The organism is Streptomyces sp. NPDC007157 (assembly GCF_040634235.1).
Taxonomy (GTDB): Bacteria; Actinomycetota; Actinomycetes; order Streptomycetales; family Streptomycetaceae; genus Streptomyces.
The window spans coordinates 458,008-572,416 of sequence record NZ_JBEYFE010000001.1 but is presented as its reverse complement, the minus strand read 5'-3'; the positions used below and the strand labels follow the sequence as shown (position 1 = coordinate 572,416).

The following is a 114,409-nucleotide window of genomic DNA, read 5'->3' as shown; positions in this document are numbered from 1 at the left end:
GAGTGTGGTGCGTCTCCGTGAAGTACGGTCCGAACGCGGGCAGGTAATTGCCCGACGGGCCGAGGTGGTTGTGGACCACGTCCAGGACGACACCGAGCCCGAGTCCGTGCGCCCGGTCGACAAAGCGCTTCAGCGCCTCGGGTCCGCCGTACGGCTCGTGCACCGCCCACAGCGAGACCCCCTCGTACCCCCAGCCGTGCCGGCCCGGGAACGGACAGAGCGGCATCAACTCCACGTGGGTGACGCCCAGTTCCCTGAGATGCTCCAGGCGCCCGGCGGCCGCGTCCAGGGTGCCCTCGGGGGTGTACGTGCCCACGTGCAGCTCGTAGAACACCGCGCCCGGCAGCGCGCGACCCGGCCACGCGGCACGCCACCCGTACCGTCCGTGGTCGACGACCGCGCTGAGCCCGTCCGGTCCGTCCGGCTGGCGGCGCGAGCGCGGGTCGGGCAGCACCGGACCGTCGTCCGGCGCGAACCCGTAGCGCGTGCCGTCCTCGGCGTCCGCCTCCCCGGCCCACCAGCCCGGTCGCCGCGGATCACGCTCCAACGCGCGTGCTGCGCCGTCGCAATGGAGCGTCACACGGTCTGCCTGCGGTGCCCACACCTCGAACTGCACGGACGGTTCCCCTTCGTCTGGCTCATCGTGAGGTAGTCCGTCCATCGTGCCGTGAAAAGCGATCAATCCGCTTTGAATCCCGGCTTTGCCGACGGGTGTCGCCGTACGTACGCGCGCGTGACGGCCGTTTCCCCGTTTTCTGGACACCCGGGGTTCACTGACCCAGAATCGGCAGCGTGACGTCGTCCTTCGAGTTCAACACCTATCCCGCGCGGCTGTCCGACGCGGAGCGCGAGAAGGCGCTGAGTGTGCTGCGTGACGGCGTCGCCATGGGACGGCTGTCGCACGACACGTTCGTGCGCCGTATGGAGCTGGCGCTCGCCGCCCGCCGCGTGGACGAACTTGCCGTGCTCACCGCCGACCTGCCCCAGGAGAGCCGCTTCGCGCGCGTGCTCTTCGGCACCGTCGAGGCCGTCTCCGGGTTCACGGTACGGCTGCGCCGGGCCTGGCAGGCCGAGCGGCTGCCCAAGCTGCTGCTGCCGCACCCCGGCGCCGGGCATCCGCTGCGCATCGGCCGCGATCCGGCCAACGGGCTGCGGCTCAACCACGAGACGGTCTCCCGGGTGCACGCCGAACTCCACCGGCAGGGCGGCCTGTGGGTCCTCAGGGACCTCGGTTCCACCAACGGCACGACCGTGAACGGCCGCCGGGTGATCGGCGCCGCCGTCGTCCGCGAAGGCGACCTGATCGGCTTCGGCCGGGTGTGCTTCCGGCTCTCGACGCACTGAGTCCGCACCTTATTTCAAGTGGCTGAAAACGTTTGGCCGCCGCGGTGTTGACGTACCCCTCGAGTCGTGACTGACTGTGCGTGCACCATGCACATCAGGTGAACCGACGGCGCGTCGTGGAGGTGTGCCCTGCCGTCACTCCTCCGCTATCCGTCCGTGGACGAGCTGGAAACGCGGGCGGCCGGGCTGGTCTCCGAGCACCCCCGGGAGGCCCGGCTGCGCCGGATCGGCACCTCCCGCGCGGGCACCCCGCTGTGGCTGCTCTCGATCGGTCACGGCAGCCGGCACACCCTCGTCGTGGCCGGCCCGCACGCCAACGAACCCGTCGGCGGCGCCACCGCGCTCCGCCTCGCCGACCGGGTCCTCGCCGACCCCCGGCTCACCGAGGACGCCGACGTCACCTGGAACCTGCTGCTGTGCCTGGACCCGGACGGCTCGCGCCGCAACGAGGGCTGGCTGGCCGGGCCGTACACGCTGGGCCACTACTTCCGGAACTTCTTCCGGCCCGGCTTCCTGGAGCAGCCCGAATGGCTGCCGGACGGGGCCGACGCCGTCGCGCTGCCCGAGACTCGGGCACTGCTGGACCTCCAGGACGAGCTGCGGCCCTTCCTCCAGTTCTCGCTGCACGGCGTCGACGTCGGCGGCGGCTTCGTCGAGCTGACCGACGACCTGCCGGGCCTCGCCCCGCGCCTCGCGCACACCGCGAGCCGGCTCGGCATCCCCCGCGAACTCGGCGCCTACGACACCCTGTACTGGCCCACCCTGGGCCCGGCCGTCTACCGGGTGCCGCCGCCCCGCCGGGGCGATCTGGTCGCCGCCATCACCGAGGCGGCCGTCGAGTCCACCTGGTTCCATCCGCACCGGCACGGCACCGTCACCGCCATCGTCGAGGCGCCCATGTGGGGTGTGGCCGCCGTCCAGGACGGCGCACCGCCCGCCGACCGGGACGCCGTGCTGAGCGCCGTCAGCCGGACCCTGCGGCACGACACCGGCCTCCTGGAGGGCGTCCTGGCCCGGATCCGGCCCCAGCTGTCCGCCGCGCCGGACGCGGCCCGGCTGCTCGCGCCGGTGGACGACTACCTGCTCGTCGGCCCGGGCCTCGCCGACGCCTGGGACCCCGGTACCGACGCCGGCAGCACCCGTCCGCTCCCCCCGCTGAGCACCGCCCATCTGGCCGCCCTGGGGATCGCCGGGCGCCGGCTGGTCCTGCGCACCGCCGGACTGCTGCACCGGCTGCTGCGCGGCACCGGCCACGACCGCGCCGGTGCCCTGCCCGACCTGGACCGGCTGATCGACGACTGGTGCGCGGACTACCACCAGGCCTTCGGCGCGCGCTGGATCCCGGTCGCACGCCAGGCCGAGTACCAGACGCGGGTGGTCCTGAGCGCCTTCGAACTGGCACTGCGCCACGCGCCCGTGCGTGCTCGTTCGGGTGAGTCGGGCTGGGGCGCCGAGGCCGTTGTGCCGATGCACCGGGAATGACCCATCTGATCAGAGCCACAGCGGCCGGCGGCGCCCTGCTGGCGGCCGCCGCCCTCCTCGCCGCCGGCCCGGCCCAGGCCGCGCCCCGCGCCGCCGTCGGCGACGACTACCTGTACCTGACCGTCACCAAGGGCGACAGCCGGTCCAGCGACACGCTGCTGCTGTGCGACCCGCCACAGGGGCATGCGCGCGCTGCCGAGGCGTGCGCCGAACTCGACACGGTGGGCGGCGACATCGCGCGCCTCACCCCGGTCAGGGACGCCATGTGCCCGATGGTCTACGCCCCGGTGACCGCACAGGCGCGCGGGCAGTGGAACGGGCGGCCGATCGAGTACCGCGAGACGTTCTCGAACTCCTGCGGGATGGCGGCCCGCACCGGACCGGTCTTCGCCCTCGACAGCTGAACCCGGCGGCGGCGTGCGGGCTCCCGGGGCGTGATCCACCGGCCCGGTCCCTGAACCTCACGCCGCCCGCTCACGGGCGTGCTGCGCGGCCGCCAGCACCGTCCTGGACTGATGCTCCACCTGGCGCTCCAACGGCACCCAGCGGGCTTGGAAGCGCTCCCCGTAGGCGTCGCACCAGGAGGCCACCAGCTCTTCCAGCCGCGGCACCGCACGGTCGTCCGCCTCCCGCAGCACCCGCAGCAGCATCGACGCCGCCCGCAGCGGCAGCCGCCGCCCGAAGGCGTCCACGCTGCCGACGTACGCCATCGTGGTGTCGATCGGCGGCCGGCGGATCCAGTCCTCGGCCAGCCCGGGGATCAGCCCCAGCGCCCAGCGGGCCGCCCGCAGCAGCGGCCCGTCCAGGAGGCCGTCCAGCCGGGGCAGTGCCTCGGTCAGTACCCGCTCCACCTCCCGCGAGTCCCGCAGCAGCCGCCCCGCCAGCCGCCGCATCGCCGCGGCCGGCGCCGGGTGCGGCGCCGGGTCGTCGACCAGGTCGCTCGCCCACATCGGCACCTCGACCACCGCCGTCAGGCCGCCGTAGCGGTGCGCGTGGTACCAGGTGCTGTGCCGTGCGTCGTCCGGCAGGCTCGGATAGGCCACCCCTGACCCCGGACCCGGCATCACCCGGACCCCGGGACCGGAGGCCGGCCAGCCCGCGGCGTCCGAGGCGCCCGTCTCCACCGGGATGTGCAGCTCCGCCGCGGACTTGGCGAACGGCTCGGCGAGCCCGGGCACGTCCTTCGTCAACTGCACCCAGCTGCCGCCCAGATCCGTGCCGTGCAGGGTCACCTGGAGGTAGGGGCGCAGCTCGTCGATCACCCCGAGCAGGGCCAGGGTCTCGGGCGGCAGCCGGTCCGGGGGCAGCACCGACGGCGACCACTCGGGCTGTTCGGGACCTGCCGGGCGGTAGAAGCCGTGGTGGTAGTCGAGCAGGCTGCGCGGTGCCGGGGTGACGTGCAGGCTCGCCCCGTCCGGGTCCGCGCACAGCAGGAAGTGCCAGGAGGTCTCCGCCCGTAGGTCCCGATCCATGAGCACCCGTTCGGCGAGCGCCTGGAGGGTGCCGCCCCCGGTCGGCTCGTTGGCGTGGGCGCCCGCGACCACCAGCACCGCCCGCCGGTCGTGCCCCACGGACAGCAGGTGCAGCGGTCTGCCCGCGCGGGAGACGCCGATCTGCCGCAACGTGCACAGGCCGGGCCGGTGAGCGGCCAACGCCCGGGCGGTCGCGACCAGTTCGGGAACACTGGGGTAACGCAGCTCCGGCAGGAGACTCACCCCCGACTTGTCCGCCCGGCTTCGCATTCCCCAGTCCCGCACGGCATAGGTGAACTGTCAAGAACCTCCCGGGGGAGGCTCCAGGGGGCGCCCAGGTGCGTGCGCCGTCGGCCGGCAGGGCCGTTGGCACCGGCGGGGGTGCGAAGCCATTACGGGGCGCGGAACGGCTCCGCGCGCCTTAACGGACGCGGCGGACGCCCGACGAGTTTCGGCAACCCCCCACCCCGGCCTCATATTCACCCGTACGAGTGAATATGACCTTCAGTGCCTTGAGTGCCCTCAGCGTCCTCAGTAGTGCCTTACGCCCCCTCAGCCCCCTCAGTGCCCGTCGTCTTCGTCGCCCCCGCCGTCGACCCGCTCCAGCAGCGCCACCGGCAGCCGCTCGAAAAGCTCGGCCACGCGCGCGTGCCCCGTGAACTCCCGCTCCGGCGCCAGCACGTCCGCCCACCGCCCGGGCGGCAGCGGCAGGACCGTGTCCCGCCAGCCGCCCGCCGCGGCCAGCCGCAGCGACAGCCGGGTCACCGCGGTGACCGCCGCCCCGGAGCGTGCGAACGCCAGACAGTGCGCGGCGGCCGGGCCCTCGGCCGTCAGCGGCGCGTACGTCGCCGTATCGCCGAAGACGCCCGGGCGCCGCGCCCGCAGCCGCAGCGCCGCCGTCGTCACCGCGTCCTTCTCGCCCGGGTGCTCGGGCGGGAAGGAGACCGGCCGCCGGTTGTCCGGGTCCACCAGCGCCCGGAACTCGCCCTCCGTGCCCTGGTAGACGTCCGGCACACCCGGCATCGTCAGATGGACCAGAGCCGTGCCGAGGACGTTCGCCCGGACCTGCGGCCCCAGCGAGGCCCGGAAGGCCGCCACGCGCTCTCCTGGCGCCCCGCAGGGCCCCGCCGCGACGAACGAGGCCACCGCCTCCTCGTACGGCGGCTCCTGCTCCGTCCAGCTCGTGTACAGGCCGGCCTCCCGCACATGCTTGAGCAGCGCCTCCTGCACCCGCTCGGGGGCCGCCGGGCCGAGCCCGAACACCGTCTGCCAGGCCGCCCACGCCAGCTGCGCGTCGGGTACGCCCGCCCCGTCCCGGGTCACCTCGGTCAGCACGTCCGCCCACCGCTGCGGGCACTCCGTCAGCACGGCCAGCGCCGCCCGGACGTCGGCGCTGCGCTTGGTGTCGTGCGTCGTCACCACCGTCCCGGAGAGCGGCCAGTCGCGCTGCACGCGCGCGCAGTACGCGTGGAAGTCGTCGGGCGAGACACCCGGGCTGCCGGGATCACCGCCCACCTCGGTCGCGGACAGCAGTGGCACGTAGCGGTAGAACGCCGTGTCCTCCACGGACTTGGCGCGCAGCGCCGAGGAGGTCTGCGCGAAGCGCGTCCGGAACTCCGCGGGCCCGGGCCCGTCGTCCTCCGCCAGCAGCAGCCCGCGCACCACGTCCACCGCCCCGCCCTCCTCGGGCACCACGAAGGCCGACCTCGCCTCCAGCGCGGCCCGCTCGGTGACCACGGCGCCCGCGTCACCGGAAGCGTACGGCCGGTACACCCGCATCCGCACCAGCAGCTCCTCCAGCGCGATGCGCAGCGCCCAGGGCGCCCGGTCGCGCAGCGCGGGGTCCGCGGAGGTCGCGCACACGCGCGTGGCCGCCCGGGTCAGCCGGTCCGTCTCGGCCGCCAGCTCGTGCGTGAGCACCTTGTACGCCGCCCGCCGTACGGTCGCCGCCCAGTCGCCGCCCCGGTCCGTCTGCGGGGCCGCGAACCGCCGGTACTGGCCGAGCAGTTCATCGGCGCCCGCGGGATCCGTGAACAGGCCGTCCACCTGCCGCAGCGCGTCGTACCCGGTGGTTCCCGCGACCGGCCAGCCGGCTGGCAGCCGCTCGCCGTCGGCCAGGATCTTCTCCACGACCGTCCAGCGCCCGCCGGTCGCCTCGTGCAGCCGCGCGAGATAGCCGTCGGGGTCGGCGACTCCGTCGGGGTGGTCGACACGCAGCCCGTCCACCACCCCCTCGCGCAGCAGCTGGAGGATCTTGGCGTGGGTGGCCTCGAACACCTCCGGGTCCTCCACCCGCACCCCGATCAGCTCCGAGATGCTGAAGAACCGCCGGTAGTTCAGCTCGGTCCGGGCCAGCCGCCACCACACCGGGCGGTACCACTGGGCGTCCAGCAGCTGTGGCAGCGGCAGGTCCGCGGTGCCCTCCCGGAGCGGGAAGGCGTGCTCGTGGTAGCGCAGCACGTCGCCGTCGACCACGAGCTGCCCGAGGACCTCGCCGAGCGGGCCGCCGAGCACCGGCACCAGCAGCTGCCCGCCCCGCGCCTCCCAGTCGATGTCGAACCAGCGCGCGTACGGCGACTCGGGGCCCTCCCGCAGGACCTCCCACAGGGCGTGGTTGTGCCGGGGGGACATGGCCATGTGGTTGGGCACGATGTCCACGACCAGCCCGAGACCGTGCTCCCGCGCGGTACGCGCGAGCGCGCGCAGCCCTTCCTCGCCGCCGAGTTCCTCCCGCACGCGCGCGTGGTCGACGACGTCGTAGCCGTGCGTGGAGCCCGGGACGGCCTCCAGGACGGGGGAGAGGTGCAGGTGGGAGACGCCGAGCGAGGAGAGGTACGGCACGGCGGCCTCGGCGGCCGAGAAGGGGAAGCCGGGCTGGAGCTGGAGGCGGTAGGTTGCTGTCGGCACGGTGGCAGGGATTCGCTCAGCTGTCATGGAGACGTACGTACCCGCGCCGTCGGTTTCTCTGTCAACCGGTGCGGAACCGCGCCCCGAGGGGCGCGGGGCTGTATCCATGCGCGGCTCCGCCGCGTGGGCGCGACCGGCCCCCACCCGTACGACAGCCCGTCGGGGCGCCCATTCCTACGCCGGCCTCTTCAGGACGGTCAGGCTCCGCCCCACCAACGTCAGTCGTGCACCCCCGTCCACCTTCGGACCGGGCGGCACCTCCTCGGCCCGGGCCGTGTCCACCACCACCTCCCACTGCCGGCCGTGGTTCACCGGCACCAGAAACTCCAGGGGTTCCGGTGAGGCGTTGAACATCAGCAGGAAGGAGTCGTCGGCGATCCGCTCCCCGCGGGTGCCCGGTTCCGAGATCGCGTTGCCGTTGAGGAACACCGTCAGCGCCGACGCCTGTGCCGACCCCCAGTCCTGCTGGGCCATCTCATGGCCCTCCGGAGTGAACCAGGCGATGTCCGAGAGCTCGTCGTGGGTGCCCTCCACCGGACGGCCGTGGAAGAAGCGGCGGCGCCGGAAGACCGGGTGCTCCTTGCGCAGCCGCGCCATCGCGCGCGTGAAGGCCAGCAGGCCGCTGTCGTCCTCGGGGGCCGGCCAGTCCACCCAGGACACCTCGTTGTCCTGGCAGTACACGTTGTTGTTGCCCTGCTGCGTGCGCGCGAACTCGTCGCCGTGGCCGATCATCGGGACGCCCTGGGAGAGCATCAGGGTGGCGACGAAGTTGCGCATCTGCCGCTCGCGCAGTTCGAGGATCCCGGGGTCGTCGGTGTGTCCCTCGACCCCGCAGTTCCAGGAGCGGTTGTGGCTCTCGCCGTCCCGGTTGTCCTCGCCGTTGGCCGCGTTGTGCTTGTCGTTGTAGGACACGAGGTCGTGCAGGGTGAACCCGTCGTGGCAGGTCACGAAGTTGATGGAGGCCAGCGGGCGGCGGCCGTCGTCCTGGTAGAGGTCGGAGGAGCCGGTCAGCCGGGACGCGAACTCCGCGAGCGCGCGCGGCTCGCCGCGCCACAGGTCGCGCACGGTGTCGCGGTACTTGCCGTTCCACTCGGTCCACAGCGGCGGGAAGTTGCCCACCTGGTAGCCGCCCTCGCCCACGTCCCAGGGCTCGGCGATCAGCTTCACCTGGGAGACCACCGGGTCCTGCTGCACCAGGTCGAAGAACGAAGACAGCCGGTCCACCTCGTGGAACTGCCGGGCCAGCGTCGCCGCGAGGTCGAAGCGGAAGCCGTCGACGTGCATCTCGGTGACCCAGTACCGCAGTGAGTCCATGATCATCTGGAGGACGTGCGGGGACCGCATCAGCAGGGAGTTCCCGGTGCCGGTGGTGTCCATGTAGTAGCGGGGGTCGTCGGTCAGCCGGTAGTACGACGGGTTGTCCAGGCCGCGGAAGGACAGCGTCGGGCCCAGGTGGTTGCCCTCGGCGGTGTGGTTGTAGACCACGTCCAGGATCACCTCGATCCCGGCCTCGTGCAGCGCCCGGACCGCCGACTTGAACTCCAGGACCTGCTGGCCGCGGTCGCCCCAGGAGGCGTACGCGTTGTGCGGGGCGAAGAAACCGATCGTGTTGTAGCCCCAGTAGTTGTTCAGGCCCATGTCGACCAGCCGGTGGTCGTTCACGAACTGGTGGACCGGCATCAGCTCCAGCGCCGTGACGCCCAGTTCCGTCAGGTGTTCGATGACGGCCGGGTGCGCGAGACCCGCGTAGGTGCCGCGCAGCTCCTCGGGCAGACCCGGATGGCGCATGGTCAGGCCCTTCACGTGGGCCTCGTAGATCACCGTGTGGTGGTACTCGGTGCGCGGCCGCCGGTCGTCGCCCCAGTCGAAGTACGGGTTGATCACCACCGAGGTCATGGTGTGCGGGGCCGAGTCGAGGTCGTTGCGCCGGTCGGGGTCGCCGAAGTGGTAGCCGTACACCTCCTCGCCCCAGCGCACCGACCCGCTGACCGCCTTCGCGTAGGGGTCGAGCAGCAGCTTCGCCGAGTTGCAGCGCAGCCCGCGTCCGGGGTCGTACGGGCCGTGCACCCGGAAGCCGTAGCGCTGCCCGGGCATCACCCCCGGCAGGTACGCGTGCCGGACGAAGGCGTCGCTCTCGCGCAGCTCCACCGCCGTCTCGGAGCCGTCGTCGTGCAGCAGACACAGCTCCACTCGGTCCGCGGTCTCCGTGAACACCGCGAAGTTGGTCCCGGCGCCGTCGTACGTGGCACCGAGCGGATATGCCTCTCCAGGCCAGACCTGCATGAAGTCGACTCTTCCAGGTGTGCATTGCGCGCGGGGGCGCCTTGGTCATGAGTCTGCCCGAAAGTAATGGAACCCCTGGTGACTTACGCCCCTCTTACCCGGCGACCAGTGCACACAGCGGCCCATGTGGCGAAGTGTGCCGAACCAGTGAGGCAAACACGTACTCCCTGTGACCAAGGGGGAGTAGGGGGAAGATGTGCGCAAGATAGTGCATCGCCATCTGGGCAAAGTGGTGGCCGGTGCGGGCTTGGCGGTTGCGGGGACCGCCGTGATGGTCGGGATCACCCTGCCGGGCACGGCGGGGGCGGACGACTCGGGAGGGAGCGACGGGACCGGCGCGGTCGCCGCGCGGCAGGCGGGGCAGGGCACGGACGCCGTCAAGCCGGGCGTGGTGGAACAGGCGCCCGCCGAGGGGAAGAAGGGCACGGGCAGCGACCCGCTGACCGACGACGAGACCAAGCGCGTCGAACAACTCGCTCTGACCAAGCAGATGTTCAACGCCGGGGAGAACGTCGAGGGCCGGCGCGGCCCGCAGCGGATCAGCGTCGACCTGGCCGAGCCGAACGCGAACGAACTGGACGCCGCGAACGCGCCACGGCGCGCGGACGTGACGTTCTACGACTACCGGGACGACAGCCTCGTGACCCGGACGGTCAATCTCGACACCGGCAAGGTCGAGCAGACCACCACCCGGCAGGGCGTCCAGCCGCCGCTCAGCCACGACGAGAACGTCGAGGCGCTCCAGCTGCTCGTCGCCGACCCGCTCGGCGCAGGCCTGAAGGCGGACTTCAAGGACGCCACGGGTGAGGAACTCACCTCCCCGGAGCAGCAGCTGCTGCTCAACAGCGCGGTCTACCGCGCCACTGAGGGCGCCCAGCCGGCCGCGCTCGACAAGTGCGGCGAACACCGTTGCGTGCGGCTCTTCCCGAAGGTCAAGAACGGGCCCTGGATCGACGCTCGTTCCCTGATCGTCGACCTGAGCGCGCGCAAGGTCGTCAAGCTCGGCCGCTGAGCCGCCGGCCCCGTTCGCCTTTCCCGAACTCCTTCCCCTTTTCGACTGCATCTCCCGTACGAGGAGTCACTTCGTCATGCACCCGAACAGAATCCGCCGCGCCCGCCGGACGGCCGCCGTGGGCCTGTCCGTGGCCGCGCTGGCCGCCGGCGCGACCACCGCGGCCGGACCCGCCGCCGCCCAGCCCAAGCAGGCCGCCGCGCCCGCCGCCGACTGCTCCGCCGCCTACCGGATCGAGCAGAAGCTCTCCACCGGCACCACCTGGCGGATGTGCTGGCGCTACGACAGCAAGGCCGGACTGGTCCTGGAGCACATCTCCTACCAGCCCAAGGGCGAGTCGGCCCCCATCAAGGTCCTCTCCAGCGCCCGCCTCGGCCAGATCGACGTCCCCTACGACGACGGCAGCGTCGAGTACGACGACCTGACCGGCTTCGGCTTCGCCCAGGGCCTGGTGCCGCTCGACTCGGCCGAGTGCCCCGGCGGCACCATCAAGACCGTCAAGGTCCCCGACGCCTGGGACCCGGCCCACCCGAACGTCAACGGCCTGTGCACCACTACCCGTTCGCGCGGCCACGCGTACCGGATGCAGGCCGACACCGGCAACAAGGTGTACCAGGCGCAGGGCAAGGACCTGCTGGTCTACACCGTCAACAAGGTCGGCTGGTACGAGTACATGACCGAGTGGCGGTTCCAGGACGACGGCACGATCAACATGAACATCGGTGCCACCGGCAGCCTCTCGCCGGGCGACTACGACGCCGGGGACGGCCGCGGCTGGCCGATCGGCAAGGGCGCCCACGCCTACGCCACCAGCCACAGCCACAACGTCTTCTGGAAGCTGGACTTCGACCTCGACGGCTCCTCCAAGAGCCGCATCGAGCAGTACGACTCGGTGGTCAGCGCGCCCGCGCACGGCCAGGAGGCACCCAGCAACAAGACCACCCGCACCGACGTCACCAAGGAACTCGCCGGTGACTACAAGAACATGCGGTGGTGGCGGGTGGTCAGCACGGCCGGCAAGAACAAGGACGGGCACGCCCGTTCGTACGAGATCGTGCCGGGCGCCAGCAACAAGTACCTGGGTCACGGTTTCACCAAGCACGACGTCTACTTCACCCAGTACGACAAGTGCGAGCTGTTCGCCAGCAACAACCCGGGCTGCGCCAACGGCCACCCCAAGACCGTCGACCAGTGGGTGAACGGGCAGACCCTCACCAACCCCGTGGTCTGGGTGAACGTCGGTTTCCACCACATCGCGCGCGACGAGGACCAGCAGCCCATGCCGGTCCACTGGCAGGGCTTCTCCATCGCCCCGCGGGACGTCACCGCTATGAATCCGCTCACTCCGGCCGCCCTCGCTGATCAGAACGGACAGCCCGGAAACGGTAGTTGAGAAACGACCTGTCCATCCTGCTGCACCGCCGACCGCTCCCGGAGTACCCTTCCTTGATCGTTGGCACGGGGAAGGTTCGGGGGAGCGGAAGGCGGTGCACGGGTGGGCTCGGGAGGCCTGGAGCTGCCCCCTGGTGACGAGGGTCACGAGGGGAACTCCACAGACGTCCCGCCCGGCGCGGTGTCCCTGGCCCGGCCGATGGACGCCTCGGGCTCCATCGGACCGGAGCTGGACTGGGACGCCGACGCCTGGCTGGAGGTGCGTACGCGCGCCCAGCGGGCCGGCCGTGCCTACATCTGGCTGAACCTGGTCGAGCAGCGGCTGCGTACGGTCGTGGCCGCCGTGCTGCGGCCCATCTACGAACCCGTCCACGGCGACGAGTGGGTGGTCGCCGCGGCCGGGCCCGCCGGTCAGGAGTGGGTCCAGCGGGCGGTCGCGGTCCGCGAAGTCAGCCGCCGCAAGGGCTACTTGCTGGACCCTGCCGACGACAACGTGATCAGCTTCCTGACGCTGCCGCAGCTGCGCGAGCTGATGGTGCAGCACTGGCCGTGCTTCGAGCCGTACTTCGACGAACGCCGGGACGTCGAACTCGCCCTCGACGAGCTGGAGGTGACCCGCAACGTCGTCTCCCGCAACCGGGCGCTCTCCGAGGCCGTCCTCAACCAGGCCGAACGGGCCTCCGCCCGGCTCCTGGAGATGCTTGGCGCGGGCGGTGACGTGCCCTCCGCGCGCCGGCTGCCGGTGGACGCGGTGGAGGACCTGGTCGGCGACCGCTACGCGGACGTCGTCGCCGTCCACCCCGACCGGGTCCGGCTGATGCGCCAGTTCCCGGCCGAGGACCTCTTCGGCGGCGCCCGCCGGCTGGACGCCATCGGCATCGGCCTCAACCTGCTCGTGCAGAACTTCTCCGGCCGCCGCCTGGTCCGGCTCGCCGAGACCGGCTGCCGGGTCCGGCTGCTCTTCCTCAACCCCGCCTCCAGCGCGATCAAGCGCCGCGAGCGCGAACTGGGGATGAAACGGGGCGAACTCTCCCGCTCGGTCGAGATGAACATCCTCCATATGCGCCGGGTCCGCTCCCGGCTGCGCGACCCGGGCGCCTTCGAGATCCAGGTCTACGACGACACCCCCCGCTTCTCCGCCTACCTGGTCGACGGCGACGGCGCCGACGGTGTCGCCATCGTCCAGTCCTACCTGCGCGGGGCGCGGGGCATGGAGTCGCCGGTGCTGGTCCTGCGCAACGGCGACAAGGTGGTCAAGTCGGACGACGTCCTGGAAGCGGGACTCTTCCCGACATACCGTGAGGAGTTCGAAATGGCGTGGGCGGATTCGCGCCCTGTGTCCTGAGGTGGGTGCGGCGGTAAGCGGAACGCGGTCCTCTGATTGTCAGTGGCGCATGCGAGGGTGGAGACCACTGGGGGAAAGCACCACCAAGAAGGGGGACCGCCCATGGGCTGGCACCAAGAGCTCCTGATCGGCTTCGATCTGGAGACGACGGGTACGGATCCGCGCGAGGCGCGCATCGTCACGGGCGCCGTGATCGAGGTCAGGGCCGGGCAGGAGCTGGGCCGCCGCGAATGGCTGGCGGATCCGGGCGTGGAGATCCCGGCCGACGCGGTGGCCGTGCACGGCATCAGCAACGAGCGGGCGGCGGCCGAGGGCCGCCCGGCCGACCAGGTCGCCGACGCCCTCGCGGACGTGCTCACCGGGTACTGGAAGACAGGCGTCCCGGTCGTCGCGTACAACGCCACCTTCGATCTCACCCTGCTCTCCGCGGAGCTGCGCCGGCACGGCCTGCCGTCCCTCTCCGACCGCCTCGGCGGCCTCGACCCCGCGCCGGTCATCGACCCGTACACCATCGACCGCTGGGTCGACCGCTACCGCCGTGGCAAGCGCAACCTCGAAGCGGTCTGCGCCGAGTACGGCATCACCCTCGCCGCCGCCCACAACGCGTCGGCCGACGCCCTGGCCGCGGCGCGCCTGGCCGGGGCCATAGCCGAGCGCCACCCGAAGATCGCGGCGCTGGGGCCGGCGGAGCTGCACCGGCGCCAGGTGGAGTGGTACGCGGAGTGGGCTGCGGACTTCCAGAACTTTCTGCGCCGCAAGGGAGAGGCCGACGCGGTGGTGGACGGGGCGTGGCCGCTGCGGGAGCTGGCCGACGCCGTCTGAGTGCCGGGCCGGCTACGTAGTTCGTTTGCCGAGGGCCGGTGGGGGCTGGGCGCGCAGTTCCCCGCGCCCCTGCGGGCCGCTGGTGCTCAGAAGGGATACCAGCGCACCGACTCGTCGCCCTCCCGTAGCGACGTCACCCGCCGCTCGAACTCTGCCAGCGCCTTCGGGTTGCTCGGCGCGTGTTGGGCGACCCACGCGCAGCTCGCCGTTTCCCGGGCCCCGCGCAGCACTCCGCACCCCTGCCACTCCCGCACATCCCACCCGTAGGCCCCGACGAACGAGTCGTAGGCCTCGGCCGGCAACCCGTACCGGTCCCGGGAGAGCGCCATCACCACCAGGTCGTGCTCGCGCAGGTCGGACGAGAAGGTCTCCAGGTCGACCAGTACCGGACCGTCCGGACCGACGTGCACATTGCGGGGCAGCGCGTCCCCATGGATCGGCCCCGGAGCCAGCCGCGGTGTCAGCGCGGCCGCGGCCGCCGCGAAGCCGTCCCGGCGCTCCCGCAGATAGGCCGCGTCCACGGGGTCGATCGCGTCGCCGGCGAGCCGCAGCCAGCGCTCCACACCGCCCAGCAGCTCGCGGGGCGGCAGCGCGAAGGGAGGAGCGGGCAGTGCGTGCACGATCCGCAGGAGTTCGGCCAGATCGCGCGGCTCGGCAGGCCGCACCGGATCCGCCAGCCGGTGCCACACCGTCACCGGGTGGCCGTCCACGAGCCGCGCCTTCGGCTCGGCGGCCCGCACGGCCGGGACGCCCGCCTCCGCCAGCCACCCGGCGATCTCCAGCTCACGCCGGGCCCGGTCGAGGAGTTCGGCGTCGCGGCCGACCTTCACCACCAGGTCGCCGGCGGCGAACACCGCGTTCTCGCCCAGGGCGAGGAGCGAGGCGTCAGCCACCGCACCGGGCAGCACACCCGTCGCGGCCAGTACGTCCCGCGCCCTTGCCTCGTCCATCGTCCGCCTCCGTGTCCGCTCCCGGTGCCCGCACCCGCGGCTGTGCGGGTGCACACGGCGCCGTCTTCCAGCCATCCGCCGGCCAGTCTCGCATCCGCGGAGGTCGCGGCATGTGCGCGGTGCCTTGACGGGACAACCTGCCTTCACGACCATGACCGGGTCCGACCGGGCCGCGCAAAGGGGGATGACGTGGCATTGGCGACGAACGTGGCCACCGTGCGGCGACCGGCCGCCGCACGCCTGACCGGCCACGGCGCCTGGTTCCTTGTTCTGCCGGCCCTGATCCCGATCCTCGTCCTGAGCGTCGGCCCGCTGCTCTACGGGATCCTGCTGGCCTTCACCGACGCCCAGTCCGGCCGGACCGCCGCCACCCGGTGGATCGGCGGCCTCAACTTCCAGGACCTCCTGCACGACACGCTCTTCTGGGAGTCGTTCCGGATCGGCCTGGTCTGGGCCGTCGGGGTGACCGTGCCCCAGTTCCTGCTCGCCCTCGGCCTGGCCCTCCTCCTCGACCAGGAGTTGCGGCTGCGCTGGCTGGCCCGCGCCCTGGCGATCGTGCCGTGGGCGATGCCCGAGGTCGTCGTCGGCATCATGTGGCGGCTGGTCTACAACCCGGACGCGGGGATCCTCAACGAGACCCTGCGCGACCTCGGCCTCGGCGACGGCCGGGACTGGCTGAGCGGCCTCGGCAGCGCCCTGCCCGCCGTGATCGTGGTCGGTGTCTGGGCGGGGCTGCCGCAGACCACGGTCGCCCTGCTCGCCGGCCTGCAGAACACCCCGCGCGAACTGCACGAGGCCGCGGCCGTGGACGGCGCCGGCGCCTGGCGCCGCTTCCGCACGGTCACCTGGCCCGCCCTCAGACCCGTCGCCCTGGCCGTCACCGCGCTCAACCTCATCTGGAACTTCAACTCCTTCGCCCTGGTCTACGTCCTGACCAACGGCGGCCCCGGCGGCAAGACCCGGCTGCCGATGCTGTTCGCCTACGAAGAGGCCTTCCGCTACGGCCAGTTCGGGTATGCGGCGGCGATGGGCTGTGTGATGGTCGCGGTGATCGCCGTGCTGCTGGCCGTCTTCCTGGCGGGCCGGCTGCGGGGAGGCGAGGACGCGTGAGGACCCGCACCGGCGCCCGCGTCGCCCAGTACGCGGCCCTGCTCGGCTACCTCGTCTTCCTGGCCTTCCCGCTGCTCTGGCTGCTCTCCACGGCCTTCAAGTCACCGACGGAACTGGGCAGTCTGCACCCCACCTGGATCCCCCGGCACCCGACCCTGGCCAACTTCCGGCAGGCCTTCGACGAACAGCCGCTGCTGCGCGCCGGCCTCAACTCCCTGCTGGTCGCGCTCGGCGCCGCGCTGATCGCCGTACTGCTCGCGACCCCGATGGCGTACGTCATGGCCCGGCGGCGCGGGGCGCTGTCCCGGGCGGCCACCGGATGGGTGGTGGTCAGCCAGGCCTTCCCCTTCGTGCTGGTGATCATCCCGCTGTTCCTGGTGCTGAAGCACCTGCGGCTGATCGACTCCCTGTCCGGGCTGGTGATGGTGTACGTGGTGTGGGCACTGCCGTTCGCGCTGTGGATGCTCGTCGGCTACGTGCGGGCGGTCCCCGTCGAACTGGAGGAGGCCGCGGCCGTGGACGGGGCCGGGCGGCTGCGGACACTGGTGTCGGTGACGGCACCGCTGCTGGCCCCCGGGGTCGTGGCGACCGGGCTGTTCGCCTTCGTCACCGCGTGGAACGAGTTCTTCTTCGCGTTGGTGCTGCTGAAGACACCGGAGAAGCAGACCCTGCCGGTCGTCCTCACCCACTTCATCGGCGCGGAGGGCGTGGCCGACCTGGGCCCCCTCGCCGCGGCGGCGTTCCTGGCCACGCTGCCCTCGCTGCTCGTCTTCGCGCTCGTCCAGCGGCGGATCACCGGCGGAATGCTCACCGGGGCGGTGAAGAGCTGATGCGGACCAGGGCCACCACGGCACTCGTCGTCCTGCTTCTCCTGCTCACCGGCTGCTCGGCCGGCGGGAAGGCGGACGGCGCTCCGATCACCCTCCGTTTCCAGTCCCTGGCCTGGCAGGAGGAGTCGGTCGCGGCCAACAAGGAGCTGGTGAAGGAGTGGAACGCCACTCACCCTGGCGTCAGGGTCGAGTACGTACAGGGCAGTTGGGACAGCGTCCACGACCAGCTGCTCACCTCCTTCGAGGGCGGTGAGGCCCCGGACATCATCCACGACGCCTCCGACGACCTCGCCGACTTCGCCTACGGCGGCTACCTCGCCGACCTGACCGACTTGCTGCCCGCCCGGCTCAAGTCCGGCATACCGCAGCGCAGTTGGCAGACGGCGACCTTCGGTGACGGTGTTTACGGCGTGCCGTTCCTGCAGGAGCCGCGGGTGCTGATCGCCAACAGCACCTGGCTCGCGAAGGCGGGGGTGCGGATACCGACGCCCGAACGACCTTGGAGCTGGCAGGAGTTCAGGCAGGTCACCAAGGAGCTCAGCGGTGACGGCAGGTACGGCGTCGCCTGGCCGCTCAAGGAGCCCGTCTCCGCCACCCTCAACCTCTCCCTGTCGGCGGGCGGACAGCTCTTCCACCGGGGCGCCGACGGCAAGGTGACCGTGCGCTTCGACGGAGCCGACCAGGTCGTGCCGCGCACCATTCACGACCAGGTCGGCATCGACCACAGCGCACCCGGCTCCACACTGGGCAGCGGCGGCTCGGACACCCTGCCGGGCTTCTTCGGCGGCAGGTACGCGATGGTCCCGCTCGGCTTCTCCTACCGTCAGCAGATCGTCCAGCAGGCGCCGAAGGGCTTCCACTGGGAGGTGCTGCCCGCCCCGGCCGGCGCCGACGGACTCGCCCAGGGCGTCAGCCCGCAGACGCTGTCCATAGCCGAGGACAGTCACCACAAGAGGGCGGCCGCCGAGTTCATCGACTTCCTGCTCCGGCCGAAGAACATGGTCCGGCTCGCCCTCGGCGACTGGATGCTGCCCACCGGCACCCAGGCCCTGCGGGACCCGGCCCTGCACACCGCCAGGTACGGCTGGGCCACCGGCACCGCCCTGGCCGGGCACCTCAGCCCGGCCCCCGCCCAGACGGTCCGCGGCTACCCGGAGTGGAAGGACAAGGTGGCCACCCCCGCCCTCCAGTCGTACTACAGCGGCGCCATCGGCCTCGACGAACTCCGCCACCGCCTGGAGCGGGACGGCAACCTGGTCCTGGCCCGCTACCAGCGCTGAGCACCCGTACGCACCGAACAGGGCCCGTCGGCTCCCCCGGAGACCAACGGACCCTGTGCCAGAGGGTGTTACCCGGAACTCAGACCGGCAGCCGGTCCTGCTCGCCCCGGGTCGCCGACGGCGCCACCGGCTCCGGCGACTCGTCGTGGGTCAGGTCCGGCAGCCAGTGCAGCCAGCGCGGCAGGTACCAGTTGCGCTCGCCGAGCAGGGCCATCACCGCCGGGAGCAGCACGCCCCGGATGACCGTCGCGTCGATGAGGACCGCGGCCGCCAGGCCCACGCCCATCTGCTTCATGGACTGCATGGACAGCGTGCCGAAGATCGCGAACACGGCGACCATGATGACGGCGGCGCTGGTGACGACCCCGGCCGTGGTGACCACCCCGTGCTGGATGGCGTCCCTGGTGGACCGGCCGCGCAGCCGGGCCTCGCGGATCCGGGAGACCACGAACACGTGGTAGTCCATCGACAGGCCGAACAGGATCACGAAGAGGAACAGCGGCAGCCAGCTGACGATCGCGCCGACGCCCTCGGCCCCCACCAGGGAGGCACCCCAGCCGTGCTGGAAGACGGCGACCAGGATGCCGTAGGCGGCGCCGACCGAGAGCAGGTTGAGCAGGATCGAGGTGATGGCGACCGTCAGCGAGCGGAACGACAGCAGCATCAGGAGGAAGGCGAAGACGACCACGAAGGCGAAGACCGGGACGACCGAGCCCATCAGCTGGTCGTTGAAGTCCTCGTTGCCCGCGACGTTCCCGGTCACCGGCGCCTGCACCCCGGCGACCTTGCCGAGCGTGGCGGGCCGTACCTGGTCGCGCAGCTTCTCCAGGCTCTTGCCGGCCCTGTCCATGTCGGAGCCGCCGACCAGCGGTACGGAGATCAGGGCGACGTTCTGGGCGTCGTGCAGCCTGATGTCGACCGGGCCGCGCGAGGCGCCCGAACTGATCGCCTGCTCCCGGAAGTCGGTCAGCGCCTGCTTGACCTCGGGGGCGTTGATGTCCTTCGCCCTGACGACCACCTCGGCCGGCTCGGAGCCGCCGGGGAAGGCCTGGTTGACCCGGTCGTAGGTCTGCACGATCGGCAGCGAGCCGCCGAACTCCTGGTCCAGGGTGAGCTGCGAGGTCTTCATCCCGAGGGCGGGTGCGGCGACCGCGAGCAGCGCGCCGACCGCGACGAGCACGGAGACCAGCGGCCTGGCGAGCACGCCCCGCAGCACGGCGCTCCAGAACCGGCTTTCGGAGGGGCCGTGGGCGCGCCCCCGGCGGCGCAGGAACGGGATCCGGCCCTTCTCGACCCGCTCGCCCAGCAGGGAGAGCAGCGCGGGCAGGACGGTGACCGAGCCGACCATGGCGACCGCGACGACCATCAGGGAGGCCAGGCCCATCGCCTCGAACTCGGCGAGGCCGGTGAACAGCATGCCCGCCATCGCCACGCAGACCGTGACGCCGGAGACGATGATGGCCCGGCCGCTGGTGGCGGCGGCGATCCGCAGCGCCGCGCCCGCGTCCCGGCCGGCCTCCCGCTCCTCGCGTTCCCGGCGCAGGTAGAACAGGCAGTAGTCGACGCCGACGGCCATGCCGACCAGCAGCATCACGGAGTTGGCGGTGTCACTCATCGGCTGCAGATGGCTGACCAGACCCATCAGGCCCATCGTCGCCATGATCGCGGTGATCGCCAGGCCGACCGGCAGCAGTGCGGCCACCAGCGCGCCGAAGGCGATCAGCAGGATGCCGAAGGCCACCGGCACGGCGGAGTACTCGGCCCGCTTGAAGTCCTTGCCGAAGGCGTCGCCGTACTGCTTGTCCATGCTGGCGCCGCCGATCTCCGCGATCCGCAGTGTGCCGTGCGCCTTCTGCACCCCGGCCACCGCGTCCAGCACCGGCTCGACCCGGTCCGCGGCGGTCTCCGCGTCGCCGCGCATGTCGAACTGGACCAGCGCGCTGCGGCCGTCCTTCGAGATGGTTCCGGTGGTGTACGGAGAGGTGATGTCCGTGGCCTTGCCGGTGCCGTCGACCGCCTTGACGACGGCCGCGACGGCGGACCTGAACCCGGCGTCCGTGGCCTTGACCGACGGGTCCTCGGACTGGATCAGGACCGTCTCGCCGGCCGGTTCCTTGATCCCCGCGTCGTCGATGATCTTCGCTGCGGTGTGGGTCTCGCCCTTGAGCTGGTCGCTCTCGTCGACATCGACCCGGCCGGCCGCCGAGCCGAGTCCCATCGCCAGGACGACGAACAGTACCCATATGCCGACGGCGGCCCAGCGGTGCCGGGCGCTCCAGCCGCCGGCCCGGGCGGCCAGGCCCCGCACCCGCGTGTCTCCGTTCCCCATGACGGGATTGCCCCCTCGTGTGCGGTGACGGCCCCGGCCGTCACGATTTCTTCACGACTTCCTTCGTTCGATTCGAAGGTATGGGCCGGACAAGACCGACTCCTCGTGCTGTCCGGTGAAGTGCGGCGGCCGGCTCTCATCGCCTGGGAGGATGTCGGGCCCTTACATCTATCGACCCATCTCGGGGGTGATGATCAGGGCTGTCCCTTCCGACGACGGGGATCCGCTTTGTGATTACAGAACCTTGTTGAACAAGTCACAGGTGCGTGTAGGAGTTGATCCGGAGCGGTCCGATCGGCCAGAGTTTCGGACAGTCCGGCATGCCCGGCACGGCCGTCGTGCCCACCCCCACGGGGCACGACGGCCGTTCTAAGGTGTTCGAATGACGATGTATGCGGCACTGCTGCGCGGGATCAACGTGGGCGGCCGGAAGAAGCTCCCGATGGCCGAACTGCGGGCGCTCATGACCGGCTTGGGGTACGAGTCCGTGCAGACCTACCTGCAGAGCGGGCAGGCCGCCTTCGCCGCCGCCCACGGGGACGCCGAATCGCTGGCCGCGGAGCTGGCCGGGGCGATCGAGGAGCGGTTCGGCTTCCGCGTCGACGTGCTCGTCCGCGACCACACCTACCTGAAGGCGATCGCCGAGGCCTGCCCGTTCCCGGCCGCCGAACTGGAGGGCAGACAGCTCCACGTCACCTACTTCTCCGCGCCGGTCGCGCCGGAGCGGTTCGCGGACCTGGACCCCGCCGCCCACCTCCCCGAGGAGTTCCGGCTGGGCGACCGCGCGCTGTACCTGTACGCCCCGGACGGCCTCGGCCGCTCAAAGCTGGCGGAGGCGCTGTCCCGGCCGCGGGTCAACAAGGGGCTGATCGCCACCACCCGCAACTGGAACACGGTCGTCAAGCTGGTGGAGCTCACCGCCCCGGAAGCGTGACCGCCCGCAGGCCGAGGAAGGGCGCCGGCGACACGATTTCGCGCGGTACGGCGACCCGCGGCGCCGCGGTCGGGCGGTGCAGCCCGTCGGGACCATCCCGCTGACGCTGAGTTCGTATACACCAGCGGCGAGACCCTCCGGGACGTCGAGCGCAACGGCCTGGGACGGTGGACGGGGCCGCGCCACCGGATCGTCGCCGCCGAGGGCACCACGATCGGCCGGTCAACTACCCAATGGGCGCAAGTTGTTGACGACTGAACCGATAAAGCCCTGGTGTGACACGTTCGCGGGCCGCGACGCTGAACTAAGAGCCGGCCATGACGGTGACGCTCGCGAGAGCACCGCCGTGGGCCGGCCGTTCGCGGTCCGACGTCACAGGGGAGCGCCGGACCGCGAACCCCGAGGGCACCCCTCGGACGGGACCCCGGACCGCTCAGGCCCCTACGGCCGCCAGGGCGGGGGTGCGGGCCGCGTCGTACCGCTCCAGCAGCACCCGCGCCACCTCGGGCGCCGGGCCGAGCACCTCGGCCAGCACGTCCGCCTCCGCGGCGCCCCGCGCGATCCGGTCGGGCAGGAAGCCGGGAGCGAGGACGTAGGGGGCGACCGCCACCCGGGCACAGCCGAGCTCCCGCAGCTCCCGTACCGCGTCCTCGGTGCGGGGGAGGGAAGCGGAGGCGAACGCGGGCCGCACGGCGCACCAACCGGTGTGCCGCCACTCCCGCGCGATTTCCGCGATCACCGCGATCGCCTCCGGGTCGCTGGACCCCGCCGAGGCCAGGACGACCCCGGTCGAGGGTTTGTCGGCGGGGGACAGCCCCGCCTCGCGCAGCCGCCGTTCGAGAGCCGCCAGGAGCAGCGGGGACGGCCCGAGCACCTCCGCCTGCCGGATCCGCAGCCGAGCCGGCGCGTCCCGCAGGACGGCCGGGATGTCCGCCTTCGCATGGAACGCGCGGGTGAGCAGCAGGGGGAGGGCCACGACATCGCGGACACCTTCCGCCGCCAGGGACTCCAGCACCCCGTGCACCGACGGGATGTTGAAGTCCAGGAAGCCGGTCTCCACGCGCAGCCCGGGCCGCAGCGACCGTACCCGCCGTACCAGGGCGTGCACGGTCGCCGCGTGCCGCGGATCGCGGCTGCCGTGGGCGATGACGACAAGGACCGGCTTGCTCATGGGCTACCTCAGCTCTTCACCAGCAGACCGCGGCTGCGCAGCACCCACCGCTCCAGCGGGCTGAAGATCAGCAGGTCGATCGCGATGCCGACGAACAGGATCAGGATGATGGCCTCGAACACCATGGCCATGTCGCTGGCGGTGCGCGCGTTCTCCAGCAGCTGGCCGAGGCCCACGCCGAGGTCCGGGAAGCTCGCGATGATCTCCGCCGCCATCAGCGAGCGCCAGGAGAACGCCCAGCCCTGCTTCAGGCCCGCCACATAGCCGGGCAGCGCCGCCGGCAGCACCACGTGCCAGATGCCCTTCACGCCGGTCGCGCCCATGGTGCGTCCGGCGCGCAGGAACAGCGGGGGCACCTGGTCGACACCGGAGACCAGACCGTTGGCGATGGAGGGGACCGCGCCGAGCAGGATCACCGCGTACATCATCGAGTTGTTCAGGCCCAGCCAGATCACGGCCGGCGGCACCCACGCCACCGACGGCAGCGACTGGAGGCCGGACAGGATCGGGCCGATGGCCGCGCGCACGAACTTCACCCGGGCCACCAGCAGACCCAGCGGGGTGCCGATGACCAGCGCGAAGAGGAAGCCGAGCAGGCCGCGGCTGACACTGGTCCAGATATAGCCGAGCAGGTCGCCCTTGAGCCAGGCGTCCTTGAACGTGTCGCCCACCGCGGCCGGCGAGGGCAGCTTGGACGGGTCGTCGACGACCGGGACGAGGAGCGTCCAGACCACGAGGACCACGGCGAGCGCGATGATCGGCGGCAGGATCTTGGCGGTGAAGGTCTGCCGGAAGGTCGGGCGGCCGGTCGTCGACGTCTCCAGTGCGTCGAGGCCCGCCTCGACACTTCCGCCGTCCTTGACCGGCGTCGTCTCAGTGCTGGCCATGACGGCGGATCTCCCCACGCAGTACATCGGTGATCTCAAGGGACAGTTCGGCCACGGGCGCGTCCTCGATGCGGCGCGGCTGCGGGATGCCGACCGTCCACTCGCGCGCTATCCGGCCCGGGCGGGACGACAGCAGGATCACCCGCTGGGCGAGCCGCACCGCCTCGCGCACGTTGTGCGTGACGAACAGGACGGAGACCCCGGTCTCCTCCCAGATACGCGTCAGCTCGTCGTGCAGCACGTCCCGGGTGATGGCGTCCAGGGCCGAGAACGGCTCGTCCATCAGCAGCAGGTTGCTCTCCTGGGCGAGGGCCCGGGCCAGCGCCGCACGCTGGCGCATACCGCCCGACAGTTCGTGGACGCGCTTGCCGTACGCGCCCTTCAGCCGGACCAGTTCGAGCAGCTGCTCGGCCTTGGCACGGCGGTCGTTCTTGGGAACCCCCCTGAGCTTCAGGGCGAGTTCGATGTTCTTGCCCGCGGTCAGCCACGGGAAGAGGGCGTGCTCCTGGAACATCAGGGCGGGCCGCCCGTCCGTCGCGATGGAGCCCGCGGTGGGCCGGTCAAGCCCCGCCACCAGGTTCAGCAGCGTGGACTTGCCGCACCCCGAGGCCCCCAGGAGGGTGACGAACTCACCCGGCGCGACATCGAGCGTGATGTCGTCCAGGACGAGCTGCTGTCCGCCGGGAGTCGCGAAGGACTTCGAGACGTGCTCAAGGCGTGCCGCGTACTCCACCGACTCGTCGGCCTTGGCGAGTGTCGTGGTCGTGGCCATGGTCGTCACCTCCTGGGAACGCGTCGGGACCGGTGTCAGCTGCTGCCGAGACCGGCGGCGTCGACCGTGCTCGCGCCCTCGGCCTTGAGGACCTTGTTGAGGATCGTCAGGTCGTAGATGTTCTTCAGCAGCGGGTCGGTGAGCAGACCGGCCTTGACGGCGTGCTCGGCCTCGGTGTTGAGCGTGGAGGCCAGCGGGTCGTCGGTGAACTGGATCGAGGACCAGGCGGAGTTCAGTACGTCGTCCGGCAGCGCCTTGCCGGAGTCGATCGCCAGCTGCTTGTTGGCCGAGGCCTTGGCCGCGTCCGGGTTGGCGTTGATCCACTTGTTGGTGTCGACCGAGCCCTTCAGCACGGCCTCGACGACCTTCGGGTGTGCCTTGAGGAACTTCTGCGACACGATGATGTTCGTGATCACGAACTTCTTGTCGGGCCACAGCGTGGACTCGTCGAGCAGCACCTTGCCGCCCTCGGCGACCAGCTTGGACGCGGTCGGCTCCGGCACCCAGGCGCCGTCGATGGAACCGGCCTTGAAGGCGTCCGGGGTGATCTTGTTGTCGGTGCGGACGACCGTGACGTCGCCCTTGCCGCTCTGCGCGTCGACCTTCCAGCCCTGGTCGGCGACCCAGTTGAGGAATGCCACGTCCTGCGTGTTGCCCAGCTGAGGCGTCGCGATCTTCTTGCCCTTGACGTCCTTCAGGGACTTGATCTTCTTCGGGTCGACGACCAGCTTCACGCCGCCCGACGCCGAACCGCCGATGATCTTCAGGTCGGTGCCGTTGGACTTGGTGTAGCCGTTGATCGCCGGCGAGGGGCCGATCCAGCCGATGTCGATGGAGCCCGAGTTGAGCGCCTCGATCTCCGAGGGGCCCGCGTTGAAGATCGCGTACTTGGCCTTGGTGGCGCCGAGCTCCTTCTGGAAGAAGCCCTTCTGGTTGCCCACCAGCGCGGTCCCGTGGGTCAGGTTGCCGAAGTAGCCGATCTTGACGGTGTCGAGGCCGTCGATCTTCTTGGCGCCGGCGGCGACCTTGGTGGTGTCGCTCTTGTCGGAGTCCGACCCGTACCCGCAGGCGGCGAGCGTGAGCAGGGGGAGTGCGGCGACCGCGGCTATGCCGCGGCGGAGGAGCGTTGAGCGGTTGGCAGGCACGGGAGGCTTTCCTCTCGTTGGCCCGGCGGTCACGGTCTCTCAGGTCGTGGCCGGGAGGTCGGCAGGTCTTCGTCGCATCCGGGACGTCGGGTGGGGGGCCGGGGCGCGCAGGCAGTGCGCGTACGTCAGCACGCACATCGCGCCACCCCGCCCTGCCCGCTCCCGAGGTCGCCGCTGCCGACGCGGCCGCCCTCCTTCGCGAACGTCGAGTAGACGTCGGTCATCGTCATGTCAGAAGTCCCACCCGTCGTTCTCCGCCTCGTCCTTGACAGGCTCGGGGGAGGCGAACGACTCGCCGACCATGCCCGCGGTGAGCGTGGTGCCGTCGGCGGGGTCGATCAGGATGAACGAGCCGGTGCGGCGCGAGTCCGCGTAGGAGTCGACCGGCAGCGGCTCGGCGGTACGGATCTTCACCCGGCCGATGTCGTTGGCGACGAGCTGTCCCGGGTGCGGGTGCAGGGACAGGTCGTCGAGGGTGAGGCGGGACGGGATGTCCTTGACGATCGCCTTGACCGTGCGGGTGCCGTGCTTGAGCAGCACCCGGTGTCCGACGGTCAGCGGCTGGTCCGCCACGTGGCAGACGGTCGCCTCGACCTCCTGGGTGGTGGCCGGGGCGTCCTTCGTCGGCACGATGAGGTCGCCGCGCGAGACGTCGATGTCGTCGGTGAGCAGCAGGGTCACCGACTGGGTCGTCCAGGCCGAGTCGACCGGCCTGCCCAGGAGGTCGATGCCCGAGATCGTGGTCGTACGGCCGGACGGCAGGACCGTGACCGGCTCGCCGACGTGGAAGGTACCGGCGGCGATCTGGCCGGCGTAGCCCCGGTAGTCCGGGTGCTCGGCGGTCTGCGGGCGGATCACGTACTGCACGGGCAGCCGGGCGTGGCAGTGCGCCAGGTCGTGGCTGACCGGGACGGTCTCCAGGTGCTCCAGGACGGTCGGGCCGCCGTACCAGTCCATGTTCGCGGACGGCTCCACGACGTTGTCGCCCACCAGCGCCGAGATCGGGATCGCGGTGACCTCCGGGACGCCCAGCTCGGTCGCGTACGCCGTGAACTCCTCGGCGATCCCGGCGAAGATCGCCTCCTGGTAGGAGACCAGGTCCATCTTGTTGACGGCGAGGACCACGTGCGGGACGCGCAGCAGGGCGGCGATCGCGGCGTGCCGGCGGGTCTGCTCCACGACCCCGTTGCGGGCGTCGACCAGGACCACGGTCAGCTCGGCGGTGGAGGCACCCGTCACCATGTTGCGGGTGTACTGCACATGGCCGGGCGTGTCGGCGAGGATGAACCGCCGCCGCGGCGTGGCGAAGTAACGGTACGCCACGTCGATGGTGATGCCCTGTTCGCGCTCGGCCCGCAGTCCGTCGGTGAGCAGGGCGAGGTCGGGTGCGTCCTGCCCGCGTGAGGCCGAGGCGCGCTCCACGGCCTCCAACTGGTCGGTGAGGACCGACTTGGAGTCGTGCAGCAGCCGTCCGACGAGGGTGGACTTGCCGTCGTCGACCGAACCGGCGGTCGCGAAGCGCAGCAGGGTGGTCTCGGTCAGGCCGAGTTCCGTGGTGGTCGTGCTCATCTCTAGAAGTACCCCTCGCGCTTGCGGTCTTCCATCGCGGCCTCGGAGAGCTTGTCGTCGGCCCGGGTGGCACCGCGCTCGGTGAGCCGGGAGGCGGCGATCTCCGCGATCACGGCGTCCAGCGTGCCGGCGTCGGAGTCGACGGCGCCCGTGCAGGACATGTCACCGACGGTCCGGTACCGCACCTGCCGCTTCTCGACGGTCTCGCCGCCCTTCGGGCCGCCCCACTCGCCGGCGGTCAGCCACATCCCGCCGCGCTGGAAGACCTCACGCTCGTGCGCGAAGTAGATGTCCGGCAGCTCGATCTGCTCGCGGGCGATGTACTGCCAGACGTCCAGCTCGGTCCAGTTGCTCAGGGGAAAGACGCGGACGTGCTCGCCAGGTGCGTGCCGGCCGTTGTAGAGGTTCCACAGCTCGGGGCGCTGGCGGCGCGGGTCCCACTGGGAGAACTCGTCGCGCAGGGAGAACACCCGCTCCTTGGCGCGGGCCTTCTCCTCGTCGCGGCGGCCGCCGCCGAAGACCGCGTCGAAGTTCTCGTTCTGGATCTTCTCGGTGAGCGGGAGCGTCTGGAGCGGGTTGCGGGTGCCGTCCGGGCGTTCCTTGAGCACACCCCGGTCGATGTAGTCCTGTACGGAGGCCACATGGAGGCGCAGCCCATGTGCGGCCACCACACGGTCCCGGTACTCAAGGACCTCGGGGAAGTTGTGTCCGGTGTCCACGTGCAGCAGGGAGAAGGGGACGGCCGCCGGGGCGAACGCCTTCAGGGCCAGGTGCAGCATGACGATGGAGTCCTTGCCGCCGGAGAACAGGATCACCGGCCGCTCGAACTCGCCCGCCACCTCACGGAAGATGTGGACCGCCTCGGACTCCAGCGCGTCCAGGTGGGACAGGGCGTACGGGGTGCCCGTGCCCTCCCCGTGAGCCGCCACGGTCGTCGTCATGCCAGTCCCTTTCCGCTGAGCAGGGCGTGCACGGACGCCGCGGACTCCCGCACGGTCTGGTGCTGCGACTCGATCCGCAGATCGGGCGCCTCGGGCTCCTCGTAGGGGTCGTCGACCCCGGTCAGCCCGGTCAGCTCACCGGCGGCCTGCTTGGCGTACAGACCCTTCACATCGCGTACGGAGCACACCTCGACCGGGGTCGCCACATGCACCTCGACATACGCGGTGCCGTTCTCCTCGTGGCGCTTGCGCACCGCGTCCCGGCTGTCCGCGTAGGGGGCGATCACCGGGACAAGGGCCGTCACGCCGTTGCGGGCCAGCAACTCGGCCAGGAAGCCGATGCGCTGCACGTTGGTGTGCCGGTCCTCGCGGCTGAAGCCGAGGCCCGCCGAGATGAACTCGCGGATCTCGTCGCCGTCGAGCACCTCCACGAGGCGGCCCTCTGCCCGCAGCAGGCCGGCCAGCTCGTACGCGATGGTGGTCTTGCCGGCGCTCGGCAGACCCGTGAGCCAGACGGTGGCTCCGGTCGTCACGTTGTTCTCCTGGTTCGTCGAAGGCGTGGTGGCCGTCATCCGTGCAGCCCGCACTCGGTCTTGGCCCGCCCCGCCCAGCGTCCGGCGCGCGCGTCCTCGCCCTCCAGCACCCGGCGGGTGCAGGGGGCGCAGCCGACGGAGGCGTAGCCGTCCATCAGCAACGGGTTGGTCAGTACGCCGTGTTCGGCGACGTACGCGTCCACGTCGTCCTGGGTCCAGCGGGCGATCGGCGAGATCTTGACCTTCTGCCGCTTCTCGTCCCAGCCGACGACCGGGGTGTTCGCCCGGGTCGGGGACTCGTCGCGGCGCAGCCCGGTCGCCCAGGCGGCGTACTTCGTCAGGCCCTGCTCCAGCGGCTGCACCTTGCGGAGTTTGCAGCACAGGTCGGGGTCGCGGTCGTGCAGCCTGGGGCCGTACTCGGCGTCCTGCTCGGCGACGGTCTGGCGCGGGGTGAGGGTGATGACGTTGACGTCCATCACGGCCTCGACCGCGTCCCGGGTGCCGATGGTCTCCGGGAAGTGGTAGCCGGTGTCGAGGAAGACGACGTCCACGCCCTTCTGGGCGCGTGACGCCAGATGGGCCACCACCGCGTCCTCCATCGAGGAGGTCACGCAGAAACCCTTGCCGAAGGTGTCCACCGCCCACTGGAGGATCTCCAGGGCGGTGGCGTCTTCGAGATCGCGGCCGGCCTGCTCGGCCAGCGCCTTCAATTCGTCGGTGGTGCGGTCTTCCTGAGCTGTGGTCATATCTGTTCCCCTCCGGCGTCGGAGTGCTTCAGCCCCCGGGCGAGCAGCCCGAGGAACTTCAGCTGGAATGCGCGGTTGCAGGCCGCGCATTCCCAGGCGCCGTGGCCCTGCTCGCTGGGACGCAGGTCCTCGTCGCCGCAGTAGGGGCAGTAGAAGGGGGCGGCCCGCTCGCTCATGAGAGGGCCTCCTCACTGGCGCGGGACGCCCAGGCGGCGAACCGCTCGCCGTCCTCGCGCTCCGCCTGGAAACGCCTGAGCACCCGCTCGACGTAGTCCGGCAGCTCCTCCGAGGTCACCTTGAGACCGCGGACCTTGCGGCCGAAACCGGCCTCCAGACCCAGCGCGCCGCCCAGGTGTACCTGGAAGCCCTCGACCTGCTCGCCCTGGTCGTCGAGGACCAGCTGGCCCTTGAGACCGATGTCCGCGACCTGGATGCGGGCGCAGGCGTTCGGGCAGCCGTTGAGGTTGATGGTCAGCGGCTCGTCGAAGTCGGGCAGCCGGCGCTCCAGTTCGTCGATGAGCGCGGAGCCGCGCGCCTTCGTCTCGACGATGGCGAGCTTGCAGTACTCGATGCCGGTGCAGGCCATGGTGCCGCGCCGGAACGAGGACGGCCTGGCGGTCAGGTCCAGCGCCTCCAGGGCCTCGACCAGCGAGTCGACCTGGTCCTCCGTGACATCGAGGACGATCATCTTCTGCTCGACGGTGGTCCGCACCCGGCTCGAGCCGTGTGCCTCGGCGAGGTCGGCGATCTTCGCCAGGGTGGTGCCGTCCACGCGGCCGACGCGCGGGGCGAACCCGACGTAGAAGTTGCCGTCCTGCTGCCGGTGCACGCCGACGTGGTCGCGCCAGCGCTGCAGGGGCTCGGCCGGCGCCGGTCCGTCGACGAGCTTCCGCTCGAGGTACTCGTCCTCGAGGATCTGGCGGAACTTCTCCGCGCCCCAGTCGGCGACCAGGAACTTCAGCCGGGCGCGGGTGCGCAGCCGCCGGTAGCCGTAGTCCCGGAAGATGCCGATGACACCGGCCCAGACGTCCGGGACCTCGTCCAGCGGCACCCAGGCGCCGAGCCGGACGCCGATCTTCGGGTTGGTGGACAGCCCGCCGCCGACCCACAGGTCGAAGCCGGGGCCGTGCTCGGGGTGCTCGACACCCACGAAGGCGATGTCGTTGATCTCGTGCACCACGTCCAGCAGCGGCGAGCCGGAGATCGCGGACTTGAACTTGCGCGGCAGGTTGGAGAACTCCTTGCTGCCGATGAACCGCCGGTTGATCTCGTCGATCGCCCAGCTGCCGTCGATGATCTCGTCCTCGGCGATACCGGCGACCGGCGAGCCGATGACCACCCGCGGGGTGTCGCCGCACGCCTCGGTGGTCGACAGGCCGACGGCCTCGAGACGGTTCCAGATCTCGGGAACGTCTTCGATGCGGATCCAGTGCAGCTGGATGTTCTGCCGGTCGGTGACGTCCGCGCTGCCCCGCGCGAACTCCTGCGAGATCTCGCCGATCACCCGCAGCTGCTGGGTGGTGAGGCGGCCGCCGTCGATCCGCACCCGCAGCATGAAGTACTTGTCGTCCAGCTCCTCCGGCTCCAGGATGGCCGTCTTGCCACCGTCGATGCCGGGCTTGCGCTGCGTGTACAGGCCCCACCAGCGCATACGTCCGCGCAGGTCGTTGGGGTCGATCGAGTCGAAGCCACGCTTGGAGTAGATCGTCTCAATGCGTGTCCGCACATTGAGACCGTCGTCGTCCTTCTTGAACTGTTCGTTGCCGTTGAGCGGGGTGAAGTGACCCATAGCCCACTGACCCTCACCGCGGTGACGACTCACCTTGCGGCGGGGCGCGGAGGCGGCAGGGTTCTGCGGGGTGGCGGCCATGGTGAATACGTCCTTCGGGACAGGCGGGAAAGCGGCTCTTACCTGCGCGTACGGGCGCACGGGGGCATTTCTGCGCGACACTGCGCAAGGGAAGGTCTGGACAGGAAGGGGCGGCGGTGCTGTGCTCTCAGCCCGCCGGACAGATGGCGCTGGACATGCGGCCGAGGTCGACGTGCCGCCGACTCACCAAGGCGGTTCCAGTTCCAGACATGACGGAAGCGTGTCACGCGGATCTCGGGCCAGTCCACCATCGTCCGTGATTCGGACGGATCTATTCTGAATACTGAGACAGGGTGGTGTGGGTCACGCCCCGGGACGTGACTCCGGGCCGGCCCCCGGCCAGGGCCCGGGCGCCGAGACGTCCGGTTCCTCCTCGATCTTCGTGTCGAAGAGCCTGAAGCCCCGTCGCTGGTAGTTGGCCATCGCGTGCTCGCCGTCCAGGCTGCAGGTGTGCACCCACACCCGCTTCGTCGGCGGCCGCCCGGGCCACCGTTCCGCCAGGTCCCAGGCGCGTGCGGCGCCGTACGACAGCAGGTGACCGCCGATCCGGCGGCCCCGGAACGCCGGTATCAGGCCGAAGTAGACGATCTCCACGACCCCGTCGTCCTGCGGTTCCAGCTCGACGTAGCCCGCCGGGGTGCCCCGGTCGTAGCCGACCCAGGTCTCCACGCCCGGCCGCTCCAGGTGCTCCCGCCACCGGGCGTACGTCCAGCCCAGCCGGTCGGTCCAGCGGATGTCGCCGCCGACCGAGGCGTACAGGAAGCGGCTGAACTCGGGGGAGGGGATCCGCGAGCGGACGACCTCGACCGTGTCGCCCTCCGGCGCGGCGGCCGGGAGGAGGTCGGCCGGGGAGGTCTGCTCCAGGGACCAGGTGGTCACGACGATGCTGCTCATGGGAGCCAGGCAATCATCCCGGCCCCGGCCGTGTCGATGTCCGTTGCCGGAGCGACGTGTCGAGTCCGTGTCCGAGCGGCGCGCCGAGTCCGTTGTCCGAGCGACGTGTCGATTATCCGAGCGACGCGTCGATCGAGCGCAGCGGCACCGAGAACAGCATGCGGTCCGTGACCGACCACACCTGGCCCGTGTCGGGGGCGTAGGAGAGCGAGCCGGTGCTCTCGGCCCAGCAGCGGTGCGAGGTGTCCGAGCCGCAGCGGGCCGCCCGCGCGCCCTCGGTGTCCTGCCGCCACAGGCTGCCGTGCCCGTCCATGGCGCCGGGGAGGTGACCGACGTACCACTCGGAGGCGGTCGCACCCGGCGGGCGGTACGACAGGACGCCCCGGATCTCGGAGGCCCCGGTCCGGTACGCCTCGACCGCGTCCGCCCGGCCGGCGGCGTCGGTGGCGAGCGATCCGTCGTGCCGCGGGTTCTCGTCGAACGCATACCGCCACAGCCGGGCCCGCTGATCGCTGCCGGCGGGTGTCCACTCGCCGAGGACCAGACTGTCCGGGGCCGTCCCGCGGTCCACGGAGAGCGCGCTCGGACAGGGCGCACCGGCCGCGGAGCAGGCGCCCGCGGTGAACCGGTACGAGCCCACGGCGGGCATCACGTACCGGAAGCCGTCGGCCGACCAGCCGCCGGGCACCCGGCCGACCGCGTCGGTCAGCACCGAGGTGCGCTGGATGCGGTTGAGGTCGTAGACGTAGAGCGCGTCGGCGCTGCCCGGGGTGGTGGTGACCAGCAGCTTGTCCTCGTACCAGGCCATGCCCGAGATCTCCGAGGTCAGGCCCCGGTAGGTACGGCCGTCGGCGCTGGGCACGGTCAGCAGGACCCAGGAGTACGAGGGGTGTGCCGGGTCGTTCTCGTTCACGACCGCGACCCTGGCCAGGCCCCGGGAGGCGGCGGGGCCGCTGGAGGTGCTGTGCGTCCAGCCGGCCAGGACGACCCGGTTGGCGCCCCACAGGCCGTCGTCGTCCGCGTCGGACGAGGTGGTCACCGAGGCCGGCCGCCAGTCGTCGGTGAGGGTGTCGGTGGGGTCCCAGCAGTACGCCTCGGTGGCCGCCGGGGTGACCGGCAGCGAGTCCCGGTCGTCGGAGTCGCAGTCGGCCGCCCCGCGCAGGGTGTGGTCGGCGTCCGCCAGGACGTCGGCGACCCCGACCGTGCCGCCCATCGCCGAGGCGAGCCGGTCCAGCGAGCGGCGCGGCACCAGGTGTTCCTGAAGCTGGAGGCGCGCGGTGTCGGCGGCGGAGGTCAGCGGCTTCAGCGCGCCCGGGTCCTCGGCGACGGTGGCCTGCGAGGCGCTGACGATCGTGGCGGTCGCGGTGAGCGCCAGCGCGGCCCCGGCCAGGGCGGCGCGCAGTGCCGCGCCCCGCCTGCGCCGCCGGTGTCTCCCGCGATGCTTCATGTTTCCTCCCGAGGCGGGCCAACTGCGCCCCATGGTCCGTACGTTGACCGAGGAGCAGCTGGGGAAGCCCGCATCGGGATGCTACGGCAGTAGCGGCGGCCGTACCGCGAAGACCCCGCAAATATGCGGAAGATACGTCACCGGATGCCCCTGATGCGTTAAATGAGCCCCGGGGAGCGGGCCTTCACACCGGCCCTCACCCGGCCCTCACACCCCGCCTTCGAACCGGCCTTCACGCGGACCGGGGGCCCGGCCCTCTGCCCGCCGCCACCGCCGGGGCGTTCGAGCAGGGCAGCAGGTCGCGCGGGTCGGCGGGGAGCACCACCTCGATCTCCGCGTCCTCCCGGAAGCGATAGGGCCGGTGTTCGAGCAGCGCCCCCAGATAGCGCCGGATCCTGGACATCTCGGCGCGCACGGTCACCGTCCGTGAGGCGTCCCCGAAGACGTCCTCGGCCAGCCCGGCCGCGCTCCGCCCGGTGCGCCGTACCGCCAGCAGATACAGCAACTCGGCGTGCCGGGGACTCAGTTCCCTTGACCAGGAGCAGGCGCCGCCGCCCACCGTCACCGAGGGCCGGCGCGGCTGGGCCAGGTCCAGCACCAGCCGGCCGCCGCCCGCCGGTGCCGGCTCGTCCACCGCCCGCAGCAGCCAGCCCCCCGCCAGCGGCTCCACCGAGCACAGCCCCAGCGCCGGCAGCCAGCGTCGGCCCGGCGACAGGGACTTGGGCAGCGCGAGCCGCTGTGGATACGGCATGCCGGTGACCGCCGCCGTCCAGCCGTCGGCGTCCACCGCCAGTGCCCGCCCGCCCAGCCGGGCCAGTACCGGCGCCGCGACCGCACGCAGCCGCTCCAGCGCGGCCAGGTGCAACTCCCGCAACCGGGCCTCGGCGAGTTTGGCCACCGAGTTCACCCAGGCCAGGGTGGCCGGATGCATGGTCTCCAGCGGACCGCTGACGTCCACCACACCGAGCAGCCTGCCGTCCCGGGGGTCGGTGATGGGGGCGCCGGAACACGTCCAGGAACTGAGCGAGCGGACGAAGTGCTCGGCGGCGAAGACCTGGACGGGGCGCCGCACCACCGCCGGGGTGCCGACGCCGTTGGTGCCGACGACGTCTTCGCGCCAGTCGGCGCCTGGTGTGAAGCCGACGCCGTCCGCCTTGCGCAGCACCGGCGAGGAACCCTCGCGCCACAGCACCCGGCCGTCGGCATCGGCGACCACCATGATGTGCTGGGCGACGTCCGCGACCGAAAGCAACCCCTCGCGCAGCACCGGCAGTACGTCCCGGAGCGGTGACTCCTGACGTCTGCGCCGGACTTCGTCGGCAGACAGCAGCCCCGAACGGAAGTCGTGTTCGGGGTCGACGCCGCCGCGCAGCATCCGCCCCCAGGACTTCTCGATCACCGGCCGGGGCGCGATCCGCCCACGCTGTCCGGCGAGTCTCGCCTCGCGCAGTTCGCTCAGTAACCGTGCCGCCTGCGCCGCGTCCACCGCGGCGAGTCGCGCCACGTCCATCGGCGGGTTCCCCACTGAGGTCCTCCCGGACAGTCCTCGGAAAAGGTGTGGAAGTGTCTTGTCAAGCCGTCCGGGCGGCGGTTTCCGGTCCGGCTGTGCGTCTCATACTGCCGTTTTCCAGTGCCGGAGGCACACAGTCCGCACACAGACACCGATATGTTGCAACCCCTTGCAACCCTGGTGAACGGACCGGGTGTGGCCGAAAATTGAGCCGACGCTCCGGCGTCGTGGCCTGACATGGGCCGAAGCGGGGGTGGTGCCGTGTCGGCGCAGCACCACCCCCGCGTCAGCCTGCGGCGCGTCGACCGTGCGCGGACGGGCGCGTCGACCGTGCGCGGACGGGCGCGTCGACCGTGCGCGGACGGGGGTGCGGCTGACGGTGTGCAGGCGGTTGACGGTGGTGTGCGGCTCGTCGCGCCCACGCGGCGGAGCCGCATATCGATACTGCCCCGCGCCCCTTCAGGCAGGGATGCGCACCCGTGCTCGATCCACCACGGAGGCCAGGTCCAGGCCCTTCGGCAGGGTGCCGAAGGATGAACCCCAGTCGTTGCCCAGTCTTGACGCGCAGAAGGCGTCGGCCACCTCCGGGGGTGCGAAGCGGACCAGCAGGGAGCCCTGGAGTACCGTCGCCAGGCGTTCCACCAGGCGTCTGGCCCGGGCCTCCATGCCCTCCAGGTCGGCCAGTTCGGAGAAGAGATCCTTGACCGCGCGGTCCAGGCGGTGGTCGGCGCCGTGGGCGCGGCCGATCTCCTGGAGGTAGGCGTCCAGCGCCCCTGGCTCGCGTCGCAACGCCCGCAGGACGTCCAGCGCCTGGATGTTCCCCGCGCCCTCCCAGACCGAGTTCAGCGGTGACTCGCGCACCAGCCGGGGCAGCCCCGACTCCTCCGCGTAGCCGTTGCCGCCCAGGCACTCGGCGGCCTCCACGGCGACCGGCGCGCAGCGCTTGGTCACCCAGTACTTGGCGGCCGGCAACGCCAGCCGCAACAGGGCCCGTTCGGCCTCGCTGCCGTCGTCGTAGGCGGCGGCCAGCCGGAGCGCGAGCGTCGTCGCGGCCTCCGATTCGATCGCGAGGTCGGCCAGGACGTTGCGCATCAGCGGCTTGTCGGCGAGTTTCCCGCCGAACGCCTCGCGGTGCGTGCAGTGGTGCACGGCCTGGGCCACCGCCTGCCGCATCAGCCCCGCCGAGCCCAGTACGCAGTCGAGCCGGGTCGCGGCGACCATCTCGATGATGGTCCGCACCCCGCGCCCCTCCTCGCCCACGCGCCGCGCCCAGGTGCCGTCGAACTCCACCTCGCTCGACGCGTTCGACCGGTTGCCGAGCTTGTCCTTGAGGCGCTGGAGGAGGAAGACGTTGCGGGTGCCGTCCGCCAGGACACGCGGCACCAGGAAACAGGTCAGTCCGCCCGGTGCCTGGGCCAGCACCAGGAAGCCGTCGGACATCGGTGCCGAGCAGAACCACTTGTGTCCGGTGAGCGTGTACGTCCCGGACTCGGCGAGCGGGGCGGCGGTGGTCGTGTTCGCGCGTACGTCGCTGCCGCCCTGCTTCTCCGTCATGCCCATGCCGAAGAGGGCGCCGGCCTTCTGTGCCGCGGGCCGCAGCTCACGGTCGTAGATCACGGACGTCAGCAGCGGCTCCCACACGGCGGCCAGCTCCGGGTCGGTGCGCAGCGCGGGCACCGCCGCGTTCGTCATCGACAGCGGGCAGCAGTTCCCGGCCTCGGCCTGGGTCCAGACCAGGAAGGCGGCCGCCCGCCGGACGTGCCCGGACGGCCGTACCCAGCCGCTGGTCAGGCCGGCGCCCACGCCCTTGCCGAGCAGCCGGTGCCAGGCGGGATGGAACTCGACCTCGTCGACTCGGTTGCCGTAGCGGTCGTGGGTGCGCAGCCGCGGCGGGTGCTCGTTGGCCTGCGTCCCCCACTCCTGCACCTGCGCCGAACCGGCCGAGACGCCGATCGAGGACAGCTCGGCGCGCACCTCGTCCAGCGGCTCCGGGGCGGTGTGCCGGGTCACCGCCTCGACGAGGACGCGGTCGGCGGCGAAGAGGTCGTATCCGACCAGCGGGGGCGGCTGGTTGGTCACGGTATGGGTGGTGGTGCCTGCCATGTCTGCGAACCTACCCGGGGCGACGGCGGTGGTCTCCAGCGTGACACAGGGGTACCCCAGGGCGCCCCGCAAGATCCTGCGGGGCCCGGAAGATCGCTTCGGGACCCCGGAAGATGAGTACTGCCCCGGACGGCGGATACCGTTAGGGCGTGCAGCCAGCAAGCGATACCCCCGAGCGGCCCTCCGGCCGGCTCCACCGGGCCAGGGCCCTCTACCGGAACGTCTCCAAGCGCAGGACGGCCTGGCTGCTGATCAAGGACACCGTCAATTCCTGCATGGAGTACCGCATCCTCGGCCTCGCCGCCGAGGCCGCCTTCTTCACCCTGCTGTCCGTCCCGCCGCTGCTGCTCAGCCTCATCGGACTGCTCGGCTACGTCGACGACTGGACCGGCGCCCACACCATCGCCAGCCTGGAGACCAACCTCCTGGACGCCTCCCGCACGGTCCTGTCCGACAAGGGCGTGAAGGAGATCGCGGAGCCGATCCTGCACGACGTGGTGCGGGGCGGCCGCCCCGACGTGATCTCCATCGGCTTCCTGTTCGCCCTGTGGTCCGGCTCCCGCGCGGTGAACGTCTTCATCGACACGATCACCGTGATGTACGGCCTCGACGGCGTCCGGGGCATCGTGAAGACCCGGATCGTGTCCTTCCTGCTCTTCATCGCCGCGCTGCTGATCGGCTCCGTGGCGCTGCCGCTGATGGTGGCCGGGCCGGACGCGGTGGTCGGGATCGTGCCCTGGTCGGAGACGCTCGTACAGGTCCTGTACTGGCCGGTCGTGATCGTCCTGTCCGTCGTCTTCCTGACCACGCTGTACCACGTCTCCGTGCCGGTGCGCTCCCCGTGGATCGAGGACGTGCCGGGCGCCCTGGTCGCCCTGGCCATGTGGGTCCTCGGCAGCTTCCTGCTGCGCATCTACCTGACCAGCACCATCGAGGGCGCGACGATCTACGGCTCCCTGGCCGCGTCCGTCGCCGTGCTGCTGTGGATCGGTGTGGCGGCCTTCGCCGTGCTGGTCGGCGCCGCCATGAACGCCGCCATCGACCGGGTCTGGCCGGCCGCCGCCACGGCCGCGGCCCGCGCCGCCAACGAACGGCTGCGGGAGGCCCAGGTCGCCGAGTACGTCGCCCGCGCGGCCGCGGCGCGGGAGGTCGACCCCGACGATCCGGACATGCCGTCCGAGTTCCCGGAACGCTGGTCCCGCTTCCTGCCGCCCGAGGACGTCACGGCGCGGTTGCGTACGCATGTGAAGAGCAGCCATCCGCCGCGGAAGCCGGAGGCCTGAGGGCCGGGGCCGGGTTCGTTTCGGGGGTTCGCGTCTCGGGCGGGGTGCGGGTTCGCTGTGGCTGATCGCGCCCAGGCGGCGGCAGCCGCATATCGAACACAGCCCCGCGCCCCTGAAGGGGCGCGTCTATGCTGGCGCAGGTGTACAGGGAGCGGGCGTCTCTTCTCTCCGGTGCGGTCGTCTGGGTGAACACCCCCGGCGAGGGCGGATCGGGGCGGGTGCTGCCCGACGGGTGTATGGATCTGCTCTGGCACGAGGGGCGGCTGCTGGTCGCCGGGCCCGACACGCGCGCGTATGTCACCGAGGGCGCCCGGGGTGTGTGGGTGGGCCTGCGTTTCTACCCCGGTACCGCGCCCGGCGTCCTCGGCGTCCCGGCGCACGAACTGCTCGACCGGCGGGTGGACCTGAGTGACCTCTGGTCGCCCCCCGTGGTGCGCCGGCTGCGTACCCGGGTCGGCGCCGCCACTGATCCCGTCGCCGCGCTGGAGCAGATCGCCCTGGAGCGGGCCGTCCCGCCCGACCCGTTTCTGAAGCGGCTCGTCGAAGCCCTGGACGCGGGGCGCGCCGTGGCCGCCGTGGCCGATGAGCTCGGCCTGGGGGCCCGCCAGTTGCACCGGCGCAGTCGCGACGCGTTCGGCTACGGGCCCAAGACGCTCGCGCGGGTGCTCCGGATGCAGCGGGCGCTCGCGCTCGCCCGGGACGGGGTGCCGCTCGCGGAGACGGCGGTCCGGGCGGGGTACGCCGACCAGCCTCATCTCGCCCGGGACGTACGGGAGCTGGCGGGTCTGCCGCTGACCGGACTACTCGGCGGGTAGCGGGGCGAACAGGTCGACGCCGTTGCCGTCGGGATCGTGCACGGTGGCGTACCGCTGGCCCCAGAAGGCGTCCCACGGCTTGAGCTCGCCGTGGTACCCGGCGCCGACCAGGTCCTCGTAGACCGCGTCCACCTCGGCGGGCGAACCGCAGCGGAAGGCGAGCCCCACCCGGCCGCCGCCGGCCGGCGGGCGCCAGGCCGGGTGGAAGGAGCGGACCGTCTCCTCGGTGTCCAGGGCGAGGGTGAGTCCGCCGGGCAACTCGGCCTCGACATGCGGTTGTTCCTCGGCGCCGGGCGGGAAGTCCAGGCCCAGGCGACGGTAGAAGGCGAGGGACGCGGTCAGGTCGGAGGCGACCAGGCCGATCACGGCGAATCGTGGAGTCATGACGTCACCGTAGGCGGCGGGCCGAGCGCCGGTCTTGAAGGAATCGGACACTCAGGAGAAGGTCACGGCTCCCCGCGGGGTGTCGACGGTGAAGGAGAACGCCACCGGCCCCTCGGCCAGGGTCAGGTCCGTGCCCAGGGCCCTCAGCAGGGGGCGGACCGCCGCGGGGTCGGGGACGGTCGCGGACACCGCGAGCAGCGGGGTGACCGGCAGCGCGGAGGCCGTCGGGTGGCGTGAGGAACCCCAGTCGATCAGGAACGGCACCAGGCCGGAGGGGTGCGCGGTGGTGCTGTCGGTCAGCCGCCACTCCAGCAGCGTTCCGTCGGGGCGCCGGCGGCTCATCGGACGTGGGTCACCGGGGTCGTAGCCCCGGGCCCGCGCGGCCGTGACCGTCGCGTCCAGGTCCCGCGGGCGGATCGCCCAGGTCACCGTGCGGGCGGCGGTGAGCCCGTCGACGCCGAAGGGGCGGGCGCCGGGCGGTACGGACTGCTCCGGGTCCGGGCCGATGATCTCCAGGTAGCCGGTGCCGCCCAGGGACACCAGATGGTTGCGGGTGCCGAGATCCGGGTGGGCACCGCCGGCGGCCGGCGTCACACCGGTCCGCCGGGCGAAGTCGGCCACCGTCGCGGCGAGGTCGGGGGTGGCCAGCACCAGGTGGTCGAGGAGGGGCGGGGTGGCGTTCATCGACGCCGAGGCTAGGCGCCGTCGGCGACGACGGACAAGCGGCGGGGCGAACGGAAATCCCGATGCCCGTGGAACGTCCGTGCGGCACGATGGGCGCATGATCCGTGCCGTGCGCGCCCTGCCGCCGCTGCTTCTCGCCGCCGCCCTGCTCACCGGATGCGGTAGCGAGAAGGTGGCCCCCGGAGCCTCCGTCTCGTCCGCCGACCCGGCCGAACTCGCCGCCAAGGCAAAGGCGTTGGGAATCGATCCGGAGCTGGTCTATGCCACCGCCGCCCCGGGGTTCACCCTCGCCCAGCAGTCCGTCGGAGTGCAGGGCGACGACGGATTCTCCGCCGCCTACACGGACAGCACCGGCGCCGTCATCCACCTCTACACCGACCACCCGCGCTACGCCGGGACCCACAAGTACGAGGTGACGAAGAAGGACTGCGTGGTGTGGCTCGAAGGTGAGGGCGGGGTCTCCGCCGCCGTACTGGGCAAGGCGCTCGGCGCGATCCACCGCCCCACCGCGGGCGAGCTGGACACCCTGCTGCCCACCCCCGACCCCGCCTTCACCGACGACCAGCCGGTACAGCGCGGCGACCTGCCGTCCAACGGCGACGGCGCACCCGACAACAGCGTGCCGACGCCCGGCCTTTGAACTGTCGGCGGCCATGGGCGACCATGCGGCCATGGCCCCTCGACTGCTCGTGCACACCCGCACCACCGGCTACCGCCACGACTCGATCCCCGACGCCGTCGCCGCCGTACGGGAGTTCACCGATTTCGACGTCGACGCCACCGAGGACCCGGCCGCCCTGGAACAGCCGCTGGACGGGTACGCGGCCGTCGTCTTCCTCTCCACCAGCGGCGAGATCCTGACCCCGCGGGGCCGCGCCCGGCTGGCCGCCCACGTCGAGGCGGGCGGCGGCTTCGCCGGTGTGCACGCGGCGGCCTGCACCGAGTACGACTGGCCGTACTACGGCGAACTCCTCGGCGCCCGCTTCGACCGCCACCCGCAGTACCAGCCCGGCCGGGCGCTCGTCGAGGACCACGACCATCCGGCGACCCGGGAGCTGCCGGCCGTCTGGGACTTCACCGACGAGTGGTACGACTTCCGGGACAACCCGCGCGGCCGGGTCCGGGTGCTGCTGCGCGCCGACGAGTCGTCGTACGAGGGCGGCACCATGGGCGACGACCATCCGCTGGCCTGGTGCCGCGAGCAGGGGGCCGGACGGGTGTTCTTCACGGCACTCGGGCACGCCCGGGAGGCGTACCGGGATCCGGCCTTCCTGGCCCATCTGCACGGGGGTCTCGCCTGGGCCGCGCGGCTCGGCCAGTGACGTTTCTCCGGTGAACCCGATCCGCCATTGGGGTGAGTAAAGCTCGCGCACGCAGATAGTCACGTGAGTATCTAGAGATGCTCTTGTCTTGGCAAAGGGCTGTCGAGACGCGGAGGCCACCGAGCCGCCGCGCCACCCACCCACAGGAGGAGCCGGACCTTGACTTACGGGAAGAAGCTGCGCGAGCAGATCGCCGGGCCGGGGACCACCCCGTTGATCGGCGTGTACGACATGTACTCGGCGTCGATCGCGGCCAAGCACTACGACGGGATGTTCGTCTCCGGTTTCGGCTTCGCCGCGTCGTACTACGGCCTGCCGGACATCGGATTCATCGCCTGGCCCGACATGGTGGCCTTCGTCCAGCGATTGCGGGGCGCGTTCCCGCACCACCACCTCCTCGTCGACATCGACGACGGGTACGTCGACCCCGAGGTCGCCTGCCATGTCGTCGAGGGGCTGGAGCGGATCGGCGCCTCCGGGGTGATCCTGGAGGACCAGAAGCGGCCCCGCCGCTGCGGGCACGCCGACGGCAAGCAGGTACTGCCCCTGGAGGAGTACCTGGACAAGTTGGAGAAGGTCCTGGAGACCCGTCAGGATCTGCTCGTCGTGGCCCGTACGGACGCCACCGACGAGCACGACATCCTGCACCGCGCGGAGCGGCTGGCCGCCACCGACGCCGACGTGATCCTCGTCGACGGGGTCCGCAGCGAGGAGTGGATCCGCCGGATCCGCAAGGTCGTCGGCGACAAACCGCTGCTCTTCAACCAGATCGGCGGCGGCAAGTCACCCCGGCTCTCGCTCACCGAACTGGACGAGCTCGGCGTCGACGTCGCCATCTACTCCACCCCGTGTCTGTTCGCCGCGCACGAGGCCATGGAGAGCGCGCTCGGCGAGCTCAAGGCGGCGGACGGCCGGCTGCCCGAGGTGGACGCGGCCGGCGGTGTCGGGGTCAAGGCGTCCACCACCCTGCTGGAGCGCAACATCGCACGGGAACGGCTCGACGAGCCCGAGCCCGAGGGTGTGGGCGTGTGACGCGGTTGCCGACGGCTGTGGCGGTCGCGGCCGTGCTTCTCGGCGCGGCCGCGGTCCCCACGCACGCGGCCGGGAGCCTGATCACCGTGATCGACAACTCCAACGCGGACTCCATCCTGGAGGTGGACCGCACGGCGAACGTCCAGGCCGGGCGGGGCACGGCCGGCAGCGACCACGACGGCAGCGCCGTGGACGCGATCCAGGCGATGCTCGGTGAGCCTCTTCGAGCCGACGACTGAAAGACCGGCCGATGGGGAACTGCGGGTCCGTTGCGGCTGGACGCGCAGTTCCCCGCGCCCTTGACGGGGGCGCTCCGCCTCAGTCCTCGTTCGGGTCCGGGCGGCCGTTCTCGTCCAGCTCCACGTCCTCCTTCGGGTCGTGCTCGTCGGCCGGGGTCGCCACCGTGGCGCGGTGCTCGGCCGGGGCGACGGTACGGGTCGTGGCCCGGGCGGTGCCCAGGACCGTGGTCACGGCGGCCACGGCCAGGGCGCAGGCCGCCGCGGTGCGCAGGGTGAGATTCATGCACTGGAAACGATCTTGAAGGGACCGCGGTCACCCTCGTGCGGCCGAACGGGCAGACGGGGCGGCCGTACTCGCCCGCTCCACCAGCCGTGTCGACAGCTCGGTCCGGGTGCCCTCCGGACGGTCCCCGTGCATCAGCCGCACCAGCAACCGCAGCGCGGTCGCCGCCATCTCCGCGAGCGGCTGGCGGACCGTGGTCAGCGCCGGGTTGCCCCAGCGTGCCTCGGGCAGATCGCCGAAGCCGACCACACTGATGTCGTCGGGCACCCGCAGCCCGCGCTCGGCCAGTGCCGTGTACGCCCCGAGCGCCATCCGGTCCGAGCAGACGAACACGGCGGTCGGCGGTTCCGGCAGGTCGAGCAGTTCGTGCATACGATGCCGGGCCGTGCCCTCGTCGAAGCTCGCGTGCCGCACGTACCCGCCGCGCTGGTGCAGCCCGGCCGCGGCGAGCGCCGAACGGTAACCGGCCACCCGGGCGCCGCTGCACATGCTGCGCCGGCCGCCGGCGATCACCGCGATGCGCTCATGGCCGAGGCCGAGCAGATGCTCGGTCGCGGACACCCCGCCCTGCCAGTTCGCGGCCCCGACCGACACGGCTCCCGCCGGGGGTTCGTGGACCGGGTCGAGCAGCACGTACGGGATGCGGTGGTGGTCCAGCCAGGCGTACTGCGGCGGCGTCAGCTCGGCCAGGTCGAACAGCACTCCGCAGGAGCCGCGTGCGGTGAGCTTGTCCAGCCAGCCGCGTTCCGGGTGGCCGGCCCGGGTCCGGGTCGGCCCCGCCGACACCACGACCTCAAGACCCGCCTCGTAGGCCGCCTCCTCCACGCCGTGCAGCACCGCGCCCGCCCACGAGCTGTCTAGCGCGTGCACCACCAGGTCGATCAGGGTGGGGGACTTCGCCGTGTCGAACCGCGGTCTGCGGACATAGCCGAGCCGTTCGAGGGCCGCGGTGACCCGGCGGCGGGTCTCGGGGGCCACGTCGTCACGGCCGTTGACCACCTTCGACGCGGTCGGCACCGAGACGCCGGCTTCGCGGGCCACCACCGCCAGCGTCGGCCCGGCGGCCGCCACGCTCGAACCCCCGGCACGGACCATGGGGAACCGCCTCTCCGGCCCGCCCTTGGGCCAACGAAAGTAACGAAAGTTGCGACCAACGCTGCTTCCGCGGTCTGTGTGCAAGCCGTGCAGTAAGCGCTTCCTACGATAGGTGCACGTCAACTCGGCGTGAAGACCTGGGAATTCGCGGGATCATCCGCGGCGGGACTTTCGGAACTTCGAACAGGGATGGTCGGATCAGGCGAGCGCGGGCGACGGCCGCGGTCGTCCGTGGCGGCGAAGGGCAGAACTACGGCCCGCTCTACGACGACATCGCCGCCGCCGACCGGAACGCCCCGCACCGGAAGGCCGGCGGCGCCGAGACCGACTCCGTCTGCGCCGCGAACACCCTCAATGCCTGGTCGACGACGCTGACATCGGTCACCGGAGATGCCGGCGACGGATGGGCGCGGTCCGTGAGACGGTCCGGAACCGGGGCGACGGTCTCTACTCCTACGACGACCGGCGGTTCATGAGGGCCGAACACATCTCCGCCAGGTACTACAGCCTGGCCGCCCCCGAGGGCGGCGGCGGGGATCGCGGGTCCGACAGCGGCGGGTACGACCAACTCGGCCTCGGCGCCCCTATGTACGCCAAGTGGCCGCGCGCGGCCGCCCGAACGCCGTGGGTGCCGGAATACCGGGAACGGGTGTGGTGCTCTTGTCGTACCGGCGTTGAGGCACGCGCGGCGGGAGGAGCTGGTGGCGGATGACGGCAGAACGGACGGACGTCAAGGACCCCGTGGTCGGTACCGCGTACGGGGCGGTGCGCGGCAGGTGGGAGAGGTCGGTCGCGGTGTTCCGCGGCATCCCCTACGCCGCCCCGCCGTTCGGGGCGCACCGGTTCCGTCCGCCCGTGCCGCCCGAGCCCTGGGACGGCGTGCGGGACGCGGGTGCCTTCGGGCCGACGGCGCCCAAACCGCCGTACTCGGAGGCGTTCGCGGAGTACCTGTCCGACCCGGTGGTCCCCGGCGACGACTTCCTCAACCTCAATGTGTGGACCCCGGCGCCGGGCCCCGGCTCCCGGCTCCCGGTCCTGCTCTGGCTGCACGGCGGCGCCCTGACCAGGGGCTCGTCTGCCGTGCCCGTGTACGACGGTCATGCGTTCGCGCGTGACGGGGTGGTCTTCGTCTCGGTCAACTACCGGCTGGGGGTCGAGGGCTACGGGCTGTTCCCCGACACCCCGCACAACCCCGGCCTGCGCGACCAACTCGCCGCCCTGCGCTGGGTCCACGACACGATCGCCGGGTTCGGCGGCGACCCGGACCGCATCACCCTCTGCGGCCAGTCCGCGGGAGCCATCAGCGCCGGCGCCCTGCTCGCCGCGCCCCAGGCCCAGGGACTGGTCCGCCGGGCCGTGCTGCAGAGCGGGCCGCCCGAAGCCGCGGAGCGTGACAAGGTCCGGCGGATGGTCCGCCGGATGGCCAACCGCCTGAAGATCCCCGCCACCGCCCAGGCCTTCGCCGAGGTCGACCGCGAACTGCTGCTGCGCACCCAGGCCGAGGTCGGCAGGCTGAGCAGCCCGGTCCTGGGCGGCCCCGCCTTCGGGATCGTCGTCGACGGCGACCTCGTCCCGCGCGACCCCCTGCAGGCACTCCTCGACGGCGGGGCGGCCGACGGCGTCGACCTCCTCATGGGCTGGACCCGCGACGAGTACCGGCTCTGGCTGGTCCCCGGCGGCCTGCTCGACCACGTCGACCGGCTCGGCCCGGTCGCCTTCGCCGGCGCCATGGCCCGCTGCCACGCCGGCCACGAGGTGCCGCGCGGTTACCGCGCCCTGCACCCCGAGGCCGGCCCCGCCGAGACCGTCGGCCAGATGGTCACCGACCACCTGCTGCGTCGCCCGCTGCACCGGCTGGCCGAGGCCCGCCCGGGCTCGTCCTACCTGTACGAGTTCGCCTGGCCCTCCAACCGCCCCCGACTCGGCGCCTGCCATGCCCTGGAGCTGGGCTTCGTCTTCGATACCGGGGACGGGCCCGACGCGGCCCGGCTGGCCGGCGAGGGTGCGCCGCAGCAACTGGCCGACGAGATGCACGGCGCCTGGGTCCGCTTCGCCGCCACCGGCGACCCCGGCTGGCAGTCCTGGGACGACACCCACCCGGTCCGCGTCCTCGGCGACGGCGAGCCCCGTACGGTGTCCGGCCCCCGGGACCGCGAGTTCGCCCTTTGGACACCCACCGACGTACCGCACCCCGAGCGCACCGCCGAACTGGCCCTGGCCGTACGCCGGCTGCGCCGCTCAATGGCCGCCGTACGCCGCCACTGAGTCAGATCGCCCGGGCGATCCCACCGATCGCCTCCGGCCCCACCCGACAGCACCCACCGATCAGCCGAGCCCCCGCGTCCCGCCATCCCTCCACCTGCCCGGGGTCGAACAGCGACCGCCCCGTCCACGCCCGAGCCTCCGCGTCCCACACCTCCCCACTGTTGGGATAGACGACCACCGGCTTCCCGGTCACCCGCGCCGCCACCTCGACCGCCCCGGGCACCTCCTCGGGCGCACAGCAGTTCACCCCCACGGCGATCACCTCGTCCACATCGGAGGCCAGGGCGAACGCCTCCTCCAGCGGCTGCCCCGCCCGAGTCCGCCCACCCGCCACGCTGTACGACAGCCAGGCCGGCACCCCCAGCCCCCGTACCGCCCGCAGCATCGCCGCCGCCTCCTCCGTGTCCGGCACGGTCTCCAGCGCGAGCACGTCCGGCCCCGCCCCGGCCAGTACCTCGAGGCGCGGCCGATGGAACCGCTCCAGTTCCCCGACGCTCAGCCCGTACCGCCCCCGGTACTCCGAGCCGTCCGCCAGCATCGCCCCGTACGGCCCGACCGACGCGGCCACCCACAACGGCCGTACGATCCCCTCCGTCCGGGCCCGCCGTACCGCGTCGCGCCCCAGCCGCACGCTCAGCGCGAGCAGCCCAGCGGCCTCCTCGTGAGGGATTCCGCGCCCGGCGAAGCCCTCGAACGTGGCCTGGTAGCTGGCGGTGATCGCGACGTCCGCGCCCGCCCTGAAGTACGCGAGGTGCGCGTCGCTGACCGCGTCGGGCCGGTCGGCCAGCAGCCGTGCCGACCACAGCGCGTCGCTGAGGTCGTGTCCGGCGGAGGCCAGCTGGTTGGACATACCGCCGTCGAGCACGACCGTCCCGGCGGCGAGGGCGTCGGCGAGGCTGGGGGAGTTGTCGCTGGTCATGCCCCCGACGCTAGTCGACCAGGTCTCGACCGACCGGCCGTGTCCATGGCATGAACAGAACGCGGTCGGGGCGGTGGCGGGCCCGACGGTACGGCGGGGACCGGACGAGGCCCGGGTGGGTTCCTCCGCCTCGGCGGCGCACGAGGGCTGAAGCGCAGGTGGGGGCCGTCACGGTGGTTCCGGGGGCGTTCGGGAAGCGGGAAAGCCTGCGATCGAATGTCCGGGTCCGCATGACGGGCCACGCCGCGGTCTAACAGGGCGTGCTGTTCGTGTTCGTGGGCATCCCAGCTCTACCAGTGCGTGCTGTTCGTGGTCGCGGGCATCCCGGTGTACGTGTGGCCGCGTGGCCGGCCGCCGCGGGAAGTCACCGGGGACGTCTGACACACCGCTTCCTCCGGTCGGTGTCCGGCCCCCGTGCTGCCCCGCGCCGTGGCCGGCCTCATGAAGGTGCCGATGATCGCTTCGACCCACTGCCGTCCCCGGGCGATCCTGCCGAAGCGGAGTCTGTCGAGCTGGTCCGGGCCGACGGCCGTCGGCGCGTCGCTGGTCGGGTACGGTCGGGGTGTCGAGGACTCCTGCGCCCGAGGCGGGGCAAGGTCCTGTTCGGACCAGACGACCTTGCCGCCCGGCACCGGGCGGGAGTCCCATCTGCGCGACAGCTGGGCGACCAGGAAGAGGCCGCGGCCGTTCTCGTCGGTGGTGTGTGCGCGATGCAGACGCGGCAGGCAGTCGGTGGTGTCGAACACCTCGCAGGTCAGGACTTGGTGCCGGATCAGTCGCAGACCGATCGGGCCGGTGCTGTGGCGGACGGCGTTGGTGACCAGTTCACTGACGATCAGTTCCGTCGAGTCCTCGAGACCGTCCAGATCCCATTCGGCCAGCTGGCCGGCTGCCAGCTGGCGGGCGCTGCGGACAGCGGTCTCGTCACCCGGCAGCGTCCAGGCGGCGACCTGGGCCGGGCTGAGCGAGAGGGTGCGGACGAGGAGCAGGGTGACGTCGTCGGACGGTGCCTGGCCCGGGACGGTCTCCATCGCGCGGGTGCAGAGGTCTTCCAGGGAGCACCTCGGCTCCGCCAGGGCCGCGCCCAGGCGGTGCATTCCCGCGTCGATGTCGTGGTCCCGGGTCTCGATCAGGCCGTCGGTGTACAGGGCGAGGAGACTTCCCTCGGGCAGTTCCAGCTCCACGGCCTCGAAAGGGCTCCCCAGCCCGACGCCGAGCGGGGTTCCGGTGGGCAGGTCGGGGAAGGTGACCCGGCCCTGCGGGTCGACGATCGCGGGCGGGGGGTGCCCGGCCCGTGCCATGGCGCACTTCCGGGTGGCCGGGTCGTAGACCGCGTACAGACAGGTGGCGCCCATCACGGCGGCCAACTGGTCCCGGGTGTCGGGGGCTCCCTCACTCAGTCGCTCCAGCGTGTCGTCGAGGCGGGCCAGCAGTTCGTCGGGCGGCAGCTCCAGCTCGGCGAGCATGTGTACGGCGGTGCGGAGCCGGCCCATGGCCGCGGTGGCGTTGATGCCGTGGCCGACCACGTCGCCGACGACGAGGGCGACCCGGGCGCCGGACAGCGGGATCACGTCGAACCAGTCGCCCCCGACACCGATGTCCATGTCGGCGGGCAGATAACGGGAGGCCGCCTCGACCGCCGTGCCGCCCCGCAGACGCTGCGGGAGCAGGTTGCACTGGAGCGCGAGGGCCGCGGCGTGTTCGCGGGCGTACAGGCGGGCGTTGTCCAGCGACAGCGCGACGCGGCTGACGAGTTCCTCGGCGAGGAGCAGGTCGTCCTCCTGGAACGGCACCGGGTCCTCGGTGCGGATGAACAAGGCCACCCCCAGCAGGACGTGCCTCACGCGAATGGGGACGACCATCAGGGAGTGCATGCCGTGCTCGCGGATCATCCGCGCCCGTACCGGGTCCTCGTCGACCCAGGTGCCCGGCGCGGCGTCCAGGACCGGCTCCAGATGGGACCTCCCGGTGCGCAGGACGTCGGTGAAGGGCGCGCCGGGCGGCGCGGGGACCGGCTCACCGCGGACCCACGGGGATTCCGGGATCCCCGGGCGGATCGAGGCCAGACCGGCCCGCCGGAAGACGGGGAGGCGCTCGCCCACCGGGCCGAGGTGGACCGCGGGACCTTCGCCGGTCGGGACCGAATGCTCCAGGTCGACGACGGCGTAGTCGGCGAACAGGGGCACGGCGAGGTCGGCCAGTTCCTGGCTGGTCCGCATTACGTCCAGGGTGCTGCCAAGACGCGTACCGGCCTCACTGAGGATCGCGAGGCGCTCCTGCGCCCGCCGGCTCTCGGTGACGTCGACGCTGATCGCGCACACCCCCAGCGCCTGGCCTTCGGCGTCCTGGAGGCAGAAGAACGACGTCGCGAGGATGTGCTCCCGGCGCGGATCCGCCGGCAGCCGCCTGCGGAACTCGTGGACGCTGCTGGTGCCGGTGCGGAGGGTCTGCCGCATCACCGCCTCGCATGCTTCGGCCTCGCCGCGGGGCAGAGTGTCGATGGGCCGGCGTCCGAGCCGTTGCTCACGGGAGACGCCGTCGTGGCTCTCCATCGTGTCGTTCACCCAGGTGCACCGCAGTCGCGGGTCACGAATGACGATGCCGATCGGCGCGCGGGTGAGCAGCGATTCCCGCACCGATCCGCTCGTCGCCTCCTGGGAGAGCTCGCGGAGGTCGGTCACGGACACGAGCCACCGGACTGCTCCGTCCTGCCCCCACAGCATCGAGATCCGCAGGCTGACGGTGAGCAACCGGCCGTCCCGGTGGCGTACTGCCGTGGTGCCCGACCAGCCCTTCTGAACGCGGCATCGCTCGACGAACGCCGATATCGTCGGGGCTTCCTCGAAGGAGGGCAGCACGAGTGCGGCGGACTGTCCCACCACGTCCCCGGCGGGGTGTCCGACCAGCCGCTCGGCGGCCTTCGTCCAGCCGAGCACCGTCCCCTGCTCGTCGAGCATCCCGATCGCCGAGTCGGATATCGGCTGCGTGTTCATCTGCTTGCTGAGGGTCGCCTCGTCAGTGGTGGGCATCGAGCTCATGTCCTTAGGTAAGCGGGGGGAGGTGGTGGGGCCCGTTTCCTTCCCGAATCCAGACGCGGATATAGACGCCGATATGGCGTTATGTTCGCTTTGGGTGATTGACCGGACAGTGCCCTGATATGTGACATAGCCGCAGCCGTGCTGACTCCTCGGGCCCACCTCTCCGGAGCCCCGAAGCCGAGGCGCGCGAGGTGCTCGGTACGGTCGCGCCCGGGACGTGGCGGTGGCCGATGCCGTCGCCCGGGGCGCGACACCGGCACCGGACCGGCCGCGGGACGGCGTGCGCGTCCTGTTCGATCCCGCCGGCCATCCCTTCCGTCTGTGCCGCGACGACGGGTGGCCGGCGAGCCGATCCTCAGGCCGCGTGCCGGCCGCCCCTTTGGCGGTCCTTCTGCCGGGTGCGGGGGCCCGCCTTCCGGGAGCGCAGGCCCGCCGGGACCATCAGGCCGCCCAGGAGGCCGAGGGCCAGGGCGTACGGCCACCAGCCGAAGGCCCGAGAGGAGTCGGAGGCGGTGCGGGTGGTCACCGTCGGGGGAGCGGTGCCCGGGGAGCCGGCGCGGTCGGTCCTCGGCGGGGCCTTCGCCGGCCTCGGGACCAGGACCACGTCGTTGCCGTCGCCGCCCCGGTAGCTGATCCGGTAGACGGTGTCGGCCAGTTCGACCTCGGCGCCCTCGCGCAGACCGGCGAAGGAGCCGGTGGTGGGGGCGGTACCGGTGTGGTCGATCACCGTGATGCGGCCGGCCGGGGAGGTGCCCGCGGCCGACATGTCCAAGGCGCCGGCCAGGGCGAGTCGGCCCGTCACCTTCAACGGCGCTTCCCGCAGGACCAGTTCGCCATGCCGGTGCTGGGTGTAGTCGCCCCGCACCGTCAACCCGCTCGCCACCAGGCTGTCGTTGGTCACCGCGCCCCGCACCGTGCCCCTGCCGGAGAGGGCGGTGGTGACCCGCAGACCGGCCCCGTCCACGTCCAGCCGGGCGGTCGCCGACGTGAGCCGGATCGCCTTGCTGCGCCCGAGATCCGCTCCGGAGCGCAGCGCCAGCGTGCCCCTGGTCACGGTCGTCGCTCCCGTGTACGTCACCGCGCTCCCGCTCAACGTGGTCGTCGCCGTGCCCGACTGGACCAGTGACCCCGTGCCGCTCACGTGCCCCAGAGTCACGGGAGTCGCGGTGTTGCGGACGTACAGCGTGCCGTCGTTCACGATCCGGCGCCGCTCCGTGCCGGTCAGCAGGGAGCCGTCGCCGCCCTGGGCGCCCGAACCCAGGCGCAGCACCGCGCCCTTCTCGACCGTGGTGGAACCGTCGTAGTCCTGGGCGGCCGCGAAGGTCACGTCGTTGCCGCGCGTCCCCGCGATCACGATGTCCCCGGCGCCGGGCGCGGCCAGCGTGTCGTGGTAGCGGCCGCCGCCGATCGGGGCGCCCAGCGTCACCGGGCCGTCGTAGTCGAAGGTGAGCCGCGACCGACGCCCGCCGGCCGCATGCAGATTGATGTATACGGTGTCCTTCGTTCCCGGCATGAAGACGCGGTGGGTCGTGCCGTCGCCCCAGTGCACGTCGGCGCCCTCGATGTTGGTGCCCCGTTTGTTCAACTGGTGTGCGACGGGCTTCCAGTTGAGGGACGGGTCGCTCAGCGCCGGGTTGGTGTCGCCGCCCCGGTCGCTGTAGCCGTACTGGCCGGTGAGCACCACCTTGCTGCCCGGCCGCGAGTGGACGTTGACGTCGCTGCCGTACTCCCGCTGGTAGAAGTCCTGCCGCAGGGTGATGGTCTGGTTCAGCGGGGTGTCGATGATCCAGGAGCCCTGGTTGAGGATCGCGCGGGCGTGCGGGAGCGCCACCGGGTATTCGGGGCGGCCGACGGCCATGCCGGTGCCGTTGTCGATGACCCCGGTGAAGGGGTGGGTGCCGGCCAGGTCGAGGGTGCCCCACATGTTGCGGGGCTGGGTGACCAGGCCCGAGCCGCTGATCGTGCCGATGTTGAAGGTGCGGGTGAGGGACAGGCGCAGGGTGCCGTCGACCCGGACGTTGAGCTGGTTCAGCCGGTAGCCGGGGGTGTTGTAGGGGAAGTGGCCGATCAGGCCGGTGCCGCCGCCCGTGCCGTACTGCAGGGTGGTACCCCGCTCGACCGTGATCGCGGGCGGGTCGGGGTGGGTGACGGTCGTGTACGGGTGGTTGCCGCCCTGGGTGCGCACGATCTGCCGTTGCCGGGACTTCGGCAGCGTGAAGTCGCTGTCCCTGGTGAGGACCAGCGTGCCGCCGCCGCGCACGGTGAGCGTGCCCTCGCCGTGCAGGACGCCGTCGTACGTCGTCGTCCCGGCCGGCACGGTGACGACCGTGTCGCCGGTGAGGGTCACGTCCCGGTCGGCGAGTACGTCGGCGGTGACGTCCCGGGGGCCGGCGGCGGACGCCGGGGGAGCGGAGGCCAGGAGCGCGGCGAGGGCGCCGGCGGCCGCTGCGGTGGTGTGGAGGTGGCTGCGCACGTCATCGGAGACGTGGTGGAAGGCGCCGGATAACAGAAAAACGCGGCCGGGCGCCGATCGGTTGGAAATCGCTTTCTCCCTTGTCTCGTCAGACCCGTTGACCTGCCCGTAACACACCCTTACCTTTTCGGCGATCACAACGTTCGTGATGGCAACCGCCGTTCGTGATCTCGAACCTGAAGGAGCGTGTGTGAGATGAGACGTGCGTACGCGATCCTGCTGTCCCTCTGTCTGGCGGTGATCGGCGCCCTGGCCACCGCGGGCCCGGCCGCGGCCGCCGCCCAGACCGTCACCAACGGCACACAGTTCACCGACACCTCGGGGAACATCGTCCACGCCCACGGCGGCGGGGTCATCAAGGTCGGCTCGTACTACTACTGGTTCGGCGAGGACCGCAACTCCGACAACACCTTCAAGTACGTGGACGCCTACCGTTCCACCGACCTGAAGACCTGGGAGTTCCGCAACCACGTGCTCACCCAGTCCTCCGCCTCCGAACTCGGCACAGCCTACATCGAGCGCCCGAAGGTCATCTACAACGCCGCCACCGGCAAGTTCGTCATGTGGATGCACAAGGAGAACGGCGTCGACTACAGCGAGGCCCGCGCCGCCGTCGCCGTCTCCGACACCGTCGACGGGACCTACACCTACCAGGGCAGCTTCCAGCCGCTCGGCCAGTACATGTCCCGGGACATCACGACGTTCGTCGACACCGACGGCACCGCCTACATGGTCTCGGCCGCCAACGAGAACTACGACCTGCAGATCTACCGGCTCACCGCCGACTACACCGCCATCGCGAGCCTGGTCGCCAACCCCTGGGCGGGCGGCCACCGCGAGGCGCCCGCCCTCTTCAAGCGCAACGGCGTGTACTTCATGCTGACGTCGGGCGCCACCGGCTGGAACGCCAACCAGCAGCAGTACGCCACCGCCACCTCGCTCTCCGGGCCCTGGACGGCGTTCACCAACGTCGGCGACTCCACCGCCTACAACTCCCAGACCGCGTACGTCCTCCCGGTCACCGGCACGTCCGGCACCTCGTACCTCTACCTGGGCGACCGCTGGGGCAACTCCTTCGGCGGCACCGTCGACGACTCCCGTTACGTCTGGCTGCCGCTGACCTTCCCGACCACCACCACGATGTCGATGTCCTGGTACCCGGAGGTGTCCGTCGACACGACCGCCGGGACGGTCTCCGGCACCAGCGCCACCTACAACACGCTCGTCGCCCGGCACAGCGGCAAGTGCGCCGACGTCCCGAGCCAGTCGCTCTGGGAGTCCGTCGCGATCAGCCAGTACACCTGCAACGGCGGTGCCAACCAGAAGTGGTGGTTCAAGGACCTGGGCACCGGCTACTACGAGCTGATGGGCCGGGGCAGCTCGCTCTGCCTCCAGGAGAACTCCACCGACGTCACCCAGGAGGACTGCACCGGCGCCACCACCCAGCAGTGGTCGGTCGTCACCTCGGGCTCCTACGTCAGCGTCAAGGCCCGGACGAGCGGTGAGTGCCTGGACGTGAACGGCGCGTCCACCGCCAACTCGGCCGCCGTCATCACGTACACCTGCAACGGCGGCACGAACCAGCAGTGGACACGCGGTACCTGAGGTGCCATCAGGTCAGGTCAGCAGGTCGATCGCGTCGATCGAGGTTCCGGCGCTGAGGAAGGACGTCGTTCCCGAGCCGCTCGCCACATAGATCTTCAGCGTGTTGTACGCGCTGGTGTCCGTCAGCCAGGCGGACGCCGGGACGCTGTAGGTGAACGTGTGGTTGTTGCCCCGGTAGGAGCCCACGGTCAGTGACCGGGTGCTCGGCTGGGTGGGCGGCGAGGGGACGGCGGAGGTCCAGGTGTCGTTGACGACGACCTGTGGCCGGCCGTTCGCGTAGGCCGTCGTCACGCCGATCCGCAGGGTGTGCGCGGCGGCGGCCTGGGCGGCCGTCAGCTTGAAGTACACGATGATCCCGCTGTTGACGTCCTTCCACAGATAGCAGGGGAAGGACGAGGTCTCCGTGCCGCTGCCGATGACCACGTTCCCGGTCCAGGAGGCGGCCCGCACGTCCGACGGATGCGCGTACGTCATCAGGTCGGCGTTCTTGAACCCGCCCGGCGTGCCGTCCCAGTCGTTGATCCGCCAGATCGCGCTCGCGTTGCCCGGATCGTTCGAGGACGGGATCGCGAGGGTGTTGAGGGTGGTCGTGCCACCCGCGGTCACCGTCACCGACGTGGTATACACCGCCAGTTCGCCCTTGAAGACGGTCAGCGTGTACGTCCCCGGAAGCACGCTCCCGATGGCGAAGTAGCCGTCCGACGCGCGTGCCGAACCCCAGTACTGGGCGGCGGAGTTGGCGAGCCCCACCGTGTACGCGTACGCCGTGTTCCGGCCGCTGATCCCGACGCCCGCGACCTTGCCCCGGCCGCTCGCCGCGACGTATCCGGAGATGCCGAGCGAGTCCGCCCAGGAGGTGGTGAGGGTGCCCGGGTAGAGGGCGGAGGAGGGCGCGCCGCCGTCGGTGAGGGCGATGACGTACGGGCCCTGGAGGCCGTAGCGCTCCGACTCGGTCTGGTTCTCGCCGTAGTACAGGATCTCGTACAGTCCACCGCCGTCCGCGCTCTGGTGGCGCAGCAGCGAGCGGTAGAACGGGCCGCCGGAGGCCTTCTCGTGGTTGCTGCGCACGATCCACAGACCGACGCCGCCGGTGGTCCAGCCGATGTGGCTGTAGTCCATCACCCGCAGCTTCGAGTAGTGCTTCGCGCGGGTCTGGCCGTCGGACTTCTCGAAGACGTCCGCCGACTCGATGACGGTGGGTGCGTAGGTGTACGAGTCCGGCTCGTCGTTGAGGAACAGGCCGGCCTTGACACGCACGATGTAGCGGGTCGCGGTGACGGACGAGTCCGCCTTGTTGGTCCACAGGTAGACGTTGTTCTCGCCGCTGCGGGCCGCGTAGTAGTGCTTCAGTGTGCCGTACGTGACCGAGATCAGGATCGTGGTGCCGGACTGGGCGATGGTCACCGTGGAGGTGCCGAGGCCCGACTCGACGTGCGAGTTCTTGCCGCCGTAGCCCTGGTACTCGGTGCCCTTGTAGACCAGCGAGGTCAGGTCGCCGTTGGTCTTGCTGACCTTGAAGACCAGGCCGGCGCCGGTGTCGACGACGTAGTCGGAGCCGTCGTCGGACCAGCCGAAGCTCGCGGCCGAGGCGGTGGTGGCGAGCGGGCCGGTGAGGGCGGCGGTGCCGGCGGCGGCCGCGCCGCCGAGGACGAAGGTACGGCGTCCGAGGGGTCTCCCGTTGACTCCGGACATGGGGGTGCCTCCTTCGGAGGGGCGGGGTTGCGGGTGACTGTGAGAGTGGCAGTTGAATCGATTTCGCGAAAGGGCTTTCACTGTCCCGGGGTTGGCAGTCTTGCGAAATTGGTCCAAGGTCTAGAAAGCGCTTGTGGATGGCGCTACGGTCCCCGCCAGGCCTTGTCGCCGTGACGGAGGAGTCCCGAGTGAGACGATTCAACGGTGTCCGTACCGCCGTGGCCGCGGCGGTCGTCCTGAGCGCAGCCACCTGCCTGGCGGGCACTCCCGCCCAGGCCCACGACCGGCACCCGCCGGTCTCCCTCGCGCACTGCACCGCCGACGCCTGCCACTTCGACGTCCCACCGGGCGACTACGACGTGACGGTCCGGCTCGGCGGCGCGGCCACGTCCAGCACGAGCATCAGCGGGGAGACCCGGCGCTCGCTGCTCCCCGAGACGGCCGCCGCGGCGGGGCAGCACGTCACCCGCGGCTTCACCGTGAACGTCCGGACGCCCGAGGGCGAGCCGACCGGACCCGACGGAACCCCCGGCCTCGACCTGGCGATCGGCGGCTCGGCGCCCGCGCTCGCCGGCATCCGGGTGACCCCGGCCCGGCACACCCGCCGGCTCTTCCTGGTCGGCGACTCCACCGTCTGCGACCAGCCCGCCGCCCCGTACTCGGGCTGGGGCCAGCAGCTCCCGCAGTTCCTGCGCCGCGGCGTCTCCGTCGCCGACTACGCGGACTCCGGCGAAAGCACGGTGACCTATCTCCAGAACCCCCGACTCTGGGGTACCGTCCAGCCGTTGATCGGCCGGGGCGACCTGGTCCTGATCCAGCTGGCGCACAACGACAAGACGACGGACGAGGCGACCTACCGCGCGAATCTGGAGACGCTGGTGGCGGGCGTCCGGGAGAAGGGCGGCCGCCCGGTGCTGGTGACGCCGATCGTGCGCCGCTGGTTCAATTCCGACGGCACGCTGAACAACGACATCGCGCTTCTGGTCAACGGGCTCGGCGTCAATCATCCTGAGGTGATCCGCTCGGTCGCCGCCGCCGAGGACGTTCCGCTGATCGACCTCACGGCGAAGACCAAGGCGCTGGTGGAGTCCCTCGGCGTGGAGGGCTCCAAGGCGCTGTACCTGTACAACGAGGAGAAGGACAACACGCACACCTCCGCGTACGGAGCCACCGTCTACGCGGGCCTGGTGCGTGACGAACTGCTCGCCCGGCACCTGGTGCCCCGGGGCACCGTGCGGGTGGGATGAGCCCCTGGGGCGTCCCGACCGGAACCGGGGCGCCCCAGGTCCGAACGGCACGAGGTCCGGTACGAGGGCCGGCACGCCGTCGGGTACGAGGTTCGGTACGAAGTCCGGCACGAGGTCCGCCACGAGGTTCCGCACGAGCGAGAAAGAGCACCGATGCAGCTGCCCGCCGAGGACCGCGGCCCCAGCCCGCGCACCGGCTACACCCGCGCCCACTGGGAGGCCGCGGCCGACGCCCTGCTCGCCGCCGTGGAGCCGTACGCCACCCCGGACCGAGCCCTCTACCACCTCCCCGGCGACCACCAGAGCTGGTCGGGGCACCTCTCCGACGGCCTGGAGGGCTACGCCCGCACCCTGCTCCTCGCGGCCTTCCGCCGGGACGAGACCGTCCTCCAGCGGTACGCGGACGGGCTCGCGGCCGGTGTGTCGGGCGTCTGGCCGCGCGTCCAGGACCGCAGCCAGCCGCTGGTCGAGGCGGCCTCCGTCGCCCTCGCCCTGCGCCTGACCCGCCCCCTGCTGTGGGACCGCCTGGACGACGGGGTGCGGCAGCGCGCCGCGGCCTGGCTCGCCGACGCGCTCACCGCCGAACCCTGGCCGTGCAACTGGGAGTTGTTCCCGGTGACGGTCGGCGGCTTCCTCGCCGAGGTCGGCCATGAGCCGGAGGCCGCGCACCGGGCCGTCGACCACGGCCTGGCCCGCATCGAGGAGTGGTACCTCGGCGACGGCTGGTACACCGACGGCGACGGGCGCAAGTTCGACTACTACAACGGCTGGGCGATGCACCTCTATCCGGTGCTGCACGCCTGGCTGGCCGGCGACGAGAAGCTGCTCGACCTGTACGGCGGCCGTCTGGAACGCCATCTCGCCGACTACGCACGGCTGTTCGGCGGCGACGGCGCCCCGATGCACCAGGGCCGGTCCTTGACGTACCGCTTTGCGACCACGGCCCCGCTCTGGCTGGGCGCGCTCACCGGACGCACGCCCCTGTCCCCCGGGGAGACCCGGCGGCTGGCCTCCGGAGCGCTGAAGTACTTCCTGGACCGGGGCGCCCTGGACGAGCGAGGACTCCTGACCCTCGGCTGGCACGGCCCCGACCCGGCTGTCCTGCAAGGCTATTCGGGCCCCGCCTCCCCGTACTGGGCGAGCAAGGGCTTCCTCGGCCTGCTGCTCCCCGCGGAGCACGACGTGTGGACGGCGACGGAGGAACCGGGCCCGGCCGAGCGCGCCGACGCGGTCACGCCGATCGCGCCCGCCAACTGGCTCCTCCAGTCGACGCGTTCGGACGGGGTCGTCCGCCTCCACAACCACGGCAGCGAGGACGTCCGCTACGACCCGTACTACACCCGGCTCGGCTACTCGACCGTCACACGGCCTTCGGCGTCGTACGACAACAGTGTGATCGTCGGCGGCGATCCGAGCCGGACGGACATCGAACCGCTGGGCGTCGGGCAGGGCTGGGCGGCCTCCCGGCACACGGCCGCTTCGGGGGCTCGCGTGACGAGTGCCGTGCTGGTGCGCGGGGCCGTGGAGGTGCGGGCCTTCCTGGTGGCCGGGGCGGCGCCGGGGACGCCGGTGCGGGTCACCGGCTGGGCGGCACCGGAGGGGCTCCGGGCCGAACTGCTGCCCGCCGTGGGCCTCGACGCCGAGCTGACCGGGGTCGCGGGAGAGGGCGAGACCCTGTTCGTCGCGCTCTGCCGGCTCACCGGCGCGACGGAGGCCGACCCGCTGGTGGAGACGGTGACCGTGCGCGCCGAGGGGACCCGGGAGGTGGCCGTCCTGTGGAGCGACGGTCCCGGTCTTCGGGTCCGCTGGCAGGGCGACGGAGTGGATGTGGAGCACATCGCGCGGGGCTGAGCCGCGTCGGGCAAGATGCGGATCATGGGGTGGAGAGACGAACTGACCGAACTGCTGGGGCGGGCCGGGCTGGAGCTGGTGGCGGACCCGTGTGTCGAGGAGGTGGTGCCGCCGCCGCTGGCGTGGCGCCATGTCATCAAGGGGGACGCGGAGCCGACCGCGGAGGTCGCCCTGGACCATCCCGATCTCGTCGCCGAACTCAACCGGCGGTGGCACCGGTTGGCGTCCGAGGCGGGTCTGTTCGGCGGGGACGGGGTGTTCCTCGTCGACTTCCACGGCAACACGGACAGGCGCTGGAAACGGGTCCGGCTCACCGACGGCTGGGACCTCGCCGGAGTGTTCGGTGAACGGCCCGGTCAGCCGGAGTTCGTGACGCTCTCGCTGGACGGGGACGTTCTGGTGGGGGCCACGACGGAGGAGTACACGGTCTGGCTCGTCGCCGTCGACCGGATCAGGGAGCGGCAGGAGGAGAGCGCGCGGGCGGCTGCCGCGGAGACCGAGGAGGAGCGGGCGGCCGCCTGGGAGGGGTTGTTCCGGGGGCCGGGGCCCACGCAGAAGCTGCTGGATGCCTGGGCGCGAGGTCTCTCGCTCAACCCGGCCCTCCCGAAGGACCTGCGGCCCCTGCTGATGGAGCGGTCCCGCTACGCCATGTACAGCGCGATGCCGACGGATGTCGTGGAGGCGCTGCTGGCTCACCCGGACTGGAAGGTCCGGGCACAGGCGGCCGAGGTCCAGCCCGACATCACGCCCGAGCAGTGGGCGCGGGTGATCGCGGCCGAGCGGGAGGAACGGCACCGGTGGATCCTCGCCCTGTTGGCCGCCGACCGCCGGGCCGAACTGCCCGAGGACACCTGCCGCGAGCTGGCCGCCGACCCCTCCGCACGGGTGCGCGGCGAGGCCGCGCGTCTCCAGGACCTGCCGGTCTCGGTGGCGGTCGCACTGGCCACCACCGACCCCGACGGCGGGGTGCGGGCGGTGGCCTGCCCGGTGGCCTGGACGCACCTCGACGCCACGGCACGGGCGGTGCTCCTGGCGGACCCGCACGGCACGGTGCGCGAACGGGCCCTGCTGCTGCACCACCGGGACCACCCGATGCCCCGGTCGGTGTTCGAGTCCGGGGACCTCAAGCGCGAAGCGCTGGAGAGCTGCCTGCTGGAGCGCGGAGTCGCCGACCACCTGGCACGCCACGGCGACCCGGACGAGCGTCGCTCCCTCGCTCGCAACCCACGGCTGGCCCCCGACCTGGTCGCCCTGCTCGCCGGGGATCCCGACGCCTCCGTCCGTTGGTCCGTGTCCGTCCGGGCCGACCTCACCGAGGAGCAACGCGCGGACATCCCCGTCGACTTCGATCCGAGCGGGCACTACTCCCCGCTCGAGTGGGTCATGGAGCTCCACGACGACCCCGAGGCCATGCGCCGCCTGGCCGCCTCCGCCCACCCCCTCGTCCGCAGAAGCGTCGCCCGGGCCCGGCACCTGCCGCCGGACGCGGTCGCCCGCCTCGCCGACGACGAGGACCGGGTCGTACAGCTCTTCCTCGCCGAGTCCTGCGACGACGCGCCCGCCGAGATGCTGCTGCGGGTGTGGCAGTGGTGGACCGGCAGCCTGAGCAGCCCCGACCGGCCGCGCGGTCACCCGAACTTCCCGCGCCACGGCCTGCTGCGGTACGCGGACGACCCGAGTCCACGGATGCGCCGACTGGCCCTGGACGACCCCGAGTCCACGCCCGACCTGGTGGAACGGCTCAGCCGCGACCCCAGCGACGAGGTGCGCGGCCGAGCCGCGACCGACCCCCGGCTCTCCGCCGTCGCCGCCGCGCGCCTGCTGGCCGACCCCCACGAGCACGTACGGCAGGCGGCCACCCGCCATCCCCGCCTGCCGGCCGGGCTCCTGACACAACTGCTGCGAGGCGGCGGCGGCGAGACGGCCGCCCGCAATCCTGCGCTGCCCGTCGAGGTCATGCGCCGGATGGCCGCGACGATCGACAGGGCGGCATACGTCACGGGGTGAGACGGGCGATCCGCAGCGTCGTCGTGGTCGGGGACGCCCCGGTGAGCGGAGTGCCGTAGTCCGGGGTGACCGGCGCGTAGGCCCACGTCGGGGAGGCGGTGACGTGTGGTGCGGAAGTCATGCCTCCTGGTCGCCGCCGGAGCGGGGAAGGTAGCCGTGGTCCAGTGCGGGCGTGGCCGGGAGCGGGACCGCCCTTCTGATCGGGGTGCCGAGGGCGGCGAGGCCGGTCAGGGTGCAGCAGACACCGGCCACGGCGGCCACGGGGGCGGTGCCGTACCGCTCGGCCGCCCAGGTGAGGACGGCCGCGCCGGCCGGGGCCAGCGCGTACTGGAGGGTCCAGTGGGCGGAGGTGACCCGGCCCAGCAGGGGTTCGGGGGTGATCTCCTGGCGCAGGGACATGGAACAGGTGCCGGCCACCCCCACGCAGGCCAGGTAGACCGCGCACAGGACGGCCACCATGGGCACCGAGCCCACCCGGCCGAGTGCGGCGAAGGCCAGCCCGCCCACCGCCATCGAGGCGATCCAGGTCGGCCCGAAACCCAGCCGCCGCCGGAGCCGGGCGACCAGCAGCGCCCCGGTGATCGTGCCGACCGCGCCGATCGCCAGCACGGTGCCGACCGTGCCGTCGTCGTGGCCGAGGTCGTCCTTGAGGTGGTAGATGACCAGGTCGTTGATGCCGAGGCTGAGGAAGCTGAAGACGGCGAGCAGTCCGGTGACCGAGCGCAGGACGGGGTGCCGGACCAGGTACCCGATCCCGGTGCGCAGATCGCGCCACACGCCCCGTTTCCCGGCCGGCTGCTCGTCCCCGGCGCGCTCCCGGACCCGTACCAGGAAGAGGAGGGCCGCCGAGACGGCGTAGCTCGCCGCGTCCACGGCCACCGCGTCGGCCGGCCCGGTCCAGGCGGCCATCAGACCGGCGCCCAGGGGGCCGAGGACCCCGGCCGCCGCCGCGGTGGCGTTGACCCGCCCGTTGGCCTCGGTGAGTCGGGTGACGTCGACGAGTCCGCGTACGACGGTGACGTATCCGACGGCGAAGAGCATGCCGACGGCCTCGCACAGCGGCAGCACCACGTACAGCAGCCAGAGGTGCGGCCCGGCCAGCCAGACCACCGGGACCAGACCGTAGAGGACCATGCGGACCAGGTCGCAGGCGATGAGCAGCTTCCGCCGGTCGACCCGGTCCACGACCACCCCGGCGAAGACCGCCGCCAGGACCATCGCGACCCCGCCGACGGCGGTGAGCAGTCCCATCCGGGCCACCGAGCCGGTCGCCTGGAGGACCAGCAGGGGCAGCGCGACGAGACTGAAGGAGTCACCGAGCACGGACAGTGTCTGGGCCAGCCAGAAGAATCCGAAGTCCCGCTGCCTCCACAGCGGTTGGCCGGTCGCCGCCTCCTTGGCACGCGCCTCCCGCTCCGTCCGTCGCGCCTCGCGTGTCACGGCTCCCCCTTCCGCACCCCGGCAACCCTGTGCCGACCGCGTCCCGTTGATAGTTGATATTCCTTGAGAACTGGCCCCACGAAGGAGACCGACCACCATGCCTGAACTCCACTACGACGTCACCGGCACCGGACCCGTCCTGCTCCTCCTCCCCGGCGGCGCCGGCCACCCCATGGGCCTGGACCCGCTGGTCGGCCACCTGGCACCGCACTTCACCGTCGTGACGTACGACCCGCTCGGCCTCGCCCACGGCCGCCTCCGCGAGCCGGTCGCCGACCAGCGGGTGGCGGACTGGAGCGAGGGCGCCCGGCGGGTTCTGGAAGAAGTGGCGGGCGAGGACGGGGCGGTGTACGTCCTGGGGACCAGCTCCGGTGGCATCACCGCCCTCGACCTGCTGGCCCGCCATCCCGGACGGCTGCGTGGCGTGATCGCCCACGAGCCGCCGTGCGTCACGCTGTTGCCCGACGGGGAGCGGCTGCGGGCCGAGCTGGTCGGGCAGTTGGAGCGCGGGCGCCCGGCCGCCGGCGAACCGACGCCCTTCGGGATCTTCCTCGACCATGTCCTGGGCTCCTTCACCGCCTACCGGCCGCCGGCCGGCCTGCCCCGCCTCACGGTGGCCGCCGGAACCGAATCCCGCGACCAACTCCTCTACGAGACGGCCAAGTTCACCGCCGAGTACACCGGTGGAGCCTTCGCCGAGTTCCCCGGCGGGCACCTGGGCACCGTGCACGAACCGGCCGCCTTCGCCGAGCGGGTCGGGGAGGTCCTGCTCGGCTGACGGCCCGGCCGCCCGGTCAGCCGTTCACCCCCGTGTAGTGGCCCAGCGCCCACCGCCACAGCCGGCGTGACGCCAGGTAGGCGAGCAGGCCGAGGAGGGGGGATCCGGCCGCCAGCCAGTAGGGGGCGCCCGTGGAGTGGCCGTGGCCGGTGAGGACCGCGGCCGGGAAGTAGGCGACGAAGGCGAGGGGCAGGCCGTAGGTGAGGAGGCCGCCGACCGCGCGGGGGAGGACGTTCAGGGGGTAGCTGCCGAAGGTGCCGAGGAGTTCCTCCAGCCAGCGGCCCCAGTAGTCGGCGGCCGGGTAGCGCAGCGAAGCGCAGGCCACCACCGTGAAGAGGGCGGCCTCCAGCAGCATCCCGCCCAGGACGGCGGCGACCAGATACGTGATCCGGCCCGGCGTCCAGTCCAGGTCGCTGCGGCTGAGCGCGCCCACCATCAGACCGGCCGCCACCGTCAGGTCGCCGATCGCGTTGGTGGGGAAGAACTCCAGCTGGACCTGGCGGTAGACGGGCAGCGGGCGCAGGAGATAGGCGTCGATCCTGCCCTCCTGGATGCTCCGGCCCAGACCGTGCACCCGGCCCAGGAGGAGCACGAACAGGCCGTGCGCCAGCATGCGGGTCGCCGGGATCAGCAGGACGTCGCTGCTGTCCCAGCCGCCCATCCCGGCGAACCGGGTGAGCAGCACCGTCGCGAACACGATCACCGACACCTGCCAGACCGCGCCGATCGCGATCATCATCAGGAACTCGGTGCGGTATTCCAGCTGGGCGCGGAAGTTGAGGCGCGTGATGCGCCACATGATCCGTACGGCGTTCATCGGTCTCAGCCTCCTTGCGAGATCACGCGGCGGGCGGCCCGCCGCCACACGAACCGGGTGAACAGGTAGAGGGCCACGACCCACGCGGCCTGGACGCCGAGCTGGAAGGGGGCGTCCGAGAGGGGGATCCGGCCGATGTACAGCGACAGCGGCACGCTCAGCGTCGCCTGGAAGGGCAGGAAGGAGCTGAGCGTGATGAACCAGTGCGGGAAGAACCACAGCGGCGCGTACACCCCGGACAGCAGGTTCTGCGCGAAGACCAGGATCAGCATCGCGGCCGTGTTCCGCAGCGTCCAGAAACACAGCTGGTCGATGAGGAGCATGACGTAGTAGAGGACCAACTGGCCCAGCGCGAGGCTGAGGACGAACACGCCCGCCACCGCCGCCGAACCCGGCGGCTGCACGACCCCGACCGCCAGACAGACCGCGTATCCGGCCAGCGCCCAGGTCAGGCCGTACAGTTGCTCGCCGATCGCGCGCAGGGCGTGGTAGCGCTGGGGTGACATCGGGCGCAGGTACCAGTAGACGATGGTGCCGAAGTGCACGTGCTGCATGACCGTGTCCCGGCCCGCGTACTGGTCCAGCTCCCGCAGCCGGGAGGCCAGTACGGCCATCACGGCGTACGTCACCGCCTGGCCGCGGTCCAGACCCGCGGTCGTACCGGACTGGGCGTACAGGCCGCGCCAGAGCGAGGCCACCAGCACCACCTGCACGGTCAGCCGCAGCAGGACCCCGGTGATCCGGGGCGGGGTGTACAACTCGCCGAGCGGGGTGACCCGGGCGGCCCGCCAGCCGTGGGACAGGGCCATCTCAGACCGCCTCGGCCCGCACGTAGGCCGCCCGCATGACGTCCTCCAGGTCCGCCTCGTCCACCGCCACGCCCGTCACCTCGTACCGCTCGATGACCAGCTTCAGCGCCCTGTGGACCGTGGGCGCGGCCGGGCCGTCCGGGCCGAACACCACCTGCGGGCCGTCCCGGCTCACCAGCGTGATCCCCGGCAGCGGGCCGACCGGGGTGTGCGGGTCGGCGAGGGTGGCCCGCACCTGCCAGGTCGAGCCGAAGGTACGGCGGATCTCGTCCAGGGAGCCGTCGAGCACCAGCCGCCCGTGGTTGACCAGCACCACCCGCTCGGCGAGCCGCTCGACCTCGGTCATGTCGTGCGTGGTCAGCAGCACGGTACGGCCGCGCTCCGCGACCTGGTACCGCAGGAACTCGCGGACCTGCTCCTTCACCACCACGTCCATGCCGATCGTCGGCTCGTCCAGGAACACCACCGGCGGATCGTGCAGCAGGGCGGCCGCCAGGTCGCAGCGGACCCGCTGGCCGAGCGAGAGGTGCCGGACCCGGGTGTCCCAGAAGGCGGACAGGTCGAGGAGCCGGTCGAACTCCCGCAGCCGGGCCGCGTGTTCGGCGCCGGGCACCTCGTAGATGTCCCGCAGGATGGCGAACGACTCCCGCACCGGCAGGTCCCACCACAGCTGGGTGCGCTGCCCGAACACCGCCCCGATGTTGCGGGCGTTGCGCTGCCGCTCCTGGTACGGCACCACGCCGGCGACCCGGGCGTGGCCGGAGCTCGGGGTGAGGATGCCGGTGAGCATCTTGATGGTGGTCGACTTGCCCGCGCCGTTCGGGCCGAGCAGGGCGAGGAGTTCGCCGGGGGCGACGTCGAAGGTGATGTCGGAGACCGCGTGCTTCTCGACGCGCTCGGGGTTGACCAGGGATCGCAGGGCGCCGGTGAAACCCGGGCGCCGGACGGTGGTGTGGAAGGTGCGGGACAGACCGCGGACCTCGATGCTTCCGGCCACGCTGGGGGACTCCCTCGTTCCGTACACGACGTACGGCCGGCCGGTTTGGGAGGCCGACCGGCCGTGGATACGCAACAACGGTCGCAAAGCGCCGAGGGGCCCGGCAATGGATTAAACGACCCGCGATTTGGACTAATCGATCACCGGGAGGCGGACGCGGTACGGCCCGGGCGCACCCCGTTGCGCTGCCCCACGGCCCGCAGCGCCCCCTCCAGCGCGAAGGTGGCCGCGCCGAGGCAGACCGGGTCGGTGGGGATGGGGGAGAGCATGATCTCGGTGGCGGCGAACGGCCGCCCGAGCGCATGCCGACGGACGGCCTCGCGGACCTCGTGGAGCAGCGGTTCACCGAGCCTGCGGGCGACCCAGCTGCTGAGCACCACCAGTTCGGGGTTGAGCAGGTTGACCAGGTTGGCGACCCCGGCGCCGATGTACCGGGCCGTGTCCCGCACCACCTGGACCGCCACCGGGTCACCGTTCGCCACCCCGCGGGCCAGCGCCTCGATCGTGGCCGTCTGGTCCTCGGGGTGCAGCAGCGGGCTGTCCGGGCTCGACTCGCGCAGGTTGAGCATGATGCCGGGAGCGCCGACGTAGGTCTCGACACAGCCGTGGTTGCCGCAGTGGCACGGCCGCCCGTCCAGGACGAGTGTGGTGTGCCCCCACTCTCCGGCGCTGTTGCTGACGCCCCGGTGCAGTCCGCCGCCGAGGGCGAGCCCGGCGCCGACCCCGGTGCCGAGGTTCACCACCACCGCGTCCCCGCGTCCGCGTGCCGCCCCGAACCACTGCTCGGCCACCGCGCAGGCACGCAGCGGGTTGTCCAGGTGGAGGGGGTAGGCGACGTGTTCGGACAGCAGGTCGAGCAACGGCACGTCGTGCCAGTCCCAGTTGGGCGCGTACTCGGCGACGCCCGTGTCCCGGTCCACCTGCCCGGGCGCGCTCACCCCGACGCCCAGCACCCGCGCGCCCTCCACCCCGGCCTGCGCCACCACCGAGCCGACGGCGGCGGCGACATGGCTCACCACCTGCCCGGGCCGGTGCTCGCCGGGGCGCATGTCCTCCTCGGCGCGGGCCAGTACGTTCAGCGCCAGGTCGAACAACTCGACATGGACGTACGTCTCCGCGATGTCCACGCCGATCAGCGCGCCCCCCGAGGCGTTGACCGCCACGAGCCCCCGGGGCCGGCCGCCCGCCGAGTCCTCGAAGCCGACCTCCGTGATCATCCGCAGTTCGAGCAGTTCGCCGACGAGCGTGGCGACCGTGGCCAGACTCAGCCCGGTGACGGACGCCAGTTCCTGCCGTGAGGTGGGAGACTCGGCGATGATGTGCCGCAGCACCTCGTAGCGGTTCGCGGTGCGGATGTCACGTGATGTGTGCTTCACACGGCGCAAGGCTATGGGCTGCGGCCGCCTTTCGACAAGGCATTAGGAAAAGGGCTTTATTAAGCCTGCCGCGGCATGCGCGCGGCTCGTCAACCGCCCAGTGCGTCCTGGACGAAAGGATTGGCGAACTTCCCCTCGGGGTCCAGGGTCCGGGCCAGCGCACGGAAGTCGGCCAGCCGCGGGTAGCGGCCGCGCAGCACCTCGCCGGGGACGCTGTGCACCTTGCCCCAGTGCGGACGCGGCTCGAACGGCGCCAGCACCTCCTCCAGCCGGCCCACCGCGGGCAGTACGGCCGCCAGGTCGTCGACCCAGGTGAAGTGCAGGGCCACGGAGTCCCGGCCGTGGGCGGGGCTGAGCCACTGCGGATCGGCGGCGATGGTCCGCACCTCGCAGGTCAGCAGAGCGGGCGAGACCGCCTGCCGGACGGCGTCGACCGCGTGCAGTGCCTCGACGGCCGTCTGCCTCGGCAGCAGGTACTCCGACTGGAGCTCGTCCCCGCTGCTCGGCGTGAACTCCGCCCGGAAGTGCGGCAGTCGCTCGTGCCAGGGCCCCGGCACCCCGAACTGCTCGGTGCAGTTGCGCGCCGGCATGCCCGGCACCGGGTGCATCGCCTCGGTCGCGGGCGCGGCCCAGCCGAAGTCCACGGCGGGGCGGTCGGTGCGCCGCTTCACCCACACCTGCCGGAAGCCCGGCTCCCGCCAGTCGGTGAACAGGCTCACGCTGTACCCGGCCGCCGACACGGCCGCGAAGTCCAGCTCCGCCAGCGGCAGTTCGACGTACACCGTCTGCGCGACCTCGTAGGCCGGTTCCAGGTCGAGGGTGAGCGCGGTGACGACGCCGAGCGCGCCCAGCGAGGTCACGGCACCCTCGAATCGGGCGTCGCCGCGGGCGATCGTCTCCGTCGAACCGTCGGCGAGGACCAGCTCCACCTCGCGGACGGGCGCCGCCAGCGACCCGTTGGTCACGCCCGAGCCATGCGTTCCGGTGGCCACCGAACCGGCCACCGAGATGTGCGGCAGCGAAGCCATGTTGGGCAGCGCCAGGCCGTACGCATGGACCGCGCGGGCCAGTTCGGCGTACCGCACCCCGCCCGCGACCCGGACCGTGCGGGCCGCCGTGTCCACCTCGATCACCGGCGGCAGCCCGGCGACCGAGACCAGCAGGCCCTGCGGACCCGGGTCGGCGATGCGGTTGAAGGAGTGCCCGCTGCCCAGCACCCGTACCCGCGTACCGCCCGCCACCAGCGACCGGAGCGCGTCGAGCGAGTCCGGGCGGTGGAACTCCTTGGCCGTGTACGTGATGTTGCGCGCCCAGTTGGTGACCGTCTGCGCCGGATCCGTCATCGTGTCGTCCCATCCCTGTCGTGCCGTGCCCGTGCCCGTGCCTGTCGTGCCCGTGCCTGTCGTGCCTGCCCTGCTCCGCGCTCTCGTCTGCCAAAGAGCGCGTGTGCGTTGACCCTCTCATTCGCCGAGACCTACCGTAGAGAACGGTTGCTATCCGCGCGTCACCGAGCCGGAAGGTCACTTCCTTGCCCGAGCGTCCCCAGGCAGTGTTCGCCATGACAGCCCAGAACGTGCCGCTCGTCTTCCCGCCGGAGGTGCTCGCACGACTGCGCGCGTGCGTAGAAATCGATCCCACTCTGGTGGTGGACGACTTCACCGATCCCCGGGTCAGGGAGACACTCGCCCGCGCCGAGGTGCTCGTCACCGGCTGGGGCTGCCCGACCCTGGACGCGGCCGCCCTGGACGCGGTGCCCGCACTGCGCGCGGTGCTGCACGCGGCCGGTTCGGTCAAGGGCTTCACCACGCCCGAGGTCTGGAAGCGCGGCATCCTCGTCTCCTCGGCGGCCGCCGCCAACGCGCTGCCCGTCGCCGAGTACACCCTCGCGATGATCCTCCTCGCCGGAAAGGACGTCTTCGCCTCCCGCGACCTGCTGCGCACCCGGCGCACCCACCCCTACGGCGGCATCGTCCCCGGCATCGGCAACTTCCACCGCCGCGTCGGCGTCGTCGGCGCCTCCCGCATCGGCCGCCGCCTCATCGAACTCCTGCGCCCCCACGACCTGGTGGTGAGCCTCGCCGACCCGTACGTCGACGAGGCGGAGGCCGCGGGGCTCGGCGTGCCGCTGCTGCCGCTGGACGAGCTGCTGCGCACCTCGGACACCGTCACCGTGCACGCCCCGCAGACCCCCGAGACCCGTCACCTCGTCGGCGCCCGCGAACTCGCCCTGATGCCGGACGGATCGGTACTGATCAACACCGCGCGCGGCTCGCTGGTCGACCACGACGCCCTGGCCGAGGAACTGCGCACCGGCCGCCTGACCGCGATCCTCGACGTCACCGACCCCGAGCCGCTGCCCGCCGACTCCCCGCTGTTCGACCTCCCGAACGCCTTCGTCACCCCGCACCTGGCCGGCTCGCAGGGCAACGAGCTGGCGCGGCTCGGGCTCACCGTCGTGGCGGAGGCCGAACGGCTGCTGGCCGGCGACGGCCTGCGGTACGCGGTCGACCACTCGGTCCTCGAACGGGCCGCGTGACGGGCGTCTCGTAGGGTGACCTGAACACAGGACGAAGGGGAGCCGAGCGGTGGCGAAGCGGACCCAGCCGGCGCCGAACGGGGACGCCTCGACCGTACGGGACGTGGCCGCGCGCGCCCGGGTCTCCACGTCGACCGTCTCCCGGGTGCTGGGCGGCACCTACCCGGTGGCCGCCACCACCCGCGCCAAGGTCCTGAAGGCGATGCGCGAGCTGGACTACGTGGTCAACGCGCACGCCCGCGCGCTCGGCGGCGTCACCAACAAGACGGTCGCCGTCGTCGTCGACGACGTCACCGGTCCCTTCTACGCGCACATCGCCCGCGGGGTCGAGGAACAGGCCTCGGCGGAGGGCCGGCTGTGCATGCTCTGCACCACGCACGGCGACCCGCGGCGCATCCTCGCCGTGGTGGAGACCATGCGGGAGCAGCGGGCGGACGCGGTGATCGTGGTGGGCGGCGCCCTGGCGGACAAGGCGTACCACGACCGTATGACCCACTTCGCCCACGCCCTGGACCGGGCCGGCTCCCGGCTCGTCCTGGTCGGCCGGCCGCCGCTCGGCCCCGGCGTCCCGGCCACGGTCGTGGACTACGACAACGAGGGCGGCGCCTTCGCCCTCACCAGCCACCTGCTCGCCGGCGGCCACCGGCGCATCGCCTACCTCGGTCGCGTCCCCGGCCTCTCCACCAGCGCCCAGCGCATCGCCGGCTTCACCCGCGCCCATGAACTCCTCGGCCTCACCCCGGACCCCGACCTGATCGCCGACGGCGTCTTCTCCTGCTCCTACGGCTATCAGGCGACCCGTGAACTCCTGCTCTCCGGAAGGGAGTTCACGGCGGTCTTCGCCGCCACCGACATGATCGCCGCGGGCGTGATCCAGGCCCTGCGCGAATCCGGCCGTCGTATCCCCGACGACGTCGCGGTGGCCGGGTACGACGACATCCCGGTCGCCCGGGACGTCTACCCGACGCTCACCACGGTCCATGTGCCCCAGGAGGAGCTGGGGCGCGCGGCCGTCCGCCTCGCCCTGCACCGCGACGACCTGCCGGACGGCCGGCACCTGGTCCTGGGCACGCATGTGGTGCTGCGCGAGTCGACACGACGGGCCGGCGGCAGCTGAGGAGAGGGGTTAAACCTCCCGAAGGAGGACGAATCGCACGGCGTGAGGGGACCCGGCACGGCCGACGAACGAGCGGGGGCATACCGTGAGGAGTCGAACGCCTGAGTCGGAAGGAGACACGGGATGGGCAGCCGTACCGCGCTGGTCGAGGATCTGATGGAGAGGTTCCCGCACGTACCGAGGGAAGCCGTCTTCAAGGAGGACCTGCTCCGGGGCGGTGTCGCCTTCGATCCCTCCGCCCTGAGCGACAACGAGAACGGCGAGGTCAAGCCGAAGTCGTACTTCATCTTCTCCTTCGACCACGGCACCCTGCCCGAGCTGGGCGAGGCCGCGCTGCGCCGGCCGCCGGAGGAGATCATCCTCACGGGCGGCCCGTACGACCTGCGCCGGACCGTCGTGTCCGTACGCGTGAACCCCACCTCGCCGTACCGCGTGGCCGCCGACGAGGAGGGGCTGCTCGGCCTCTACCTGGACGGCAAGCGGATCGCCGACGTCGGGGTGCCGCCGATGCCGGAGTACTACCGGCACAAGCTCGCGAACGGGAAGTCCGTGATGGAGGTCGCCCCGACCATCCAGTGGGGCTACCTGATCTACCTCACGGTCTTCCGGGTCTGCCAGTACTTCGGTGCCAAGGAGGAGTGCCAGTACTGCGACATCAACCACAACTGGCGCCAGCACAAGGCCGCCGGCCGGCCGTACACGGGAGTCAAGGACGTCGACGAGGTCCTGGAGGCCCTGGAGATCATCGACCGGTACGACACGGCGAAGACCTCCACCGCCTACACCCTCACCGGCGGTGCCATCACCTCCAAGCTCCAGGGCCGTGACGAGGCCGACTTCTACGGCATGTACGCCAAGGCCATCGAGGAGCACTTCCCGAACCGCTGGATCGGCAAGGTCGTCGCCCAGGCGCTGCCCAAGGACGACGTCCAGCGGTTCAAGGACTACGGCGTGCAGATCTACCACCCCAACTACGAGGTGTGGGACGAGTACCTGTTCAAGATGTACTGCCCGGGCAAGGAGCGGTACGTCGGCCGCGACGAGTGGCACAAGCGGATCCTGGACTCGGCCGAGATCTTCGGCGCGCGCAATGTGATCCCCAACTTCGTGGCCGGTGTGGAGATGGCCGAGCCCTTCGGCTTCACCACGGTCGACGAGGCGATCAAGTCCACCACCGAGGGCCTGCGCTTCTTCATGTCGCACGGCATCACGCCCCGCTTCACCACCTGGTGCCCGGAGCCGACGACCCCGCTCGGCAAGGCCAACCCGCAGGGCGCCCCGCTGGAGTACCACATCCGCCTGCTCCAGGCCTACCGCCAGACGATGGAGGACTTCGGCCTGTCCTCGCCCCCCGGCTACGGCCCGCCCGGCCCCGGCAACGCCGTCTTCTCCGTGAGCTCCTTCATGGACAGCCTCCCGGCGGAGGAACCGACGAAGGTGTGACTCGCCGGGTCACCGGACACAGGAGGGCGTCAGGCGGTCGGCCGACGCCCTCCTGGGCATTCCGGAGGGCGTCGGCCGGGCTCCCCCTGCCTCCCTTCGCGGCGACCGCGCTTGCCTCCCGGGCATCGGGTTGGGAGAGACCCACGAGGACGGTGAGTCGGAATGCGGTTGCGGTGCGTATAGGAGGGCGGAGTTGTGGGCCACGGCGGACACGAACGCGTTCTCCGGCTGGACCGCGATCCACGGCCATGTACCGGCATCGGCCGTCGGCGTACCTTTCGCCCGGTACGGTGACCGCGAGGATCTGACGCGGTCGGCGTACCCGGTGCGGGCGCCGGCGGGCGGCGGCGGGTGGTGGCCGAGGGGCGGTCGGGGCGGCTGAGCACAGCGGTTGACGTGACGCCGGGGACCGGTGGTACGGGTGACGGGGAGGATCCGTGGCACGACCACCGGTAACCGGTTTTGAATATGCCGCTTGTCAGTTGTGCAGGAGACGTGAAAAGCTCGGGTCCTGCCGCGAGGTTCCCCCCAACTCCATTGCCGATGTGGTGAGTTGACCTCGCTTTCGATGCAGGAGACCCATGCCCGACCTGCCGATCCCCCAGGACGCCACCGAGGCAGCGCTGTTCTCCGAATGCTGGGACGCGGTGCTCTCCTACGCCGACCTGTGCACGTCCGGCTCTCTGACGGCCAATCAACTGGCCACCGAGGCCTTCGCCCTCGGTATGCGCGAGGCCCGTGACACGGACTTCCCCCCGGTCCGCAGCATCGGACGACGTGCCGCCCGGCTGCCGATGATCCCGCTGTTGCTCACGGCCGTCCGCACCACGGCCGCCAGTTGGGAGGCCGAGGGACTGGGCCACAAACTCGACCCGGACCTCAGACTGTGGCTCAACTCCGAGAAGGCCACACGCTTTACGGGCCCGCCCTTGCAGCGGCCCGTCGCACTGCGCGGCCTGCGCGACATGCAGGAGGCGGACGCCGCACTGCTGTGGCTGGCCGAGGTGGAGGCGCTGCCGCTGTCCTCGGTGGCACGCCGGCTCGGCCTCGACCCGGCCGTCGCCGCCCAGGAACTGGAGCAGGTGCGCGGCCTGTTCCGGGACCGCTGCCATCGCGCACACCTCGACACACCGATGGCCGCCGAATGCCGCAGCTACGCCCGGCTCCTGGACGCGGTCACCCGGTCCGCCGCGGCCGACACGCCCGACGACCTCTCCCGGCACCTCGCGACCTGCGTACAGTGCGCCGAGGCCGCCGCCTGTCTGCGGCTGCACGGCGGCGGACTGCCCGCGGCGCTCGCCGGCGGGGTCATCGGCTGGGGCGGCCTCGCCTACCTGGAACGCCGCCGCCGCGCGGCCGAGGTACGGCTCGGCGCGGGCCGCCCGGGCGCCGGCGACAACGACGGCGGCGATCCCGAGGAGGGCACCGGCCGGGGGCGGGTGCTGCGCCACGGGCTGCTCGGCGCGGCGGTCATGATCTCACTGGTGGCGCTCGGCGTGTCGATGATGCCGATGGGCAGCGGCTCCGGCGACGACACCGCAACGGCCTCGCACGACGACCGCCAGCCGGTCGCCGACCCCACCTCCGTGCCCCCGTCCAGCGAGCCGTCCGCCACCCACACGGCCTCCGCCGCCCCGTCCTCGTCGGCCACCGCCGGCAGGCCGGTCGACAAGAACCCCGACCCGGAACCCCAGGGCACCTCCACCGCCACGGCGGGCACCGGCGGCAAGGCCACCGGCTCCGCCGCCCCCGCCCCCGCTCCCTCGCCCACGGAATCCGCGGCGGCCACCTGCCGGGTCTCCTACGACCTGGTCAACCAGTGGACCGACGGCTTCCAGGCCACCGTCACCGTCACCACCACCCAGGCCCTGTCCGGCTGGCGGGTCCAGTGGTCCTTCCGGGACGGCCAGAAGGTCACCCAGATGTGGGACGCGAACGTCAGCCAGAGCGGCGGCCGGGTCACCGCGGACTCGGCCGACTACAACCAGTCGGTCTCCCCGAACGGCACCCTGTCCTTCGGCTTCCTCGGCACCTGGAGCGGCAGGAACTCCTCACCGTACGGCTTCACGCTGAACGGCGGTTCCTGCACGTCGAGTTGAGCCGGACCGGCGATACGACCGGCGGCCGGGCGGCCCCAAGAGGACGGGTCCACCCGGCCGCTGACCAGCTGTCAGGAGTTCGCGCCGGACGGTCGCGTCAGCACTGCGACTTGTAGAAGTACTTGCTGACCGACGCGTCGTTCATGTTGTCCTTCGTGATCGCCACCATGTTGGTGCCGATCGTCTTGCTCACCGACTTGCCCTCGAAGGCGTCGGCGAGCTGGTCCACCGCCTGCCGGCCGATCGAGGCCGGGTCCTGGGCGACCAGCACCTGGAGGGTGCCCGCCTTCAGCGCGGCGACCTCGTCGGGCTCGGCGTCGAACGCGGCCACCTTCACCGTGCCCTGCTTGCCGGCCTGCTTCAGCCCGGTGGCGATGCCCGTACCGGTGTTGGTGTTGCCGGCGAACGCCCCGCCCAGGTCCGGGTGGGCGGCGAGCGTCGACTGGATCTGGGAGGCCGCGGTGGCCGGCAGGTCGTTGTCGTAGAGCGTCGGCAGCACCTTGATGTTCGGGTACTTGCCCATCTCCTCGGTGAACCCCTTGATCCGGGCGTCCGTCGTCGACACACCGGGCTTGACGCTGATGACGATGACCGAACCCTTCTCGTTCATCAGCTTGGCCAGCGCGTCGGCGGCGACCCGGCCGCCCTTCTCGTTGTCCGACGAGATCCGGGTGATCCCGACGGAGTCGTCGCTCACCGTCGTGTCCACCAGCGCCACCTTGGTGCCCGACGACTGGATCTGCTTGAGCGACGGCGTCAGCGCGCTGGTGTCCACCGGCGAGATCAGCAGCCCGTCGGGCCGGGCCGCCGCCACCGAGTCCAGGAGCGGGCGCTGCACCGACACGTCCCACTGCGCGGAGCCGTCGGCCGTGAAGTCCATCCCCTTGGCCTTGGCCTCCTGCTGCGCGGCACAGGTCATGGTGATGTAGAAGGGGTCGCTCTTCACCCCCGTGATCAGCCGGACCTTCTTGCCCTTGGCGCCGCCCGAACTCCCCGAGCCGCCACCGTCGTTCGACGAACCGCAGGCCGAGGCCGCGCCGAGGGCCAGTACCGTGCCCACCGCGACCAGCAACCCGCGCCTGCTGCGAATGCTCCCCATCACAGAGTTCTCCTTGTCCTGCGCGATCGAGTTGTCCTGCGATTCCGTGCCGCGCGACGCGGTCATGCGTGACGGCGTCATGCGCGCTCCCGGGTCTTCCTGCGCATCTGGTCGATGTAGACGGCCACGACCAGTACCACGCCCACCGCCACGTCCTGCCAGTACTGCTGGACGCCGATCACGATCAGCCCGGTGGTCAGCACCGCCGGAATGAACACGCCGATCACCGTGCCCAGCACCGAACCCCGCCCGCCGAACAGGCTGGTACCGCCCAGCACCACCGCGGTGATCACCTTGAGGTTGTCGGTGGAGTGCCCGGCGATCGACGTCGTGCCGTACGAGGCCAGCCACATCACCGCGCCCAGTCCGGCCAGCAGCCCCATCAGGCCGTACACCTTCACCAGATGCCGGCCCACCGGAATACCCGCCCGCCGCACGGCAGTCGGGTTCGACCCGATGGCGAGGGTGTGGTCGCCGAACCGGGTGGCGGCCAGCACCGCGCCGAAGACCGCGGTCACCACGGCGGCCAGGATCACCATCCAGGGGATCCCGAGCAGCTTGCCGAAACCGAGGCTGTTCTGCAGATGCGTGGAGGCCGCACCGGCCGGGTCCTGGCCGCCGGTGGCGAGTTCGGCGATCCCCAGCGCCGCGCCGAGCCCGCCCAGTGTCACGATCAGCGGCGGCACCTTGCCGCTGGCCACCACCACGCCCTGCAGCGCGCCCCAGGCCGTGCCCACGGCCAGCGCGATGACGACGCAGATCGCGACGGTGCCCCAGCCCGACGCCGGGCCGCCGTGATGGAGGTTGTACTCACCCGCCGCCACCGCGGCCAGCACCAGCACCGACCCGATCGACAGGTCGATGCCCGCCGTGATGATCACGAATGTCATGCCGACGCCGAGCACCAGGTAGATGGCCGCGTTCACGGCGATCTGGGTGATGTCGTACGTGGTGAAGAACTTGCCCGGCGCCGCGATGGTGAAGAACACCACGAGCGCCAGGAGGATCACGAAGGTCCACAGTTCGTTGAGCGTCGCCGCGCGCCGGAGCCAGTCCGGCACCCCGGCACGGCTGCCGACGGCCACGGGGGCCTTCTCGCTCTCGGCCGTCATCGTGCGCCCTCCGCTTCCTTGCCCCCGCCGGGCCCGTCCAGGGATCCGGTCATCGCCCCGACGAGCTCCTCGATCGTGGTGTCCGCCGCGGTGTACGACGCGACGCGCCGGCCCAGCCGCAGCACCTCCACCCGGTCCGCGACCGACAGCACCTCGGGCATGTTGTGACTGATCAGCACCACACAGATGCCACGGTCGGCGACCCTGCGGACGGTCTCCAGGACCCGGGCGCGCTGGACCACCCCGAGGGCTGCGGTCGGCTCGTCCATGAAGATGACCTTGTTGGCGAAGGCGACCGCGCGGGCCACCGCGACGGACTGCCGCTGTCCGCCGGACAACGTTGTCACAGCAGCCGTCACATCCTTCAGTTCCACGCCGAGTTCGGCGAAGGCCTTGACCGCCTCCCGGCGCATCGTGGGCCGGTCGAGGACGCCGACCCGGCCGAGCAGGCCTCCGCGCACGATCTCCCGGCCGAGATAGAGATTGGCCGCCGCGTCGAGATCCGGCGCGAGCGACAGGTCCTGGTAGACCGTCTCGACGCCGTGCCGCTGTGCGTCCATCGGTCCGGAGAACCGCACCGGTGCGCCGTCCAGGCGGACTTCGCCGGCGTCGGGGGCGAGGACGCCCGACAGGACGTTCACCAGAGTGGACTTGCCGGCACCGTTGTCGCCGATGAGGGCGACGACCTCGCCGGAGTATGCCGTGAAATCGGCGCCCTGGAGCGCCTGGACGTGGCCGAAACGCTTGACCACCCCATGTGCGGTGAGCAGTGGTTCCCTTGCAGAGGCCATGTTGTGCCTTCTGGTTGGTATCGTTAACAGCTTGGCTGATTCTTGGGGCGCTCACGGCGGGGTGTCAAGGGTGGTGCAGCCGATCCCGGACCGGGCCGTCCGGCTTTTCAACTCCTCCTATTTGCACGTCTGTTGATATGCCGTCGAGTTGGTAACGTTAACGAGTCGACGCTCAAACGTGACGCAGGTGGAGGACGTGGCGTGGCAGCCACCCGGCCGACCATGAAGGACGTTGCCGCGGAAGCGGGCGTCAGCGCGATGACGGTGTCCCGGGTCGTCAACGGCGACGCGGCGGTCGCCCCGCGCACCGCCGCGCGGGTGGAGGCCGCGGTCCGGAAACTGGGTTACCAACGCGACGACGTGGCACGCCAGTTACGGCGCACCCACGAACTGAGCCAGACCATAGGGCTGTTGGTCGACGATGTGGCCGATCCCTTCATGGCCGCCGTGGCCTCCGCGGCCGAGGACGTCGCCCGGCAGCGCGGCAGCGTCATGCTCATCGGCTCCAGCCGCGCCGACCTGCGCCGGGAACGCGAGGTGATCGCCGCGTTCACCGCCCGCCGCGTCGACGGCCTGATCCTCACCCCGGCCGCCGGCAGCCACCGCTTCCTGCGCCCGGCCCAGGCGCAGGGCACGAAGATCGTCTGCGTGGACCGGGCGGCACCCGGGCTGAACGTGGACGCCGTGGTGGTCGACAACTTCGGCGCGGTGCGGGAGGCGGTGGGGCGGCTGGCGGCACACGGCCACCGCAGGATCGGGTACATCGGCGACACCCCACGGATCTGGACGTTCGGCGAACGCCGGCGGGGCTATCTGGCGGCGCTGGCGGCGGCCGGCCTCACCGCCGACCCGGCACTGGTCAGGGACGGTCTGCGGCCGGGCCCGGAGGCGGCCGGGGCCGTCACCGAGATGCTGGCGCTGCCCGACCCGCCGACCGCCCTGCTGGCCGGCAACGAGATCCTCGCCTTCAGCGCCCTCACCGTCCTCCCCGCCGGCCTGGCCTTCATCGCCTTCGACGACTTCACGCTCGCCGACCGGCTGACCCCGCCCGTCACGGTGATCGCCCAGGACCCGGTGGCCCTCGCGACCAGCGCGGCACACCTGCTGTTCGCCCGCATCCACGGCGACGCCTCACCACCGCGCACGGTGGTCATGCCGACCCGGCTGATCGAGCGGGGGTCGGGGGAGCTGCCGGGTCCGTTCGCCGCGTAGGCAGGCCGTGCGGTGACCACGGTGCTCGTCCGGCCGCCACTCTCACACCCGGCCCGGAACCCGGGCCACCCTCGGCCGGTCGAGCCGGCGTGGGGTCGTCCACCGCGTCAGCATCACCAGCGCGGTGCCCAACGCCAGGCCCATGGTGGGCAGTACGGGGAGCCGGCCGTCGGGCGCGAAGCCCCGCACGGCGAAGCGGGCCAGCGCGGCGACGTCCATGGCCAGGCCGAGCCACAGCGGCCAGGCATGCCGCAGGCCGACGTCCGGAGTGGTCCGTTCGTACAGCACGGCCAGCCCGCGTTCCAGGGGCCGGAGCGCGGACACGACGCCGGCCAGGACGAGGCCGAGCACCAGCAGCCACGGGATCCGCAGCCCCCACCACGCGGCGGACCCGAGGGCCGGCTCGGGCGCGAGGCCGGTCAGGTAGAACGCGGCGGCGACGACCAGTACCGGCAGCATGTGCCACAGATACAGGGTCATGCTGGTCGCCCCCACGGGGCGCACCACCCGCCACACCCGCTCGCGGTCCAGCAGCCGCCGTACCGCCGGTGCCACGAGGAGGCACAGCCCGATCTGGGCCACCACCCACGCCAGCATCGCGGCCGACGGCGGATCGGTGTTGCTGGGGTGCTGCCCGGTCACCAGGATCAGACTGACCGGGAACGGTCCGAGGGCCACGAGCGCGGCGAACGCCACGCCGCCGCCCGCCGCCATCAGGACCGGCACGAGCCGGCGCCCGGTCAGCAGACCGTCCCGCCAGCAGAAGCCCAGCTGATAGGCGACACCCCACACGAGCACGTAGTTCAGCAGACCCGCATACGGCGCGTGCACCGTCACCACGAGCACGTCGGCCGCCAGGGCGACCGCACCCATCGCCGACGGGACCAGGAGTTCCCAGCGCCGGTGGGCCGCGTACATCAGCGGTGTCAGGGCGCTGATCAGCAGATACACCGGAAGGAACCAGAACTGCATCGCCATCGCCCATCCCACCAGCGACAGCGTGCCCGGGTCCACACCGGCCGCCGAACAGACACCGACGGCGAGCAGCACCAGACCGCTGTAGAGGCCCGTCGGCAGCAGCAGCCGCAGCGCCCGCCGCCCCAGCCACCCGGCGGCCGTCCCCCCGGCCGCCTGGGCGCGCGGCCAGGAACCGCCCGCGGCGTGGCCCCCGGCCAGGAAGAACAGCGGCATGATCTGGAACCCGAGCGTCAGCCACTGGGTCCAGGGAACGGTCGCCAACAGCTCCGGGGCGGTGATCTGTCCACCGGGCTCCCGGACCAGGGCGGTGATCAGCCAGTGGCCGAGCACCACCAGCACGATGGCCCACGCGCGCAGGAAGTCGACGTAGCGGTCTCTGCTCATGGGCCGTCATGCTGCCGCAGCCCCGGCGCCGTCGTGCCGGGAAGCCCATGCCGCAACCATTCCGTGCCCGGTACGACACCCTCCCCAGGCCACTACGGCCGAGGGGCGATCGACCGGCGGGAAAGCCGTCGGCGTCCTCGCGTACCGGACTCGCGGCCCGGCCGTGGAGCAGTCCGCCGTCGGCGCCGCTGAGCGGAAGCCAGGCGTGAGTGGACGCGCGATGATCAACAGGGCGAACGGTGCCTGATGCCGTACTAGGTGGCCGAGGTGCGGCGGCCGCCCCGGCGCCCCGATTCCCGGCCGCCGTTGCCGGCAGCGCCGCCCGTGGCTCCGCCGGCCGCCGCTCGTCGGCGGGAACCGCGGGCCTCCGCGCCGGAGGCAGCGCCGGTCGCCGCACCGGCCGCGGCCCGGCGGTCGGAACCGCGGCCGCCCGCGCCGACGGCACCACCCGTGGCCCCGGCGGTTCCCGCCCGGCGGACTGAACCGCGCCCGCCGGTTGCCGAAGTGCCACCGGTCGGTGCCGCCCCGGCCGCGGCCCGGCGGTCCGCGCCCCTGCCGCCCGTCCCGGTGGCCGCACCTGTCGCCGTTCCGGGCTCGCCGCCGTTTCGGCGGCGGCCGGACCGCCTGCCGCGCCCGGTGCCTGCCTTCCGGTCCGGGCGGGATGCCGTCGGTGCCGCCGGCTGGGGGATCTCGATGATGACGGGCACGCCGGAAGGCTCGCGGGCGCCGGTGATGGTGGCCAGCTCCGCGTCGCTCGACGTGATGCGGGCCGTCCGGGGGCGGATGCCCGCGTCCGACATGAGCCGGGTGACGTCCCGTTTCTGCTCGGGCAGGACCAGGGTGACGACGCTGCCGGAGTCGCCGGCGCGGGCCGTACGGCCGCCCCGGTGGAGGTAGTCCTTGTGGTCGGCGGGGGGATCGACGTTCACGACGAGGTCGAGGTCCTCGACATGTATGCCCCGGGCCGCGACGTTCGTCGCCACCAGCGCGGTGACCTGGCCGCTCTTGAACTGTTCCAGCGTCCGGTTCCGCTGCGGCTGGGAGCGGCCGCCGTGCAGTGCCGCCGCGCGGACGCCGACGGCCAGGAGCCGCTTGGTGAGCCGGTCGGCGGACCTCTTGGTGTCGAGGAAGAGGATGACCCGGCCGTCACGGGCGGCGATGCGCGTGGTGACGGCCTTCTTGTCGGTCTCGTCCTGGACGTGGAGCACGTGGTGCTCCATGGTGGTCACCGCCCCCGCGGACGGGTCCACGGAGTGCACCACGGGGTCGGTCAGGAACCGCTGTACCAGGCGGTCGATGTTGCGGTCCAGGGTGGCCGAGAAGAGCATGCGCTGTCCGTCGGGCCGCGCTTGCTGGATCAGCTTGGTGATCTGCGGCAGGAAGCCCATGTCGGTCATCTGGTCGGCTTCGTCCAGGACCGTGATGCGTACGCTGCCGAGCACGCAGTCCCCGCGTTCCACGAGGTCGTTGAGCCTGCCGGGAGTCGCCACGAGCACTTCGGCGCCGCGCCGGAGCGCACTGGCCTGCTTGGTGATGGACATTCCGCCGACCACGGTGGCCAGCCGGAGGTTCACGGCGGTCGCATAGGGGGTCAGCGCGTCCGTCACCTGCTGGGCGAGTTCACGGGTGGGCACCAGCACGAGGGCGAGGGGTGCCTTGGGCTCCGCGCGCAGTCCGGCTGTGCGGGCCAGGAGCGCGAGCCCGAACGCGAGGGTCTTGCCGGAGCCGGTACGCCCCCGTCCCAGCAGGTCACGGCCTGCGAGCGAGTTGGGCAGCGTGGCGGCCTGGATGGGGAAAGGGGTGGTGACACCTTGAGCGGTGAGGGTCTTCAGCAGTCCCGCGGGCATGTCCAGCCCGGCGAAGTCCTCGACTGCGGGAAGGGCGGGTGTCGTGTTTTCCGGCAGCCGGAATTCGCTTGGCGCCGACGCGGGCGGTGGAGGTGACGAGGCGCGCCGGTTCGGCTTCTGGGGTCTGCGGGGCATGCAGCTTTCTGCCTTCCTGGAAACAGCACAAACCGGGGTCCGCACCATGGCGGTGCCGACCCCGGTGAGGGGATACGCGTCCGGCGATCAGGCGGGGACGATGTTCTCCGCCTGCGGGCCCTTCTGGCCCTGTGTGACGTCGAAGGAGACCCGCTGGCCCTCCTGGAGCTCACGGAAGCCCTGGGCCGCGATGTTCGAGTAGTGGGCGAAGACGTCGGGGCCGCCGCCGTCCTGCTCGATGAAGCCGAAACCCTTTTCGGCGTTGAACCACTTCACGGTTCCCTGTGCCATGACCTTCTCCGCTCTTTAGGCAGAGGCCCCATCCGGAGATGCCGGAAAACAAATAATGCGCCTGCAGGAGAGACATTCCCGTCAGGCGCACATAGGCTTATGGGTACCACAACTGCAACATAGCCATCTTAACACGCCTCGGCGGCACGTCGTGGATCATCGAGGTGCGCGCCGGGGTTCCGCACAGCGGAGCCTCCCGTCCGTACCGGCCACGAAGCCGCGGGAGCCCCGGAGTTCGTCAGAGCTTCCCGCCGATCTCACAGGCCTGGCACGGCGGTCGGCCACAGGTGCACTGCATGATGGCGTCGAGGACCCCGCGGTCGTGGTAGAGGCACTCGTCCTTGCAGGTGTGGCGCGGGATGAATCCTGCCGGGATCTCGCCGGGCCATGGCTCGTGGCCGTCCCGGCAGCGGATGAACCGCTCGGGGTCGGCGGAGTGCAGTTCGTGCATGCTCGACCGCGCCTCGTCCTCCAGCTCACGCACTCGCTCCACCAGAGCCTTGAGCTCGGCGGCGATGCCGGAGTACCGGTCGGCGCCGGTCCTTACGTGCGCGGCCCGCAGTGCCATCGCTGCGTTGCCCAGAAACCTACCGGCATCCTGGAGGTCGGTCACGTGGTGCATCTGAATGCCGGTCACGCCCCGGACCCACACTGCGTCCATGCTCACTGATCCACCTTCCCGGCGTTCGCCTGGTTTTCTTACGAGAGATTACCCGCGGCGCCGGTATCCCTGCATATGGAAAACAATCTATTTATGGACGCTAAAGGTCCCGCCCGTGCCCGTCCAGTAAATCGTGGGTGAATCGGATCACAGCCGGATTGGTGGATCTTCTATTCGATCTGCAGTTGATTTCTTGTCCGTCGCACGTCCCCCGGCCCGTGGCGGTCATCCGGCGACCGTGTAGGAAGTCGCTCCCGTCCCGGCGAGCCCACCGCCCTCGACGATCAGGTACTCCGGGCGGATGGGGCGACCGTCGAGCCAGCACTCCAGGATCTCCCGCGCACCGGCCGCGTAGCGTGCCTGCGCCGAGAGGGTCGACCCGGACACGTGCGGCGTCATCGCCTCGTTGGGCATGGTGCGCCAGGGATGGTCGGGCGGTGGCGGCTGCGGGTACCAGACGTCACCGGCGTAACCGGCCAGTTGGCCGCTGTTGAGGGCCCGCACCACGGCGTCCCGGTCGACGATGAGCGCCCGTGCGGTGTTGACGATGTACGAACCGCGCTTCATGGCCCCGATCAGCTCGTCGTCGAAGAGGTTCTGTGTCTGTGGATGCAGCGGAGTGTGGATCGAGAGCACATCGACGGAGGAGGCCAGCGAACGGGCGTCGGGATGCCAGGTCAGCTCCAGCTCCTCCTCGATCTCCTTGTCCAGCCGGTGCACGTCGCAGTAGTGCAGCGTGACGTCGAACGGCTTGAGGCGGCGCAGTACCGCCTGGCCGATTCGGCCGGAGCCGAGGACGCCGACGTCCATGCCTTCGAGGTCGTAGGCGTGCGAGACGCTGTCGGCGATGTTCCAGCCCTTCTTGGTGGTCACCCACTCGTGAGCCGGCATGTAGTTGTGCACGAGGGTGAGAATCTGCATCACCGCGTGCTCCGACACGCTGATGCTGTTGCTGAACGTCACCTCGGCCACGGTCATGCCGTGGGCGATGGCGCTCGGCAGGTCGACGTGGTCCGACCCGATCCCCGCGGTGATCGCGAGTCTGAGCCGAGGAGCCGCGGCGATGCGTTCGGGGGTCAGATAGGCGGGCCAGAACGGCTGCGAGATGACCACGTCGGTGTCGGGAAGCTCGCGGTCCAGGGTGGAGTCCGCCCCTTCCTTGTCGCTCGTGACGACGAGGGTGTGACCCCGGTCCTCCAGGAACCGGCGCAGCCCCAGTTCTCCTGAGACGCAGCCGAGGAGATGCCCCGGGGTGAAATCGATGGCCTGCGGGGTCGGCGCGGTCTGACCGCCCGGATAGCCGCTGATGGTGGGAATCTCGTCGCGGGCGTAGTCGGGAGGATAACCGCCCACGGGGTCCGGATAGAGCACCGCAAGGATTTTTGCCATGGCCGTCCTCCATCGGTGGGGCCACTGCTCCGGTGAGTGGGCAGGGCACCGGTAACCGGTCGAACGCCGATGATCTTGAATTTTAGTCGAGTGTGCGCCGGCACTGCAATCCCAGCGATAATGGGGAGGTGTTCCGGTGGATAGGGATGCGGCTATTTCGATGAGGCCTGTGACAGGAGTTCGGGAGCCGTTCCGCGCACGTCTGCGCGGGGGCGTCCTGTTGGCGGTCGCGCTCGGCGGCGTGCTGGGCGGGACGGCCCGTTACGCGCTGGTGCTGGCCTTCCCCGCCCGAGGGGCGGCGTTCCCGTGGGCGACGTTCGCCGTCAACGTGTCCGGGGCGTTCGTGCTGGCACTGCTGCTCGTGTATGTGCTGGAGATCTGGCCGCCGACCCGCTACGTGCGGCCGTTCGCCGCCGTCGGCTTCCTGGGCGCCTTCACCACCTTCTCGACCTGGATGGTCGACACCGATCGCCTGCTGGGCCACGACCACTACGGGACCGCGGTGTTGAACATCTTCGGGAGTCTCTTCGCCGGCCTGGCGGCCACCGTTCTGGGCCTGGTCATCGGCAGGCTGACATCGGCCCGGCGCATTCGGCTCGACGCGCGGCGCGGGCGCGCCCGCCGGTACGGCTGGTGGATACGGTGATCACCCTGCTCGCCGTTGGTGCGGCGGCCGCCGTCGGGGCGGTTGCGCGTTACGTACTCGACCAGTACGTGCAGTACCGCAGGCCGGGCGCGTTCCCGCGCGGCACCTGGCTGATCAACGTGACCGGCTCGTTCGTGCTGGGGCTGCTGGTGGGCCTCGGCGCACGGCACGCACTGCCGGAGCAGGTCGTGGTCATTGCCGGTGTCGGTTTCTGCGGCGCCTATACGACGTTCTCCACATTCAGTTACGAGTTGGTCCACCTGCGCGAGAAGGGGCAGGCAGGAAAGTCCCTGCTGTACGGCGCTTCGAGCCTTGCGGTGGGTCTGTCGGCGGCAGCGGCAGGGCTCGCCATCGGGTCGTTCTGAGAAAGGGCGGACTCGTCCGTCCGGGCTTGACACGTCGTTTTACAAGACGTCTCCTTGAAGTAAGGAAACATGGTGTGGCGTGCGCTTGTCCGGGTGCGTCGCACACGCTCGGGTTGGCCAGCGTCCACCGGCATTCGGAGGCTGCTGATGGCAACCTATGAATATCTATGCAGCCGCTGTGGGCCCTTCGATGTGAAGTTGGAAATCGGGACGGCGCCCCAGGTTTATGACTGCCCTGTGTGCGCAGGCACTGCGAGACGCGTGTATTCGGCGCCCGGCCTTTCGCTGACACCGAACGCGGTCGCCGCCCTCCATGTACGGGAGGAACAGGCGCGTGAGGCCCCGGCAGTAGTCTCTGAAGTGCCGTCACGCAGGAGGGTGCCACGCCATCCGCACCCCGCGCTTTCGCGGCTGCCCCGTCCCTGAGGGCGGTGGTCGAAAAGGCAGAACGTCTCATGCGGGTTTCGGCATCGGACACGACGTCGTTCCCGTAGCGGTGCGCGGAACGCGGAATCACGCGACGCGGGCCGGGAACCGAGCCGCCTCCTCGGCAGCTCGTGGGTGACCCCCCCGGGCGCGACGCGATTCCGCCCCCCATGCGGACTTGGGAGGTGTGTCCCCGTGGGAAACGTGGGACTGCTCTTCGTCGGTGCGGTGCTCTACGTGAACGGGCTGTTGCTGCTGGGGAAGGTGGACGCCAAGTCCGCAGCAGTGTTCAACCTCTTCGTGGGCGGACTGCAGGTGTTGACGCCGACCTATCTCATCTTCACGGCAGGCAACGATTCCACGAAGATTCTGGCGGCATCAGGAATTTACCTGTTCGGATTCACCTACCTGTACGTGGGAATTGTGCTGCTCGCGGGGATCGACAACATCTGCGTCGGCTACTACTCCCTCTTCGTGGCGATCGTTGCCCTGGGGTATTCATTCGCCAACTTCCACCTCCTCAAGGACTACCCGTTCGGAGTTATTTGGCTCTACTGGTCCTTCCTGTGGTTCCTGTTCTTCCTGCTGCTCGGTCTCAAGAAGACGGAGTTGTCCGACTATGTGGGCTGGGTGACGGCGATCGAGGGCTGGGTCACGGGTGTCATTCCCGCGGCGCTGCTGCTCTCCGGTTACTGGAAGCACACCACGGAGATCGCCATCGCCCTCGGTGCCTTCGGTGTCGTCGTGTTCGCGGCACTGTGGCCGCTCACCAGGAAATCGCGGCAGCCGGCCCCGGCCGGATCGGCCGGAAGTACGGGCACAACGTCCTGACCGGATCAAGAGTGAGAGGCTGTCATGCCTGAAGTCGTATTCAGAGTGGACCAGAGCAAGTCGATGCGAGAGCAGGACGTTCCCGGACACAACAGGTGGCACCCGGACGTCCCCATCGCCGCCATGGTGAAGCCAGGAGCGGAGTTCCGCATGGAGTGCCGTGACTGGACCGACTGTCAGGTCGGCAACAACGACTCCTCCAACGACGTACGCGACATAGACCTGACCATCCCGCACATGCTCAGCGGCCCGATAGGCGTGGAGGGCGCCGAACCCGGCGACCTGCTCGTCGTCGACATCCTCGACCTCGGTCCCGTGCCGCAGCAGACCGGGGGCTCGGCAGGACAGGGCTGGGGCTACACCGGCATCTTCGCCAAGGCCAACGGCGGAGGCTTCCTGACCGACTACTTCCCGGACGCCTACAAAGCGGTGTGGGACTTCCACGGACAGCAGGCCGTCTCCCGCCACCTTCCCGGGATCCGCTTCACCGGGATCACCCACCCCGGGCTGTTCGGAACCGCCCCGTCCACCGAGATGCTCGCCAGCTGGAACGCCCGCGAGCAGGCGCTGATCGACACCGACCCGAACCGGGTCCCGCCCCTCGCCGTACCGCCGGACAGCACCAACGCACTCGCGGGCACGGCCACCGGAGACCTCGCCACGCGCATCGCCGCGGAAGGCGCACGCACGGTGCCGGCGCGCGAGAACGGAGGCAACCACGACATCAAGAACTTCACCCGGGGATCAAGAGTCTTCTACCCCGTACACGTCAAGGACGCGAAGCTGTCCGGAGGCGACCTGCACTTCAGTCAGGGCGACGGAGAGATCACCTTCTGCGGCGCCATCGAGATGGGCGGGTTCATCGACTTCCACGTCGACCTGATCAAGGGCGGTATGGAGACGTACGGCATCTCCACCAACCCCGTGTTCATTCCGGGCAACGTCGAGCCGAGGTACACGGAGTTCCTCACCTTCATCGGGATCTCCGTCGACCACGACACGGACACGAACTACTACCTCGACGCGACACTGGCCTACCGCCGGGCCTGCCTCAACGCCGTCGAGTACTTCAAGAAGTTCGGCTACAGCGGAGAGCAGGCCTACCTGCTGCTCGGCTCCTCCCCCATAGAGGGACGTATCAGCGGCATCGTCGACATCCCCAACGCCTGCTGCTCGTTGTACGTACCCACCGCCATGTTCGACTTCGAGGTCCGTCCGAGCGCCGCCGGACCGATGAAGGCCGACCGAGGCCAGTGCGCGTTGGCCACCGCCTGACCGGACCCCGGCTGCGGCCCCCGCGGATTCGAGACGGCGGGTCGCGGCCGGGACTCTGTCTGCGCGGTTGAGGTCGGTCCGCCGACTGCGGGTGTCGTACGGATGAGCCCCGGACGGTTAATCGCTGGCGCCGTGCCCTGGGGCGAGGCTACGGTTTCCTCGTTCCAGGGCACGGTCGTGTTCCGTTCCCGGGGAAACAGTGTTGGCTCGTCGAGGAAGCAGGAGGTGAGGACATTGATGACTGTCACGGTGACGGGTGCTGCCCGCATTCAGGAGTTCATCATCGTTTCCACCCCTGTGGTCTCCGGCTGACACCCACACAACTTCCGCGCCGAGCGCGCCGCCGGGGCCACCCTTCGAAGGGTTTCCCTTGTTCCACACCTCGCTCAACACCTCCGCCACTTCTGATGGCCGGCATGCCCTCGCTTCCTACGGGTGGGATGAAGGCTGGACCGCCGAGTTCGCTCCGCACGCCGAGCAGGGTCTGCTGCCCGGCCGTGTTGTGCGGGTCGACCGTGGTCAGTGCGATGTCGTCACTTCGGCAGGCGTCATTCGTGCCGATACCGAGTTCGTCGTGCCCCGTGACCCGATGAAGATCGTGTGTACGGGGGACTGGGTCGCCGTCGACCCCGAAGGTGATGATCCGCGGTATGTGAGGACGTTGCTGCCGCGCCGTACCGCCTTCGTGCGCTCCACCTCCTCCAAGCGGTCCGAGGGGCAGATCCTCGCCGCCAACGTCGACCACGCGATCGTCGCGGTGTCCCTCGCCGTCGAGCTCGACCTCGGCCGCGTCGAACGGTTCCTGGCACTGGCCTGGGAGTCCGGGGCCCAGCCGGTCGTGGTCCTCACCAAGGCGGACCTGGTCCCGGACCCGGTGACCCTCGCGCATCTGGTCCAGGACGTCGAGACGAGCGCGCCCGGCGTGCCCGTCCTCACCGTCAGCGCGCTGGCGGGGGACGGCCTCGACGTCCTCGTCTCGCTCGTCAGCTCCGGTACGTCCGTCCTGCTCGGCCAGTCCGGCGCGGGCAAGTCCACCCTCGCCAACGCGCTGGTCGGCGAGGACGTGATGGACGTCCGGGCCGCCCGGGACGTCGACGGCAAGGGCCGGCACACCACGACCACCCGCAACCTGCTGGCGCTGCCGGGCGGGGGAGTGCTGATCGACACGCCAGGCCTGCGTGGCGTGGGCCTGTTCGACGCCGGTACCGGCGTCGGGCAGGTGTTCTCCGAGATCGAGGAACTGGCGCAGGGGTGCCGGTTCTCCGACTGCGGGCACGAGAGCGAGCCGGGCTGCGCGGTGCGCTTGGCGGTGGAGACCGGCGAACTGCCCGTCCGCCGGCTGGAGAGCTACCGCAAGCTGATGCGGGAGAACCAGTGGATCGTCGCGAAGACGGACGCCCGGCTCCGGTCCGAGATCAAGAAGGACTGGAAGAAGAGGGGGGCGGAGGGGAAGGCGGCGATGGAGGCGAAGCGGGGGCGGTGGCACTAGGGGCGGTGGCGGTTGTCGGGTGAGTGCGGGTGGGTGGGGTCCGGTCGCGCCCACGCGGTGGAGCCGCAGGTCGATCCGGGCCCGCGCCTCTACCGGGGCGCTGTGCGAGCCGTCCCACCAGCACCACGTCCGATTCCCGCCAGCCCCGGCTCCCGCCATCGCTCACACTTGAGTACGTGATGGACGAAGAGACCAGGTACGAGGCGGTGCGCAGCCGGGACGGGCGGTTCGACGGCGCGTTCTTCTTCGCCGTGCGGACCACCGGCATCTACTGCCGTCCCAGCTGCCCCGCCGTCACCCCGAAGCGGCACAACGTCCGCTTCTTCCGTACCGCCGCCGCCGCGCAGGGCTCCGGCTTCCGGGCCTGCCGGCGGTGCCGCCCGGACGCCGTACCGGGGTCCGCCGAGTGGAACGCGCGCGCCGACGTCGTCGGCCGGGCCATGCGGCTGATCGGCGACGGCGTCGTGGACCGGGAGGGCGTCGGCGGCCTCGCCGGCCGGCTCGGCTACAGCGCCCGGCAGGTGCAGCGGCAGCTCACCGCCGAACTCGGCGCCGGCCCGGTCGCCCTCGCCCGGGCCCAGCGCGCCCACACCGCCCGCCTGCTGCTCCAGACCACCGAGCTGCCGATCACGGAGATCGCGTTCGCGAGCGGATTCGCCAGCGTGCGGCAGTTCAACGACACCGTCCGCACCGTGTACGCCACGACCCCGAGCCGGTTGCGCGAGGCGGCGCCCGGCGGCCGGGGCGCCCGGCGTGGCTCGCCGGCCGCCGGGATCCCGCTGCGGCTCGCCCACCGCGGCCCGTACCAGGCCGGTCCCGTCTTCGACCTGCTGGCACGCGAGGCCGTACCCGGTGTGGAGGAGGTCACCGGCGTCCCCGGCGCCCGCACCTACCGCCGCACCCTGCGACTGCCGTACGGCCATGCCGTCGTCGCCGTCGAGGAGCGGAGCGGTGCCGCGGCCGGCGGGGCCCGTCCCGGCGGCTGGCTCGACGCCCGGCTGCGGCTCACCGACCCCCGCGACCTGACCACCGCCGTACAGCGGCTGCGGCGGCTGTTCGATCTCGACGCCGACCCGTACGCCGTCGACGAGCGGCTCGCCGAGGACCCACGGCTCGCTCCGCTGGTCGCCGCGCGGCCGGGGCTGCGCTCACCCGGCACCGCGGATCCGGCCGAGGCCGCCGTGCGCGCCCTGGTCGGCACGGCCGGCGCCGAGCGGCTGGTGCAGCGGTACGGCAAGGTGCTGGACGCGCCCGCCGGCAGCCTCACCCACCTCTTCCCGGAGGCCGGCGTGCTCGCCGAGGCCGAGCCGGACGGCACCCTCGGCGCGCTCGCCGCCGCGCTCGCGGACGGCACCCTACGACTGGACCCGGGCGCCGACCGGGACGACGCGGAGGCGGCCCTGCGGGCCCTGCCCGGGCTGGAGCCGGCGGTCGTCGCCGCGATCCGGGTCCGCGCGCTCGGCGACCCCGACGTGGCCGAGCCCGGCCTGGACATACCGGACGACTGGCGGCCCTGGCGGTCGTACGCCGTCCGGCACCTGCTGGTGGAAGGGGAGCTGAGGAACTGATGGGTGTCACGTACTGGACGCGGATCGCTTCGCCGGTCGGGGAGTTGCTCCTGACCGCGGATGCGGACGGGGCATTGACGTCGCTGTCCGTCCCCGGGCAGAAGGGCGGTCGGAGCGTCGAGGCGGGGTGGCTCGCGGACGCGGGGCCCTTCCGGACGGCCGAGGAGCAGCTCGGTGCGTACTTCGCCGGTGAACTGAAGGAGTTCCGGCTGGAGTTGAGCGCACACGGAACCGAGTTCCGGGAGCGGGTGTGGGGTGCGCTGGACGGCGTCCCGTACGGGGGGACGACGACGTACGGGGAGATCGCCGCGCGGATCGGGGCGTCCAGGATGGCGGTGCGCGCGGTCGGCGGGGCGATCGGGGCCAACCCCCTGCTGATCGTGCGGCCCTGCCACCGCGTGATCGGGGCGGACGGCTCGATGACCGGCTACGCGGGCGGACTTGACCGGAAGGTACGGCTGCTGACGCTGGAGGGGGCGGTGGCGGCGGGCCAGGGACGGCTGCCCGCAGCTGTGCGGTCGGCGTGACCACAGTGCCCCGTAAGGGGCGCGGGGAACGGCGCGACCAGCCCCCACCCACCCGCAGCCGCACCACTACGGTCACGCCCCCACTCCGCCACCCGGGTGGTCCCCCGGTCAAGTTGCTGCCCCACTCGGCATCCGTATGTCACCTTCCCCTCCAGTGGGCCTCAGGAAGGGCGGGTGTGGATGGGCAAGGTCGGGCGGGTTCTCGGCGCGGCGCTGCTGATCGCGATGGGTACGACGGGGCGGGCCGGTGCCGATTCCGGCCCCTCGCTCTGGGCGGGGAGCTGGGAGACCGCGCCTTCCGGGACCGCCCGCGCGGTGCCCGGCGCCGCCTACCGCAACGTCGTCCATCTCAGCGTCGGAGGCAGTGCGGTACGGGTCCGGATCAGCAACCGGCTCGGCGGCGCACCGCTACGGCTCGGCGCGGTCACCGTCGCGCTGCGCCAGGGCACCGGCGCGGACGCCGTACCCGGGTCCATGCGCGGCGCCACCTTCGACGGCGCCGGCACCGCGGTCGTACCGGTCGGGCAGGACCTGGTCAGTGATCCGGTGCCGCTCGCCGTCCCGGCCGCCGCCGATCTGCTGGTCACCGTCGAGACCCCGGGTGACTCCGGTCCCGCCACCTATCACCGCGTGGCGCTCCAGACCAGCTACCTCGCCAGGCACGGCGCCGGCCGGGCCGCCGACGAGCACGGGACCGCGTACACCAGGACCACCGGGAACTGGTACTACGTCACGGGTGTCGACGTGCGCAGCGTGACCCTCGGCACCGTGGTCGCCTTCGGCGACTCCCTCACCGACGGCAACGGCTCCAGCTTCGGCACCAACCACCGCTGGCCCGACCGCCTCGCGGAACGGCTGCGCCCCTTCCGGATCGGCGTGCTCAACGCCGGGATCTCCGGCAACCGGCTGCTGCTCGACAGCACCGGAGGACCGGGCGCCCTGAACCGGCTGGACGCCGACGGGCTGGCCCGGGCGGGTGTCCGGACCCTGGTCCTCCTCGAAGGCATCAACGACATCAAGGGCACCCCGGAGGCCACGGACCCCGCCGACTTCGTGCGGGCCTACCGGGCGATCGTGGCCCGCGCCCACGCACGCGGAATCCGGGTCGTGGGCGCGACACTGACGCCCTACGCGGGGTTCAGCGGCTACACCGACGCCCGGGAGGCCGTACGGCAGCGGGTCAACGCGCTGATCCGCACCCGGCACGTCTTCGACGCGTACGTCGACTTCGACGCCGTCGTCCGCGATCCGCAGCAGCCGACACGCATCCGGCCCGGCTACGACCCCGGCGACCACCTGCACTTCAACGACGCCGGCATGCGCGCCCTGGCCGCCGCCGTCCGGCTCGTCGACCTGCTCTGAGCCCTCAGCCGCCCCGCACCACCACCGCCACCAGCCAGCCCGCCGTGACCAGCAGGCAGGCGAACAGCTCGGCCAGCACACTGGAGCCGCCCGCGTCCATCGTCGTGCGCAGCGCGGCCAGCGCCTCGGCGTGGCGGCCGAGACGGCGGCGTTCGTGGAGGTAGATCCCGGCCATGAAACCGGGGATCGCGCCGACCACGGGGAGCAGCACGAAACCGAGGACGGCGCCGGTCCCGGCGTACACGCCCATGCGGGCGGTGGCACCACTGGCCCGCAGCCGGCGCGGCGGCAGGATCCAGCGGACCACCTGGGCCAGCAGCAGCACGATCGAGGCGCCGACCAGGACCGCCCAGGCCACCGGGCGCGGGTCGTACAGCGCCCACCACAGCACGGCGGCCCACACCAGCCACGAACCCGGCACCCCGGGCACCAGCACCCCGCACAGGCCCAGCACCAGCACCAGGCCGACCAGCAGGAGTTCTCCTGCTCCCATCTGCCCAGAGTGCCGCGCGGGTCAGTCCCGGGCCACCCAGCCCCGCTCGTAGGCGTGCCAGCCCAGTTGCAGCCGGGTCGTCACCCCGGCCAGCTCCATCAGCCGTTTCACCCGGCGCTGCACGGTCCTGAGGCCCAGGTCGAGCTGTTTGGCCACGCTCACGTCGGTCAGCCCGGCCAGCAGCAGCGACAGCACCTCCAGATCGGTGGCGTCGGGGGCGTCCGGCCGTTCCTCGGTCACCCCGCGGGCGCCGAGGCGGAGCGGCAGCGCGGTCCGCCACACCGACTCGAACAGTTCGGACAGCAGCTCCAGCAGGCCGCTGGCGTGCACCACCACCGCGGCGGGCTCCGAGGTGTGCGAGGTGAGCGGGACCATCGCGAGGGAGCGGTCCGCCACGACCAGCTTGGTCGGGACCCGATCCACCACCCGCACCTGCTCGTCCCGGCCCAGTGCCGCCGTCAACTCCGTGATCCCGTGCGGCAGATCGAGCACCGCGCGCTCCACCACCACCCGGTAGCGCACTCCCCGGCCGGCCGCCTGTTCCTCCGCCTCGTTCTCCGTCCCGGAGACCACCATCGGGTTGCCGGTGACCAGCGCGCACACCTCGTCGCCCGCGCCCAGCTGGAGCTGGAGGAACCGCTGGGCGACGGCCGGGGCGCCGGTCACCACCTCGACCAGGTCGTGCACCGCCGGCTCGGCGGCCGCCGCCCGGTACTCCTCGGCCAGCAGCGCCGCCGCCAGCTCGGCCTTCTCCAGCTCGTGCCGCTGCTGGGTGAGCAGCGCGCCCAGCGCCACCCCGGGTGGCGCCGCCACCCAGCGGCCCGGCCGGCCCGAGGACTGGGCCGCGAGACCGTGCCGCTCCAGCCGGCGCAGCGCGCGCTCGGTGTCCGGTTCGGCCAGCGTCAGGCGCCGCGCCAGATCGGGCACATCGGCGGCGCCCACGGAGACCAGCGTCCGGTACGCCGACTCGTCCCTCTCGTCCAGACCGAGCGCTGCCAGCATCGACCCGCGTTCCTCCCTCGAAGTCGGGTGCCATGGCGGGAACCGGCCACGGCGCGAACCCGCCGCAGCACATCATCGCCGTACCGGCGGTCACTCTGCCAAGATCACGTCAGCGCGGCACCTTCACGGGGGATCCGGTTCCGCGATTCACAGCTGGCCGCAAGGAACGCCCGTCACAATCTGGCCTCCGGCCGACGCGACCGCGTCCGGCCGTGCGAGCGGTGACCCGGGCCCATGACGCGCGCACGCGTAGGGGATCTGGGGCCGGGTCACTCAGCTGTCGCCGGGTGGTTCTCCCGTGGGGGGTGGGACCACCCGGCGACTCACACGTGTCACGGGCACCGTCCCCCTCACGCGTGCCGTTGCCCCTCTTTCGTCGCACGGGTGTTCAGCGCGTCCCTCGCCACGCCGTTCGACACCGGGTCGGGTGCGGGATTTTCCCGATGCCCCGTTTTCATCCGGCCCGTGCGGTGGACAATTAGGGGCATGAGTCAGCGAGGGGGTAGGCCCACCCGTCATGAGGACGACTGGTGGGGGCAGTTGTACGACGACTCCACCGAGGACACCGGCCCCACGGCCGCGCCCGATTCCCTGGACGACCGCTTCGCCTCGGCGAAGAACACGGTGGCGGGACGGGGACGGGGACGAGGCTTGCGGGGCGTCGCGGAGGAACCGGCCACCGAGCCACCCGTCCCGCCGGCCCTGCCGGTGCAGCCGGTCCCGCCCGGGGCCCCGGCCGTGCCGGTCCCGCCGACCGCTCGGGTGCCGTCGCCCAGCCTGCCGGTCCCACCGACCGTCCCGGTCCCGCCGACCGTCCCGGTCCCGCCGACCGTCCCGGTCCCGCCGTCCGTGCCGGCGCCGCCGTCCGTCCCGGCGCAACGTGCGCCCGGTGTTCCCACCGAGGTGGCGGGCGGGAACAGCGCCATCGTCCGCAAGCCCTGGCCGTGGGACGAGGAGGACCCGGAGTTCCCGGAGGCGGACGACGACGCCTGGGCGGACTCCCGCCCCGCCACCCGCCCGGACCTGGCCACGCTCCCGCCGCACTCCGCCCCGGCCGCCGCCCCGGTCTCCTCCGTGGACTACGTCGGCTCCGGCCCGCCCACCTACGACGCCGAACCCACCGCCCTGCCCGCCGCCGACCCCGACGAGCTCGACGACCTGGTCGCCGACACCGTGCTGGACGGCGCCCGCTACGGCACCTGCACCCTGCGGGCCGTCTCCCAGCGTGGCGACTCCGCCCGGTACCGGGGCGAGCCGCGCCGCGACGCCCTGCTCACCGCCCGGTTCGGGTCCGGCGACCAGGCACTGCTCCTGGTCGCGACGGCCACCGGCGCCCGGGCCACCCCCGGCGCCCACCGGGCCGCCGCCGAGGTCTGCGAGTGGATCGCCCGGGCGGTGGGCCGCAGTCACCAGCGGCTCACCGAGGACATCCAGGCCGCCCGACGCGGCGACCTCAAGTCCGGGCTGCACCGGCTCACCGACCGCAGCCTCGGCAAACTCCGTGCCAGCGCCGCCGAACAGGGCGTCGCCGCCGAGGAGTACGCGGCCAGCCTGCGCTGCCTGCTCGTCCCCGCCCACCCCCAGTGCCGTACCCGGGTCTTCTTCGGGGTCGGGGAGGGCGGGCTGTTCCGGCTCCGGGACGGCGAGTGGCAGGACATCGAACCGCACGTCGACACCGACACCGTCGGCGAGGCCGTGGTCGGCTACGGTTCGCCGCCCGCCGAGACCCCGGAGGGCGACCGGCTCACCATGGACCTCGGCATCCCGACCCCGCCGAGCCCCTACGAACCGGCCCCCGAACCGCCCCGCGACCCCTTCCTCTTCCGGGCCTCGGTAGCCCGCCCGGGTGACGCCCTGGTGATGTGCAGCGGCGGGCTCGCCGACCCGCTGCGCGGCGAGCCCGCCCTCTGCGCGTACCTGGCCCGACGCTGGTCCGGCCGTACCCCGCCGGGCCTCGCCGCGTTCCTCGCGGACACCCAGGTGCGGGTGAAGGGCTACGCCGACGACCGTACGGCGGCGGTGGTCTGGGAGGCGTGACGCCGGTCCCTGTGCGTGGATGGGAGGTATCCGCCCACAGGGAAGGGGCACCCGTCCGCCATGGCCAAGCAGAACGTCGCCGAGCAGTTCGTCGACATCCTCGTCCGCGCCGGAGTGCGCCGCCTCTACGGCGTCGTCGGCGACAGCCTCAACCCGGTGGTCGACGCCGTCCGCCGCAACTCCGCCATCGACTGGATCCACGTACGCCACGAGGAGACCGCCGCCTTCGCGGCCGGCGCGGAGGCCCAGGTCACCGGGAAGCTGGCGGCCTGCGCCGGCTCCTGCGGCCCGGGCAACCTGCACCTCATCAACGGCCTGTACGACGCCCACCGTTCGATGGCCCCGGTGCTCGCCCTCGCCTCGCAGATCCCCTCCAGCGAGATCGGCCTGGGCTACTTCCAGGAGACCCACCCCGACCGGCTCTTCCAGGAGTGCAGCCACTACAGCGAGCTGATCTCCAGCCCCAAGCAGATGCCCCGGCTGCTGCAGACCGCCATCCAACACGCGGTCGGCCGCAGCGGGGTGAGCGTGGTGAGCCTGCCGGGCGACATCGCCGACGAACCCGCCCCGGACCATCCCGTCGAGAGCGCCATCGTCACCTCCCGGCCCACCGTCCGCCCCGGGGACGAGGAACTCGACAAGCTGGTCGCGATGATCGACGCGGCGGACAAGGTGACGCTGTTCTGCGGCAGCGGTACGGCCGGCGCCCACCCGGAGGTCATGGAACTCGCCGGGAAGATCAAGTCCCCGGTGGGCCACGCCCTGCGCGGCAAGGAACACATCCAGTACGCCAACCCGTACGACGTCGGCATGAGCGGACTGCTCGGCTACGGCGCCGCCTACGAGGCCACCCACGAGTGCGACCTGCTGATCCTGCTCGGCACCGACTTCCCGTACAACGCCTTCCTCCCCGACGACGTACAGATCGTCCAGGTCGACGTACGCCCCGAGGTGCTGGGCCGCCGGTCCCGTCTCGACCTCGCCGTGTGGGGCGATGTGCGCGAGACGCTGCGCTGCCTGGTGCCGCGGGTGCGGACCAAGGAGAACCGGCGGTTCCTCGACCGGATGCTCAAGAAGCACGCGGACGCGCTGGAGGGGGTGGTGAAGGCGTACACCCGGAAGGTGGAGAAGCACGTCCCGATCCACCCCGAGTACGTGGCCTCCGTACTGGACGAACTCGCCGACGAGGACGCGGTGTTCACGGTCGACACCGGCATGTGCAACGTCTGGGCCGCCCGGTACATCACGCCCAACGGCCGCCGCCGGGTGATCGGTTCCTTCTCGCACGGGTCGATGGCCAACGCGCTGCCGATGGCGATCGGCGCGCAGTTCACCGACCGGCGACGGCAGGTCGTGTCGATGTCCGGGGACGGCGGCTTCGCCATGCTGATGGGCGACTTCCTGACCCTCGTGCAGTACGACCTGCCGGTGAAGGTCGTGCTGTTCAACAACTCGGCGCTCAGCATGGTCGAGTTGGAGATGCTGGTCGCGGGCCTGCCCTCGTACGGCACCACCAACGTCAATCCCGACTTCGCCGCCGTCGCCCAGGCCTGCGGTGCCTACGGGGTGCGGGTGGAGAAGCCCCGGCAGCTCGCCGGCGCGCTGAAGGACGCCTTCAAGCACAAGGGTCCGGCCCTGGTCGACGTCGTCACCGACCCCAACGCGCTGTCCATCCCGCCGAAGATCAAGGCCGACATGGTCACCGGTTTCGCGCTCTCCGCGTCCAAGATGGTCCTCGACGGCGGCGTGGGCCGGATGGTCCAGATGGCCCGCTCCAACCTGCGCAACATGCCGAGGCCGTAGCTCAGCCCTCGACCGGCACCCACTGCCGGACACCGTTCACGAAGCCGTACCAGTAGTGCGGCAGGCCCTTGATGGAGCTGGTGCGGAACGGCCGGCCGTGGTCGTCGATCCGGACCGTGCCGGAGCGGCCCTGTGAGGACCAGTCCAGTTCGAGGTACCAGCGGCAGTCGCAGCCCTCGGTGCGCGCGTTGACGCGGAGCACCTCCGGGTCGGTGGACGAGACCCGGTAGGGCAGCCGCATGGTCGAGACGGTCTGCCCGTCCGGGCCCTCGCCGGCCACCGGGCGGGCGATGGGACGGTCCTTGTCCAGGTCGACGTCGAAGTAGCGCGGGGTGAGCCCGCCGCCGCAGCCGTCGGCCATGGAGTAGGCGATACCGGGTGCGGGCGCGCTGCGGCCGACGACCCGCACCCGCAGGTCCTCCAGGACGACGGCCGTGGACGAGCGGCCCTGCACCGAGATCTGGACGATCGTGTCACGGCCGTGCACCGCGTTCTGGGTGGCCGCCCAGGTGCCGGCGTCCTGCGGGACGGGCGGCGGCGGCACCTGCGCCGGCTGCTTGTCGATGACGTAGTCGTGGTCGCAGCCCAGCTCCCAGACCTGGGAGCTTGCGGTCCAGGCGAGCGGGACGGCGGTCGGGGCGGGGGTGGCGGGCGTGCTCGGGGTGGCGGCTGAGGGGGTTTTGGTGCCGTCCGGTGAGGAGGACGGCGAGCGGCGGCCGGGCGAGCCGGAGTCGTCCACTGCCGGGCCGGTGGGTGTGGGGTCGTGGCGCCGGGCGTCGCCGGCGGCGGTCGTGGGGGAGGAACCGGGGGCCCGGGCCGAGGTGTCGGCGGGTGGCCGGTCGTCCGAGGGGGCGATCAGACTGCCCAGCGTCACCAGGAGCACGACGGCCACGGCCGAGCCGACCAGGGTGCGGCGACGGCGGTACCAGGGGCGGGGCGCGGGCGTGGGCCCGGACCGCGGCACCGGGTCCTCTCCGCTCCGGGCCGCGGCTGCCGGGGTTTCCGGGGCTGCCCGGGTTTCCGGTTCCGCTTCGGTCCGCCGCGAGGTCTCCGGAGCCGTCGGTTCGGAGTCCTGGGGCCCGGCGTCCTCCGCCGTCCGTGGCCGCTGCCGTGCCGCCACCGCCCGTAACCAGCGTTCGTGGAGTTCGAGCCGTTCCGCCGGGCTCGCGCCGCAGAACGCGGCCAGGCGCTCGACCGGAGCGAAGTCCAGCGGCACCGCCTCGCCCGCGCAGTAGCGATGCAGGGTGGAGGTGTTCATGTTCAGGCGGCGGGCCAGCGAGCCGTAGCTCCGGTCCGTACGGTCCTTCAACTGCCGCAGCAGCGCCGCGAACTCCTCGACGTCCTCGCGCACGGGCACCTTCCCCCGGTCGTCCGTATCCCAGGCACTCATATACCTGCACGTCAACAGGGCTGGGATGGTTCCAGGCCGGCGGAACGGGCGGTGGCCGTTGCGGTGGCCGCAGCTGACAGCCGATGCTTCTGGTGTCGCACCGACCAGGGCCGGACCGACCAGCCGGCGCCGTCCGCGGCATCCCACACCCATGCACCGATCCAACGGGGGACCATCCATGCCCAAGCGCACCCGAGCAGGCGCGCTCACCGTACTCGCCGGCGCCGCACTGGCCGCAGGCACCACGCTCGCCGTCCCGGCGGCGGCCGCCCCGAAGCCGCCCGGCTTCCTCGCGGCGGCCGACCTGCCGCCGCACCCGAGCTCGTCCTGGACGGCCGGCAAGGTCACCGCTGGTGTGCCGGAGGCGGTCAAGCAGGACACCTGCCTGGGCATCGCCCTCGGCGGCGGCCGGAACACCTGGTACCGGGAGTTCCGGACCGATCTCGACACCAGCGCCCGCCAGGTCGGCGTCGAACTGGCCGACGTCCGCGCGGCGAAGGGCCGGGTCGCGAAGCTGGACGAGGACATCGTGTCCTGCGCGGACCGGATCGAGATGGCGGACCCGGAGACCCGGGCGGCCTTCCAGGACCACGGCGACCTGCCCGTCGGCGACGGCGCGCACGTCTACGCCCTGCACACCGAGACCTCCTGGGGCGCCAGTGACATCCGGCTGCTGTCGCTCGGCCGGGAGGGGAGCACCGTGACGGTCGTGGACTGGGGGCAGCTGGGCGGCTTCCAGGACGCGCCGGTGAAGGCGTTCAAGAAGACGACCACCACGGCCGTGAAGAAGCTCCACTGAAGGACGGGGCCGTCCTCCCGCTCGGGGGAGGGGAGGACGGCCCCGACAGGCACCACCCAGCGACCGGCCACCGAAAACCAACCGCAGAGAACCAACCGCAGAGAACCAACCGCAGAGAACCAACCGCAGAAGTCCAAGCACAGAAAACGGGGAATCAGACATGAGCACCAAGACCCGCACCGTCCTCACCGCCGGCGTCCTCGCCGTGGCCCTCGGGCTCGGCTTCACCGCCCAGGCCTCGGCCGGCGCGCCGCGCAGCGTCGCCGGCGCCCCGTCCGACAACCTCACCCGGATCGCCGACTTCTACGGCTCCTACATCGACGCCGAGACCGACCCGGACGGCAGCGGTGACCTGCCCACCGCGCTGCGCGCCTACTACATCGCCCCGACCTACCTGAAGACGCTGGCGGCCTGGGAGGACCGGGAGCACGCCGACGGCGTGCTGCGGGCCCAGAACACCCCGCTCAAGTGGAAGGTCACCGACAACGGCACGGCGAAGAACCACACCGAGGCCGTCGTCACCCTGACCTGGAGCCGCAACACGACCACGAAGCTGTTCGTCGACATGAGCCGCGGGACCCACAAGATCATCCACATCGGCACCAAGGGCCTCGGGGGTAAGTAGGCGGAAGGGTAGATTTCGGCCAGGTTCGCCGGTGCCGTGGACCGCGTGAAACAGCTCGGGGGGTTGTACGAGGGGCTGTTTCACGCCGGGTCTGCGGCACCGTTGGCGCGTACGGGGCGGTCCGGGAGGCGACGTACGGGCCGGGGCCGGTTCAGGACATGGCCGAACACCCGGTCGTCATCGGCGTGACATGACTGGCCCGTGCCCGAGCGGGCATGGATCCCCGTGAACGTGTTCGATCAGGAGGGGAACCGGCAACAGCGTGCGGGCGGGGGTCATGAACAGTCAGGCACGAGGGAGCGGTCCCGTGGCCATCGGGGCCTCCTCGGCGCAGGCGGGGGAAGAGACCGACACGACGGAACGGGGACACCCGTCACAGCTCAGGCGTCGGCTGGGGCGGTCGGATCTGCGGGCGGTGCCCGAGGCGCGCCGGGAGCTGCGGGAACTGCTACGCCACTGGGGGAAACCGGGCCGTTCGGAGATCGCGGAACTGCTCACCAGCGAACTCGTCACCAACGCTCTCGTCCACACCGACCACGAGGCCGTGCTGACGGCCGTCGTGGGACCCGGCCAACTGCGTGTGGAGGTCCGGGACTTCGTGGGCCGCCGACCCCGCGTGTGCGCCCCGGACACCGGGGACGGCACCCACGGCCGGGGCATGGTGCTGGTCGACTCGCTCGCGGACGCCTGGGGCGTGCAGCCGCACGAGGTGGGCAAGTCGGTGTGGTTCGAACTGGACGCGGAGGCCGCCTGAGGCCGCCTTCCCACAACGGGACGGGGGCGTGACCCTGAAGGTCACGCCCCCGTCCCGAAGTGCCGTCCGGCAGCAGACGATCAACCGAACTGCTGCTCGAGGTCCTTGAGCTTGCGCTCCAGGGAGTCGAGGCGCGGCAACGCCATTGTGTCGTCCTCCGCGGTCAGGTCGACCGTGATCGGGTCAGACCCTTTGCGGACTGGCTGGAGGGAGGGCCGCTGGCGTACGGGCAGCTGCTCCGGCGCCGATATGGCAGGCTCCGCAGTGGGCTGGGAGGCGCGCTCCACCTGGTGCACCTCGTCCTGCCGGCCGCGGCCGACGAAGCCCCGGTGGCCCCGGCTGATGGCCTTGAGCTGGGCCCGCTCCAGACGGTCCTGCTCGCGGCGGCGCATGCGGTTGGTCTCCTTCTGCCGCTTGTCCTCGCGCACCTCGTCGACCGCCTCGTCCAGGCTGCGCACGCCCTCCAGGAGCATCAGCGACCAGGCCCTGTAGGTCTCACGGGGAGCCCGCAGCCAGCGCACGATCCGGATCTGCGGCAGCGGACGCGGCACCAGGCCCTGCTCCCGCAGGGCGGCCTTGCGGGTCTGCTTCAGCGCGCGGTCGAAGAGGACGGCCGCGGACAGCGACATGCCGGCGAAGAACTGGGGAGCGCCCGCGTGGTCGACGCCCCTGGGCGCGTGTACCCAGTTGAACCAGGCCGCGGCGCCCGCGAACGTCCACACGAGTATCCGGGAGCCGAGGGCCGCGTCACCGTGGCTCGCCTCGCGCACCGCGAGGACGGAGGAGAACATCGCCGCGCCGTCCAGGCCGAACGGCACCAGGTACTCCCAGCCGTCGGAGAGGCCGAGGTTCTGCTGGCCGAAGCCGACCAGACCGCGGAACGAGAGCGCCGCGGCGACCGCCGCGGAGCAGAACAGGAGCGCGTAGGAGACGGTGCCGTATATGGCCTCCTTGCGCCTGCGGCGCTCCTCGCTACGCTCCCACGAGTCGTCCTTCGCGTGCTCCCCGCCGGACCGCTTGGAGCGCGCGAGCACCGCCACCGCGACCAGCATGCCCAGGAGCAGTACGGCGCCGGGAAGCAGCCAGTTCAGCGATATGTCGGTCAGTCTCATCTAGGGGTCCCTTGCATTGGGATAGGGCGTATCGCCCGCCATAGTGGCCCAATCCCGCCGGCCCTCAGGGGGTTTCGGGGCAAGAGACCGCCAAGGAAGTGCAAGGGGTTGCCCCAGGGCGGCATTCTGCTCGAACTGCCGCGTGAGGGGCGGGAGTTGAGTTCGAGTAAGAGTACCCATACGGGTGGTTCCTCGGAAAGTTCCTGCGGCAAGTGAGGAAGTTGTGAATTCCCTGTCGACGCAAGGGTGATCCCGCCCTAGGTGATCTTAGTGGATCCCGTGGGGTGCTCCGTGCCGGGAGAGCCCTGAGGGTGCCTCAGGCCGCCGCTGCCGCCGTGAGTTTGGCGATCCGCTCGTCGTCGCAGGTACGCGGGCAGGTGGCGCAGGTGTCCTCGGGGCGCAGCGTGTAGTACATGCAGCAGCTGACCCGGTCCCGGGTCGGCAGCGGCTCGCCCGCCGGACCGGCCAGGACCCGGAAGGCGGCCGAGCCGACGTACGGCTTGGTGGCGCCCGGCAGCAGCCGTTCGAGTTCGGGTACGGCCCGCTCCTCGTCGCCGAGGAGTTCGGCGACGTACCAGAGTCCCTCGACGATCTCGTCGGTCGCCATGCCCCACAGCGCCCGCCCGCGCCGCCGCATCCGCGGCCCGAAGGCGCCGAGGATCGGTTCCAGGTGCTCGGCGACGGCCGCCCGCACCTCGGCCCGCAGCGCCTCCTCGTCGGCGACGACGACCGCGCCGGGCAGCGCCGCCGCCGGGTCACCCGGGAGGCAGGCGAAGGAGGCGACGCGCACCGCCATGCGGCCGGCCACCCGGTCGTACGAGACATGCGTCACGGGCAGCCGCGGGACCCGGCGGTCCAGGAACCAGGGGAGGGTGATCAGGAGGCAGGCGGCCCACGCGTAGCGGTGCAGGCCGAAGCCGGCCACCACGTCAGGGCGGCCCGGCTGTCCGTAGTCCCGCAGGATCTGGTCCTCGTCCCAGGCCAGGAAGGTGTCCAGACCGGTCCCGCCCGCCGCGAGCTCGGCGGCGCCGACCCAGTCGCCGCCCCGGGGGGCCGGCTCGCCCGGACCCAGCGCCGTGACCACCAGGTCCGGGCAGACCTCGGTCAGGCGGGCGTAGGCGGCGGAGACGGGGGAGGCCATGGGTTACCGCCGATCGGGTGCGGGCCGACTGCTGGATAAGTAAGCCTTACCTTACCCATTCATTCGGAAATTTGAACTATCGCCCGGGGCGCCTAAGGTGCTTGACGGACGAGTAACAACCCACCGTTAATGACCCAAGTCCCGACGAGTCGGAGGAGGACCCGTGAACCATCGCGCGCACCCGGCTCCGGCCGGGACGGCCAGGGTGCCGGCGCAGACGCGGTCCGAGGAGTCGGCCCGGGAGACGGGCGGGCACCCCGCCGGCACGCCGGCCGCGCGCGGCGAGCACACGCACTGCGAACAGCCGATCCCGCAGCCCAGGCCCGTCGTGCAACGGGCGTCCGTGCGGGGGCAGATCCTGGACGCGTTGCGAACCGCGCTGGCGAGCGGGGAACTGGCGCCCGGCGAGGTGTACTCGGCGCCGGCCCTGGGGGAGCGGTTCGGGGTCTCCGCGACACCCGTGCGCGAGGCGATGCAGCAGCTGGCCCTGGAGGGCGCGGTCGAGGTCGTGCCCAACCGCGGGTTCCGGGTCGTGGAGCGGGGCGCCCGGGAACTCGCCGAACTGGCCGAGGTGCGGGCGCTGATCGAGGTGCCGGTGATGATGCGGCTGGCGCGCAGCGTGCCGGCCGAGCGGTGGGCCGCGTTGCGGCCGCTGGCCGAGGAGTCGGTGCGGGCGGCGGCGCAGGGGTGCAGGGCGACGTACGCGGAGGCCGACCGGGCGTTCCACCGGGCGGTGCTGGCCCTTGCGGGCAACGAGCAACTGGTGCAGATCGCGGAGGACCTGCACCGGCGGGCGGTTCCGCTGCGCGGGGGACGGGCCGACCTGATGGCGGACGCGGGCGAGCACGCGGCGTTGCTGGAGGCGTTGATCGCGGGGGAGTTGGACGCGGTGCGCCGGTTGGTGGCCGGGCATTTCGCCACCGCGGGTTGAGCGGCGGAGGGGTGTTTTCGCGGCGGGCCGCCGTAGGGGTGACGGCCGTCGCCCGGGCGTGGGTCCGTCGTGGCCGGCAGCGCAGTTCCCCGCGCCCCTTACGGGGTACGTCCCGGTTGCGGGCGGTCGCGCCTCCCTCGGTGCCTCAACGGCCTGGGAGGTGCGCCCACCCGCACCCGGCGTAGAGGTGGCCTCAGCTGCCCTGGGCCGTCTTGGCGTACGCGTCGTGCCAGGCGGCCTTCGCGCCGGAGTCGCCTATGCGGTAGACGTCGACGACCGCACCGGCCGCCACGGCCACCGACAGCACGCCCACGACGATCCGCACCGGAAGGGCCGACAGGCGCCCGCCCGCATTGCCGTCCGCCTCCGGGCCGCCGCGTCGCCTCGCCCACCACACGACCGTGGCCAGCGCGAACAGGCCGAGCGCCCATGGCAGCAGTCCGTCACCCAGCTCGGTGTGCCTGCGGACCAGGGCGTCGTCGGTCACGTGCCCCTCCAGCCACTCGCCGGCCTGGGTCGTCAGCGGCACGCTGACCAGGGCGACGAGGGCGAGTACGGGCAGCAGTATGCCCAGCCGCCGGGCGGCCCGCGGCCACAGTGCGGCCGTCACCAGGGCGAGCGCGGCCAGCGGGACCAGGACGACGACGATGTGGACCAGCAGGACGTGGGCAGGCAGCCCGTTGACTGTACTCATGGCAAAGCGCTCCTGAGGGGGTCGGGGCGCGTCAGCCTGGCACAGCCAACTCTCAGTTTCCTCTGAGGCGAATCTCAGGCGGTCGCCGCACCCGGCGTGGGTGGTGTCAACTGGCCTGCCAGCCAGGTCGGGACGCCGCCCAGGAGGCGGAACAGGCGGCCCGCCTCCTCGCGCAGCCGCGACGCCTCCGGCTCCGGCTCCGTGTCGGCCAGCGACGCGAGTGCCGGTGCCGTGCCCACCAGGTAGCCCAGCTCCTCCCTGATCCGCAGCGACTCCGCGAAGCCGTGCCGGGCCTCCGCCAACTCCCCTTCACGCAGGGCGAGTCCGGCCAGATGGCGCCAGGTGAAGGACAGCAGCAAAGGATCGGCGTGGGTCGTGGCGGCCGCGTGGGCCCGACGGTAGGCCGCCCGCGCAGCCTGCGGGGAGCGGGTCAGGTTCTCCGCCAGCAGGCCCCGGCGGAAGTCGAGAAGGGCCCGCCCCGGCGCCCCCGGAGGGATCAGCGCCGCCGCCCTCCCGAGCGCGGCCCGCGCCTCGTCGGCCCGGTCCCGCACCCCGTGCAGCGTGGCCGCGTAGGCGAGTTGACCGCGCTCGCACGCGGCGGCGCCCCGTTCCTCGTCGGTGCGGGCCACCGCCTCCGCCGTCCGCAGCGCGTCCTCCGCCTCTCCCCAGCCGCCCTCGGTGTAGAGACACCGCTCGACCATCAGCCCCGCCCGCTGCAGGGAGGACGTCGGCGTGTCCGTCGGCAGCAGTGCCGCCGCGTCGGCCCAGCAGGCCCGCGAGCGCAACCGCCATACCGCGGTCTGGAGCGGATCGTCACCGGTGTTCGTTCCGTTCCCAGACATGGCGGAATACGCCACGTTGCCCTCCCCAGGGTCCTGCCCTTCGGCTCAGCCCGGGGTCGCGGGGCGTGGCACGCGCATCTGCGGCGTCGTCGTCGGTCACCGACGCTCCGCGTCGGCTCCCTCCTCCGCCTTGCAGCTGCACGCACCACGCCCCGCTCATCGGTGTCGTGAGGCGGGGTGCCTCGACACCGACCTGTTCCGAAGGGCAGGCCCAGCGCGCCGTCGAGCTGTGAAGTGGTGGCCGCATTCCAGCACCGATCGCCACGCGGGGCCAAGAGGGTGGGTGAATAATTTCACAAAGTCGTGGGACGGCGACGGCACTTGGCGTGAGCCGGTCGCACGCCCGCGTGACCTCAGCTCATCCGCAATGCCAAGAAGAAATCGAGCTTGTCCTCCAGCCGGGAGAGGTCCCGGCCCGTCAACTGCTCGATCCTGCCCACGCGATAGCGCAGCGTGTTGACGTGCAGGTGGAGCCGGGTGGCGCAGCGGGTCCAGGAGCCGTCGCAGTCGAGGAACGCCTCGAGGGTCGGGATCAGCTCGGCGCGGTGCCGGCGGTCGTAGTCCGTGAGCGGGTCCAGCAGGCGGGCGGTGAAGGCGCGGCGGACGTCGTCGGGGACGAAGGGCAGCAGCAGGACGTGCGAGGCGAGCTCCTGGTGGCCGGCCGCGCAGACCCGGCCGGGGCGGGCCGCGGCCACCCGGCGGGCGTGCCGGGCCTCCTCCAGGGCCCCGCGCAGCCCCTCCGCCGAGTGCACGGCCGCACTGACGCCGAGGGTGACCCGGCCGTCGTCGTCCAGGCCCGCGGACAGGGGGCCGCGCACCGTCTTCAGGAGGGCGTCGGCGTGGACACCGGACTCCGAGCCGTCGTGCTCGGTGGAGACCGCGGGGAGCGGGACCAGGGCGACCGCCTCGTCGCCGGTGTGGGCGACCGCTATCCGGTCGGACGGCTCCGGGCCGGTGGCCAGCGGGTCGACCAGGATCTCCTCCAGGAGCGACTGCGCGACCGGACCGCCCTCGACCTCCCCGCCGTCCCATTCGGCGCGGGCCACGACCACCTGCCAGTGGGGGGCCGCGCCGAGGCCCGGCAGCAGGACGGGCGCGGCCACCCGCAGGCGCGCGGCGATCTCGGCCGGGGCCGCGCCCGTCTGGACCAGCTCCAGCACCTCCTGGGCGAGCCGGCGCCGCACCGTACGGGCCGCGTCGCGGCGGTCGCGCTCGACGGCGATCAGCTGGGTGACGCCCTGGAGCAGGTCGAGGCGCTCGTCCTGCCAGTCGCTCGCGTCCGCCTCGACGGCCAGCAGCCAGTCCGAGAGCACGGTCTCGCGCACGTCCCGGGAGCCCTGTGGGGAGCGCCCGCCCCCGGCCACCGCCGGGCGGTGCCCCCAGGAGCGGATCGGGAAGAGCGAGTACGTGGCGCCGTCGAGGAGGACCCGGTGCGGGCCCCGGCGGCCGGTGCGGGTCGCGGCCAGGTGCTCGGCGGCCAGCCGGGCGCAGGCGTCGGCCGGCAGCGCGGGCCCGGACACCTTGGAGCCCGCGATCAGCCGGCCGGTCGGGGAGAGCACCCAGGCCCGCAGGTCGAGGTCCGAGCCGAGCAGGTCCAGGACCACGTCCGGGCCGCCGCCCGCCGGACCCGAGGTCATCATCCGGCGGTGCCGGTCCACGACGGCCGCGAGGTCCCCGGCCCGCTCGCCGCTGACCTGCCGTACGACATGCTCGGTGATCGTCGCGAACGCCACCGACTCGTGCACCGCGAAGAGCGGGAGGCGGTGCTGGGCGCAGGCCACCACCAGGTCGTCCGGGATGTCCCCGAGCTCGGCCTCACCGGCGGCCAGCGCGGCCACTCCGGCCTGCGCCAGGAGTCGTACGAACGGCTCGGAGTCCGCGGCGTCCCGGCGCCAGGCCAGGCCCGTCAGCACCAGCTCACCGCCCGAGAGGTAGCGGCTGGGGTCACGCAGGTCCGTGGTCATCACCCCGCGTACGGTGCGGTCCAGCTCGTCCTCGCCGCCGAGCAGCCGCAGGCCCAGCGCATCGGTGTCCAGGAGTGCGCGCAGCCGCATCTCGTCGCCGCCGTTCTGTGTCTCGAAATCTACGATGAATCTTGCAGTGTCATGGATGGGGCGCCCGGCGTGCGAGGTCACGGGCCGCGATCACGAGGTGCCTGGGCGTTTCCTGCGTTTCCACAGGAAAACCAGGAGGTTACTGATGACCTCCGTTCATACGAATCTACAAGATGCCCGTGCTGGCCAGCCAACTCCTTCATGGTTTCGGTGACTGACCCCACTGGAGTACGGGGCGGTGTACTGACGTCATTCCGCGTTAACAGGACATGAACGAGCCGGGCCCGCCGCACACGGATTGGCTCAATCCGCACGACTCACGAGACTCACGAGACGGAGAAGAGAGCCGGTCATGGACTTCCTTCGCCCCGCCAGCTGGGAGGAGGCGCTCGCCGCGAAGGCCGAGCACCCCACCGCAGTGCCGATCGCGGGTGGCACCGATGTGATGGTCGAGATCAACTTCGACCACCGCCGGCCCGAGTACCTCCTCGATCTCAACCGCATCGGCGATCTCTACGAATGGGAGGTCGGCGAGGAGAGCGTACGGCTCGGCGCCTCCGTGCCGTACACCCGGATCATGGAGAACCTGCGCGCCGAGCTGCCGGGCCTGGCCCTCGCCTCGCACACCGTCGCCTCCCCGCAGATCCGCAACCGCGGCGGCGTCGGCGGCAACCTCGGCACCGCCTCCCCGGCCGGTGACGCCCACCCCGCGCTGCTCGCGGCCGGCGCCGAGGTCGAGGCCGAGTCGGTGCGCGGCACCCGGCTCATCCCCATCGACGAGTTCTACACCGGCGTGAAGCGCAACGCCCTCGCGCCGGACGAGCTGATCCGCGCGGTGCACGTGAAGAAGGCCGACGGACCCCAGCAGTACTCCAAGGTCGGCACCCGCAACGCCATGGTCATCGCGGTGTGCGCCTTCGGGCTCGCCCTGCACCCCGAGACGCGGACGGTGCGGACCGGGATCGGTTCGGCCGCTCCCACGCCGGTGCGCGCGAAGACCGCCGAGGACTTCCTGAACGCCGCGCTCGACGAGGGCGGCTTCTGGGACAACGGAAAGATCATCACACCGTCGGTCGCCAAGCAGTTCGCGGACCTGTGCGCCGCCGCCTGCAACCCGATCGACGACGTCCGGGGCACCGCGAGCTACCGCCGTCACGCGGTCGGTGTGATGGCCCGCCGGACGCTCACCTGGACCTGGGAGTCGTACCGCGGCACCACCTATCAGAAGGGGAGTGTCGCCTGATGCGCGTCAACTTCACCGTCAACGGACGTCCCCAGGAGGCCGACGACGTCTGGGAGGGCGAGAGCCTGCTCTACGTGCTGCGCGAGCGGCTCGGTCTCCCCGGCTCCAAGAACGCCTGCGAGCAGGGCGAGTGCGGATCCTGCACCGTCCGGCTGGACGGCGTGCCCGTGTGTTCCTGCCTGGTCGCGGCCGGTCAGGCCGAGGGTCGCGAGGTCGTGACCGTCGAGGGGCTCGCGGACCACGCCCGGCAGCGCTCCTGCGGCGACGCCCCCGGGACCTCGCTGGACGCGGCCCGGGGCTGGCAGGCCAAGGGCACCGACTCCCACACCGGCGAAGGCACCCCGCTCTCCCCGATCCAGCAGGCGTTCATCGACGCCGGCGCGGTGCAGTGCGGCTTCTGCACCCCGGGTCTGCTGGTCGCCGCCGACGAGATGCTGGAGCACAACCCGAACCCGACCGACGCGGACATCCGCGAGGCGCTCTCGGGCAACCTGTGCCGCTGCACCGGCTACGAGAAGATCATGGACGCGGTCCGCCTGGCGGCCGCCCGGCAGGGAGAGGCGGTCTGAGCGACATGCCCACCATCGGCACTCCCACCAAGATCACCCAGGGCTCCCAGACCAAGGGCGGCATCGGCGAGTCCACGCTCCGCCCGGACGGCATCCTCAAGGTCACCGGAGAGTTCGCGTACTCGTCCGACCTGTGGCACGAGGACATGCTCTGGGGCCAGATCCTGCGCTCCACGGTCGCGCACGCCGAGATCGTGTCGATCGACACCAGCGAGGCCCTCGCCCAGCCCGGCGTCTACGCGGTCATGACCTACGACGACCTGCCGACCGACGTGAAGAACTACGGCCTGGAGATCCAGGACACCCCGGTTCTCGCGCACGGCAAGGTGCGCCACCACGGCGAGCCGGTCGCGATCGTCGCCGCCGACCACCCGGAGACCGCCCGCCGCGCCGCCGCCAAGATCAAGGTCGAGTACCGCGAGCTGCCCGTCATCACCGACGAGGCCTCCGCGACCGCCCCGGGCGCCGTCCACATCCACGAGAACCGCGACGACCACCACATCGGCCACGTCCCGCACCCGAACATCGTGCACCGCCAGCCGATCGTCCGCGGCGACGCCGACGAGGCCGCCAAGAGGGCCGCTGTCATCGTCAAGGGCGAGTACTACTTCGGCATGCAGGACCAGGCCTTCCTCGGCCCCGAGTCCGGCCTCGCGGTGCCCGAGGAGGACGGCGGCGTCCACCTCTACATCGCCACCCAGTGGCTGCACAGCGACCTGCGCCAGATCGCCCCGGTCCTCGGCCTGCCCGAGGACAAGGTGCGGATGACGCTGGCCGGCGTCGGCGGCGCCTTCGGCGGCCGCGAGGACCTGTCGATGCAGATCCACGCCTGCCTGCTGGCCCTGCGCACCGGCAAGCCGGTCAAGATCGTCTACAACCGCTTCGAGTCCTTCTTCGGCCATGTCCACCGCCACCCGGCCCGCCTCTACTACGAGCACGGCGCCACCCGTGAGGGCAAGCTGACGCACGTCAAGTGCCGGATCGTGCTCGACGGCGGCGCCTACGCCTCCGCCTCCCCGGCCGTCGTCGGCAACGCCTCCTCGCTCGGCATCGGCCCCTACGTCGTCGACGACGTCGAGGTCGAGGCCATCGCCCTCTACACCAACAACCCGCCCTGCGGCGCGATGCGCGGCTTCGGCGCGGTCCAGGCGTGCTTCGCCTACGAGGCGCAGATGGACAAGGTAGCCGGGCAACTCGGCATGGACCCGGTGGAGTTCAGGAAGCTGAACGCCATGGAGCAGGGCACCCTGCTGCCCACCGGCCAGCCCGTCGACTCCCCGGCTCCGGTCGCCGAACTCCTGCGCCGGGTCAAGGCGATGCCCCTGCCGCCCGAGCAGCAGTGGCTCTCGGCCGGCGAGCAGGCCGACGTACGGCAGCTGCCCGGCGGCCTGTCCAACACCACGCACGGCGAAGGCGTCGTACGCGGTGTCGGCTACGCGGTCGGCATCAAGAACGTCGGTTTCTCCGAGGGCTTCGACGACTACTCGACCGCCAAGGTCCGTATGGAGGTGGTCGGCGGGCAGCCGGTCGCCACCGTGCACACCGCGATGGCGGAGGTCGGCCAGGGCGGGGTCACCGTCCACGCGCAGATCGCCCGTACCGAACTCGGCGTCAGCCAGGTCACCATCCACCCGGCCGACACCCAGGTGGGCAGCGCCGGTTCGACCTCGGCCTCGCGCCAGACGTACGTCACCGGTGGCGCCGTCAGGAACTCCTGCGAGCTCGTCCGCGAGAAGGTGCTGGAGCTCGGGCGCCGCAAGTTCGGTACGTATCACCCGGCCTGGGCCACCGCCGAGCTGCTCCTCGAGGGCGGCAAGGTGGTCACCGACGGCGGCGAGGTGCTCAGCGACCTGGCCGACGTGCTCGGGGACGAGGCGGTCGAGGTCGAGGCGGAGTGGCGGCACCGGGCGACCGAGCCCTTCGACCTGCACACCGGTCAGGGCAACGGCCATGTCCAGTACAGCTTCGCCGCCCACCGCGCGGTCGTCGAGGTCGACACCGAACTGGGGCTGGTCAAGGTGATCGAGCTGGCCTGTGCCCAGGACGTCGGCAAGGCGCTCAACCCGCTCTCCGTCATCGGCCAGATCCAGGGCGGTACGACCCAGGGCCTGGGCGTCGCGGTGATGGAGGAGATCATCGTCGACCCCAGGACGGCGAAGGTCAGGAACCCGTCCTTCACCGACTACCTGATCCCGACCATCCTCGACACGCCGACCATCCCGGTCGACGTCCTCGAACTCGCCGACGACCACGCCCCGTACGGGCTCCGTGGCATCGGCGAAGCCCCGACCCTGTCGTCGACCCCGGCCGTCCTCGCGGCGATCCGGAACGCGACGGGGCTGGAGCTGAACCGCACGCCGGTCCGCCCGGAACACCTCACCGGCACCGGACCCTCCGGGGTCTGATCCGGTGAGTTCTCCTGGGGGACCCCGTCCCCCAGGAATCCTGAATGTTCGCCTCGGGCCGTCCCCCGGGTCGGGCACCTCCCCAAATCCCGTCCATCGCCGAAGGCATGCCGCGGGTGCCCCTTTGAACCTTGGGAGTAGGCCCATATGACCCAGCAGTCACTTGAGCCGGAGACAGTCGCCGACGACGCGGGTGAGGGAACCCGCGTCCCGGCCGGACGGTCCTGGCTCGACCGGTACTTTCACATCTCCCGGAGAGGCTCCACCGTCGCGCGTGAGGTCCGCGGCGGCGTCACCACCTTCATGGCGATGGCGTACATCCTCCTGCTCAACCCCCTGATCCTGTCCGGCAAGGACGTGGCCGGAGACGCCCTCGGCCAGAAGGCCCTGATCACCGCGACCGCGGTCGCCGCGGCCTTCACCACGCTGCTGATGGGCTTCGTCGGCAAGGTGCCGCTCGCGCTCGCCGCCGGCCTGTCCGTCTCCGGCGTGCTGTCCTCGCAGGTCGCCCCGCAGATGACCTGGCCGCAGGCGATGGGCATGTGCGTGCTGTACGGCGTGGTCATCATGCTCCTGGTCGTCACCGGCCTCCGCGAGATGATCATGAACGCGATCCCGCTCGCGCTCAAACACGGCATCACCATGGGTATCGGCCTGTTCATCGCCCTCATCGGTCTCTACAAGTCCGGCTTCGTGCACCAGGGCAAGGCCACCCCGCTCAGCCTCGGCCCGGCCGGCGAACTCACCGGCTGGCCGGTGCTGCTCTTCGCCGGCACCCTGCTGCTGATCTTCATGCTGCAGGCCCGGAACGTCCCCGGCGCCATCCTGATCGGCATCGTCAGCGGCACCGTCGTGGCCGCGGTACTCAACGGCCTGGGTGTCATCGACCCCAGGCAGTGGGCCAACGGCGCCCCCGAACTGCACGGCTCCGCCGTCTCCATGCCGGACTTCTCGCTCTTCGGGCACGTCGAGTTCGGCGGCTGGGGCAAGGTCGGCGCGATGACGGTCGCCATGATCGTCTTCACGCTGGTGCTCGCCGGTTTCTTCGACGCGATGGCCACCATCATCGGCGTCGGCACGGAGGCCAAGCTCGCCGACGACAAGGGCCGGATGCCGGGCCTGTCCAAGGCGCTGTTCATCGACGGAGCGGGTGGCGCGATCGGAGGCGTGGCCGGCGGGTCCGGGCAGACCGTGTTCATCGAGTCGGCGACCGGCGTCGGCGAGGGCGCCCGCACCGGACTGGCCTCGGTGGTCACCGGCCTGTTCTTCGCGGCCTGTCTCTTCTTCACCCCGCTCACCGCGATCGTCCCGCAGGAGGTCGCCTCGGCCGCCCTGGTGGTCATCGGCGCGATGATGCTGATGAACGCCCGGCACGTGGACTGGGCCGACCGGGCCACCGCC

At 71.7% G+C, this 114,409-nt stretch carries 100 protein-coding genes (2 of these 100 running past the window's edge); 48 read left to right on the top strand and 52 right to left on the bottom strand.

The annotated features are described in order from the left end of the window. Positions 1-616, bottom strand: partial view of a malto-oligosyltrehalose trehalohydrolase gene (treZ, locus tag ABZ642_RS02545; RefSeq protein ID WP_360475834.1) — the beginning only. Its footprint begins 1,130 nt before the window's first position; the window shows 616 of its 1,746 coding nt (coding positions 1-616); the start codon lies at positions 614-616; its stop codon lies off the left edge, out of view. Positions 617-792: 176 nt separating this feature from the next. Between treZ and ABZ642_RS02540 the strand changes: the two genes are divergently transcribed. The 3 genes from ABZ642_RS02540 to ABZ642_RS02530 all read left to right on the top strand — a co-directional run bounded on the left by ABZ642_RS02540 (position 793) and on the right by ABZ642_RS02530 (position 3,230). After that, positions 793-1,344 (top strand): DUF1707 and FHA domain-containing protein, encoded by a 552-nt coding sequence (locus tag ABZ642_RS02540; RefSeq protein WP_360475831.1) that lies wholly within the window; start codon positions 793-795, stop codon positions 1,342-1,344. A gap of 156 nt (positions 1,345-1,500) precedes the next feature. Continuing rightward, on the top strand, positions 1,501-2,826 hold the full coding sequence (locus ABZ642_RS02535; protein WP_360475828.1) for a M14 family zinc carboxypeptidase: 1,326 nt from the start codon (positions 1,501-1,503) through the stop codon (positions 2,824-2,826). After that, the gene (locus ABZ642_RS02530; RefSeq protein WP_360475825.1) at positions 2,823-3,230 is read left to right on the top strand and encodes an SSI family serine proteinase inhibitor; all 408 of its coding nucleotides are present in this window, start codon (positions 2,823-2,825) and stop codon (positions 3,228-3,230) included. Before ABZ642_RS02535 ends, ABZ642_RS02530 begins: the two co-directional genes overlap by 4 nt. 57 nt (positions 3,231-3,287) lie before the next feature. Here ABZ642_RS02530 and ABZ642_RS02525 read toward each other — a convergent pair whose 3' ends face one another. From ABZ642_RS02525 to glgX, 3 genes are all read right to left on the bottom strand, one after another. After that, a complete protein-coding gene (locus tag ABZ642_RS02525; protein WP_360475822.1) occupies positions 3,288-4,541 on the bottom strand; it encodes a M14 family zinc carboxypeptidase in 1,254 nt (417 codons plus the stop codon). A 318-nt stretch (positions 4,542-4,859) separates the two neighbouring features. Further along, a complete protein-coding gene (gene treY / locus ABZ642_RS02520; RefSeq protein ID WP_360475819.1) occupies positions 4,860-7,232 on the bottom strand; it encodes a malto-oligosyltrehalose synthase in 2,373 nt (790 codons plus the stop codon). Positions 7,233-7,379: 147 nt separating this feature from the next. Then, positions 7,380-9,488 (bottom strand): glycogen debranching protein GlgX, encoded by a 2,109-nt coding sequence (gene glgX, locus ABZ642_RS02515; protein WP_360475816.1) that lies wholly within the window; start codon positions 9,486-9,488, stop codon positions 7,380-7,382. A gap of 196 nt (positions 9,489-9,684) precedes the next feature. Here glgX and ABZ642_RS02510 point away from each other — a divergent pair, with 196 nt between their 5' ends. The 4 genes from ABZ642_RS02510 to ABZ642_RS02495 all read left to right on the top strand — a co-directional run bounded on the left by ABZ642_RS02510 (position 9,685) and on the right by ABZ642_RS02495 (position 14,059). After that, the gene (locus ABZ642_RS02510; RefSeq protein WP_360475814.1) at positions 9,685-10,500 is read left to right on the top strand and encodes a Tat pathway signal sequence domain protein; all 816 of its coding nucleotides are present in this window, start codon (positions 9,685-9,687) and stop codon (positions 10,498-10,500) included. A gap of 76 nt (positions 10,501-10,576) precedes the next feature. Beyond that, the gene (locus ABZ642_RS02505) at positions 10,577-11,893 is read left to right on the top strand and encodes a copper amine oxidase (RefSeq protein WP_360475811.1); all 1,317 of its coding nucleotides are present in this window, start codon (positions 10,577-10,579) and stop codon (positions 11,891-11,893) included. A 102-nt stretch (positions 11,894-11,995) separates the two neighbouring features. Further along, positions 11,996-13,237 carry an SAV2148 family HEPN domain-containing protein gene (locus ABZ642_RS02500; protein ID WP_360475808.1) on the top strand — a complete coding sequence of 414 codons (1,242 nt, stop codon included), beginning with the start codon at positions 11,996-11,998 and terminating at the stop codon, positions 13,235-13,237. Between the two features lie 102 nt (positions 13,238-13,339). Next, on the top strand, positions 13,340-14,059 hold the full coding sequence (locus ABZ642_RS02495) for a 3'-5' exonuclease (RefSeq protein WP_360475805.1): 720 nt from the start codon (positions 13,340-13,342) through the stop codon (positions 14,057-14,059). Between the two features lie 86 nt (positions 14,060-14,145). Here the strand turns inward: ABZ642_RS02495 and ABZ642_RS02490 are convergent, their stop codons facing one another. Continuing rightward, the gene (locus tag ABZ642_RS02490; RefSeq protein ID WP_360475803.1) at positions 14,146-15,009 is read right to left on the bottom strand and encodes an aminoglycoside phosphotransferase family protein; all 864 of its coding nucleotides are present in this window, start codon (positions 15,007-15,009) and stop codon (positions 14,146-14,148) included. A 195-nt stretch (positions 15,010-15,204) separates the two neighbouring features. Here ABZ642_RS02490 and ABZ642_RS02485 point away from each other — a divergent pair, with 195 nt between their 5' ends. Genes ABZ642_RS02485 through ABZ642_RS02475 form a run of 3 tightly spaced genes read left to right on the top strand, consistent with a single transcriptional unit; the run spans position 15,205 to position 18,229 of the window. Next, on the top strand, positions 15,205-16,119 hold the full coding sequence (locus tag ABZ642_RS02485; RefSeq protein WP_360476080.1) for a sugar ABC transporter permease: 915 nt from the start codon (positions 15,205-15,207) through the stop codon (positions 16,117-16,119). Then, positions 16,116-16,949 carry a carbohydrate ABC transporter permease gene (locus ABZ642_RS02480; RefSeq protein ID WP_360475800.1) on the top strand — a complete coding sequence of 278 codons (834 nt, stop codon included), beginning with the start codon at positions 16,116-16,118 and terminating at the stop codon, positions 16,947-16,949. The genes ABZ642_RS02485 and ABZ642_RS02480 overlap by 4 nt, the downstream gene beginning before the upstream one ends. Continuing rightward, positions 16,949-18,229 carry a sugar ABC transporter substrate-binding protein gene (locus tag ABZ642_RS02475; RefSeq protein WP_360475797.1) on the top strand — a complete coding sequence of 427 codons (1,281 nt, stop codon included), beginning with the start codon at positions 16,949-16,951 and terminating at the stop codon, positions 18,227-18,229. Before ABZ642_RS02480 ends, ABZ642_RS02475 begins: the two co-directional genes overlap by 1 nt. 79 nt (positions 18,230-18,308) lie before the next feature. On the opposite strand, the gene ABZ642_RS02470 is transcribed toward ABZ642_RS02475, so the two are convergent. Then, positions 18,309-20,558: an MMPL family transporter gene (locus ABZ642_RS02470; RefSeq protein WP_360475794.1), complete on the bottom strand. Its 2,250-nt coding sequence runs from the start codon at positions 20,556-20,558 to the stop codon at positions 18,309-18,311. Positions 20,559-20,940: 382 nt separating this feature from the next. On the opposite strand from ABZ642_RS02470, the gene ABZ642_RS02465 reads away from it, so the two are divergent. Next, a complete protein-coding gene (locus ABZ642_RS02465; RefSeq protein WP_360475791.1) occupies positions 20,941-21,492 on the top strand; it encodes a DUF1697 domain-containing protein in 552 nt (183 codons plus the stop codon). Positions 21,493-21,925: 433 nt separating this feature from the next. On the opposite strand, the gene ABZ642_RS02460 is transcribed toward ABZ642_RS02465, so the two are convergent. From ABZ642_RS02460 to ABZ642_RS02390, 15 genes are all read right to left on the bottom strand, one after another. Further along, positions 21,926-22,663 (bottom strand): sirohydrochlorin chelatase, encoded by a 738-nt coding sequence (locus ABZ642_RS02460; RefSeq protein WP_360475788.1) that lies wholly within the window; start codon positions 22,661-22,663, stop codon positions 21,926-21,928. An 8-nt stretch (positions 22,664-22,671) separates the two neighbouring features. Further along, positions 22,672-23,550: an ABC transporter permease gene (locus tag ABZ642_RS02455; RefSeq protein ID WP_360475785.1), complete on the bottom strand. Its 879-nt coding sequence runs from the start codon at positions 23,548-23,550 to the stop codon at positions 22,672-22,674. Then, on the bottom strand, positions 23,537-24,322 hold the full coding sequence (locus ABZ642_RS02450) for an ABC transporter ATP-binding protein (RefSeq protein ID WP_360475782.1): 786 nt from the start codon (positions 24,320-24,322) through the stop codon (positions 23,537-23,539). The genes ABZ642_RS02455 and ABZ642_RS02450 overlap by 14 nt, the downstream gene beginning before the upstream one ends. Positions 24,323-24,357: 35 nt before the next feature. Continuing rightward, the gene (locus ABZ642_RS02445; RefSeq protein ID WP_360475779.1) at positions 24,358-25,467 is read right to left on the bottom strand and encodes an aliphatic sulfonate ABC transporter substrate-binding protein; all 1,110 of its coding nucleotides are present in this window, start codon (positions 25,465-25,467) and stop codon (positions 24,358-24,360) included. A gap of 231 nt (positions 25,468-25,698) precedes the next feature. Continuing rightward, the gene (locus ABZ642_RS02440; protein WP_360475776.1) at positions 25,699-27,036 is read right to left on the bottom strand and encodes a GTP-binding protein; all 1,338 of its coding nucleotides are present in this window, start codon (positions 27,034-27,036) and stop codon (positions 25,699-25,701) included. A gap of 2 nt (positions 27,037-27,038) precedes the next feature. Beyond that, positions 27,039-27,977, bottom strand: coding sequence for a sulfate adenylyltransferase subunit CysD (cysD, locus tag ABZ642_RS02435; RefSeq protein WP_360475773.1), 939 nt, complete (start codon positions 27,975-27,977; stop codon positions 27,039-27,041). Further along, the gene (gene cysC, locus ABZ642_RS02430; RefSeq protein ID WP_360475770.1) at positions 27,974-28,549 is read right to left on the bottom strand and encodes an adenylyl-sulfate kinase; all 576 of its coding nucleotides are present in this window, start codon (positions 28,547-28,549) and stop codon (positions 27,974-27,976) included. The genes cysD and cysC overlap by 4 nt, the downstream gene beginning before the upstream one ends. Further along, positions 28,546-29,256: a phosphoadenylyl-sulfate reductase gene (locus ABZ642_RS02425; RefSeq protein WP_360475767.1), complete on the bottom strand. Its 711-nt coding sequence runs from the start codon at positions 29,254-29,256 to the stop codon at positions 28,546-28,548. The genes cysC and ABZ642_RS02425 overlap by 4 nt, the downstream gene beginning before the upstream one ends. Next, positions 29,253-29,432 carry a hypothetical protein gene (locus tag ABZ642_RS02420; RefSeq protein ID WP_360475765.1) on the bottom strand — a complete coding sequence of 60 codons (180 nt, stop codon included), beginning with the start codon at positions 29,430-29,432 and terminating at the stop codon, positions 29,253-29,255. The genes ABZ642_RS02425 and ABZ642_RS02420 overlap by 4 nt, the downstream gene beginning before the upstream one ends. Further along, a complete protein-coding gene (locus ABZ642_RS02415; protein WP_360475762.1) occupies positions 29,429-31,126 on the bottom strand; it encodes a nitrite/sulfite reductase in 1,698 nt (565 codons plus the stop codon). The genes ABZ642_RS02420 and ABZ642_RS02415 overlap by 4 nt, the downstream gene beginning before the upstream one ends. Before the next feature lie 127 nt (positions 31,127-31,253). After that, on the bottom strand, positions 31,254-31,337 hold the full coding sequence (locus tag ABZ642_RS02410) for a putative leader peptide (protein ID WP_360476077.1): 84 nt from the start codon (positions 31,335-31,337) through the stop codon (positions 31,254-31,256). A 92-nt stretch (positions 31,338-31,429) separates the two neighbouring features. Beyond that, positions 31,430-32,020 carry a GNAT family N-acetyltransferase gene (locus ABZ642_RS02405; protein ID WP_360475759.1) on the bottom strand — a complete coding sequence of 197 codons (591 nt, stop codon included), beginning with the start codon at positions 32,018-32,020 and terminating at the stop codon, positions 31,430-31,432. A 112-nt stretch (positions 32,021-32,132) separates the two neighbouring features. Then, positions 32,133-33,467, bottom strand: coding sequence for a hypothetical protein (locus tag ABZ642_RS02400; RefSeq protein ID WP_360475756.1), 1,335 nt, complete (start codon positions 33,465-33,467; stop codon positions 32,133-32,135). A gap of 232 nt (positions 33,468-33,699) precedes the next feature. Further along, positions 33,700-34,977 carry a GAF domain-containing protein gene (locus ABZ642_RS02395; RefSeq protein WP_360475753.1) on the bottom strand — a complete coding sequence of 426 codons (1,278 nt, stop codon included), beginning with the start codon at positions 34,975-34,977 and terminating at the stop codon, positions 33,700-33,702. Between the two features lie 459 nt (positions 34,978-35,436). After that, complete coding sequence (locus tag ABZ642_RS02390; RefSeq protein WP_360475750.1) at positions 35,437-37,080, bottom strand: acyl-CoA dehydrogenase family protein; 1,644 nt, start codon at positions 37,078-37,080, stop codon at positions 35,437-35,439. A gap of 149 nt (positions 37,081-37,229) precedes the next feature. Between ABZ642_RS02390 and ABZ642_RS02385 the strand changes: the two genes are divergently transcribed. Together ABZ642_RS02385 and ABZ642_RS02380 are read left to right on the top strand one after the other, a co-directional pair. Beyond that, entirely contained in the window at positions 37,230-38,363 is a 1,134-nt protein-coding gene (locus ABZ642_RS02385; RefSeq protein WP_360475747.1) for a YihY/virulence factor BrkB family protein, read from the top strand. A gap of 140 nt (positions 38,364-38,503) precedes the next feature. Then, entirely contained in the window at positions 38,504-39,178 is a 675-nt protein-coding gene (locus ABZ642_RS02380; RefSeq protein ID WP_360476074.1) for a helix-turn-helix transcriptional regulator, read from the top strand. On the opposite strand, the gene ABZ642_RS02375 is transcribed toward ABZ642_RS02380, so the two are convergent. Continuing rightward, complete coding sequence (locus tag ABZ642_RS02375) at positions 39,164-39,562, bottom strand: VOC family protein (RefSeq protein WP_360475744.1); 399 nt, start codon at positions 39,560-39,562, stop codon at positions 39,164-39,166. The genes ABZ642_RS02380 and ABZ642_RS02375 overlap by 15 nt on opposite strands. Before the next feature lie 51 nt (positions 39,563-39,613). Beyond that, positions 39,614-40,246, bottom strand: coding sequence for a VOC family protein (locus ABZ642_RS02370; RefSeq protein ID WP_360475741.1), 633 nt, complete (start codon positions 40,244-40,246; stop codon positions 39,614-39,616). A gap of 97 nt (positions 40,247-40,343) precedes the next feature. On the opposite strand from ABZ642_RS02370, the gene ABZ642_RS02365 reads away from it, so the two are divergent. From ABZ642_RS02365 to ABZ642_RS02350, 4 genes are all read left to right on the top strand, one after another. After that, entirely contained in the window at positions 40,344-40,886 is a 543-nt protein-coding gene (locus ABZ642_RS02365) for a membrane lipoprotein (protein ID WP_360475738.1), read from the top strand. 31 nt (positions 40,887-40,917) lie between these two features. Next, positions 40,918-41,568, top strand: a complete 651-nt coding sequence (locus tag ABZ642_RS02360; RefSeq protein WP_360475735.1) for a ThuA domain-containing protein — start codon at positions 40,918-40,920, stop codon at positions 41,566-41,568. A gap of 159 nt (positions 41,569-41,727) precedes the next feature. Further along, positions 41,728-42,600: an isocitrate lyase/PEP mutase family protein gene (locus ABZ642_RS02355; RefSeq protein ID WP_360475732.1), complete on the top strand. Its 873-nt coding sequence runs from the start codon at positions 41,728-41,730 to the stop codon at positions 42,598-42,600. Further along, a complete protein-coding gene (locus ABZ642_RS02350; protein ID WP_360475729.1) occupies positions 42,597-42,839 on the top strand; it encodes a hypothetical protein in 243 nt (80 codons plus the stop codon). Before ABZ642_RS02355 ends, ABZ642_RS02350 begins: the two co-directional genes overlap by 4 nt. 79 nt (positions 42,840-42,918) lie before the next feature. On the opposite strand, the gene ABZ642_RS02345 is transcribed toward ABZ642_RS02350, so the two are convergent. Further along, positions 42,919-43,122 (bottom strand): hypothetical protein, encoded by a 204-nt coding sequence (locus ABZ642_RS02345; protein ID WP_360475726.1) that lies wholly within the window; start codon positions 43,120-43,122, stop codon positions 42,919-42,921. Positions 43,123-43,152: 30 nt separating this feature from the next. Then, entirely contained in the window at positions 43,153-44,217 is a 1,065-nt protein-coding gene (locus ABZ642_RS02340; RefSeq protein WP_360475723.1) for a substrate-binding domain-containing protein, read from the bottom strand. A 403-nt stretch (positions 44,218-44,620) separates the two neighbouring features. Here ABZ642_RS02340 and ABZ642_RS02335 point away from each other — a divergent pair, with 403 nt between their 5' ends. Both ABZ642_RS02335 and ABZ642_RS02330 read left to right on the top strand, forming a co-directional pair. Further along, entirely contained in the window at positions 44,621-44,929 is a 309-nt protein-coding gene (locus ABZ642_RS02335) for a hypothetical protein (RefSeq protein ID WP_360475720.1), read from the top strand. Beyond that, complete coding sequence (locus tag ABZ642_RS02330) at positions 44,926-46,482, top strand: carboxylesterase family protein (RefSeq protein ID WP_360475717.1); 1,557 nt, start codon at positions 44,926-44,928, stop codon at positions 46,480-46,482. The genes ABZ642_RS02335 and ABZ642_RS02330 overlap by 4 nt, the downstream gene beginning before the upstream one ends. 1 nt (position 46,483) lies before the next feature. Here the strand turns inward: ABZ642_RS02330 and mmuM are convergent, their stop codons facing one another. From mmuM to ABZ642_RS02315, 3 genes are all read right to left on the bottom strand, one after another. Further along, entirely contained in the window at positions 46,484-47,401 is a 918-nt protein-coding gene (gene mmuM / locus ABZ642_RS02325; RefSeq protein WP_360475714.1) for a homocysteine S-methyltransferase, read from the bottom strand. A gap of 290 nt (positions 47,402-47,691) precedes the next feature. Beyond that, positions 47,692-50,430: a SpoIIE family protein phosphatase gene (locus ABZ642_RS02320; RefSeq protein WP_360475711.1), complete on the bottom strand. Its 2,739-nt coding sequence runs from the start codon at positions 50,428-50,430 to the stop codon at positions 47,692-47,694. A gap of 364 nt (positions 50,431-50,794) precedes the next feature. Next, positions 50,795-52,912: an autotransporter gene (locus ABZ642_RS02315; RefSeq protein WP_360475708.1), complete on the bottom strand. Its 2,118-nt coding sequence runs from the start codon at positions 52,910-52,912 to the stop codon at positions 50,795-50,797. 195 nt (positions 52,913-53,107) lie between these two features. On the opposite strand from ABZ642_RS02315, the gene ABZ642_RS02310 reads away from it, so the two are divergent. Further along, positions 53,108-54,517, top strand: coding sequence for an RICIN domain-containing protein (locus ABZ642_RS02310; RefSeq protein ID WP_360475705.1), 1,410 nt, complete (start codon positions 53,108-53,110; stop codon positions 54,515-54,517). A gap of 12 nt (positions 54,518-54,529) precedes the next feature. Here ABZ642_RS02310 and ABZ642_RS02305 read toward each other — a convergent pair whose 3' ends face one another. Continuing rightward, positions 54,530-56,209 carry a rhamnogalacturonan lyase B N-terminal domain-containing protein gene (locus tag ABZ642_RS02305; protein WP_360475702.1) on the bottom strand — a complete coding sequence of 560 codons (1,680 nt, stop codon included), beginning with the start codon at positions 56,207-56,209 and terminating at the stop codon, positions 54,530-54,532. 188 nt (positions 56,210-56,397) lie between these two features. Here ABZ642_RS02305 and ABZ642_RS02300 point away from each other — a divergent pair, with 188 nt between their 5' ends. From ABZ642_RS02300 to ABZ642_RS02290, 3 genes are all read left to right on the top strand, one after another. Further along, entirely contained in the window at positions 56,398-57,456 is a 1,059-nt protein-coding gene (locus ABZ642_RS02300) for a rhamnogalacturonan acetylesterase (protein WP_360475699.1), read from the top strand. A 153-nt stretch (positions 57,457-57,609) separates the two neighbouring features. Beyond that, on the top strand, positions 57,610-59,307 hold the full coding sequence (locus ABZ642_RS02295) for a DUF2264 domain-containing protein (protein ID WP_360475696.1): 1,698 nt from the start codon (positions 57,610-57,612) through the stop codon (positions 59,305-59,307). A 24-nt stretch (positions 59,308-59,331) separates the two neighbouring features. Further along, a complete protein-coding gene (locus ABZ642_RS02290) occupies positions 59,332-61,314 on the top strand; it encodes a PE-PGRS family protein (RefSeq protein WP_360475693.1) in 1,983 nt (660 codons plus the stop codon). On the opposite strand, the gene ABZ642_RS02285 is transcribed toward ABZ642_RS02290, so the two are convergent. Next, positions 61,304-61,435 carry a hypothetical protein gene (locus ABZ642_RS02285; protein ID WP_360475690.1) on the bottom strand — a complete coding sequence of 44 codons (132 nt, stop codon included), beginning with the start codon at positions 61,433-61,435 and terminating at the stop codon, positions 61,304-61,306. The genes ABZ642_RS02290 and ABZ642_RS02285 overlap by 11 nt on opposite strands. Then, positions 61,432-62,754, bottom strand: a complete 1,323-nt coding sequence (locus ABZ642_RS02280) for an MFS transporter (protein WP_360475687.1) — start codon at positions 62,752-62,754, stop codon at positions 61,432-61,434. The genes ABZ642_RS02285 and ABZ642_RS02280 overlap by 4 nt, the downstream gene beginning before the upstream one ends. A 97-nt stretch (positions 62,755-62,851) precedes the next feature. Between ABZ642_RS02280 and ABZ642_RS02275 the strand changes: the two genes are divergently transcribed. Beyond that, positions 62,852-63,532 carry an alpha/beta fold hydrolase gene (locus ABZ642_RS02275; RefSeq protein ID WP_360475684.1) on the top strand — a complete coding sequence of 227 codons (681 nt, stop codon included), beginning with the start codon at positions 62,852-62,854 and terminating at the stop codon, positions 63,530-63,532. Positions 63,533-63,548: 16 nt separating this feature from the next. On the opposite strand, the gene ABZ642_RS02270 is transcribed toward ABZ642_RS02275, so the two are convergent. The 5 genes from ABZ642_RS02270 to ABZ642_RS02250 form a co-directional block, all read right to left on the bottom strand. Continuing rightward, a complete protein-coding gene (locus tag ABZ642_RS02270; protein ID WP_360475681.1) occupies positions 63,549-64,349 on the bottom strand; it encodes an ABC-2 family transporter protein in 801 nt (266 codons plus the stop codon). 5 nt (positions 64,350-64,354) lie between these two features. Continuing rightward, a complete protein-coding gene (locus tag ABZ642_RS02265; RefSeq protein ID WP_360475678.1) occupies positions 64,355-65,158 on the bottom strand; it encodes an ABC-2 family transporter protein in 804 nt (267 codons plus the stop codon). Position 65,159: 1 nt separating this feature from the next. After that, complete coding sequence (locus tag ABZ642_RS02260) at positions 65,160-66,155, bottom strand: ATP-binding cassette domain-containing protein (protein ID WP_360475675.1); 996 nt, start codon at positions 66,153-66,155, stop codon at positions 65,160-65,162. A 140-nt stretch (positions 66,156-66,295) separates the two neighbouring features. Continuing rightward, complete coding sequence (locus ABZ642_RS02255; protein ID WP_360475672.1) at positions 66,296-67,531, bottom strand: ROK family transcriptional regulator; 1,236 nt, start codon at positions 67,529-67,531, stop codon at positions 66,296-66,298. Positions 67,532-67,620: 89 nt separating this feature from the next. After that, positions 67,621-68,874: an FAD-binding protein gene (locus ABZ642_RS02250; RefSeq protein ID WP_360475669.1), complete on the bottom strand. Its 1,254-nt coding sequence runs from the start codon at positions 68,872-68,874 to the stop codon at positions 67,621-67,623. A gap of 185 nt (positions 68,875-69,059) precedes the next feature. On the opposite strand from ABZ642_RS02250, the gene ABZ642_RS02245 reads away from it, so the two are divergent. The 4 genes from ABZ642_RS02245 to ABZ642_RS02230 all read left to right on the top strand — a co-directional run bounded on the left by ABZ642_RS02245 (position 69,060) and on the right by ABZ642_RS02230 (position 74,726). After that, positions 69,060-70,067 (top strand): hydroxyacid dehydrogenase, encoded by a 1,008-nt coding sequence (locus ABZ642_RS02245; protein WP_360475667.1) that lies wholly within the window; start codon positions 69,060-69,062, stop codon positions 70,065-70,067. A gap of 49 nt (positions 70,068-70,116) precedes the next feature. Next, the gene (locus ABZ642_RS02240) at positions 70,117-71,184 is read left to right on the top strand and encodes a LacI family DNA-binding transcriptional regulator (protein WP_360475664.1); all 1,068 of its coding nucleotides are present in this window, start codon (positions 70,117-70,119) and stop codon (positions 71,182-71,184) included. 123 nt (positions 71,185-71,307) lie between these two features. After that, on the top strand, positions 71,308-72,627 hold the full coding sequence (locus ABZ642_RS02235) for a radical SAM protein (RefSeq protein ID WP_360475661.1): 1,320 nt from the start codon (positions 71,308-71,310) through the stop codon (positions 72,625-72,627). A 581-nt stretch (positions 72,628-73,208) separates the two neighbouring features. Then, complete coding sequence (locus ABZ642_RS02230) at positions 73,209-74,726, top strand: cellulose-binding domain-containing protein (protein ID WP_360475658.1); 1,518 nt, start codon at positions 73,209-73,211, stop codon at positions 74,724-74,726. A 97-nt stretch (positions 74,727-74,823) separates the two neighbouring features. Here the strand turns inward: ABZ642_RS02230 and ABZ642_RS02225 are convergent, their stop codons facing one another. From ABZ642_RS02225 to ABZ642_RS02215, 3 genes are read right to left on the bottom strand one after another with little or no spacing between them, the layout of a single operon-like run. After that, the gene (locus ABZ642_RS02225; protein ID WP_360475655.1) at positions 74,824-75,906 is read right to left on the bottom strand and encodes an ABC transporter substrate-binding protein; all 1,083 of its coding nucleotides are present in this window, start codon (positions 75,904-75,906) and stop codon (positions 74,824-74,826) included. After that, on the bottom strand, positions 75,903-76,937 hold the full coding sequence (locus tag ABZ642_RS02220) for an ABC transporter permease (RefSeq protein ID WP_360475652.1): 1,035 nt from the start codon (positions 76,935-76,937) through the stop codon (positions 75,903-75,905). Before ABZ642_RS02220 ends, ABZ642_RS02225 begins: the two co-directional genes overlap by 4 nt. After that, positions 76,934-77,728 carry an ATP-binding cassette domain-containing protein gene (locus tag ABZ642_RS02215; RefSeq protein ID WP_360475649.1) on the bottom strand — a complete coding sequence of 265 codons (795 nt, stop codon included), beginning with the start codon at positions 77,726-77,728 and terminating at the stop codon, positions 76,934-76,936. Before ABZ642_RS02215 ends, ABZ642_RS02220 begins: the two co-directional genes overlap by 4 nt. A gap of 222 nt (positions 77,729-77,950) precedes the next feature. Here ABZ642_RS02215 and ABZ642_RS02210 point away from each other — a divergent pair, with 222 nt between their 5' ends. Then, positions 77,951-78,940 (top strand): LacI family DNA-binding transcriptional regulator, encoded by a 990-nt coding sequence (locus ABZ642_RS02210; protein WP_360476071.1) that lies wholly within the window; start codon positions 77,951-77,953, stop codon positions 78,938-78,940. A 42-nt stretch (positions 78,941-78,982) separates the two neighbouring features. Here the strand turns inward: ABZ642_RS02210 and ABZ642_RS02205 are convergent, their stop codons facing one another. From ABZ642_RS02205 to ABZ642_RS02185, 5 genes are all read right to left on the bottom strand, one after another. Then, positions 78,983-80,302 (bottom strand): acyltransferase, encoded by a 1,320-nt coding sequence (locus tag ABZ642_RS02205; RefSeq protein ID WP_360475646.1) that lies wholly within the window; start codon positions 80,300-80,302, stop codon positions 78,983-78,985. A 254-nt stretch (positions 80,303-80,556) separates the two neighbouring features. Continuing rightward, a complete protein-coding gene (locus tag ABZ642_RS02200; RefSeq protein ID WP_360475643.1) occupies positions 80,557-82,284 on the bottom strand; it encodes a DEAD/DEAH box helicase in 1,728 nt (575 codons plus the stop codon). Between the two features lie 87 nt (positions 82,285-82,371). Further along, positions 82,372-82,575: a cold-shock protein gene (locus ABZ642_RS02195; RefSeq protein ID WP_360475640.1), complete on the bottom strand. Its 204-nt coding sequence runs from the start codon at positions 82,573-82,575 to the stop codon at positions 82,372-82,374. Positions 82,576-82,813: 238 nt separating this feature from the next. Then, entirely contained in the window at positions 82,814-83,236 is a 423-nt protein-coding gene (locus tag ABZ642_RS02190) for a hypothetical protein (RefSeq protein WP_360475637.1), read from the bottom strand. 225 nt (positions 83,237-83,461) lie between these two features. Beyond that, on the bottom strand, positions 83,462-84,625 hold the full coding sequence (locus ABZ642_RS02185; RefSeq protein ID WP_360475634.1) for an NAD-dependent formate dehydrogenase: 1,164 nt from the start codon (positions 84,623-84,625) through the stop codon (positions 83,462-83,464). 169 nt (positions 84,626-84,794) lie between these two features. Here ABZ642_RS02185 and crcB (ABZ642_RS02180) point away from each other — a divergent pair, with 169 nt between their 5' ends. The 9 genes from crcB (ABZ642_RS02180) (at position 84,795) to ABZ642_RS02140 (ending at position 93,114) form a co-directional block, all read left to right on the top strand. Next, positions 84,795-85,271 carry a fluoride efflux transporter CrcB gene (gene crcB, locus ABZ642_RS02180; RefSeq protein WP_360475631.1) on the top strand — a complete coding sequence of 159 codons (477 nt, stop codon included), beginning with the start codon at positions 84,795-84,797 and terminating at the stop codon, positions 85,269-85,271. Next, positions 85,268-85,636 carry a fluoride efflux transporter CrcB gene (gene crcB, locus ABZ642_RS02175; protein ID WP_360475628.1) on the top strand — a complete coding sequence of 123 codons (369 nt, stop codon included), beginning with the start codon at positions 85,268-85,270 and terminating at the stop codon, positions 85,634-85,636. The genes crcB (ABZ642_RS02180) and crcB (ABZ642_RS02175) overlap by 4 nt, the downstream gene beginning before the upstream one ends. 69 nt (positions 85,637-85,705) lie before the next feature. Continuing rightward, complete coding sequence (locus tag ABZ642_RS02170) at positions 85,706-86,062, top strand: FmdB family zinc ribbon protein (RefSeq protein ID WP_360475625.1); 357 nt, start codon at positions 85,706-85,708, stop codon at positions 86,060-86,062. A gap of 195 nt (positions 86,063-86,257) precedes the next feature. After that, a complete protein-coding gene (locus tag ABZ642_RS02165) occupies positions 86,258-86,893 on the top strand; it encodes an AmiS/UreI family transporter (protein ID WP_360475622.1) in 636 nt (211 codons plus the stop codon). Positions 86,894-86,917: 24 nt separating this feature from the next. Further along, a complete protein-coding gene (gene fmdA, locus ABZ642_RS02160; protein WP_360475619.1) occupies positions 86,918-88,168 on the top strand; it encodes a formamidase in 1,251 nt (416 codons plus the stop codon). 370 nt (positions 88,169-88,538) lie between these two features. Next, positions 88,539-89,657, top strand: coding sequence for a ribosome small subunit-dependent GTPase A (rsgA, locus tag ABZ642_RS02155; protein ID WP_360475616.1), 1,119 nt, complete (start codon positions 88,539-88,541; stop codon positions 89,655-89,657). 179 nt (positions 89,658-89,836) lie between these two features. Continuing rightward, positions 89,837-91,225 (top strand): AlkA N-terminal domain-containing protein, encoded by a 1,389-nt coding sequence (locus ABZ642_RS02150; RefSeq protein ID WP_360476068.1) that lies wholly within the window; start codon positions 89,837-89,839, stop codon positions 91,223-91,225. After that, complete coding sequence (locus ABZ642_RS02145) at positions 91,225-91,752, top strand: methylated-DNA--[protein]-cysteine S-methyltransferase (RefSeq protein ID WP_360475613.1); 528 nt, start codon at positions 91,225-91,227, stop codon at positions 91,750-91,752. The genes ABZ642_RS02150 and ABZ642_RS02145 overlap by 1 nt, the downstream gene beginning before the upstream one ends. A gap of 180 nt (positions 91,753-91,932) precedes the next feature. Then, positions 91,933-93,114: an SGNH/GDSL hydrolase family protein gene (locus ABZ642_RS02140; protein ID WP_360475610.1), complete on the top strand. Its 1,182-nt coding sequence runs from the start codon at positions 91,933-91,935 to the stop codon at positions 93,112-93,114. Positions 93,115-93,118: 4 nt separating this feature from the next. Here ABZ642_RS02140 and ABZ642_RS02135 read toward each other — a convergent pair whose 3' ends face one another. Beyond that, positions 93,119-93,607, bottom strand: coding sequence for a DUF456 domain-containing protein (locus ABZ642_RS02135; RefSeq protein ID WP_360475607.1), 489 nt, complete (start codon positions 93,605-93,607; stop codon positions 93,119-93,121). A gap of 21 nt (positions 93,608-93,628) precedes the next feature. Continuing rightward, on the bottom strand, positions 93,629-94,609 hold the full coding sequence (locus ABZ642_RS02130) for a helix-turn-helix domain-containing protein (protein ID WP_360475604.1): 981 nt from the start codon (positions 94,607-94,609) through the stop codon (positions 93,629-93,631). Positions 94,610-95,095: 486 nt separating this feature from the next. Here ABZ642_RS02130 and ABZ642_RS02125 point away from each other — a divergent pair, with 486 nt between their 5' ends. After that, on the top strand, positions 95,096-96,646 hold the full coding sequence (locus ABZ642_RS02125; RefSeq protein ID WP_360475601.1) for a protein phosphatase 2C domain-containing protein: 1,551 nt from the start codon (positions 95,096-95,098) through the stop codon (positions 96,644-96,646). Positions 96,647-96,706: 60 nt separating this feature from the next. Continuing rightward, positions 96,707-98,449 (top strand): pyruvate dehydrogenase, encoded by a 1,743-nt coding sequence (locus ABZ642_RS02120; RefSeq protein ID WP_360475598.1) that lies wholly within the window; start codon positions 96,707-96,709, stop codon positions 98,447-98,449. Between the two features lies 1 nt (position 98,450). Here ABZ642_RS02120 and ABZ642_RS02115 read toward each other — a convergent pair whose 3' ends face one another. Beyond that, complete coding sequence (locus ABZ642_RS02115; protein WP_360475594.1) at positions 98,451-99,839, bottom strand: helix-turn-helix domain-containing protein; 1,389 nt, start codon at positions 99,837-99,839, stop codon at positions 98,451-98,453. Between the two features lie 178 nt (positions 99,840-100,017). Between ABZ642_RS02115 and ABZ642_RS02110 the strand changes: the two genes are divergently transcribed. The 3 genes from ABZ642_RS02110 to ABZ642_RS02100 all read left to right on the top strand — a co-directional run bounded on the left by ABZ642_RS02110 (position 100,018) and on the right by ABZ642_RS02100 (position 102,017). Beyond that, the gene (locus ABZ642_RS02110) at positions 100,018-100,638 is read left to right on the top strand and encodes a hypothetical protein (protein WP_360475591.1); all 621 of its coding nucleotides are present in this window, start codon (positions 100,018-100,020) and stop codon (positions 100,636-100,638) included. A gap of 160 nt (positions 100,639-100,798) precedes the next feature. Continuing rightward, positions 100,799-101,263 carry a hypothetical protein gene (locus ABZ642_RS02105; RefSeq protein WP_360475588.1) on the top strand — a complete coding sequence of 155 codons (465 nt, stop codon included), beginning with the start codon at positions 100,799-100,801 and terminating at the stop codon, positions 101,261-101,263. Between the two features lie 307 nt (positions 101,264-101,570). Continuing rightward, the gene (locus tag ABZ642_RS02100; RefSeq protein ID WP_360475585.1) at positions 101,571-102,017 is read left to right on the top strand and encodes an ATP-binding protein; all 447 of its coding nucleotides are present in this window, start codon (positions 101,571-101,573) and stop codon (positions 102,015-102,017) included. 80 nt (positions 102,018-102,097) lie between these two features. Here the strand turns inward: ABZ642_RS02100 and ABZ642_RS02095 are convergent, their stop codons facing one another. After that, positions 102,098-103,129: a DUF2637 domain-containing protein gene (locus ABZ642_RS02095; protein ID WP_360475582.1), complete on the bottom strand. Its 1,032-nt coding sequence runs from the start codon at positions 103,127-103,129 to the stop codon at positions 102,098-102,100. Between the two features lie 316 nt (positions 103,130-103,445). Continuing rightward, positions 103,446-104,270, bottom strand: a complete 825-nt coding sequence (locus tag ABZ642_RS02090; RefSeq protein WP_360475579.1) for a (2Fe-2S)-binding protein — start codon at positions 104,268-104,270, stop codon at positions 103,446-103,448. 163 nt (positions 104,271-104,433) lie between these two features. On the opposite strand from ABZ642_RS02090, the gene ABZ642_RS02085 reads away from it, so the two are divergent. Further along, positions 104,434-105,201 carry a GntR family transcriptional regulator gene (locus ABZ642_RS02085; protein ID WP_360475576.1) on the top strand — a complete coding sequence of 256 codons (768 nt, stop codon included), beginning with the start codon at positions 104,434-104,436 and terminating at the stop codon, positions 105,199-105,201. Between the two features lie 193 nt (positions 105,202-105,394). On the opposite strand, the gene ABZ642_RS02080 is transcribed toward ABZ642_RS02085, so the two are convergent. The 3 genes from ABZ642_RS02080 to ABZ642_RS02070 form a co-directional block, all read right to left on the bottom strand. Then, on the bottom strand, positions 105,395-105,895 hold the full coding sequence (locus ABZ642_RS02080; RefSeq protein WP_360475573.1) for a DUF2231 domain-containing protein: 501 nt from the start codon (positions 105,893-105,895) through the stop codon (positions 105,395-105,397). A gap of 74 nt (positions 105,896-105,969) precedes the next feature. Further along, entirely contained in the window at positions 105,970-106,737 is a 768-nt protein-coding gene (locus ABZ642_RS02075) for a hypothetical protein (protein WP_360475570.1), read from the bottom strand. 353 nt (positions 106,738-107,090) lie between these two features. After that, the gene (locus tag ABZ642_RS02070; protein ID WP_360475567.1) at positions 107,091-108,791 is read right to left on the bottom strand and encodes a PucR family transcriptional regulator ligand-binding domain-containing protein; all 1,701 of its coding nucleotides are present in this window, start codon (positions 108,789-108,791) and stop codon (positions 107,091-107,093) included. A gap of 352 nt (positions 108,792-109,143) precedes the next feature. On the opposite strand from ABZ642_RS02070, the gene ABZ642_RS02065 reads away from it, so the two are divergent. The 4 genes from ABZ642_RS02065 to ABZ642_RS02050 form a co-directional block, all read left to right on the top strand. Further along, positions 109,144-110,034: a xanthine dehydrogenase family protein subunit M gene (locus ABZ642_RS02065; protein WP_360475564.1), complete on the top strand. Its 891-nt coding sequence runs from the start codon at positions 109,144-109,146 to the stop codon at positions 110,032-110,034. Continuing rightward, positions 110,034-110,603, top strand: a complete 570-nt coding sequence (locus ABZ642_RS02060) for a (2Fe-2S)-binding protein (RefSeq protein WP_360475561.1) — start codon at positions 110,034-110,036, stop codon at positions 110,601-110,603. Before ABZ642_RS02065 ends, ABZ642_RS02060 begins: the two co-directional genes overlap by 1 nt. 5 nt (positions 110,604-110,608) lie before the next feature. Continuing rightward, a complete protein-coding gene (locus ABZ642_RS02055) occupies positions 110,609-113,008 on the top strand; it encodes a molybdopterin cofactor-binding domain-containing protein (protein ID WP_360475558.1) in 2,400 nt (799 codons plus the stop codon). Between the two features lie 147 nt (positions 113,009-113,155). Continuing rightward, on the top strand, positions 113,156-114,409 hold the 5' portion of the coding sequence (locus ABZ642_RS02050; RefSeq protein WP_360475556.1) for an NCS2 family permease. Its footprint extends 204 nt past the window's final position; the window shows 1,254 of its 1,458 coding nt (coding positions 1-1,254); its start codon is at positions 113,156-113,158; its stop codon lies off the right edge, out of view.

Coding starts and splice junctions, on each gene's coding strand:
- ABZ642_RS02530 (WP_360475825.1), top strand. CDS start 2,823: ATGACCCATCTGATCAGAGCCACAGCGGCCGGCGGCGCCCTGCTGGCG.
- treY (WP_360475819.1), bottom strand. CDS start 7,232: ATGACAGCTGAGCGAATCCCTGCCACCGTGCCGACAGCAACCTACCGC.
- glgX (WP_360475816.1), bottom strand. CDS start 9,488: ATGCAGGTCTGGCCTGGAGAGGCATATCCGCTCGGTGCCACGTACGAC.
- ABZ642_RS02505 (WP_360475811.1), top strand. CDS start 10,577: ATGCACCCGAACAGAATCCGCCGCGCCCGCCGGACGGCCGCCGTGGGC.
- ABZ642_RS02495 (WP_360475805.1), top strand. CDS start 13,340: ATGGGCTGGCACCAAGAGCTCCTGATCGGCTTCGATCTGGAGACGACG.
- ABZ642_RS02490 (WP_360475803.1), bottom strand. CDS start 15,009: ATGGACGAGGCAAGGGCGCGGGACGTACTGGCCGCGACGGGTGTGCTG.
- ABZ642_RS02475 (WP_360475797.1), top strand. CDS start 16,949: ATGCGGACCAGGGCCACCACGGCACTCGTCGTCCTGCTTCTCCTGCTC.
- ABZ642_RS02470 (WP_360475794.1), bottom strand. CDS start 20,558: ATGGGGAACGGAGACACGCGGGTGCGGGGCCTGGCCGCCCGGGCCGGC.
- ABZ642_RS02465 (WP_360475791.1), top strand. CDS start 20,941: ATGACGATGTATGCGGCACTGCTGCGCGGGATCAACGTGGGCGGCCGG.
- ABZ642_RS02460 (WP_360475788.1), bottom strand. CDS start 22,663: ATGAGCAAGCCGGTCCTTGTCGTCATCGCCCACGGCAGCCGCGATCCG.
- ABZ642_RS02455 (WP_360475785.1), bottom strand. CDS start 23,550: ATGGCCAGCACTGAGACGACGCCGGTCAAGGACGGCGGAAGTGTCGAG.
- ABZ642_RS02450 (WP_360475782.1), bottom strand. CDS start 24,322: ATGGCCACGACCACGACACTCGCCAAGGCCGACGAGTCGGTGGAGTAC.
- ABZ642_RS02440 (WP_360475776.1), bottom strand. CDS start 27,036: ATGAGCACGACCACCACGGAACTCGGCCTGACCGAGACCACCCTGCTG.
- cysD (WP_360475773.1), bottom strand. CDS start 27,977: ATGACGACGACCGTGGCGGCTCACGGGGAGGGCACGGGCACCCCGTAC.
- cysC (WP_360475770.1), bottom strand. CDS start 28,549: ATGACGGCCACCACGCCTTCGACGAACCAGGAGAACAACGTGACGACC.
- ABZ642_RS02425 (WP_360475767.1), bottom strand. CDS start 29,256: ATGACCACAGCTCAGGAAGACCGCACCACCGACGAATTGAAGGCGCTG.
- ABZ642_RS02420 (WP_360475765.1), bottom strand. CDS start 29,432: ATGAGCGAGCGGGCCGCCCCCTTCTACTGCCCCTACTGCGGCGACGAG.
- ABZ642_RS02415 (WP_360475762.1), bottom strand. CDS start 31,126: ATGGCCGCCACCCCGCAGAACCCTGCCGCCTCCGCGCCCCGCCGCAAG.
- ABZ642_RS02410 (WP_360476077.1), bottom strand. CDS start 31,337: ATGTCTGGAACTGGAACCGCCTTGGTGAGTCGGCGGCACGTCGACCTC.
- ABZ642_RS02405 (WP_360475759.1), bottom strand. CDS start 32,020: ATGAGCAGCATCGTCGTGACCACCTGGTCCCTGGAGCAGACCTCCCCG.
- ABZ642_RS02400 (WP_360475756.1), bottom strand. CDS start 33,467: ATGAAGCATCGCGGGAGACACCGGCGGCGCAGGCGGGGCGCGGCACTG.
- ABZ642_RS02395 (WP_360475753.1), bottom strand. CDS start 34,977: ATGGACGTGGCGCGACTCGCCGCGGTGGACGCGGCGCAGGCGGCACGG.
- ABZ642_RS02390 (WP_360475750.1), bottom strand. CDS start 37,080: ATGGCAGGCACCACCACCCATACCGTGACCAACCAGCCGCCCCCGCTG.
- ABZ642_RS02375 (WP_360475744.1), bottom strand. CDS start 39,562: ATGACTCCACGATTCGCCGTGATCGGCCTGGTCGCCTCCGACCTGACC.
- ABZ642_RS02370 (WP_360475741.1), bottom strand. CDS start 40,246: ATGAACGCCACCCCGCCCCTCCTCGACCACCTGGTGCTGGCCACCCCC.
- ABZ642_RS02365 (WP_360475738.1), top strand. CDS start 40,344: ATGATCCGTGCCGTGCGCGCCCTGCCGCCGCTGCTTCTCGCCGCCGCC.
- ABZ642_RS02360 (WP_360475735.1), top strand. CDS start 40,918: ATGGCCCCTCGACTGCTCGTGCACACCCGCACCACCGGCTACCGCCAC.
- ABZ642_RS02345 (WP_360475726.1), bottom strand. CDS start 43,122: ATGAATCTCACCCTGCGCACCGCGGCGGCCTGCGCCCTGGCCGTGGCC.
- ABZ642_RS02340 (WP_360475723.1), bottom strand. CDS start 44,217: ATGGTCCGTGCCGGGGGTTCGAGCGTGGCGGCCGCCGGGCCGACGCTG.
- ABZ642_RS02335 (WP_360475720.1), top strand. CDS start 44,621: ATGGGCGCGGTCCGTGAGACGGTCCGGAACCGGGGCGACGGTCTCTAC.
- ABZ642_RS02330 (WP_360475717.1), top strand. CDS start 44,926: ATGACGGCAGAACGGACGGACGTCAAGGACCCCGTGGTCGGTACCGCG.
- mmuM (WP_360475714.1), bottom strand. CDS start 47,401: ATGACCAGCGACAACTCCCCCAGCCTCGCCGACGCCCTCGCCGCCGGG.
- ABZ642_RS02320 (WP_360475711.1), bottom strand. CDS start 50,430: ATGCCCACCACTGACGAGGCGACCCTCAGCAAGCAGATGAACACGCAG.
- ABZ642_RS02310 (WP_360475705.1), top strand. CDS start 53,108: ATGAGACGTGCGTACGCGATCCTGCTGTCCCTCTGTCTGGCGGTGATC.
- ABZ642_RS02305 (WP_360475702.1), bottom strand. CDS start 56,209: ATGTCCGGAGTCAACGGGAGACCCCTCGGACGCCGTACCTTCGTCCTC.
- ABZ642_RS02295 (WP_360475696.1), top strand. CDS start 57,610: ATGCAGCTGCCCGCCGAGGACCGCGGCCCCAGCCCGCGCACCGGCTAC.
- ABZ642_RS02290 (WP_360475693.1), top strand. CDS start 59,332: ATGGGGTGGAGAGACGAACTGACCGAACTGCTGGGGCGGGCCGGGCTG.
- ABZ642_RS02285 (WP_360475690.1), bottom strand. CDS start 61,435: ATGACTTCCGCACCACACGTCACCGCCTCCCCGACGTGGGCCTACGCG.
- ABZ642_RS02275 (WP_360475684.1), top strand. CDS start 62,852: ATGCCTGAACTCCACTACGACGTCACCGGCACCGGACCCGTCCTGCTC.
- ABZ642_RS02270 (WP_360475681.1), bottom strand. CDS start 64,349: ATGAACGCCGTACGGATCATGTGGCGCATCACGCGCCTCAACTTCCGC.
- ABZ642_RS02265 (WP_360475678.1), bottom strand. CDS start 65,158: ATGGCCCTGTCCCACGGCTGGCGGGCCGCCCGGGTCACCCCGCTCGGC.
- ABZ642_RS02250 (WP_360475669.1), bottom strand. CDS start 68,874: ATGACGGATCCGGCGCAGACGGTCACCAACTGGGCGCGCAACATCACG.
- ABZ642_RS02235 (WP_360475661.1), top strand. CDS start 71,308: ATGGGCAGCCGTACCGCGCTGGTCGAGGATCTGATGGAGAGGTTCCCG.
- ABZ642_RS02230 (WP_360475658.1), top strand. CDS start 73,209: ATGCCCGACCTGCCGATCCCCCAGGACGCCACCGAGGCAGCGCTGTTC.
- ABZ642_RS02225 (WP_360475655.1), bottom strand. CDS start 75,906: ATGACGCCGTCACGCATGACCGCGTCGCGCGGCACGGAATCGCAGGAC.
- ABZ642_RS02220 (WP_360475652.1), bottom strand. CDS start 76,937: ATGACGGCCGAGAGCGAGAAGGCCCCCGTGGCCGTCGGCAGCCGTGCC.
- ABZ642_RS02215 (WP_360475649.1), bottom strand. CDS start 77,728: ATGGCCTCTGCAAGGGAACCACTGCTCACCGCACATGGGGTGGTCAAG.
- ABZ642_RS02210 (WP_360476071.1), top strand. CDS start 77,951: ATGAAGGACGTTGCCGCGGAAGCGGGCGTCAGCGCGATGACGGTGTCC.
- ABZ642_RS02205 (WP_360475646.1), bottom strand. CDS start 80,302: ATGAGCAGAGACCGCTACGTCGACTTCCTGCGCGCGTGGGCCATCGTG.
- ABZ642_RS02200 (WP_360475643.1), bottom strand. CDS start 82,284: ATGCCCCGCAGACCCCAGAAGCCGAACCGGCGCGCCTCGTCACCTCCA.
- ABZ642_RS02195 (WP_360475640.1), bottom strand. CDS start 82,575: ATGGCACAGGGAACCGTGAAGTGGTTCAACGCCGAAAAGGGTTTCGGC.
- ABZ642_RS02190 (WP_360475637.1), bottom strand. CDS start 83,236: ATGGACGCAGTGTGGGTCCGGGGCGTGACCGGCATTCAGATGCACCAC.
- ABZ642_RS02185 (WP_360475634.1), bottom strand. CDS start 84,625: ATGGCAAAAATCCTTGCGGTGCTCTATCCGGACCCCGTGGGCGGTTAT.
- ABZ642_RS02170 (WP_360475625.1), top strand. CDS start 85,706: ATGGTGTGGCGTGCGCTTGTCCGGGTGCGTCGCACACGCTCGGGTTGG.
- fmdA (WP_360475619.1), top strand. CDS start 86,918: ATGCCTGAAGTCGTATTCAGAGTGGACCAGAGCAAGTCGATGCGAGAG.
- ABZ642_RS02150 (WP_360476068.1), top strand. CDS start 89,837: ATGGACGAAGAGACCAGGTACGAGGCGGTGCGCAGCCGGGACGGGCGG.
- ABZ642_RS02145 (WP_360475613.1), top strand. CDS start 91,225: ATGGGTGTCACGTACTGGACGCGGATCGCTTCGCCGGTCGGGGAGTTG.
- ABZ642_RS02140 (WP_360475610.1), top strand. CDS start 91,933: ATGGGCAAGGTCGGGCGGGTTCTCGGCGCGGCGCTGCTGATCGCGATG.
- ABZ642_RS02135 (WP_360475607.1), bottom strand. CDS start 93,607: ATGGGAGCAGGAGAACTCCTGCTGGTCGGCCTGGTGCTGGTGCTGGGC.
- ABZ642_RS02130 (WP_360475604.1), bottom strand. CDS start 94,609: ATGCTGGCAGCGCTCGGTCTGGACGAGAGGGACGAGTCGGCGTACCGG.
- ABZ642_RS02125 (WP_360475601.1), top strand. CDS start 95,096: ATGAGTCAGCGAGGGGGTAGGCCCACCCGTCATGAGGACGACTGGTGG.
- ABZ642_RS02120 (WP_360475598.1), top strand. CDS start 96,707: ATGGCCAAGCAGAACGTCGCCGAGCAGTTCGTCGACATCCTCGTCCGC.
- ABZ642_RS02115 (WP_360475594.1), bottom strand. CDS start 99,839: ATGAGTGCCTGGGATACGGACGACCGGGGGAAGGTGCCCGTGCGCGAG.
- ABZ642_RS02110 (WP_360475591.1), top strand. CDS start 100,018: ATGCCCAAGCGCACCCGAGCAGGCGCGCTCACCGTACTCGCCGGCGCC.
- ABZ642_RS02105 (WP_360475588.1), top strand. CDS start 100,799: ATGAGCACCAAGACCCGCACCGTCCTCACCGCCGGCGTCCTCGCCGTG.
- ABZ642_RS02095 (WP_360475582.1), bottom strand. CDS start 103,129: ATGAGACTGACCGACATATCGCTGAACTGGCTGCTTCCCGGCGCCGTA.
- ABZ642_RS02090 (WP_360475579.1), bottom strand. CDS start 104,270: ATGGCCTCCCCCGTCTCCGCCGCCTACGCCCGCCTGACCGAGGTCTGC.
- ABZ642_RS02080 (WP_360475573.1), bottom strand. CDS start 105,895: ATGAGTACAGTCAACGGGCTGCCTGCCCACGTCCTGCTGGTCCACATC.
- ABZ642_RS02075 (WP_360475570.1), bottom strand. CDS start 106,737: ATGTCTGGGAACGGAACGAACACCGGTGACGATCCGCTCCAGACCGCG.
- ABZ642_RS02070 (WP_360475567.1), bottom strand. CDS start 108,791: ATGCGGCTGCGCGCACTCCTGGACACCGATGCGCTGGGCCTGCGGCTG.
- ABZ642_RS02065 (WP_360475564.1), top strand. CDS start 109,144: ATGGACTTCCTTCGCCCCGCCAGCTGGGAGGAGGCGCTCGCCGCGAAG.
- ABZ642_RS02060 (WP_360475561.1), top strand. CDS start 110,034: ATGCGCGTCAACTTCACCGTCAACGGACGTCCCCAGGAGGCCGACGAC.
- ABZ642_RS02055 (WP_360475558.1), top strand. CDS start 110,609: ATGCCCACCATCGGCACTCCCACCAAGATCACCCAGGGCTCCCAGACC.